The following is an 88166-nucleotide window of genomic DNA, read 5'->3' as shown; positions in this document are numbered from 1 at the left end:
AATTCTCCGGCTCGATGAAGAACAGGCCCGGATCCCTTGTCTCCAGCAGCGCGTCCTTCAACGCTTCGGAGACGACGGTGAAATGCGTATAGCTGTCGCGGACGAAGTGCCTGTCGCCGAGACAGCCGGGCCGGAACTCGATATGGCGGGCCATCGCGACCGATTCCCCGGGCACCACCCATGATACATCGGATCGGTCGGGATCGAGACAGGGCAAGTGCACCAGCGGACGGGCGAGCCGGTAGCAGGTGGTCACACCGTCCCGCGCCTCGACGGTGGCGGGAAGATACTGGACATCCGCGCCGGCAAACCGGCTGACGATGCCTGACAGCGGCTCATCCAGCAGAGGGGTGCGGATAACGTTCGGCAGGCAACGGTATCCGTCCAGCCGCTTGAGTGACCGACGCCCGATATTCAGGATGATGTCATCGGGTCGGGATACGGTGAGCGGGGCATCCTCCTTGATTTCATAGGAATGGATACGGACTTTCCCATCACTATAGTCTGCGCAGGGCTTGGCGCCTTCCGGTCGCGGAATTGCCCATATCCAGCTTTGCATCACGGTCTCCATTGCTTCACTCGAGGTGTGGCGATTTGGAAGGACTGTTGGCGACACCGTCAACGGCGAGCCCGCCCGTGTCGCCCGCGACGTGATCGAGCGCAACTGCACGATCTTCGAGGCGGCGCTCAGGGCGGCGGGCACCGGCGGACAAGGTCACTTCAAATCATCCCCGACCGCTCAGAGCAGGCATCGGGGGGCATCGTCAAAACGGGATCGGATAGTAGTTCTCCGGCTCGATGAAGAACAGGCCCGGATCCCTTGTCTCCAGCAGCGCGTCCTTCAACGCTTCGGAGACGACGGTGAAATGCGTATAGCTGTCGCGGACGAAGTGCCTGTCGCCGAGACAGCCGGGCCGGAACTCGATATGGCGGGCCATCGCGACCGATTCCCCGGGCACCACCCATGATACATCGGATCGGTCCGGATCGAGGCAGGGCAAGTGCACCAGCGGACGGGCGAGCCGGTAGCGGGTTGTCACTCCATCCCGCGCCTCGACGGTGGCGGGGAGATACTGGACATCCGCGCCGGCAAACCGGCTGACGATGCCTGACAGCGGCTCATCCAGCAGAGGGGTGCGGATAACGTTCGGCAGGCAACGGTATCCGTCCAGCCGCTTGAGTGACCGACGCCCGATATTCAGGATGATGTCATCGGGTCGAGTTACGGTGAGCGGGGCATCCTCTTTGATTTCATAGGCCTCAATGCGCACTTTCCCGTGAGAATAATGCGCGCAAGGCTTACCGCCTTCCGGTTGCGGAATAGCCCAAATCCAGCTTTGCATCCTATTCTCCGTTGCTTTACTCGAGGTGTGGCGATTTGGAAGGACTGTTCGCGGCATTGGGGTTCTCACCACCACCTGACTTGGTATCGTCGGCCTTTGACGCGTTCTTGCCATAGACGCTGGCCTGATTGAGCATTCGGTTGCCATCTTTCAGATCTTTGCGTTCTCGCGTAACTGCCTTTTCGATGATCTCGCGGCCTTGTTGAGGAGTTATCCTTCCGCTTTTAATGTCAGCTACTACGCGGTCTAATACCTCCTCGAAATGATCAACATATTTATCAATATGTCTGCCCTGGTGAACGGTTCGGGTGGGATGCAATCCTGGAGTGCTCGGGAGCGCAAGCCTGTTGCCCATCTTTTCCATGTCGAAGCCCGTCAATGCAATGGCGGGATGGTTTGACAGGCTTTTGGGCGCTATGTGGTGAAATTGATATCCTTGGCTCCTTAGCGAATTGGCCCATTTTCCGACAATCCCGCCAAGCTTCTTGCCACCTGAAATAACTGTCGTGGCGCCGCCGGGCGCAAATGGTACTCCCGCAGCCACGGAATCGATGGTGGCGCCGGCCGCGTCAATGGATGCCGTGAAATAGTTGCCTGCCTGCCAATTGTCATATGCAGATTTCCAGCCCCAGGCGGCGTTCGCGGCGTCCCATGCAGTCTCGATTACATGCCCATTCGGGTCGCTCTTGTTGACCGGATCGTTGCCGGCATAGGCATAGCGGTTGGTGCCGACGCCCGGCTGCGTCGGGTCCATCGTGTCGGGCGAGATGAAGCGCGCATTGGCGGCCTCGCCGAAGGTGACGGTCATCATGGCGGCGATGAGCAGCACCGAGAGGGCGCGGGCGAGCGCATTGAAGCTGCCCTTCAATGTGGATTTCGTCATTGCCTTTCCCCTTTATCGTCTCACAGAATTGCTATTGCGATTGACCGTCCTCGGGCCGCCAGCCCAACGCCTCGGCCTTTGCAAAAGCCTGAAGATTCTCTCGATACCATTTGTCAGCCTTGGCCTTCAGATCAGGCGGAATATCCTCGATCCGGGCATATCTGCCCTCGAGTTCACGCCGCAGCATGCCTGCATAGGCGCTGCCCTTCTTGACCTGTCCATAGGCAAAGCGGGGGTAGTGGGTAAGGAGCACGTCGGCGACGGCAACCGCCTGTTCGAACTCGCCGACGGCGAGATAATGCTCGACCAGAAAGCTGGCGATGACCGCCGTGGCTTCCGCATGCGAAAGGGGCCTCAGATAGATGCCGTTCGCCACCGCCTCGTCCGACATCGGCAATTTTCGCCGGTACCAGAGATCACGGGTGAAGCCGCCGCCGCTCGTCGCTTCGAGGTTCCAGACCGCGCCAGCTTCATCCGTGTATTTGACCAGAAGATGCAGCGGCGCTTCCGCCAATGTCATGTCCAGGCCGAGGCGCTGTCCAAGCACCGCGAACAGGATCGGCATGGTGACGCAGTTGCCGCGCCGCGTCGCCAGATAGCGTTGCAACGAACGGTTTTCGGGATTGTCGCCGAGCGGATCGTCGAAATCATACCGGAATGGGTTTTGGCCGTTCCATTCGCCCGGCTCATAGAGATAGCGGCGGAGAGCGGTGAGCTTGTCCTGAGCAGGCGCGAGGGGGCCGGCGACGGTGGAAATGTCGCGGGTCATCCTGTCGACTTCGACTGCCACCGCCGCAGGATTGCTCGTGGGGTCAACAAGCGCGTCGACCGCCAGCTTGACATCCAGTAAATTACGTCCGGGAGCAAACAGAGCCTCGGTGACGGCCTTCAGTCGGGCTTCGTCATCGATCAGCGGCTGAGCAGCGACAAGAGTCGCTGATAGAGTGAAGACAATGATGGTACGGATGATTGCGTACATCGGGGTTCTCACCAAGATACAATCACAGGTGAGTCCGAGTATTGACTGAAGTCAAGAAGAATTGCGTTTTATTTGGTAAGTAACCACAGGTTTCGGATTGACTCCTATCCATCAAGCTGGTGGTGCCTGCCAATTTATGCGCGCGCCGCGCCTCTACACCTGCTGCCGCACCCACTGGACGATCTGGCCGGCGTTCATGGCGCCGGTCTGGCGGGCGGTTTCGCGGCCCCTGTCGAACAGGATGATCAGCGGAATGCCGCGGATCTGGAAGCGGGCGCCGACGCGCTGATGCTGTTCGGTGTCAAGCTTGGCGAAGCGGGCCAGCGGCGCCACCTGTCTGGATGCCTCGGCGAAGGCCGGCGCCATCATCCGGCACGGCCCGCACCAGGGCGCCCAGAAATCGACCAGCAGCGGGATCTCGTCGCCCTTGAGATGCCGGTCGAGCCCGGCCTCGTCGAGCTCGAAGGGCGCATCCGGGAACAACTGCGCCTTGCAGGCGCCGCAAGTGGGCCTGCCGCCGAGCCGGGCTGCCGGGATGCGGTTCTTCGCCCGGCAGGAGGGGCAGATGATATGGATCTGGTCGGGCATCGTGTCTCGGTCCGGTGTTTGCCACGGGGCAGTGGCGCAGTTCGACTTTAGCTCACGCCCGCGGTCAGGCCTTGACATGCATCAAGATGACCCGGGGCGCAGGACGCAGCGAGTGTCCGTTCCAGCAAAAGGCCCTAGCCGCCGACCAGTTTTATCAGCCGGGTCTTGAGCGCGGAGAAGGGCGGGTAGCGCAGCGGCACGTCGAAGCGCTCGGACTTGGCCAGCACCGACTTGGCGTGGCTGAATGTGTCGAAGGAGGCGCGGCCGTGGCAGGCGCCCATGCCGCTCGGGCCGACGCCGCCGAAGGGGAGGCCGGGGACGGCGAGATGCATCACCACGTCGTTGACGCAGACGCCGCCGGAACTGGTCTCGTCGATCACCCGGTCGCGCGTCACACCCGAGTTTGAGAACAGATAGAGCGCCAGCGGCCGGGGACGTTGGTTGACGAATTGAAGCGCCTCGTCGAGGGAGCAGTAGGGGATGACCGGCAGCAGCGGGCCGAAGATCTCCTGCTGCATGGCCGGCGAGGCGGGATCGACACCGGTCAGCACGGTGGGCGCGATGTAGCGCGAGGCGGGCTCGGTCTCGCCGCCGCACTCGGCATGGCCGTCGCCGAGCAGGCCGGAGAGCCTCTGGAAATGCCGGTCGTTGACGATGCGCGCATAGTCGGCGCTCGCCTTCGGGTCGGCGCCGAAGAAGCCGGTGATTTCGGCCTTCATCCGGGTAACCAGTTCGTCGGCCGCCGACTCATGCACCAGCACGTAATCGGGCGCGACGCAGGTCTGTCCGGCATTGAGGAACTTGCCCCAGGCAATGCGCCGGGCGGCGGTCGCGAGGTCGCAATCGGGCTCGACGATGGTGGGGCTCTTGCCGCCGAGTTCCAGCGTCACCGGCGTCAGGTGCCTGGCTGCCGCGGCCATGACCTGCCGGCCCACGGCTTCGCCGCCGGTGAAGAAGATGTGGTCCCAGCGCTCCTCGAGCAATTCCCTGGCGGTCTCGGCGTCGCCTTCGACGACACGGACGGCGCGCGGATCGAGATAGGCCGGGATCAGGCGGGCGAGCAGGCGCGAGGTGGCGGCCGAGATCTCCGAGGGCTTGACCACGGCGCAGTTGCCGGCGGCGATCGCGCCGATCAGCGGCATGCAGACGAGATAGAACGGGTAGTTCCAGGGCGCCATGATCAGCGCCACGCCGAGCGGCTCGGAGATGATCGAACTGCGGCCGGGCTGGTTGGAGAGCGGCGTCGACACTTTCCGCGGCCGCATCCAGGCCTTGAGATGCGACAGCACATGGCTGATCTCGGAAAGCACGGTGCCGGTCTCGACCATGCGGGTCTCGGCGTCGGAGCGGCCGAGATCCGCGCGAAGGGCGGCGAAGATGTCGGCCTCGTTCTCCTCGATCATCGCCTTGAGGGCCAGCAACTGGCCGCGCCGCCACTCCAGAGGCAGGGTTGCGCGCGTCTCGAAGGTCGAGCGCAGTTCGCGGGTGATGTCGGCGATCAATGACATGCGGAATTGCCCCGGTTGGAGGAACGCTTTGTGACGGCTGTTTGTAGCTATTTCGCGGCATTTCCGGCAAGCGAATTGCAGAACGGCAAGGGCGGAAGGTCGATCCGAGCCGCGAAATCGGCGCGCGGTTTTGACATATGTCACCATTTCGCCCATTCCGGGTGCGATACCGCAGATCCGACCTCAGCCAGAGAAAGCCAGTCCTTGCCCGCAGACCAGCCCGAACCCGACCTTCATGCCCTTGCCCGGACAGGCGATCTCATCGGCTATTTCGGCTATGGCTCGCTCGTCAACCGGGCGACGCTGCGCACAGAGATCGTCGCCGCCTGGCCGGCGCGACTCAAGGGCTGGCGGCGGTACTGGCGGGCGCAGCCCGATATCGGCTCGACGGGTGTCGAGGACGGGCCGGACGGGCCGCGACCGTCGCTGCTGACCGCGGGTCGGGCGCAGGGTGCGGCGATCGACGGCCTGCTGGTGTTCGACCGCAGGCTCAATCTCGGCGCCGTCGACGCACGCGAGGCGCATTACCATCGCCGCGAGATCGCCGCAGAGGATCTGCAGCTGGCGCCAGGGCTGGCGCTCCCAGGCTGTCCGCTCTATGTCTACGAGGCGCGCGCCGAGCTCCCCGAGCTTCCGGGCGGGCACGCCATCCTCGGCTCCTACCTCGACGCGGTGCTGCAGGGTTTTCACCGCGAATTCGGTCCCGACGGCGTCCGTCGCTTCATCGCCGAGACGGACGAGTTCCACACGCCGATCCATGACGACCGGCATGAGCCGCGCTATCCGCGCAATGTCATTCTCAGCGACGAGGAACGGCTCCTGTTCGGCACCGCATTGACCGGCGGGGCCGAAACCCCCATCTCCGGGACCTGACGCGAACAATGCCGGCAGGGAAGCTTCGCGCGCGACGAATCGTTTCCGGGTTTTCACGCGGGCTCATACCCGCTATAAGCCGCCGCAAACTAGGGAGAGCGCAGCCGGCACGGAGCCGGCTGGCGCGTGAAACAGGTGAGTGACATGGCACAGAATTGGACCCCGACGAGCTGGCGCAACAAGCCGATCCAGCAGGTTCCCGATTATCCGGATGCGGACGCGCTCAAGGCAACCGAACTCCGTCTGGCCAAGTTTCCGCCGCTGGTTTTTGCAGGGGAGGCGCGCAGGCTGAAATCTGCGTTGGGCAATGTCGCCGAAGGCCGAGGCTTCCTGCTGCAGGGCGGTGATTGCGCCGAGAGCTTCGCCGAGCACGAGGCCGACAACATTCGCGACTTCTTCCGCGTCTTCCTGCAGATGGCCGTGGTGCTGACGTTCGGCGCACAGCAGCCTGTCGTGAAGATCGGCCGCATTGCCGGCCAGTTCGCCAAGCCGCGCTCGTCCAATGTCGAGCGCCAGGGCGATGTCGAGCTGCCGAGCTATCGCGGCGACATCATCAACGGCATCGAGTTCAACGAGAAGTCGCGCATCCCTGATCCGGAACGCCAGATCATGGCCTACCGGCAGTCGGCGGCGACCCTCAACCTGTTGCGCGCCTTCGCCCAGGGCGGCTACGCCAATCTCGACAACGTGCATCAGTGGATGCTGGGCTTCGTCAAGGATTCGCCGCAGGCCGAGCGCTACGACAAGCTCGCCAACCGGATCTCCGAGACGATGGACTTCATGAAGGCCATCGGTATCACGCCGGAAAACCATCCCGGCCTGCGCGAGACCGATTTCTTCACCAGTCACGAGGCGCTGCTTCTGGGCTACGAGGAGGCCATGACCCGCAACGACTCGACTTCGGGCGACTTCTACGCCACCTCGGGCCACATGCTCTGGATCGGCGACCGCACCCGCCAGCCCGACCATGCCCATGTCGAGTTCTGCCGCGGCGTCAAGAATCCGATCGGGCTCAAATGCGGCCCGTCGCTGCAGCCCGATGAGCTGATCCGGCTCATCGACATCCTCAATCCCGCCAACGAGGCGGGACGGCTGACGCTGATCGCCCGCTTCGGCCATGACAAGGTCGCCGACCATCTGCCCAAGCTCATCCGCGCCGTCGAGCGCGAGGGCCGCAAGGTGGTGTGGTCGTGCGATCCGATGCACGGCAACACGATCTCGCTGGCCGGCTACAAGACACGGCCGTTCGAGCGCATCCTGTCGGAGGTGGATTCCTTCTTCCAGATCCACCGCGCCGAGGGCACGCATCCGGGCGGCATCCACATCGAGATGACCGGCAAGAACGTCACCGAATGCACCGGCGGCGCCCGCGCGCTGTCGGGCGACGACCTGTCCGAGCGCTACCACACCCACTGCGACCCGCGCCTCAACGCCGACCAGGCGCTCGAACTCGCCTTCCTGGTGGCCGAGCGCATGAAGGGCGGCCGCGACGCCGAAAAGGCAATCGCCGTCAACGGTTAAGCCATCTGGCTGAGCGATTGAGTCAACGACTTGAAGCGCCGGGAGAGGAGACTTTCCCGGTGTTTTTTGCGTTCGGGGCTGGTGAGTGTTTCGCCGTCTTGAGTTCTGTTGCAGACGGTTCATGTTTCTGATTCTTGCGTTTGGGATGATGATGATTTTTCGCATCATGCCGGCCCCGAGCCGGCATCCAGCGGGAGAGCCGGGGGACTGCTGGTGGGTCAGCTCGAAAAGGAGTCTCTCACCGCGCGTCGGCGCGGTGAGAGACTCCCTGACTGCGTCTCCCGAAGCGTCATCCGGCTCGCGGACGCTTGCCTGCTGGATGCCGGGTCGAGGCCTGTGCGGCGGATGGCGATTGCGGCAAGATGGGTGGCTTCACCCTCGCCCTTCGAGGGCCGCTTGCGCGGCCGCCTCAGGATGAGGGTGAAGGGTGGCGCCGCCCCCTCCGCCCGTCATGCCGGACTTGATCCGGCATCCAGCCACCGCGCGTCGGCGTGGTGAGAGACTCTTTGACTGCGTCCGTCGAAAGAGTCTTCCGCTCGCGGACGCTCGCTTTCCGGATCCCGGCTCAAGGCCGGGATGACGGCGGACTTGATGCCAGAATGGTGACGGCAACGAGCGGGCAGGTTCGCTGCGTCCTGGTCAGGCTGCGGAATCTTGCGTCGAGAGGGCGGTTTCCACGTCGCCTTGTGGTCGGAGGTCAAGTCGTTATTGCAAAAATGGTATGATTTGCTAGATTTGCAGGATGAGCTGGAGGGTGGAATTCTTCTCGCCAAAGGTCGCGGCAGCGCTTGATGATCTGCCCGCTGACATCCGCGCACGATTTGTCCGGATCGTTCAGCTGATTGAATCGCATGGGCTGGAAGCCGTTCGCGAGCCTTATGTCCGGCATCTCGAAGGGCCGGTGTGGGAGATGCGGATGAAGGGTCGCGACGGCATCGCCAGAGCCGCCTATGTCACGGCACACGGGCATCGGATCGTCATCCTGCATGTGTTTGCCAAGAAGTCGCAAAAGACGCCGCGCCGGGATATCGAGACCGCGTTGACGCGAGCCAAGGAGGTCAAATGAAGTACAGCCCCGTACCCATCGATCAGAGTTTCGCCGAGTGGCGGAAGGACCCGGCGTTTGTCGCCGCCTATGACGGGATGGAGGACGAATTCGCGCTGGCCGAGGCGCTCATCAGGGCCCGCGCCGAGGCCACCATGACCCAGGACCAGGTGGCGCTGGCCATGGGAACGACCCAGGCTGCGGTGGCGCGGCTCGAAAGCGGACGCTCCATGCCCTCGACCCGGACGCTCAAGCGCTTCGCCGAGGCGACGGGAACGAGGCTCCGGATCAGTTTCGAAAGGGTCGGTAAGACAGGGAGCTGACAGGGGGTGTCACCGCATCCCGCCCAGTCCGCGATCCAGCACATTGCGCGTCACCTTTTCCACCATCTCGTCGCGGCGCTCGAGCCCCGCCACCCATTCGGTCGAGCCTGCATGGAAGACCTCGCCGCGGCCGCGGCGGAAGCTGACGATCATGCCCGCGCCGCGCTTGACCTTCTGGAGATTCTCGTCGCTGGGCGCGCCATGCAGCACGTCGGCGATGTAGCGGCCGTCCTCGTCGGCGAGGAACTGGTCCTCGAGCGCGATGTCGTCGCTTTCCTCGACCTGCGACGACAGGCCGAGGGCGAGGATCTCGAGGCCTTCGGGCGGCGAGCCTTCGCCGGTGGGTTCGGGCAGGCCGTTGCGGATGATGTAGTCGAGCCCGTCGACCTCATAGCCGAAGATGTGGCTTTCGCCGCCCAGCACATCGCCATAGTAGATGCCCGTGCCGGCAAAGGCCCAGTGCTCCGGCCGGTAGACCGGGAAGCCGCGGACGCCGCGCGGGGCGCAGCCGCCCCAGCCGGCATAGAGGCCCCGCGTGGCGTTGAGCCCGAAGGTTTGCGCGCCCGGGCGGCCGATGGCCGGCAGTTCCCAGGAATCGGTGGTGCGGGTGCGGTCGCCGTCGAGCCAGGCCGGGTCCTCGGCGCGCGCCCGGTACTTGTAGCAGACCTGGCGGCGGCCCTCGTCCTCAAGCCGGGTCTGCCACATGAAATTGCCGGCGAAGCGGGCGGCAAAGCCGCCGCGGTCGACAAAGGCATCCACAGTGTCGCGCATCTCCCAGGTCCAGTATTCGTCGTGACCGACAAAGACGGCGCAATCGTAGTCGGCGATCAGGTCGGGCCGGAACTGCAGTTCGTGCTGGCTGATGAGGTCGATGCCGTAGCCGGCGCGCTCGGCCCAGCGGAAGAAATGGCCGTCATAGCTGGCCCAGCCGGCGGAGGCGTATTTCTTCGAATGTCCGGTGGCATAGGCCCATTCCATGTGCGGGTAGCGGGGGGCAGTGGCCGGCGGGGTCTCGACATCGAGCGGCACTCTTGGCGCGTCCTCGGGCAGCACGATGAAGCCCCGGCACCAGGGGCGCTGGGTGGAGACCGACGTCGCGTACTGGTCGCGGGTCTCGCCGGTGATGCCCTGATAGGCGTTGGAGCCGCCCCAGGTGTTGTAGGCGGTCCAGGTGCCGGTGGCGGCCACCTGAAGGATGCGGCCCGGCCTGGGCCCCGGCGTCGGGCAGACGATGATCAGGTGATGGGACTGGATCGGGCCGTCGCGGCCGCGGGCGGTCAGCGTCAGCCGGTAGGCGCCCGAAATCCAGCCGTCCTCGACGGTGAACTGGAACGAGGGCTGCCAGCCGCAGCCTTCGACCGAACACTGGTCCGGCGTCTCCTGCCAGCCGCAGGGAATGCCGTTGAAGGAGGCGACCGGAAGCTCCAGGCCGCCGTCGCGCAGGATGTCGAGATCGAAGCTGGAGGCCGTGGAACTGACGAACAGGGTGACCCGGTCGCCCGGAAAATAGGACATGCGGTCGGAATAGCACCAGATCTCGCCACGGCCGCCGTCCATGCCGGGATATTCATACCAGTGGCCGCGCACCGCGATGCGGCGCCCTTCGGGAGTCAGTCCGTAATCGGGAAACTCGCCAGCGCTTCGATCCATATCGGCTGCTCCGTGTCATCGCATTTCCCGGAATCTTGCAGCATGAAGGCCGTGCCAAGGCAAGGGCCGGAGAGCCGGCGGGTGTTGTGCACCGTGCGAAAACCCGATGTCGCGATCCGGCCTTGCGTTGGTGACGGCGATGGCGATGATGCCGGTTCAGACGGGAGACCGACATGACCGACAGCGACGACACACTGCGGACCGGACGCTGCAATTGCGGTGCGGTTCGTTTTACCACACGAGGGCCTCTGCGCGCAGTGGTCGCCTGCCACTGCTCGCAGTGCCGGCGCCAGACCGGGCTTCACTACGCTGCCACCAATGTCGCCGACGGGCGGCTGACGGTGGAAGGGGCGGACGCCGTCACCTGGTACCGGGCATCCCAGGAGGCGGGCCGCGGCTTCTGCCGGCATTGCGGCTCGGCGCTGTTCTGGAAGCACGACCGGGAGGACTACACCTCGGTGCTGGCCGGCAGCTTCGACCAGCCCACCGGCCTGGCGATGGCCGAACACATCTTCTGTGACGACAAGGCGGATTTCTACGAGATCACCGACGGCCTGCCGCAATATGCCAGGGGCTCGCCCGGCATCGTGGTGGCTGACGGGTAGGCCCACCGCGGGCGGTCGGATGGCGATCAGGGCCGGGGGACTGGAAATGCTCCGAGCTGTTGCCGATTCCTGAACGCCATGTCGCCAAAATGCGTGCTTTTGTGAACGGAACAACGATCCTATGTTGGCTGCAACAGGAGATCCGATCATGTCCGACCCCAGCGCAGTACCCGCAACCGACGCCACGGCGATGCCGTCGCTCTTCATCTCCCACGGCTCGCCCGACACGGCGATCGCCGACACAAGCGCGGCGGCGTTCCTGCGCAGGGCGGCCGGCGACCTGCCGCGGCCCAAGGCGATCGTCGTGGTCAGCGCCCATTTCGAGGTCAGCGGCGGCACTGCCGTGCTGGCGGACGCTAAGCCGCAGACCGTCCATGATTTCGGCGGCTTCCAGCAGGAGCTCTACGAGATGCAGTATCCGGCACCGGGCGACCCCGGCCTGGCGACCGCCATCGTCGACAGCCTCGTGGCGCAAGGCTTTCACTCGCAGCCGGTGAGCGGGCATGGCTTCGATCACGGCGTCTGGGTGCCGCTAAAGCTGATGTATCCCGACGCCGACATACCGGTGGTGGCGGTCTCCGTCGATCCGCGCGCCGGACCGGACTACCATCTGCGGCTCGGCCATGCGCTGGCCGGTCTCGGCCGCCAAGGCGTGCTGGTGATCGGATCGGGTTCCTTTACCCACAATCTGCGCGAGGCGTTCGTGGCGTTGCGTCAGGGCAACCGTGATCCGGCGGTGCAGCCGTGGGTGACGGATTTTGTCGACTGGATGAATGGGCGGCTTGCAGCCGGCGACAGCACGGCGCTGCTCGATTACCGCCGGCAGGCGCCGTTCGCCGAACGCAACCATCCCACCGACGAGCACCTCCTGCCGCTCTATGCGGCGATGGGGGCGGCGGGCGAGGCATTCATCGCCAGACAGCTGCACGATTCCAACGAGTTCGGCGTGCTGTCGATGGCGATGTGGCGGTTCGACGCCGCGGCCTGAGACATTCGGCTCCCCGCAGCGGGCAAAGTGGCCGCTGAGCAGCGCCGGACGGGCTGGCGAGACGTCAGGGAATTCCGGCGCGGCGACTGGCGGCTTAACCGGATGTTCAGCGGCTCCTGCGAAAGATCGCGGTCATGAGATTTCCAAATCCTCGCCGCGCTGCGGCCCTGCTGCTGCTTGCCGTCGCGATCGTCGTCCTGCCGGGTTGCGGCGGGGGCGGAGGTACTGCGGTCGCGCCCGGGGCCGCCATCCCCGCCAGGATCCCGACGGCCACCGCTGCGCCGGTCGCCGCTGCGTCGACCGCCGCCGACGGCCGGGTCGTGGGTCTGGCGGAGGAACAGGACGAGGCGGCGCGCAATCTGGACTGACGCGCCCGGCGGTTTTCCGCTTCTTGCTTGGGCATGTCGTCTTCGCCAAACCGCTGCAAGCTTTCCGGCGACGGACGCTGGCGGGCGAAAGGCATTTGAGGCGCCATCCGCGGAGCGGCGACAGAAGTCACCGCTCGGTCGCGGTGTCCCGTGCGGATGCGGATTCCCGTCGTCGGAGCACGCGCTGCCGCGGCAGTCGTTTCAGCTTCCGGCCGCGCCGGCCCGCTCCGTGAGTTCCGGGAAGAAGCGTGCGGTGCCGAACGCGTCGCCGAACATCTGATCGTGCTGCAAGTAGCGATAGTCTCGGATCAGCGGGTCGATCGCAGCGCCCGAGGTGGACCAGTCCGGCTGCGCGCGATCGTCGCGGTCGACCAGCTGGTGGCGGTCGATGATGGCATAGCGCTCGGCCACACCGCCGAGAACGCCGGTGTAGAAGGGATGCCGATAGCCGGCAAGCCGCACCACATGATAGGGAAGCTGCGACGGGCTGACCGAGCCGATGTCCTTCTGCAGCCCGCGCTTCGACGACCAGACGACCAGCGGCGTTTCGTGCTCGCGCTTCATGACGCCGACCGATGCCTTGCGGGTGGCGACCACGTCCGGCATGTAGCCGGTTTCGGTGTAGGCGGTCCCCAGCGGCGGAAGATGGTCGCCGAAGAGCACGATGATGGTTTCACGGTGCCGGGTCTTGGCCCAGTCCATCAGCGCCTTGAGGCTGTCATCGGCCTCGCGAACGCCCTGGGCGAAGGTCGCGACGCTGTCGCGGCTCGACGGCGTCAGCACGTCCGAGCGGATGTCGATCGTGTTGCGCGCATAGCGGTTCTTCTCGTAGGGGCCATGGCCCTGCAGCGTGACGGCGAAGAAGAAGAACGGGTCCCGCGTGGCATCGGCCTGGCGGATGATCTCCTTCGTCAACGCTTCATCCGAGGCAAACATGCCGCGCTTGTCCATCTCCGGCAAGTTCTCCTCCGACTCGAAGCCGTCGAAACCGAGCGCGTCATAAACGTTGCCGCGGTTCCAGAACCAGCTCTGGAACGGATGAAAGGCGCGGGTGACATAGCCCTTGGAGGAGAAGAACGTGGCCAGCGAGGGCAGCGGCCGACGGATATACTGCTGATAGGGAATGCTGCCATAGGGCAGGAAGGCGTTGGAAAAGCCGGTCAGGGCCTCGAACTCGACATTGGCCGTCATGCCGCCGAATTCGGGCGAGAACATATGGCCCGACTGATTGGCGCGGATGGTCGGCATCGGATCGGGCGAAAGCGTCGTCTTCGAGAGTCGAGTGGGATCCCACAGCGATTCGCTCATGACGATGATGACATCCGCATCGCGGCCGGCGAGCAGGCCTGCCGGCATCGCGTCGGGCGTGATTCCGGCGATGGCCTCGGCGCCGTAGTCCTGGGGCACGGAAATGTTGGCCATCGGCAGGTTGATGGCGAAGGCCAGCAAGAAGCCGTTGTGGCGGTAGTTTTCGGTCTGGTCCCACATCATCGGAATGATGTTGAGGCGGTCGCGGACATAGGAGGATCCGTTCGTGCCCATCAGCGACAGGAAGCCGGCAATCAGCGGCAGGGTGACTGCCAGCCGAACAAGCTTCGAAGTTGTGGAGAGGGTCGGCAGGTGACGCCTGCCGAGGACGAAGAGGTAGCCCAGAAGCAGCAGGAGCGCGAGGGTGCCGGCGATCAGGCAGATCGAGGCCAGCGGGCGCGTGGCAAAGATGACGGGAACCAGTTCGCCGATCTGGTGACCAAACAGCATGTCGCTCGGATACAGCGGGTCCGACAGATACTGCTGCTTCTGCATGGACAGGAAGGCCGGCAGCAGCGCCATCGGAAGGAGAATCACGGCAGAGAGGTGGTCGCGTCCAAACAGCGTGTCGGTGGCGACGAACAGAAGCGCGAGCACGATGAGGGCCACCCCGCCCGGACGGGTCGGCGAGAGCAGATAGTCGGAAAATCCCGACAGCGTGCCGCGGGCGAGCCATTCGGTCAGCATGAGGGTCATCAGGGCGAGCAGCAGCGTGATGGACAGCCGGCTGCTCACACGCCATGCGGCCATGCCGAAGCGGCGCAGGGCTTCCTCCTGCGCCAGGGCATAGTCTGCCACCGGTCTTCCCAGCCTGGAAACGAGCTCGACCAATGCGGTCTCCCGAAGTGAAAAAGAGTTTTACAAAAGTGTCGTCCAACTGTCACATAATCGTCATGAACGCCAGATGAACCCTTCAAATGGGCGTAAGGTTCCACTGATCTGTTCGCCAGGAGTGACGATTTGCCGGTCCGGGAGAGGTGCCGGCGACATTGCGAAGGTTCGCGCCACGCGCTAAGTCAGACTCATGAGCGATCTTTCGAACACACCCGACGTCCTGCGCATTGCGGTGGCGCAACTGAACCCCACGGTGGGCGACGTCACCGGCAATCTGGCGAAGGCCCGGGAGGCGCGGGCCGATGCCGCACGCCAGGGCGCGGACCTTGTGCTGTTCACCGAACTGTTCCTGTGCGGCTATCCGCCGGAGGACCTGGTGCTCAAGCCGGCCTTTCTCGCCGCCTGCGCGCGCGCGGTGGAGGCGCTCGCCGCCGACACCGCCGATGGCGGGCCGGCGGTGATCATCGGCTTTCCCCGTTCCGACGGGGCGCTCCGACACAACTCGGTCGCCGTGCTCGATGCCGGCGAGGTCATCGCCATGCGCGACAAGGTGGATCTGCCGAACTATGGCGAGTTCGACGAGAAGCGGGTGTTCTTCCCCGGACCGATGCCCGGACCGGTGGCCATTCGCGGCGTCCGCTTCGGGATTCCGATCTGCGAGGACATCTGGGGCGATCTCGGAGTGTGCGAGACGCTGGCCGAGAGCGGCGCCGAACTGCTGCTGGTGCCCAACGGCTCGCCCTATTATCGCGGCAAGGTGGATATCCGTCATCAGGTGGCAATGCGGCAGGTGATCGAGAGCGGGCTGCCGCTGCTGTTCGCCAACCAGGTCGGCGGCCAGGACGAACTGGTCTTTGACGGCGCCAGCTTCGCGCTCAACACCGACAAGCGTCTTGCCTTCCAGATGAGCCAGTTCGAAGAGACCATCGCCGTGACAACCTGGAAGCGCGGACCGGAGGGCTGGGCCTGCACGGACGGTCCGATGTCGGTGATTCCGGATCGCGACGAGGCCGACTACCGCGCCTGCATGCTCGGCCTGCGCGACTACGTCAACAAGAACGGCTTTCGCAATGTGGTGCTGGGGCTTTCCGGCGGCATCGATTCGGCACTGTGTGCGGCACTCGCCGTCGATGCGCTGGGCGAGGAGCGGCTGCGCGCGGTGATGATGCCCTATCGCTACACGGCGGAGACCTCGATTGCCGACGCCGAGGCCTGCGCCCGGGCGCTCGGCTGCCGCTATGACGTGGTGGCGATCGAGGAGCCGGTGCAGGGCTTCCTGACGGCGCTCGGCGACATGTTCGAGGGCACCGACGAGGGCATCACGGAGGAGAACCTGCAGAGCCGCGCCCGCGGCACCATCCTGATGGCGATCTCCAACAAGTTCGGCTCGATGGTGGTGACCACCGGCAACAAGAGCGAGATGTCGGTGGGCTACGCCACCCTCTACGGCGACATGAACGGCGGCTTCAACCCGATCAAGGACCTCTACAAGATGCAGGTCTACGGCCTGTCGCGCTGGCGCAACGCAAATGTGCCGGCCGGTGCGCTGGGGCCGTCGGGCGAGGTGATCCCGGTCTCGATCATCGACAAGGCGCCTTCGGCCGAGCTTCGCCCCAACCAGACCGACCAGGATTCGCTGCCGCCCTACGAGGATCTCGACGACATTCTCGAATGCCTGGTCGAAAACGAGATGGGCACCGATGCGATCGTCGCCCGCGGCCATGACGTGGCGACCGTGCACCGGATCGAGCACCTGCTCTACATCGCCGAATACAAGCGCCGCCAGTCGGCGCCCGGCGTCAAGATCACGCGGAAGAATTTCGGCCGCGACCGCAGATACCCGATCACCAACCGGTACCGGGACCGTTAGACCAGAGTCCTTTCAGGTCCCACCGATGCCAGTGCCTGTACCGGCTGGCGGAGCAGGCTGTGGTGTTGTCTCGGACGTGGTCGGCTGATTGCCAATTGTAGGCGGTCTCTGCTTGGTTTCGGGCCTGTTTCCGTCGCGCGGCAGGTTGTTGGCGCCCCTTCCAAGAATGTAACCTGAAAGCCCGCCGAGCAATGCCGAGAGTTCCTTGCCCTCGAGGACGCCGATAATTCCAAACAAGATAACGGCGATTACAATCGAGAACAGCGTTATGAATTGAATGCCGGAATCATTGGAGAAAATTGATTCAATTATGGCACTGCTGCTGTTGGCGATGTAAAAAAATCCGAGAATAATAGCCAGTACCAAAAATGCGAATGTCATGCTGATAGTAATTTTGAATTGACTGTCAGCGTCGCTGAGGTCGATGAGGCTCACGATCTCCGCGTCGATTACATCGAGTAGGCTTTGGGAGTGGGAAATCGTCTCCTTGAGTGAGGCAACTTCGTTCGTTTTGGCACTGAGTTCCGATTCCAGCTTTTCCAGGCTAATTTTGGATTCTTTTTCCCTTTCGGCAGCCTGCTGGTCAAATTGGGCTTGGATTTCGCTGTTCTCTTGGATTGATTTTTTTACTCGTTCAATTTCGAAGTCAATCTTTGCGAGTGCTATCTTGTTGGAATCGGCGTATCTGAGTTTGCGGTTCTCGAGATCCCGGATCTGAGCCTGTGTCTCATCGGGATCCGGGGTGGGTCGCGCTTGCAACGCAGCGATATCACGGTCTACTTGAGCGATTGCCGCCTCAAAGGAGTTGATTTCTTGCTCCCGTTCGAACGTTTGCCGATCCAACTCACTTTTTGACGTCGATGATATGGATGTATAGGGAGGAAAAGCATAGTCAGGCCTCGCTTTAAACTCCTGGATGGCTTTTTGCAGGCTTTCGGCGCTGGCCTGTGCTTCCCTCAAATTCTGTTCAAACCGGAATATATTGCGGGTGATATCAGAACGCTTCGTGCGCAGATCGGCGAATTGTTTCGATCGGCTGTCGGAATCAAGTATATCGAGAAATGCAAACCGCGAGTTGTCCGGATGGGTGCCGACTTCGATTGGAACTTGGGGCGGGTCCTCGGCGATCACCACTCCCATCGCGGAAAGATAACCAATTGCGAGAAAGACACTTAAAATGAAAACGCGCGACATTTTCCCCTCCCGCCTCACTTAATATTTGCGTGCAGGCTAACATTCTTAAGCCGGATTGAACATATGCCCTTCTTCTTCTTCCTGCGCGACAACGCCCGCTGGCTTTCCGGCGGGTTCCTGCTCACCTATTTCTCCTCCTTCGGCCAGACCTTCTTCATCTCGCTGTCGGCGGGCGACATCCGCCGCGAATTCGACCTGTCGAACGGCGAATTCGGCGGGCTCTACATGCTGGCGACGCTGGCGAGCGCGGCGACGCTGCCGCAGCTCGGCAAGGTGGTCGACCGCTATCCGATCGCGACCGTTGCGGCCTGCACAATCCCCGCGCTGGCTCTCGCCACCGTGTCGATGTCGCTGGCGAGCAACATCGTCTGGCTGGGACTGACCATCTATGCGCTGCGTCTGTTCGGGCAGGGGATGATGACGCACATCTCGATGACGGCGATGGGGCGCTGGTATTCGGGACAGCGCGGCCGCGCCGTGTCGCTGGCAACGCTGGGCCACCAGGCCGGCGAGGCCAGTTATCCGATCCTGTTCGTGCTCGCCGCCGCGGCGCTCGGCTGGCGCTCGACATGGCTGCTGGCGGCGGCGTTCCTCATCGTGTTGGCGCTGCCGGTTGTCTTTTCGCTGATGCGGGTGGCGCGAACGCCGCGGCTCAGCGACGGGCCGGAGCGGCGCACGGCGACGCGGGAGTGGACGCGCGCCGAGGTGCTGGCCGATCCGCTGTTCTGGCTGGCGCTGATGGGCGTGCTCACTCCGGGCTTCATCGGCACCACCGTGTTCTTCCACCAGGTCTATCTCAGTGAACTGCGCGGCTGGGCGCCGGAGGTGTTTGCCGGTTCCTTCGTGCTGATGTCGGCGATGACGGTGATCTTCGCGCTGGTCTCGGGCGCCCTGATCGACCGGTTCTCGGCCGTCCGGCTGCTGCCGACCTTCCTGTTGCCGCTGTCGGCCTCGTGCCTGGTGCTGGCCGCCACCGACAGCCCCTACGGCGCCTACGCCTTCATGGCGCTGATGGGCGTGTCCTACGGTTTCTCCTCGACACTGTTCGGCTCGCTGTGGCCAGAGCTCTACGGCACCCGGCACCTGGGCAGCATCCGGTCGGTGATCGTGGCATTCCTGGTGTTCGCCACGGCCATGGGGCCGGGGTTGACGGGGTGGCTCATCGACCGCGGCGTCTCCTATCCGGCCCAGATCGCGGCCATGGGGATCTATGCGCTGATCGCCTGCGGGCTGATGCTGATCGTGCGGCGCCGGGCGCTTGCGCGCGACGCCGCAGGCGGGCCCGTTACCTGAAGATGCGGTCGGTGTTCTGCGTCAGATCGAGCGCCTGGGACTGGTCGGGCAGGAATTGCGGGCCGACGACGCGGACGGGGCGGCTCTGCGTGTCGAGCGGGCGCTCGCCCTGGCTGGCGGCGGCGACGGCGGCCATATCGGAGCCGGACAGCTCGGCGTCCGGGTTGGCGTTGGTCTCGGGATCCTCGCCCGGATCGGGCCGCGCCGACGGCCGCACCCAGGTGGTGACCGGCGCCTCCGTTTGCGTGCCGTTGAGAATGGCCTCGCGACGCTGCATCTCCTGATAGAAGGCTGCCATGTTGCAACTGCAGGCCTGCGACATCGGCTTGGCGGTGCTGCGGTAGGCGAATGCCGTCGGCAGCTCGGTGTAGGGCTCGTTGTCGCGCGCCGAGACCATGTCCTCGCTCTCCTGGTCGGGAACAGAATGATAGTAGAGTTCGGCCGGTGTGCCCGGGCACATCATCCGGCAGGTGCGCTCGTCGCGGGCGAAATCGTTCGGCGAGGCGGCGGAGGAAATGGGAAAGAAGAAGCCGTCGCAGCTGCGCACGCACAATGTGCGGTACCCGCCGCTTCCGGAGGCGTGCGGTTCGATGATGATGGTGGAGCGGGTTTCCCTGACCCTGCCGCCGCTGTCGCCGAGGATGGCGACGAGGCCTGGGCTGCGCGCGGCGCGGCGGGCGTCGCGAATGCCCTGGATGGCGGCGGTGCGGGTAACGTCGGCGGGTCCGTCGCAGCCATTGGCCTTGATGGCCGCGTCGATCCGGCGCCTGGCGCTTCCATTGCCGCGCTCGCCGAAGGAATCGCGCTTGCGCTCAAGCGCGCGAAGATTGGCCTGCATCCGGGTCTGCGCCCGCTCCAGCGTCAGGCAGCCCGACGCGTTGCGGCCACCCTGGGCGACGAGGCTGCCGGACGAGCAGCCATAGCGCATCAGATCGGAGCGGACCTTGTCCAGCTGGCGATCCTGCTTGGCGACCGCCTCGGCGTAGCGGCGGTAGGCCGCCGATGTACCCGGACCGGTGGACAGGCTTGCGAGCTGCGCCTGGAGGCGGGTGCAGATGCCGGCGCCCTGCGCTGCCGCCGGGCTCGCCATCAGCCCGGCCAGCAGCAGTGTCACGATCTGAACCCAGTGGCTGCGCATGGTGACTCCAACGGTGCATCAGGATCGGCATGCCGGCGGCAACAGTTGAGCCCGCCGGTCCGGATCAATCTAACCCCACCAGATCTAACAGCCAAACCCTACCGCATGTTTACCTTAACCCCAAGCCGTCAGGCGGGAAAGGAGGCCTCCACCACCGCCAGCGTCGCCATGTTGACGACACCGCGCGAGGTCACCGACGGCGAGAGAATGTGGGCGGGCAGGCGGGTGCCGAGCAGGATGGGCCCCACATGCAGTGCGTCGGTCATGGTCTTGACCACGCCCAGCGTGATGTTGGCAGCGTCGAGCGTCGGGAACACCAGCAGGTTGGCCTCGCCGGTCAGGGTCGAGTCGGGCATGACGCGGCGGCGCAACAGCTCCGAAATCGCTGAATCACCGTGCATCTCGCCGTCGCATTCAAGATCCGGCGCCTGCCTGCGGATGATTTCCAGCGCGCAGCGCATCTTGCTGGCGGAGTCGGAATCGCGCGAGCCGAAATTCGAGTGCGAGACGAGCGCCGCCTTGGGTGTGATTCCGAAACGACGGATCTCCTGCGCGGCCATGATGGTGGTCTCCGCGATTTCCTCCGCGGTCGGAGTCATCGACACATAGGTGTCGGTGAAGAAGGTCGCGCCGCGCTGCGAGATCAGCAGGCTGAGCGCCGAGTAGTCGATCACGCCTTCAGCCTTGCCGATGATTTGCGAGACATCGCGCAGATGGCGGGCGTAGCGGCCTTCGAGACCGCAGATCAGCGCATCGGCCTCGCCGCGTCGCACGGCGAGCGCACCGATAACGGTGGAGTTGGTGCGGATGATGGTACGCGCGGCCTCGGGGATCACACCCTTGCGGCCGACGATGGCGAAATACTCATCGACGAAGTCGCGGAAGCGCGGATCCTCTTCCGGATTGATGACCTCGAAATCGCTGCCAGGCCTTATCTTCAGGCCGAAGCGAGCGAGCCGGGTCTCGATGATGGCGGGGCGGCCGATCAGGATCGGCTCGGCGATGCCTTCCTCGAGCAGCACCTGGGCGGCGCGCAGGACACGCTCGTCCTCGCCTTCGGCGAAGATGACACGCTTGTGCGCGGCCTGCTTGGCCGCGGCAAACAGCGGCTTCATGATCAGGCCGGAGCGGAACACGAAGCGGGTCAACTGGTCGCGGTAGGCGCCCATGTCGCTGATCGGACGGCGGGCAACGCCCGATTCGGCCGCAGCCTCGGCGACGGCGGGCGCAATCCGCAGGATCAGCCGCTGGTCGAACGGGGAGGGGATGAGGTATTCCGGGCCGAAGACCGGCGTCTCGCCCGAATAGGCCCGTGCGGCAATGTCGGACGGCTCCTCGCGCGCGAGGGCTGCGATGGCGCGGACGGCGGCCATCTTCATCTCCTCGTTGATGGTGCGCGCGCCGCAGTCCAGCGCGCCGCGGAAGATGTAGGGGAAGCACAGGACATTGTTGACCTGATTGGGGAAGTCGGAGCGGCCGGTGCAGATCATGGCGTCGGGGCGCGCCGAACGCGCCTCGTCGGGCATGATTTCGGGCGAGGGATTGGCCAGCGCCATGATCAGCGGCCGTTCGGCCATCTGCACGAGCAGCTCCCGCTTCAGCACGCCAGCGGCGGAGAGGCCGAGAAAGACGTCGGCGCCATGGATGGAATCGGCCAGAACGCGGTTGTCCGAGGGCTGAGCGTAGATCGACTTCCACTCGTCCATCAGCACTTCGCGGCCCTCGTAGACGAGGCCTTCCAGATCGTGCACCCAGATGTTCTCGCGCCGCGCCCCGAGGGTGACCAGCAGGTTGAGGCAGGCCAGCGCCGCGGCCCCCGCGCCGGAGGTGACGATCTTGGCTTCGGCGAGGTCCTTGCCGGCCAGTTCCAGGCCGTTGAGGATGGCGGCCGCCACGATGATGGCGGTGCCGTGCTGGTCGTCGTGAAAGACCGGGATGTCCATGACCTCGCGCAACCGGCGCTCGACCTCGAAGCATTCCGGCGACTTGATGTCCTCGAGGTTGATGCCGCCGAAGGTGGGCTCCAGCGCCGAGATCACGCTGACCATGCGGTCCACGTCGGGCGCGTCGATCTCGATGTCGAAGACGTCGATGCCGGCGAATTTCTTGAACAGCACCGCCTTGCCTTCCATCACCGGCTTGGAGGCCAGCGGGCCAATGTTGCCGAGGCCGAGCACGGCGGTGCCGTTGGAAACGACGGCGACCAGGTTGGCGCGGCCGGTGTAGTCGGCGGCAAGGTCGGGGTTGTCGCGGATCGCAAGGCAGGGGGCAGCCACGCCGGGGGAATAGGCGAGCGCCAGGTCGCGCTGGTTGCCGAGCGGCTTGGTGGCCTGGATCTCAAGCTTACCGGGGCGGGGATACTTGTGATAAAACAGCGCGCTTTCGTCGAATTCGCCGCTGGCAGGCTTGGGTGCGGATGTGCGCTTGGTGTCCTTGGCGGTCATGGCGAGACCCTCCCGGCTTGAGTGTTTTGGAGGTCCGTTCTCATGCGGTCCCGTGAAAATGCCCGGAAGCGAAAGCTTCGCCGCCCGATCGGAGAGTCTGTCGCCACGGGCTACACGGTCCGGCGCGCGTCGCGGCGATGATGAGGCCTGTCATGCCGGCTTCCCCCCGTTGCAGACAATCGGGTTTAGCGCATGGACGGGGTGAATGGAAATGCCGGACTTTCAAAACTTCGGACAATCTGTTTCGCCAGCGACCGACAGATGCGGCAGGAGCCCGTTCATCCCCACAATTCGGCTGAGGGCGGCGAGACCAGCGAGCGCGAGTAGACCAGGCCGGGACTGCGGTCACGCGCGAGCAGCAGCGGCCCGTCAAGGTCCACCCAGTCCGCATCCTGGGCCAGCAGCACGGCGGGCGCCATGGCCAGAGAGGTCCCCACCATGCAGCCGACCATGATGCCGAAACCCAGCTCGCGGGCGCGATCGCGCATGCGCAGCGCCTCGGTCAGGCCGCCGGTCTTGTCGAGCTTGATGTTGATGGCGTCGTATCGCTTTGCCAGTTCATCGAGATCCTCGATCGTGTGGACGCTCTCGTCGGCGCAGATCGGCACCGGGTGCGGGATATGGCCGAGGATCTCGTCCTTTCCTGCAGGAAGCGGCTGCTCGATCAGGCAGATGTGCATTTCGGCGGCCACCAGCATGTGGGCCCGGATGTTGTCCTCGGTCCAGCCCTCGTTGGCGTCGAGGATGATCTCCGCTTGAGGCGCGGCGCCGGCCACCGCGTGGATCCGGGCACGGTCGTCGGCGGTGCCGACCTTGACCTTGAGGATGCGATGAGAAGCATGGGCCCGGGCCTCGTCGGCCATGTCGGAGGGTGTGCCGAGCGAAATGGTCATGGCGGTCGGGACCGGCCGCGGCGGGACCCGGCAGGCGCGGGAGAACACGCGCTCGCCGTTCATCTTGGCCTCAAGATCCCACAGGGCGCAATCAACCGCGTTCCGCGCAGCCCCGGCTTTCATCGCCTTCTGAAGATCGGCGCGGGTCATGCCGTCGGCAATCGCCGCGGTCATGGCCTTGATGTCGGCCAGAACGCCCTCGACAGTCTCGTCATAGCGCTTGTAGGGCACGCATTCGCCGCGGCCGGTGTGGCCGTCATGGGTCAGCGTGCAGGTGACCACCTCGGCGGACGTCTTGGCGCCGCGGGAAATATTGAACACGCGGGCGGTGGGAAAGCTCTCGGTGGCGGCGGTCAACAGGCGGGGCATTGGCAGGTATCCATGACAAGGGCAGAAAGTTGGCGAGTGTAACCGGTTAGACACTGAAACCGCATGCTGATCGGTGACAGCGGGAGGGCTAGGATATATGTGTGGCACATGTTGACCGATCCGCGCGCAGATACAAGTGGCCACGATGGCAGCCGGACGTCATCCGACGTGCCTGCGCCGGCGTCGATGCGGCGAGAGAAAAGCGACGGCGGCGAGGTACTGCATTTTTCCGGAGACTGGCGCCACGCCGCAATCGCCGGTGTCTATGGCGATGTCGTGGCAGCGGAAACGTCGCTTTCGGGCAAGCAGCTCCGCATCGACCTGAGCCGGGTCAGCCATTTCGACACGGCTGGCGGCTGGCTGGTCAAGCGGCTGCAGACGGCTGCGGCCGACAAGGGCATCGCCGTCGAGATCGCGGCGCCCGACTCCATGGCAAGCCTGATCGACGCCATTCCTGCCATGACCGAGACCGAGGCGCCGGCGCCCAGGGAGCGGATGGCGCTGTTTGACCGGACCTTCGATCCGATCGGGAGATTGGCCTACGACCTGTGGGACGATCTGGTCGCAGCCATGTACATTCTCGGTTCGGCGGTGCGCGGCACGCAGCTCAAGTTCAACCGATCGGCGGGCATCTCGCCAGCGGCCATCGTCTCGCAGCTCGACCACATGGGCGTCCGGGCGGTGCCGATCATCATCCTGATGTCGTTCCTGATCGGCGCCATCATCGCCCAGCAGGGTGCCTTCCAGCTGAGATATTTTGGCGCCGAAGTCTTCGTCGTCGACCTCGTCGGCATCCTGCAGCTGCGGGAAATCGGCGTGCTTCTGACGGCGATCATGATCGCCGGCCGATCCGGAAGCGCCATCACCGCCGAAATCGGCTCGATGAAAATGCGCGAGGAAGTCGATGCGCTCAAGGTCATGGGCCTCAATCCCGTCGGCGTGCTGGTGTTTCCTCGGCTGGTGGCGCTGACGATCGCGCTGCCGCTCCTGACCATCATCGCCAATTTTTCAGCGCTCGCCGGCGCCGCCGCGGTATCCTGGGCCTATTCCGGCATCACGCTCGATGTGTTCGCCACCCGGCTTCGGGAAGCCATCGACATCTCCACCGTGATCTCGGGCATGATCAAGGCGCCGTTCATGGCGCTGGCCATCGGCATCGTTGCGGCAGTCGAGGGAATGAAGGTCGGCGGAAGCGCGGAGTCCCTGGGTCGACGGGTGACCGCGTCGGTGGTGAAGGCGATCTTCGTGGTCATTCTCATGGACGGTCTGTTCGCCATATTCTACGCCGCAATCGATTTCTGAGGCCGGAGCCATGAGCAACATCATTCCCAGCGACAAGCCGCCCGAACCCGACGCCAACGGCCGGGAAGTGCTGCTTTCGGCGCGCGACATCTGTGTGAGTTTCGGCACCAAGACCGTGCTCGACCATCTAGACCTCGATGTCTATCGGGGTGAGATCCTGGGCTTTGTCGGAGCCTCCGGAGCCGGCAAGTCGGTGCTGATGCGCACCATCCTGAGACTGATTCCGCGGCAGAAGGGAGAGATCCGCATCCTTGGCCGTGATTATGACAAGGTTGCGGAGGAGGAACGGGTCAAGCTCGACATGCGGCTGGGGGTGCTGTTCCAGCAGGGCGCGCTGTTCTCGGCGCTGACGGTGAAGGAAAACATCCAATTGCCGATGCGCGAATATCTGGACCTGCCCCGGGACCTGATGGACGAACTGGCAGCCGTGAAGATCGAACTGGTCGGCCTGGCACGCGATGCGGGCGACAAGTATCCGTCCGAGCTCTCGGGCGGCATGATCAAGCGGGCGGCGCTGGCGCGGGCGCTGGCGCTCGATCCGGACCTGGTCTTCCTCGATGAACCGACATCGGGCCTTGACCCGATCGGAGCGGCGGAGTTCGATGAGCTCATTGCCCGCCTGCGGGATACACTCGGTCTGACGGTCTATATGGTGACCCACGACCTCGACAGCCTGTTTTCTGTGTGTGACCGCATCGCAGTGCTGGGAAACAAACGGGTGCTGGTGGAAGGAACCATCGACGACATGCTATCGTTTGACGATCCGTGGGTTCAGTCCTACTTCCAAGGCAAGCGCGCCCGCACCATCAAGGCTCCAACGAGCCGGTCATCCCGGGAAACGACAATGGTCGGCAACTCCGAAAGTATCAAAGCCTGATGGAAACACGCGCAAACTATGCAATCGTCGGTCTCTTCACCGTGCTGGTGATGCTGGCTGCCTTCGGATTTGTCTACTGGATGACGCAGTTCGGCGGCGCGGGGGAGCCCGCACGGCTGGTGGTGCGGATTCCCGGGTCGGCCAACGGCCTTTCCATCGGATCACCCGTGCGCTTCAACGGCATCGCCATCGGTACCGTCCGCGGCCTCGCCATCGACCGGACCAGCCCGAATTTCGTCATTGCCCAGACGGATGTCCGCGCCGACGCGCCGATCTATTCCGACACCCGCGCGGCGCTGGAAATTCAGGGACTGACCGGCTCCGCCTATATCGAGCTGCAGGGCGGAACGCCGAGCAACGAGAATATCCTGCTCAAGGCGATGAGCGAGAACGCCACCGCGGTCATCGAGGCCGATCCGTCGGGCGTGACCAACCTGCTTGCCACCGCCGACGAGATCCTCAACCGCGCCAACCGGGTGATCGGCCAGGTCGAGGGCTTCGTCAAGGATGCCCGCGACCCTTTGACGGCGACGCTCAAGAACACCGAGGTGTTCACCGGTGCGCTGCGCGACAATGCCGACGGCATCGACGATTTCCTGCAGAGCGTGGCCGCGCTGTCGGAAACGGTCAAGTCGCTGTCCGGTCGCATCGAGACCGCGCTTGCCGCCGCTGAAGACCTGATCAAGGCTGTCGATCCGGTCAAGGTCGACAACATCCTGGCCAATGTCAGCAAGGTGACGGACGACGCGGCAGCGGCCTCGGCGGACATTCCGAAGACGCTGGCCAGCTTGCGCGAAGCGGCGTCCAATGTGCAGAAGCTGACCGATGACGCGGGCAAGACGTTCGAACAGGTCAACAAGGTGGTCGCCGGCATCGATCCCGAGAAGATCACCCTGACGCTGGACAATGTGGCGGTGGCCAGCGGCGACGCGCGCCAGGCGCTTGCCGACGTGAAGAGCGTGGCATCGACCTTCCAGGGCCGCGAGCAGGACATCGACCAGATCATCACCGACGTCAAGCAGATGAGCAACAACCTCAATGCCGCCTCAACCCGGGTCGATGGCGTTCTCGCCAAGATCGACGGCTTCCTCGGCGAGGGCGACGCCTCGTCGCTGCTGGCCGACGCGGAGGCGACGCTGAAATCGATCAAGGACGCCGCGGACTCGCTGACGACGCGGATCGGTCCGATCGCCGACAACCTGCAGCAGTTCTCGGGTTCAGGGCTCAAGGACGTGCAGGCGCTGGTCAACGACGCGCGACGGTCGATCAACCGGATCGAGGGCAGCATCTCGGCGATCGAGCAGAATCCGCAGCGGCTGATCTTCGGCGGCGAGACCGTCAAGCAGTATGACGGGCGGACCAGACGTTGACTCGCGCCCTGCATCATCGCAGTTTCGAAACCATGCATACGGACCGGAACGGGCTCGTCCCTGAATATTTGAGGAGTTGCTTGCGCATGCGGGCCCGGATTTTGTTGCTGTGCGGACTGACTATGCTTGCCGGTTGCGCGGGGGGGATCGGATCGACCCCGCCCGACACTTTCGGTCTCACCGACGCTCCGACGGTCACGGGCCAGTCGGCGCGCAACCGCCAGATCCTCATTGCCGAACCGCTGGCGCTCAAGGCGCTCGACAGCCAGCAGATCGTCATCCGCACATCGCCATCTGCAATCCAGTACCTGGCCAAGTCGCAATGGTCGGACCGCCTGCCGAAGATCGTCCAGGACAAGCTCGTCCAGGCCTTCGAGAATTCCGGTAAGGTCGGCGGCGTCGGCCGGCCGGGCGAGGGGCTGGCGATCGACTACCAGATCGCCACGGCGATCCGCTCCTTCGAGATCCGGGTCAATGGCGGCGAGCACGCCGAGGTGGAGATCTCCGCCAAGGTGCTCAACGACCGCAACGGCACGGTGGTGGCGAGCGAAGTGTTCAAGGGCGCGTCACCCGTCAGCGGCAGCGGCAATGCCGCCTATGTGCAGGCGCTCGACCGCGCCTTCGAGAGCGTCGTCACCGATCTCGTGACCTGGTCGCTCAAACGGATCTGAGCCGAGACAATTCATCCCGGCCGCGCGGCGCTCGAGACAGGCGCTCAGGCCGCCGGACGGCAGTCCATCGATCCAATCCTGTCGCAGTTCCGGTCTTGATGACCTGAAGCCCCGGCGCCCTGGCTCGAGCGGACGTTCGCGCTGGCATGGGGCCTGCACAGTCCGGCGTCGCGTGCCCTGCTCGCGCAGAAGAGCCTCAGTCCGGCGCGGTCACCCGTGCCACCAGTTCCACCGTGTTGCCCTCGGGATCGCGGACGAAGATGCCGCGCCAGCCGACCCAACCGAAATCCTCCGCATGCCAGGTAATGCCGTTGCGATCAAACCAGCTGCAAGCGGCACCCTGCCGGTCGGCCGCCACCGTCAGCGCCAGGTGATGCAGCGTCGAGGACGGCGTCAGCGGTCCGGGGCGATCGGGGTTCCGCTCGCGGTCGAACAGCGCCAGCACGGCGGTGTGGCCGGCGACGCCGTTGTCAAGCCGGAAGAAGACGATGCCGCCGCGATCGGAGAAGATGTCGAGGCCGATGATGTCGCGATAAAACGCGGTCATCGACGCAAGATCGTTGCAGCGGATGGCGATTTCACCCAGTCCCAGGACGGCAAAGCCCCGCGCGGGGGCGGGGCTTTGCGTGTTGTCCGTCATGCGACGATCACTATTCCTTGCCGAAGCGGCCGCTGGCGTGGGCCAGCATGGTGTAGACCTTGCCGGTGTCCGACGTCAGATAGGTCTGCGTCATCATGTTGTCGCGGTCGTTGCGGGCCACATCCGACAGCAGCTTCTCGAAATCGTTGATGTAGCGGTCCACGGCCGAGCGGAATTCCGGCTCGCGGGTGTATTTGCGCTGGATTTCGTCGAAGGTCTGCTGGCCCTTGAGCGTGTAGAGCCGGCGTGTGAAGACATCGCGCTCGCCGCGCTGGTAGCGGCGCCACAGTTCGACCGAGGCATCGTGGTCGATGGCGCGGGCGATGTCGACCGACAGCGAGTTGAGCGATTCCACCACATGGCGCGGGTTGCGCTCGGCGGCCTTGGCGGGCGCGGGCGCCCGGGCAGCCTCCTCTTCCTCTCGGTTGGCGCCGCGCAGCAGGTCGCTGACCCAGCCGCTGCCGGCGACAGGCGCGGTCTTGGCGACGGGGCGCTCCTCGACGCCGAGGCTGCCACGCAACTGCGGTTCGCGTGGTGCCGAAACCGGCTGCTGGCGCAGCGGAGCGGCCGGCTGCTCGGGTTGGCGTGCCGCCGGCTGGGGGGCGGGACGCGGAGCCGGCGCGCGGGCAGCGGGCTCGGCGATCTCGGTGCGGCGGGTGGACTGGCCGACGATCTGCGACAGGTCCTGCAGCGCCTTGATCTGGTCGGCGACCGCGCGCCGCATGGCCGCGGCGCTTTCCCGCGTTTCCTCGGGCAGGTCGAAGGCGCCCTTCTTGAGTTCGCTGCGCGTGGCCGAGAGCTCCTTGCGGATGTCGGTGGCCGACTGGCGGATCTCGTCGGTGGCGCCTGCGAAGCGCGCGACCGCGTCCTCGACGGCTTCACGGACGCTGTCGCGCATGGCGGCGGCAACGCTGCCGGCGCGGGCCTCGCTGTCGTCAAGCAGCTTTCCGACATTGGTGCTGGCGTCGGTGAGGCGGCCCTCGAGGCGGCCGGCGGCGCGTCGGGCGAGGTCGTCGGCGCCGGAGAAGGCCTTCTCGACGACGCCTTCGAGCGACCGCATGGTGGCTTCGATTTCCTCGGAACGGCTGACCAGTCCGACGGACAGGGTTTCGAGCGCCGCGCGGCGCTCTTCCAGCGTCGAGGCAAGGTTGGACTGGGCGGCGCCAAGCAGATCGGACGCCGAGGCCAGGACGCGGGAGTGCTCGTCGAAGCGGCCGGCAATGGCGCCGACCTGGTTGAGCGTGCGGCTGGAGATGTCGGTCAGGCGCTCGACCTTGCCATCGAGAAGCCGGGAGGAGCTCGACAGCATCTCGGCTGCCTTTTCGGCGGAGGTGGCGAATTCGCCGGTGGTCTCGGCAAGGCGGTCGTTGACGCCGCCGAGCGCGACGCTGGCGCGATCGATGACGCCGGAGATTTCCGCGTTGCTGGCACCAAGCCGGGCCAGCAGATCACCGACATTGGTGCTCAGGCTCTGATTGACGCCTTCGATTGCCGACAAGGTCTCGCTGGTGCGGGTGGTGATGGCATTGATCAGGGCGGCGTTCTCGGCCCTGAGACGGTCTGTGCTGGTCTGGGTGATCTCCGTCAGGCGGGTCGAGAGGTCTTCGCCGCTTGCCGCATAGCGATCCACCAGCGGCCGCACCTGCTCGTCGATGACCCGCGAGAGCTCGGCCGAGCGGCTGGCCAGCATGGAATTGAGCTCGCGGGTGCGCTCGTCGAGCGTCGAATGGATCGAGGTGGCACGCACATCGATGGCGCGCTCCGCCAGCACGAAGCGGTCTGCGATGGCCGCGGCCTTCTGTTCGAGCGCCTTGCCGGCCGTGTCGGACGTCGCCTCGATGGCAGAACCCGCCTCGAGCAGCCTGTCGGCAATGACGCCCGTCTTGGACACCAGCGTGTCGCCCATCTTTTCGGTCCGGGCCTCCAGCGCCGAGCCGGCCTCGCCCAGCTTGCCGGAAATCTGGTCGGTCTTGCCGGACAGAGACGCGCCGAGGGTTTCGGTCTGCGCCTCGAGCGCGGCGCCGGCCTCAGCAAGCTGGTCGGAGATGCTGGCGGTCTTCTGGCTCAGCGCGTTGCCAAGCGCAATGGTGCGCGCCTCAAGCGCCGCGCCCGCATCGTCCAGCTTGCCGGATATGCCGTCCGTCCGCTGGACAAGCGATGCGCCGAGGGCGTCGGTGCGGGCTTCCAGCGAAGTTCCGGCCTCGCTGAGCCTGTCGGCCATATCGCGGGTCTTGTGGTCGAGCGCGGAGACGACGCCGTCGGCCGTGTCGGTGAGGCGGCCGGCAATCGCGCCGGTTTCCTCTGCCAGGCGCGCGGCAAGCGAGGCGGCCTGGGCTGCAAAGCGGGCTTCGCTTTCGGCCAGCGTTTCCGTGATGGCGGCCGTCCGGCTGCTGACCGTCTCGCCGACCTGGTCGAACAGGCTGCCGATGCGTGTGGCTTCGTGGCCGAGGTTCTCGGCGCTGGCGCCGATCCGCTGGGCGATGCCGTCGGCATGGGCGGCAAGATCGGCGCTGCGGTGATCGAGGTGCTCCTCGATGCGGCTGACGAACTGGCGGCTCTGCTCGTCGAGCCGGCCGGCAAAGCCGTTGCTCACGTTTTCCAGCACTTCGCCAGCCTTGAGGGCGTTGATGTCGAGTTCTTCGGCTGCCTGGGCCACGGCTTCGCGCAGCTTGGAGGCGAGGCCGGTCGCCTTGCCTTCGATGGTCCGCGAGACCGAGTCGAGACCGAGCGACAGCATGTTGTTCATGGTCGACAGGCGCTCGTCGACGCGCGAGGATCCGGCATCGAAGGTTTCGGCGATGCGGGCATTGGCGGCCTCGGTGGTCTCGGCAATGCGGCGGCTCTCCACTTCCAGGGTCGAGGCGAGGTGATTGTTCTCCTCTGCCAGGCGGGTGCGCAGGATCTCGGACCCGGACGTCAGGCTGGCCTGCAACGCTTCGGTGCCGGACGCCAGATTGGCGGCGATCGCCTCCGATCCGGACGCCAGGCTTGCCGCGAGGTCCGACGACCCGGAGGTCAGGCTGTCCTGGATCGATGCGGAGGCGGCGGTGAGCGTGCCGTCGATCGACTGGCCACCCTGGGCGAGGGCCGCATTCAGCGTGTCGATATGGCTGGTCAGACGGCGTTCCATTTCCAGCGCGCTCTCATCGAGACGGCCGAACAGAGCCGCCGAACGGGCATTCATGGTCTCGTCGATGCGGCTCTCGGCTCCGGACAGCGCGTTGGCGATGCCATCGGCGCTGCGGGCGGCGGCGCTCTCGAAGCGGTCGGTGGAACTGGCGAGTGCTGCCTCGACGGCGGCCGTCTTTTCGGCGAGGCTCGCCTCGATGCGGCCGGCGCCGGAGCCGAAGGCGGTTTCGATGCGGTCGGCTCCGGACTGAAGCGAGACATCAAGTGCGTCCGCGCGGCTGCCGATCGAGGTCTCGATGCGGCCGGCGCCGGATTCCAGCGATGCTTCCATCGCGCTGGCGCGGTCGGAAAGGGTGGCGCCGATGCGCTCGAGGCTGGTCGAAAGGATGCCGTCCATGGCGCTGACGCCGCCATTGAGGGTCTCGTTGATGCGCGACAGGCTCTCGCTCAGCTTGCCGTCGAGCGAGCCGGCGCGGTTGTCGAAGGCGGAGGTGAACTCGGAGACGCGCTCATCGAAGGCCGATGTCAGCTGAGCAACGGAGGAGGTCAGCTTCTCCTCGAAGAAGCCTGATCGCAGGTCGAGATCCATGACCGCGTCGTCGGCGCTGACCTTGAGGGCCTGGCGGAAGGCGGCGCCCTTCTCGTCAAGCGAGGCATTGAGGGCATTGAGCGTGGATTCAAGCCCGCTGGAGATCGCCTGCTGACCGACGCCGAGCGTTTCGGAAATCTCCCGGGTGCGTGCAATGAGCGTCTCATTGAGCTGCTTGGCACGGTCGCCGAGCGCGGCATTGAGCTTCTCGGTGTTGGTGTCGAGCGACGTCGCCCGCGTCTCGAATTCGGCGAGCAACGCCTTTCCGCGCTGCGAGAGCTGCACATTGAGCATTTCCAGGCGGGTGTCGAACTCCTCGCCCAGTTCGAGGCCGGAATTGCGCAGCGACGTCAGCAGTGCATCGGTGCGGCTCGAGAACATGCTTTCGAGAAGCTGGCTGGTCTCGGTGGTGCGTTCCTGCAGATTGGCGGCGCGAGTCTCCATCAGGCGGGCGAAGGCCTCGCCCGAGGTGGAGATGCGGTTGGAAATGTCTTCGCCGGCAACCGTCAGCTCATCCTTGAGCTGCTCGTGGGCGCCGGCGATCGAGGCGCGGATGCGCTCGGCATGGGTGACGATGGCGTCGCGCTCGCTGCCCAGTTCCTGCACCAGGCTGCGCACGCGCATTTCATTGTCCGAATAGCTGCGCTCGAGCGCGTTGACTTCGGAATGGACCAGTGTCTCCAGCTCGGAGGCGCGCGCGATGGTGCGCTCGATGCCTTCGTTCATGGCCGAGACTTCGCGGCGGACCGCCTGTCCGACCGTCAGGATGTGATCGCCGGTGACAGTTTCCGGCTCGGCAAGGCGCAGGGCCACTTCGGCCATCGACCGGGCGGCGGAGCGCATTTCGCGGGCCCGCGCCATCATCACGGCAAAGGCAAAGAACACCAGGATGGGCACGAGAATGGCGACAGCAACGCCGATCGCCGCGGGATTGGCAACGAGATCGGCCATGCTGCCGATCTGCCAGATGCCGGGTCCGAAGAACAGATTGGCGAGGCCCAGACAGCCGATGGTCCACAGCACCGAGACGATGCTCGCATTGCGGATGGCATTGCCGCTGGAGCGGATTTCGAGCGAGCGCAGCAGGGCGGCGGTTGTCTTGCGGGCATCGTCATTGGCGGGCGCGAGCGGCTGGGCGGGCGTGAACGGCGGCGGCGACGAGCGCGCCGCACGGGGCTCGGCGGCAGGGGCGGAGGATTTGGCGGGGGCGACGGTCGCGCTCTTGCCGGCCTCGGCCAGTTCCCTGGCTGCCTTGGAGACCTGCGCTTCCAGCTCATCGAGCGAGATGTCGTCGAGCGGGTTGTGGTCGTCATCGCCCAGATCGATCTTCAGCGCGTCTTCCAGCGCTTCGAAGGTCTGCTCATCGATGCTCTTGTCTGTCGTTTTCTGGTTCATGCAATTTACGCCTCGTTACCCGTTCCGGATCTGGCGAGCTGACATCCACCGCTGGTATCGAACTCTCCTGGTATGCTTGCCCGAACGAATTTACGTCCGGACCACACGCAAAGCCTGTTCCCGGACCCTCAAACACTCATTCTAGTCGCACATAAAGGGCGATTTAACAATTAGATGTGGCCGGAGCGAGGCTTCATCCACCGCTAATTGGAGCCGCAAAAAAGCTCCGACGCGGGCCGGAACGCCAATGATTAGCCACATTTACGGCCCGTTAACCAAGAATACAGATTTGCCCGCCAGAATCGAGCCTGCGTTTACGCGGCTTCATTGCTTTGGGAGGACAATCAGGCAGCTTGGTTCTAGAAAGGAACATCCGCTATGGCGGCACCCAACATTGCATTCGAGGCTCCAGAATGCGGCCACCAGCCGCGTCCTTCCGGCAGCCGCCCTGTCGATCTGGTTCATCTGGCCTGCCAGACCGGCGGCGACAAGTCCCTGGAATCCGAGGTGCTGGCGCTCTTTGCCCGCCAGGCCCGGCAATCGGTCAACGAAATGGCACGTCTTGATACAGAAGGCCGCAAGGCACTCGCACACAAGATCCTCGGCTCGGCGAAGGGTATCGGCGCCTTCGAGGTCGCCCGCTGCGCCGGCCTGGTCGAAGCCCGGCCAGGTGATCTGGGCGCCGTGGCAGCCTTCACGAAGGCAGTCGTCGACGCAGACAATTTCATTGTCGGACTCTCACGCTGATCCCGCGCCCGGTGCCTTGCCGCACTGCGGCATGAGCGCCGTGCCGGCCGGCCCGTGCCGGTCCGGCCGGAGCGGGTGACGGGCGCGGCGCGCCCGGGAACCGGCGTTTTGGAATTGTGTTCCGGTTCGGAATTGTCGCAGCGCGGTTTTCAACCTTGTTTCGCGCATATGAGAGTGTATGTAACCCACAGACCAATTCGGACTGCGGGAAAGATCCTCCATGACCAAGATTACCATCGTCGCCTTTGACGGCACGCGTTTTGACATCGAGGCCGAGAACGGCTCGACCGTAATGGAGAATGCGATCCGCAATTCCGTTCCGGGAATCGAGGCCGAATGCGGCGGCGCCTGCGCCTGCGCGACCTGCCACGTCTATGTCGATCCGGCCTGGGCCGAAAAGGTCGGGGCACCCGAAGCCATGGAAGAGGACATGCTCGATTTCGCCTTCGACGTGCGGCCCACGTCCCGTCTTTCCTGCCAGATCCGGGTTCGCGACGAGTTCGACGGTCTTGTCGTGCAGGTGCCGGAACGGCAGGCCTGATCTCTGCCAGGGCCTGACCGAGAGCAGGCATGATCCCTTACCAAACGGACACAAACCATGACAAATCCGATTGAAACCGACGTCGTCATCGTGGGCGCAGGGCCAGTCGGCCTGTTCGCCGTCTTCGAACTCGGCCTTTATGATCTCAAATGCCACCTCATCGACATTCTCGACCGGCCCGGCGGTCAGTGCGCCGAACTTTATCCCGAAAAGCCGATCTATGACATTCCTGCCTGGCCCGAGATCACCGGCCAGGCGCTCGTCGACCGGCTGATGGAGCAGATCGCCCCGTTCAAGCCGGAATTCCATTTCAACCGCATGGTTGCCGGCTTCCGCCGACTGGACGATGGCCGCTTCGAGGTGACGACCGATGAGGGCGAATTGCTGGTCGCCAAGGCCGTGGTGATCGCCGCCGGCGGCGGATCGTTCCAGGCCAAGCGCCCTCCAGTGCCCGGCATCGAAAATTACGAAGGCCAGAGCGTGTTCTACTCGGTGCGCCGCATGGAGGAGTTCCGCGACCAGGACCTGCTGATCGTGGGCGGCGGCGATTCCGCGCTCGACTGGACTTTGAACCTGCGCTCAGTGGCCAAATCGGTCACCCTGGTGCACCGCCGGCCCGATTTCCGTGCCGCGCCTGACAGTGTGAACAAGATGTTCGCACTCAACGAAACCGGGGACATCCGCTTCCAGGTCGGCCAGGTGACCGGCCTCAGCGGGGCCGACGGTCAGTTGACTGCCGCAACGATCAAGAGTCCCGACGGCGAGATCGAGATACCCTGCACCCGGATGCTGCCATTCTTCGGTCTGACCATGAAGCTCGGGCCGATCGCAGACTGGGGTCTCGAGCTTAACGAGAACCTGATTAAGGTCGATACGGAGAAATTCGAGACCAACATTCCCGGCGTCTTCGCGATCGGTGACATCAACTGGTATCCGGGCAAGCTGAAGCTGATCCTGTCAGGCTTCCATGAGGCGGCGCTGATGACGCAGGCCGTCAAGCGGCTTGTCAGTCCGGGAGAGAAGGTGGTTTTCCAATATACGACGTCCTCTACCAGCCTGCAGAAGAAACTCGGCGTTTCCTGAGGCGGACGTCAACTATAGTACCGCGTGACGGCTCTTCTTTCAGGTATTTCTGAGTTTCGGAAACGGTAAACAGAAAAGGGCGGGGCAAAAAATGCCCCGCCTTTCCATTTTCAGGAAAGCGGGGCAAGTAAGGCACACCAGAGCGCAATTCCGATCAGGGAGGACAACCAGAGCGCCGCATGCATGCCGGGAGGAGACCAAACGAATCAGACAAATCCAAGCCGTGATCAGAATCTAGGCCAGTATACCTTGCGCGAATATTGTCAGGAGTGGCCGGTACTTTCTTGGGGATCAAAAATCCGGCGAAAAATCATTTGAGGCGGGAAATATTCTTTGAATTCAGCCGCCACCCGCCATCGCCTCGGCCTTGAATCTCAGCATCCGGCTCATGCGCCTTTCAAAACTGGCGGCTTCCGCGCGGTCAAAGCTCGCCTGCTCGGCGTAATGGGCCTTGAGGATCCGTTCCGAGGCCTTGTTGACCTCGGCGCGCAAAGCGTCACAACCGTCGCGCGCGGGCAGCCTGAGCAGGGCGGCGTCGATCTTGCGGGCATACTGCCGCGCAATCTCGGCATGGCGTTCCTCATGACGCTTGATGTCGCGCGACAGCGTATCCCAGATCACGCCCAGGCTTCTGGTCGCCTGCCTGCGGTGCTTCCATTTCGGCAGGATGATCCGGGTGTCGACACTGATGCGGGCGGACTTGACCCGGCAGCGGTTCGCAGTGCTCTCGTAGGTGACGGCTGCGGTGAATTTCATCTTTGTTGCGCCGGGATGGTGGAGCCCGGTCTCCTTCATGAACGGACCGCTGCGCGAGAGCTCGCGGTCAAGTTCGCCGGCGGTCTTTCCGCCGATGGTGAAATAGGAATAGGACTTGTTGGAGATCATGTCGGCACCGGCCTGTGCGGGCAGCACGGCAAGACAGAGACCGATGACGAAACGGTGGCGCAGGCCCATGACATTCAATCCGCATTGTTTTGCAGCTTCGACCTTGCGTCATTGCGCGGGGTCATGCAACTGGATCCGACCTGCAATTTGCCCTGAAGGCCGACGCCGATGATGCTTGCCCAGAGAAATGTGTTCGAGCCAAGGCTGCTGACGGTGGCGAAGGGTCGCGGGCTGCAACTCGGCCCGCAGGCGAGGATCATGGGCATTCTCAACGTCACGCCGGATTCGTTTTCCGATGGCGGGCTTGATCCCGGCGTCGATGCGGCCGTGGCCAGGGCTCGCACGCTCGTGAGCGACGGTGCCGACATCATCGACATCGGCGGCGAGTCGACCCGGCCGGGGGCCGACCCCGTCAGGGCCATCGAGGAGCAGCGCCGTGTGCTGCCGGTGATCGCGGCGCTGGCGGGCGAGGGGGGATATCTCATCTCGATCGACACCTACAGGTCGGAGACGGCGCGGCTGGCGCTCGAGGCGGGGGCGCACATGGTCAACGACGTCTGGGGGCTGCAATACGATCCCACCATCGCTTCGGTGGCCGCCGATTTCGGTGCCGGTGTGTGCATCATGCACACCGGGCGAGGCAGGGAGAGGCTCGCCGATCCGATCGCCGACCAGTTCGCCTGGTTCACCCGCTCGCTCGATATCGCGCGCAAGGCCGGCATCGAGGCGCAAAGCCTGCTGCTCGATCCCGGCTTCGGCTTCGCCAAGGAGGAGCTTGACGACAATCTGGCGCTGATTGGCCGGTTTGCCGAACTGCACGGGCTCGGCCTGCCGCTGATGGCCGGAACGTCGCGCAAGCGATTCATCGGCACCATGACCGGGCGTGACGCCGGTGAACGGGACGCCGGGACGGCGGCGACCAGCGCCATGCTGAGGCTCGCGGGCGCAGGTGTATTTCGGGTGCACAATGTCGCAATCAACAGGGACGCGCTTGCCGTCGCCGATGCTATGGTCCACTGGAGCCTCTCACAGGAGCAGACCCATGGCTGACACCTATACGATCCGCCTCAAGAACTGCGCCTTCTTTGCCCGCCACGGCCTGCACGAGGCGGAGAAGTTCCTCGGCCAGCGTTTCTTCGTCGACGCCGAGCTCGAGGTGGTGACGAGCTCGGCGCTGGAGGAGGATTCGATCGCCGATACCGTCAATTACGGCGAGGCCTTCAACCTGATCGAGGCGGTGGTCATGGGAGAGCGCTTCTTCCTGATAGAGGCGCTGGCGCTGAAGATCGCGCGATCCCTGGTGGCCGAGTATCCGCAGATCACGGAGGCACGGATCACCGTGCGCAAGCCGAGCGCGCCCGTGACCGGCATCCTCGATCATGTCGAGGTGACGGTGGCCCATCGTGGCTGAGGCGGCAACCGTGATCGCCGCCATAGGACTTGGCGGCAATCTCGGCGATCCGCCTGCGACGATGGCCAGGGCCCTGCATCTTGTCGACGCCTGGCCGGGCATCCGGGTGCGCACGGTCTCGCGGCTCTACCGCACCCCGCCCTGGGGCAAGACCGACCAGCACTGGTTCCACAATGCCTGCGCGCTGGTCGAAACCGGACTCGATCCGCACCGACTGCTCGAAGCCTGCCTGGAAATCGAGCACCGGCTCGATCGCGTGCGTTTGGACAGGTGGGGGCCGAGGACCATCGATCTGGACGTGCTGCTGCACGGGGATTTCTCGTCTGACCACGCCGACCTGATCGTTCCGCATCCGCGCATGACGGAACGGGCCTTTGTCATGCTGCCGTTGGCCGAGATAGCACCGGATGCGGTGGTGAATCTGCACAGCATTGCCGACTGGGCCGATCTTGTCGATTCCAACGGCATCGAAACGCTGAGCGCCGATGGCGACTGGTGGCTGCCGGGCGGTTGAAATGCGGGCTCTGCCGCTCGGCCGCGAAAGCGGAACAGCCGCGCCAGCCCGGTGCGTGTCCGGTCGCGCTGGCCGCTGTCGTGCGGTTGCGACGTCAGTCCTCCTCCAGATCGCGCGCGACATGCATCAGAGCGCTCCGACTGGTTGTCGCGTTGTCTTGCGCGAAGTGAAATCCACTTCGGCTGGAAATCCCCCGGGCCTGGTTTGCCGCACCGGCAGGGATCCCCGCCGACAATGCCTCGACGGAAGTGTCCTCTCAAAGCACGATGCGGTGTCGGTCGAGGTTCGGGACGCCCGGACCTCCACCGACAGGGCGTTCAGAAACGGACCGTCAGGCGTGCCGAGCCGGCGGTGTCGGTGACGCCGGAGCCGAACTGCCCCTCATAGGCAAGACCGAACGTGGCGTTGGGGGAGATGTCGAAGTCGAGGCCGGCGCCGAGCACCGCGACGTTCTCGGCCAGCGGCGTGCCTTGAACGGTGAAGGCGGCGCCGCTGATCGAATTGGTCGAGTAGGGCGTGGTGTCGCCGAAGGCGTGCCGCCAGCCGGCCATGCCCGAGACCCGCGCATCCATGCCGCCGAGCACGAAGGCCGAGGCGATCCGCGCGCCGATCGTCGTGTAGGTGACGGTGGTGGTGGACTTCGACACGGTCAGCGCCGTCGTGCCGCCCTGTTCAGTGTAGCCGTCGGTCGACAGCGAGACCAGGCTGGCGCCGACGAACGGCGTCAACGTCGCCGCACCGGCCTGGATGTCGTAGCCCAGTTCGCCAAAAGCCTGGAAGGCGCCGGCGTCGGTCGATCCAGTGAGGCTCTCGTCGATGTTGCCGACCAGGACTGTGCGGCTCGTCTCGAGCTGGCTGAAGCTGTAGGAGGTCCCGGCGCTCAGCTTGAGGCCGCCCAGACGGGTGCCGCCATAGATGCCGGCCTGGAAGCTGTCGGCGTCGGTGGAGGACGCGCGGGCGTCGGCCTCAAAGCGCGAGCTCTGGTAGCCGGCGAAGAGGCCGATGCGGCCGTCGCCGACGGCTGTGTCGATGCCGGTGACGAGGCCGGCGGTGGAGCGGTTGACGTCGGCGGTGCCGTTCTCGCCGTCCATGCTGCCGACCGAGCCGTAGCCGCGCGACCAGAAGGCATGGCCGGTGAACATGTCCACGGTGCCCGCGTCGCCCTCGGCGACCCCGGTGCCGGCGCTGCTGGGCGCGTCAAAGGCCTGGTTGATGCGGTCGAGGACCGCCTGGCTCGTCATCTGCGAGCCGGCAATCAGCCCGGTCGTGGCGCTGGCCGCCATCTCGCCCGACAGCGCGTCATAAGCCGCCTGCGCTTCGCTTTCGCTGAGACCTATGATCTGGGCATAGAGCGGGTTGTCCGTCGCCAGGGTTCCGAGTGCCGTGGCGGTGGACACCTGGTTGGGCGTGACGGCCACGTCGCTGAGGTCGACATCGTTGCGCGACAGCTTCAGGTCCACCGTGTTGGTGGTGTAGGTCAGGTAGGAATCAAGGAAGGCGAAGTCGGAGACGACACCATCGAAGCTTGTGCCGAAGAATCCCTCGTCCGCGGTGACGATGGTATAGGTCGCCGTCGGATCATAGCCGCCGGAGAGGCCGACATGCTGCACGGTGCCAGCCAGCAGCGCCGAGCCGGTCACGTGCAACAGGTCGCTTTCCGTGCCGCCGGGATTGGTCTCGACGGCGTAGGTCGAGCCGGCGTCGAACGTGAAATTGCCCGAAACGCTCAGCGTGCCGATGGAATTGCCGGTGGCAAGCGTGGCGCCCGACTGGATCTCCACATAGCCGCCGATGGTGCCGGAACCGCCAAGCGTGGCGCCGGACGCGACGATCAGCGATGTGTCGGAGTCACCCAGCGTGCCATTGACGGCGAGAGTGCCGGCACTGACGGTGGTGTAGCCCGTGAAGCCGCTCGAGTCGCCCGAGAGCTCCAGGGTGCCCGCGCCGGTCTTGGTGAAGTCGTAGCCGCCGGACAGGACGCCGGAAGCCTCCAGGCTGGCGCCGGCGTCGACGATGTCGATCGTGCCGCCACCGTAGTTCATTTCGATGTCACGGGCAGTCGAGGTGAAGCTGGTCCCGGTGACCCGAAGCGTGGCGTCGCCGATGATCAAGTCGCCCGTGCCCAGATTCGCATCCGCGGACACCGAGACGATTCCGCCATAGACCTTCGTCGTCCCCGAATAGGTGTTGGTGCCGGAGATGACCATGGTGCCCGAACCCATCTTGAGCAGGCCGCCCGTGCCGGACAGAACGCCGCTTGCTGTGACCACGCCGCTGGCCGCATCGATGTTGTTCTCGACACCGGCCAGGACGATGGCGTTGTCGATGGTGGTGGTGCCGGTCACCGAGAGGGCGCCGCCGGCGAGTGTCAGGTCGCCCGTTCCCAGATTGCCGTCACCGGCAATTGAGAGCGTGCCGGCGGTGACCGTGGTGGTGCCGGAATAGCTGTTCTGGCCCGAGAGCACCAGTACGCCCTCGCCGGACTTGATCAGGTTTCCGGCGCCCGAGACAATGCCCTGCGCCGTCACCGAGACGGTCGTCGTGTTGATGGTGCCCGACGTGCTCGCCGTCAGGGTGATGGCGTTGTCCACCGTGGTGCTGGTGGTGACGTCCAGCGTGCCGCCGCCGAAGACCAGCGCCCCGGAGCCGATATTGCCGTCGCCGGCGATCGAGAGCGTGCCGGCATTGATGGTGGTGGTCCCGGCATAGCCGTTGGCGCCGCTGAGCACCAGCGTACCGGCGCCGGTCTTCACCAGGCGACCGGTGCCCGACAGCAGGCCGCTGGCGGTCGCCGCCTGATCGGCGGCGACTTCGATCGTGCCGGAAGCGGCCGACCAGAGGATAATCGAATTGTCGACCGTGGTGGAACCGGTGATCTTCAGCGTGCCGTTGTTGAGCGCCAGGTCGCCGGCCCCCAGGTTGCCATCGCCGGCAATCGACAGCGTGCCGGCGTTGACCGTTGTCGTGCCTGCGTAAGTGTTGGCGCCGGACAGCACCAGCGTGCCGGCGCCGGCCTTGACGAGGCTGCCGCTGCCCGAAACGACACCGCTTGCCGTGACGGTGTCACCGGTTGCGTTGATGGTGCCGGTGCCGGTCAGGACGATTGCGTTGTCCACGGTCGTTGAACTGGTCACCGCTAGCGTGCCGCTGGCGAGAGTCAGGGAGCCGGCCCCCAGATTGCCATCGCCGGCGATCTGCAGCGCGCCGGCGTTGACAGTTGTCGTGCCCGCGTAGGTGTTGGTGCCGGACAGCACCAGCGTGCCGGCGCCGGCCTTGACGAGGCTGCCGCTGCCCGAAACGACACCGCTTGCCGTGACGGTGTCACCGGTTGCGTTGATGGTGCCGGTGCCGGTCAGGACAATTCCGTTGTCGATGGTCGTGGTGCCGGTCACCGCCAGCGCGCCGCCGGCGAGTGTCAGGGCGCCCGTTCCCAGATTGCCGTCGCCGGCAATCGAGAGCGTGCCGCCGTTGATCGTTGTCGTGCCGGTATAGGTGTTGGTGCCGGACAGCACCAGGGTGCCGGCGCCGGCCTTGGTGAAGGTGCGGGGTCCGTCGATGGATCCGTTGGACAGGACACCTGACACTTCGAGGCTGGCGTCGGCCTCGACGATGTCGATGGTGCCGCCGCTGTAGCCCAGGGCGATCTCGCGGCTGGTCGACGTGTAGGCGGTTCCCGTGACCTGCAGCGAGCCGTCGTTGATCAACATTCCGCCCGTGCCCAGGTTTGCATCGCGCGAGACGGACACGATGCCGCCGGAGATGTTGGTCACGCCCGAGTAGGTGTTGGTGCCGGAGAGCACCAGCGTGCCCGGACTGGTCTTGACCAAGCCGCCGGTGCCGGAAACGACACCGCTCACCGTGACCGCATCGTTGGCGACGTCGATGTAGTTGTCCGTGCCCGCCAGAACGATCGCGTTGTCGATGGTGGTGGTGCCGGTGACCGTCAGGTTGCCGCCGGCGAGTGTCAGGGCCCCGGAGCCGAGATTGCCGTCGGAGGCGATCACCAGGTTGCCGGCCGTGACCGTGGTGGTGCCGGAATAGGTGTTGGTGCCCGAGAGCTCCAGCGAGCCGTAGCCGCTCTTGATCAGGTTGCCTGAACCCGACACGACTCCGCTCACCGTCACGATGGCATTGATGGCGCCGATCGTGGAGGATGTGCCCGATCCCAGGGTGATGGCGTTGTCCACAGTGGTGTTGCCGGTCACGTCCAACGTGCCGCCCGTGAGCGTCAGGTCGCCTGTGCCGAGGTTGCTGTCGGACGCGATCGACAAGCTGCCGTCCGCAACCGTTGTGGCCCCCGAAAAGCCGGAATTGTCACCCGTCAGCACCAGCGTGCCCGCGCCGTCCTTGGTCAGGGCGGTGGAACCGGTGATGTCGCCGCTCACGGTAAGGCTGGTGCCTGTTTGCGCGATGTCGATCACGCCGCCCTGGTAGCCCATGACAATGTCGCGGTCGGTGGTGAAGCCGTCGCCGGTCACCAGCAGCGTGCTGCCGGTGGTGAGCGTCACGGAGCCCGTGCCTGCGCCCAGATTGGCATCCGCGGAAACCGACACGGTGCCTGAGTTGAGAACGGTTCCGCCCGTGTAGGTGTTGGTGCCCGAGAGCACGAGCGTGCCGGTGCCGTTCTTGGTCAACTGGCCACCGGAGACGACGCCACTTGCCGTGACCACCTCGCCATCGTTCACCTGGATGGAGTTGTTGACACCCTGCAGGACTATCGCGTTGGCCACGGTGGTGGTGTCTGTGACGATCAGACCGCCGCCGCCGAGCGTCAGGTTGCCGGATCCCAGGTTGCCGCCGCTGGCAATTGCCAGCGCGCCTTCGGTGACAATGGTGCCGCCGGAATGGGTGTTGTCGCCGCTCAACGTGATGGTGGTGCCACCGGCGAGCATCAGTGTGCCCGTGCCGCTGAAGTCGCTGCTGTAGGTGGTCGGGGCGCTGTCCTGGTGGAGCGTGAGCGTGCCGGCGACCGCAATGCCGCCGTTGACTGCGCCGTCGGCGCCCAGCGTCAGTGTGTTGATGCCGTTGGTGAAGGAAATGGCGTTGGCCTGGGTCACACCGTCGCCGCCGAGGCCGCCGGAGATCGTGCCGTTGTTGATGATTGTCAGATCCTGGCCGGTGACGCCGACACCGCCAGCGCCGTTGGCGCCCGCCGCGTAGCCCGCTCCGCCGGCACCGCCGTCGCCGCCGGAAACCATCAAGCCGTCGCCGACTGTCAGCGTCACGTCGTCGCTGGTGACCGCTATGCCCGTGCCGCCGTCGCCGCCGCCGCCGCCGCTGCCGTCGGTAGAGGTCAGGCCCGCGCCGCCAGCCCCACCGTCGCCGCCGTCACCGCCATTTCCGCCCGCGCCGCCAAGAATGTCGCCGGTGGTCGTGTAGGAGCCGAGGCCGCTGATCGAGTAGGCGCCGCCACCTTCACCGCCGCCGCCGCCGCCGCCGGCATAACCCGTGGTCGCCTCGCCGCCGACGCCGCCCGCGCCTCCGGCACTGCCGGTCGCGGCCACGGGGACAGCGTCATTGCCGAGGTCGGTCGCCACCGCACCGCCGCCGCCGCCGCCGCCGCCCGCACCGAAGCTCAGGACAGGGCCGTTCTGGGTGCCGCCCGCGCCCCCCGGCGCTGTACCGCCGACACCACCGGCCTTGTCCCGGGTGCCGCCGTCGGTTCCGTTCTGCCCCACGTTCCCGCCGGCGCCGCCTGGGCCTATTTCCCAAACGACGGGGCCGCCGCCAAGGCCGCCAGTTCCTCCGTCGGCCCATGCCGGGGTGGCCGCGAGAAGCGTCGCTGCGGCCACGGTCGCAAGCAGCGCCTGACGGTGCCTGGCATGGCACGAAGTCCGGAGCAGCGTGGCGGAGGAACCGGGGAACGACGGGAGGATGCGTGTCATGGGGAATCCTGTGGAGGCACACAACAGACGAGCGATGTCTGGAGAGCGAATGGAGGAATGGCGAAGTGGGATGGGTCGAACGGTCCGAGCCGTGCTTGGGACCGTACCGGGCGTGCGCTTTGGAAACCGACCGTCAGGCGGCCGGAGCCGGCGGTCTGGGTGCGAAGCCTGAGCCTTGGGACGCACTGGCGGATGACGGGGGCGACAGCAATGGGCGCGGCATGGGGTTCCTCCAGGAGCGGCGAACGGGTGACCGAAAGTCGACACCAAACCATCAAGCAGGAAACGCGGGACACCGGCTCAGGGGGATGTTGTCCACAGGCATACAGGAAAAAACCCTCTGTGTCCTGAGAAAGCCGCAAAAAAGTTGTAATTTCAATGGTTTGAATGTTTCTGCAATGGGAGGGGCAGTGCCAGCAATGTCGAAAGAGCGGGCGCGCGTGACGGAGTCTATCTGGTTTCAAATCAAACTTGTTTTCCGAAACGGCAGTATCGCCCCGGTGCGATGCTTTCGTCAGAGGCCTCGGCCTCGCCGTCGCGACTGTTCAGTTGTGTTGTATTCTGGAATTGCAATCCAAAATGGTGTGAGGATACACTTTCATAGAAAATGCAGTCCACTTAGTGCTTTGTATTTGAGAGAGGAACACGCGAGCGCCCTTTTGGTCCGAAAGCTGCCAAAAGTTGCTGCCGCATCGGCAACAGGATGGTGCGCGAATCGCTTGCGTCCGGGCGATGTACAGAACGAGCTGATCCAACCTCGGCATGTCCGGTCGGATGCCGCGTGACCCATGGCAGCTGAGTGCCGTAGCCGAGGGGCTCCTATCCGGATCGGCGGGGATCTCCTTTCCTGCAGGCAGCAGTCCGCTGTCTGAAACGAACAGTCAGGCAGCCCGTCCGTCATGGCGGGTTCCGAAGGCCGACCGGGTTGAGATGACTATGTCGGAAGCCGGATTGGCAGGGAGTTCGGCGACGAGGCCTCGCGGACAAATGCTTCGTCCCGATCAGGCAACATCTCCAGACGGAAGGCGCTGTGTTCCGGCGCGATTCTGCTTTTCATGGAATCGCAGAGGGGCTTCAAGCTGTTGATATGTCGCATTATCCTGCGGCGTAGCGGGATTCACTTCGTCTGGAAGGTCTGCAAATCACACCGCGCTATTTCAGACTTCACACGATGCGCTTTGGCTCTGTCACCATGCATGTCGTCATCGCGAAGCCGCTGCGCACTTTCGGGCGACATGCCTCAGCGGATGGCGCCGGTGGTCGCGACTTCCTGTGCGTCGCGCTTGAGCGTCATGCCGATGACGGGAACCAGCGTCGCGCCGACCGAGACCGAGATGGTGATGTTGAGGGTCTCGGAGTCGTTGAGCCTGGCAACCATGGCGCCGTTGAGCTTCTTGCGGTTGATGCCCATGGTGACCCGGTCGGCGGTGACGCGGCCCGAAACAATGTCGAGGCCTTCTCCGGCGGCGCCGTCAAGGAACTTCCCGGTGTAGCTCTTGCCCTTCTGGGTGATCGTGGCCGACATCTTCTGATTGAAGACGCCGACGCGGCAGGTGCCGTCAAGGGTGATGCCTGCCGCGCGCGAGCGGGCAGGGTCGCCGATGAGATTGCAGACGAACTTGGTGCCCTTGTACTTGCCGGCGACGATTTCGCCCGGGCCTTTCCAGGTGCCGCCGACCGATTCGAAGAATGCCTTGTCGTTGGCGTGGGCGGGCGCCGCCATGGCCGTTGCGGCGAGCGAGCCGGTGACGGCCAGAACGGCTAGCGATAGGACGCGAAGTTTCGAGAGCATGGGCACACCTGATCCGGGCTGGGGTCTTGCATCAGATTTGACGCGGAATGGTTAACGAACCGTAACGCGTCGGGATCCGGCTGCAATGCCAAAGTCGATTTGGCCGCTATATCACAAGAATGTCACAGCCTGGAACCGCAATGTTGGGGAGCGTTCGCGAGCGCGAAGCGCCGCCGTGTGCCGGCGCCCGGCCTATTCCTCCCTGACGCTGTCGCCCTGGCGCTGGTTGAAACGCGCCAGCTCGGTGAGGAACTCGCTGCTGCCCGGACGGCTGAGCGCGGCAAAGGGCATCGGCCGGCACAGATCCATGGCCGAGATGCCGATTCGGGCCGTCATCAGCCCGTTGATGACGCCTTCGCCCAGACGGGCGGAGAGTTTCGCAGCCACTCCGTGGCCGACAAGCTGCTGGATGATGCTGTCGCCTGCCGCCACCGTCCCGGTGACGGCGAGGTGGGCGATGACGTCGCGCGAAAGTCTGAGCATGCCGAGCGTGCCGGGCCGGCCGCCATAGAGTTTCGCCATGGCCCGGATGAGCCGGGTCGCCTCGAACACCACATAGGCGACATCGACGATGGCGCGTGGACTGACGGCGGTGACGACGGAGACACGGCGGGCGGCGTTGAGGGTCAGTGTGCGGGCCTGGCGGTCGAGGCCCGCAAGCAATTCGCGCTCGGCAAATTCGATGAGGTTCGGGCCGTCGACGATCTCGCCTTCGAGCGCATCGATGGCCTTGCGGCCGCGCGCCGTCTCGGGCTTGCCGTCGAGGAGGGCGAGGACCCGGGCAATCAGCTTGTGCGCCTCGGTGGCGCTGACGGCGCGGCCGGCGCTCGCGAGATCGGCGCGCAGCACCGCGACGCTGGTCAGCCGCGACAGCCCGCGGACCTCGCGGACGACGAGCACGACGAGTGCCATCAGGGCAATGGCGGTGACGCCGGTGGCGAACCAGCCGAGCCAGGGCAGTTCCGCGAACAGGCTGCTGATCAGCGCCTCGGTCCAGACGCCGATGGCCAGCGAAGCGAGAATGCCGAGGCTGGCCATCAGCACGCCGCCCGCGGTCCAGCGCCGCTTTGGTCTCAGCGCCACGGGATCGAGCTCGGCCGCGGCGGCGGAGCCCAGGAACGGGTCTTCCTCCGGCGGCGTAATGACCACCGGCGCGGAAATGGCCATCGGCTTGCGCGACGGCCTGACGGGGTCGGCGGCGGCCTGCGGCTTCGGCGCGGCCTGTTGGTCGAGCGTGAAGGCGCGCGGCTTGCGGCCGGAGATCCCGTCAGGCTTTCCATCGTCGGATGTGGTCATGCCAGGCGGTCTCCCAGAAGATAGTCCATCGCCCGGTCGAGCCTGATGTGCGGCAGCGACAGCTTGATGCCGCCTTCGCCGTGCTCGATGAGCGGGGGCCGGAAGCGGACGACGTTGATTTCCGGCAGGGATGCTTGAGGCGATGATTCAAGCAGCTTGAAGAATGATTCCGGATTTGCCGGCAAGTCACCGGGAAATATGGCTGTTTGGCTGTTGCCGTCAAACAGCCTGCCGTCGATGCGCTCGCCTTCGAGCGGCGTGCCGACGATCAGGCCGAGATCCTCTCCCTCATGCCGGGACGTGGCTTCGCGGGTGGCGCGGACGGCTGCCATGGCAATGACCTCGATGTCGGCGCCGGAGGACCCGATGCGCAGGGCGGCGCGCTCGACGATGCGCCGGACCAGCGCTTCAAGGCGGTCGTGGCTTTCATGATGCAGGTGGTCGGCCTTGGTGGCTGCGATCAGCACCTTGTCGATGCGGCGCGAAAACAGGCCCGACAGCAGGCCCGCACGGCCGGGACGGAAGCTCATCAGCACATCCGAGAGCGCGCGTTCCAGGTCCATCACCGCCTCGCGGCCGGCATTCATGGCCTGCATGGCGTCGATGAGCACGATCTGGCGGTCCAGCCGGGTGACGTGCTCGCGAAAGAACGGCTTGACCACGACCGACTTGTAGCTTTCGAAGCGGCGCTCCATCATCGCCTGCAGCGAGCCGCGCGGCGGCGCCGCCTCGGGCAGATCGGGGAGGGGTGCAAAGGTCAGGGCCGGAGAACCGTCCAGGTCGCCGGGCATCAGGAAGCGGCCGGGCGGCAGGGTGGACAGCGCCCGGTCGTCGGCCTTGCAGGCGCGCAGATAGTCGGTGAACAGGGCGGCGAGTTCGCGCGCCGTGGTCTCGCTCGCCGGCGCTTTCGGATCGACCGAGGCGGCCTTGGCGAGCCACGGGCCGGCGAGATCGGATCTGGCGGGCGACCGCGCCAGTTCCACTGCCCTCGCGGCGAATTCGCGGAAATCCTGACCGAGCAGTGGCAGATCGAGCAGCCATTCGCCCGGGTAGTCGACGATATCGAGACAGAGCCTGCCGCCCGAGAACAGCCGGTTCCAGCCGCTGGCCGATTCATACTCGATGACGAGACGCAGCTCGGAAATGGCACGGGTGGAATCGGGCCATACTCGGTCGTTGATCAGCCGGGCGACGTGGTCCTCATACTGGAAGCGGGGCACCGCATCGTCGGGCTGCGGCTCGAGCCAGGCGCGGGCGATGCGGCCGGAATGGGCGGCGGCAAACATCGGCATTCGTCCGGAATGGATCAGATTGTGCACCAGCGAGGTGATGAAGACCGTCTTGCCGGCGCGCGACAGGCCGGTGACACCGAGACGCAGCGTCGGCTGCACCAGCGATCCGGCGCGATCGGCAATGGTGTCGAGGGCGATCCGCGCTTCGTCGGCAAGGCTGGTGAGAGGAGGCGACAAGGCGGGGAACTCCATACGGGGCGGGCCGGTGGACGGGCTCGTCCGCATATAGGCGGTGAAGGCCTCGATTGAAAGATCCTCCCGATCCGGCGGTCAGGCATCGACCGGGCTGAGCAGTCCGACGAAGCGGCATTTCCGCAGGTCGCCGCCGGGCGCGGTGTCGGCGATCAACAGCCCGGCGGTCGGAAAACCGTTCCCGAGGGCCTTGTCCAGGGCGTCAGGGCTCGACTGCAGCAGCGCGCGCGCTGTCTCCTCGATCATCGGGTTGTGGCCGACGAGCATGACCGATGCGGAACCGGCGGCGGCTTCGGCTGCGATCAGGTCGAGATAGGTCTGGACCGACCCGGAATACATCATGTCGTTGGTGACGAGCCGCGGCGTGGCGAGCGCGGAGTGGAGCAGCACCGCCAGCGTCTGGGTGCACCGGCTGGCGCCCGAGCACAGGATGACCTCAGGCGCAAATCCATTGACGACCATGGCTGCGGCGAGCCGGGACGCCTCCTCCCGGCCGCGCTCATCGAGCGGGCGGTCGAAATCGCGCGCACCGGAAGCCGGCCAGCCGGCATGGGCGTGGCGGACAAGAAAAATTCTCATGGTCTGGCCTTCGGCATCGGTCATTGCCGGAATGTAGAGATTCGCCGCGCGCCCGCAATGCGCAAAAAGAACGAGGCCGATTTTCGCGCGAAGGGACCCGGCGGGACCACGTTCAACCATTGCGAGCTGGTTCATCAGCCGACGCGCAAGTGTGTATCGGCGTGACCAACAAAGACCCTTAGCTCTTCAAATTCAATCCTTTGACGCGGCATGGCAACATGAATGAAATTCCTGTGACAGGCGACTTTAATGCTTGTAACGCCCGGTTAGGGTGGCTATACACCAGCCGAAATTGGTAGTTCCGGGAGAATCGCGATGAGTGATGATATCGATTTTTCCTCCTATGTGCCCTCGGACGACGAGGAGTTCATGAATCTCAAGCAGCGGGCGTATTTCCGCTCAAAGCTTGTTGCCTGGAAAAATGACATCCTGAAGGAAGCGCGCGAGACCCTCGACCATCTGGCCGAGGAAAGCGCCAACCATGCCGATATCGCCGACAGGGCGTCATCGGAAACAGACCGCGCCATCGAGTTGAGAGCGCGCGACCGGCAGCGCAAGCTGATATCCAAGATCGATTCCGCCATGGCGAGGATCGACGAAGGCACCTACGGCTATTGCGAGGAAACCGGCGAGCCCATCAGCCTGAAGCGGCTCGATGCGCGGCCGATCGCGACCTTGTCGATCGAAGCCCAGGAACGCCACGAGCGACGCGAGAAGGTCTATCGCGACGAATAGTCTCCCGCCGGACCGACGGTCCATGCGGATGAGCCGTTTGCAGCCACCGATTTCCGGCCGATGCGGGAAACCGGTGGCTGTTTCATTTCAGGGGCGGATCGACAGGTCGCCCAGCAGCTTTTCCATCTCTTCCTGCAGTTCGTCGCGGTTCTTCGCATTCTCGACGGTTGGCTCCGCCTTCCTGTCATTGGACTTGTCGGCGGAAGCGCGGGGCGGTCCCAGATCCAGATCCGACAGATCGCTGGACAGTTCTGCCTCCAGGATGGATTCAAAGTCGTCGCCGCCGGCCTCCATGATGGTGTAGTCGATCGAGGGCTCGTAAGCCTCGGCCGTCCGTGCCGGCTCGGGCGCGTGGGCGGGCGCCTCGGCCGCTTGCCGCGGCGCCTGCGCTGCCTGCACCGGGGCGGCGGCAGCGGTGGGCAGCACCCGGAGGCGAGCGGCGTCGAGCGCTTCCATGGCGGTTTCCCGGACATCGCCCTGCTGCTCCTCGGGCCGGTGTTTCATGTCCTGCTTCACGTCCGGCCGCTCCGCCCTGTCCGGTGCGTTCTCAGTCCCGCGGACGCCGTCTTCGCCCCGGCCACGCTCCTCTGCCGCTGGCTTCGGCGCCTGCGGGATCCAGGCGGGTGTGGCGCGCGAGGCGAACGGCGTCGTGGTGGCGAAGGAATGGGCGCTCTGGGCCGCGGGGCGGGGAGCGGCGGGCGGGACCGTCGGCGCCTGCGGGCGAACCGGCTCGCTCTGCCGCGGGCCGTTCTGGGCGCCGGACGAAACCGAAGGAGCGGCGACGGCACGTGCGGCGACCGGGGCGGCCACGGGCGAGGCGGGGGCGGCCACGGGCGAGGCGGGGGCTGACACGGCGGGTTCGGAGGCGGCGGCAATCACCGGCGGCCGTTCGGGCTGTCGGGCCGGTTCGCTGCGCTGCTCCCTGGCAGGAGCGGCCGCGGCCACAGGCTCGTCTTCTGTCCTGGAAGATGGCTCCGCGATCTGGTCGGGGCGGCGGCGCTGCGTTTGCGGCTGCGCGGGGCGCATGGTCGCCGTCACCGGGATCGGCACCGGCTGCGCTTCCTGCGCCGGATTGGAATGGCCAGGGATGATGCGGCTTTCGATCACCAGATCGGTGGGGCCGCCGATCATGATCAGATGCTCGACGTCGTCGCGGCGGACCAGCACGAGGCGCCGGCGGGCATCGACGGCTGCCGCGTCGAGCACCGCGAGCCGCGGCTGGCGGTTGCGTCCGCCGCGGATGAATGTGGAGGCGGAGCGACTGCGCATGAACCAGAAGACGAGGAACAGCGCGACAAGGGCGAGGGCGACCACCCCGATGGCCATTCCCAGGCTTTCGCCTTTTCCTGCAAGCATATCCTGAAACATGATGTCATTCCTCAACTGGCATGCATTGGCGCATCTCACGCGATTGCGCGCATATGATGGGATTTCCGGGGCGGCACAAGCCGGGAAGCGGGTTTTCCCGCCCTCGCTGAACCCGCATCCATCAGTCCGCGTTCCATCGTGGCGCTTTTTTTCGCAGAATCAACAGGCAATGCTGTAGAGCATCTGGACGCACGCGGCGGTTTCGGGTTTCCATGCGCCGCGCAATGTGATTCAAGCCCGGTGGCATGGCTGGCGGGACGAAAGAATGGTTCATGACAGAGACTAATCCTGGCGCCGGAAAGACGGTCCCGCTAGTCGACCGGAGCGCAAAACCGCGCTCGGTATCGCGGCTGGTGTTTCTGGCCCTGGTGATGATCGGCGCGTCCGTCGTGTTCTTCATCTTCAAGGACAAGCTCAACAATGAACTGATGCTGGCGGTGCTGGGCGTCCTGGCCGTGGTGGGTATCTTCTTTCTGGTGTCGACCGTGATCGGCTTTGTCGCCATCATGCCGAAATCGCTCTCCGACCCGCTGGCGCGCGCCTTCATGGATTCGCATCCGGAAGGCACGCTGATCACCGATTCCAAGGACCGGGTCATCTATGCCAACCAGGCCTATGGAGCGATCACCGGATCGGCGCGGGCCGCAGACGTGCAGTCGATCGAGGCTATCCTGTCGCGGCACAAGGAGTCGACCGAGGCGGTCTACCGGCTGACCAACGCCATGCGCGAAGGTCGGGACGGCCAGGAAGAATTCCGCATGACGCAGCCGCTCAACCCGGCTGCCGACAACGGCAGCGGGGCCTACTGGTACCGGCTGCGCGGCCGGCCGATCGCCCGGCCCGACACCGACGAGCGGCTGATGAGCTGGCAGTTGTCCGACATCAGCCACGAGCGCACCGAGCAGGAACTGGTGTTCAAGGAACTCCAGCACGCCATCGACTATCTCGATCATGCGCCCAGCGGCTTTTTCTCGGCCGGCAGGGGCGGGGACATCGTCTACCTGAATGCGACGCTCGCCGACTGGCTGGGCATCGACCTGACCGCATTCCTGCCCGGGCAGCTGATGCTGCGCGATCTCGTGGCGGGCGCCGGCATGGCGCTGATCGAGTCCGTGCAGGCCGAGCCGGGCCGCAACCGGACGGCGCAGCTGGATCTCGATCTGCTCAAGACCAACGGCCAGAGCCTGCCGGTGCGCATGATCCACCGCGTGTCGGCGACCCGCGACGGCGCGCCGGGCGAAAGCCGCACGATCGTCATCTCGCGGGCCGAGGGCGCCAACGGCGTCCATGACGTGGCCAGCGCCGAAATGCGCTTCACCCGTTTTTTCAACAACACGCCGATGGCCATCGCCTCGGTGGACGCGCGCGGCCGGATCCTGCGCACCAATGCGCCGTTCCTGCAGATGTTCGCGGGGCTCGTGACGCGCGACGACATGGAGCGCGGCGCGGCTTTCGACAGCGTTCTCAGGCCCGACGACCAGAAGGCATTCGCCGAGGCGCTCGCCCAGGCTGCCGACAAGCAGGGGTCGATTTCGCCCATCGATGGCCGGCACCCCACGGTCGAGGAACGGTATTTCCGCTATTACGTCAATGCGGTGATCGACCATACCGATGACGAGCCCGAGGAGACCGCCATCATCTATGCGGTGGAGACCACCGAGCAGAAGGCGCTCGAGGCGCAGATGGCCCAGACCCAGAAGATGAACGCGGTCGGCACCTTGGCGGGCGGCATCGCCCACGATTTCAACAATGTGCTGACCGCAATCCTGCTGTCATCGGACCATCTGCTGCTGTCGCTCCGTCCGTCGGATTCGAGCTTCGCGGACCTGATGGAAATCAAGCGGAACGCCAACCGCGCCGCGGTGCTGGTGCGGCAGCTGCTGGCGTTCTCGCGCAAGCAGACAATGCGGCCGACGGTGCTGTCGATGACCGACGTGATCGGCGATCTCAGGATGCTGGTCGATCGGCTTACCGGCACCAGCGTCAAGCTGCAGCTGGATTTCGCCCGCGACCTTTGGCCCGTGAAGACCGATCTAGGACAGTTCGAGCAGGTTCTCATCAATCTGACCGTCAATGCCCGTGACGCCATGCCGGCGGGCGGCACGGTGACCATCCGGACCCGCAATGTCGAGAGCGGCGAGATCAGCGCGCTCAATCATCGCGGCATGGAGGTGAGCGACTACGTGCTCATCGAGGTCGAGGACGAAGGCACGGGCATCACGCCAGATGTGCTCGAACAGATCTTCGAGCCGTTCTTCACCACCAAGGAAGTGGGCAAGGGCACCGGGCTAGGCCTGTCGATGGTCTACGGAATCGTCAAGCAGTCGGGTGGCTACATCTATCCCGATTCCACCGTCGGCAAGGGCACCGTGTTCCGCATCTACCTGCCGCGCCATGTCGAGGAGGTGGTCGAGCTGACCGCGGAGGCGCAGGTCGAGGCCGAAGCGGCCCAGGCCCGGCTCGCCAAGGCCGCCGAGGCCGGTCCCGAGGACCTGACCGGGGGGTCGGCCGTGGTGCTGCTTGTGGAGGACGAGGAGGCGGTCCGCCGCGGCGGCAAGCGGATCCTGGAGGCCCGGGGCTATGAAGTGCACGAGGCCGGCAACGGCGTCGAGGCGCTGGAAGTGCTTGAGGAACTCGGCGGCAAGGTGGATATCATCGTCTCGGATGTGGTGATGCCGGAAATGGACGGACCGACATTGCTGCGCGAATTGCGCAAGGATTATCCGGACATGAAGTTCATCTTCGTCTCCGGTTATGCCGAGGATGCCTTCGCCCGCAACCTGCCGGCAGACGCCAAGTTCGGCTTCCTGCCCAAGCCGTTCTCACTCAAGCAACTGGCGACCGCGGTACGCGAGATGCTGGACGAGTAGATTTTCGCCGCCTGTTCATTCATCATACTGCCGCATTTGGGCGTATAGTCGCCAAACTTCCATTCTCAGGGGCTACTCATATGAAGATGCAAATTGTCACCGCGGTTGTCGCCGCAGCCTTCCTGTCGGCCTGCACGACGGATCCCTATACCGGCCAGTCGAAGGTCTCCAACCTGGCCGGCGGCGCCGCTCTGGGTGCTGTCGCTGGTGCCGGCCTCGGCATGCTGGCGGGCGGCAATGACCGCCGCAACGCGCTGATCGGCGCGGGTGTCGGCGCGCTCGCCGGCGGCGCCATCGGCGGCTACATGGACCAGCAGGAAAACGAACTGCGCGCCCAGCTGCAGGGCACCGGTGTCTCCGTGACCCGCGTCGGCAACAACATCGTGCTCAACATGCCGTCCAACATCACGTTCGACAGCGACCAGTCCGCGCTCAAGCCGCAGTTCTACAACACGCTCAATTCGGTGGCGCTGGTGCTCAAGAAGTTCGAGCGCTCGCTGGTCGACGTTGCCGGCCACACAGATTCCACCGGTTCGGACAGCTACAACCAGCAGCTTTCGCAGCAGCGGGCCCAGTCCGTGGCGAGCTACCTGATCTCGCAGGGCAACAACCCGCAGCGCTTCTATGTTCAGGGCTATGGCGAGAGCCGCCCGGTGGCCGACAACTCGTCGGAAGCAGGCCGTGCCGCCAACCGTCGCGTCGAAATCCAGATCGCACCGCTGAGCTGACCGCCGCGCCGCATCCGCTGAAGCACATCGCGGGAATCCAGATTCACGCGATGTGCTTTAGCACTTTGTAATCATGCATGTCGTGATCCCGAAACCGCTGCAAGCCTTCGGGCGACATGCATCAAGAGCCGAAAGCCCGGGAGTCCGCACTCCCGGGCTTTTCATTGTCGCCCTGCTGCAAGCTGAGAATGCGATCGCGGAATGGGCGGGATTGCCGGGGCCAACCTTTGTATGGCGGCCGATCAGACCGTCGCCAGGGCGACGGCGATTGCGGCGGCCAGCCGGGCATTGTTTTGCACCAGCGCGATGTTGGTCTTCAGGCTGGCGCCATCGGTGAGGTCGAAAATCGTCGACAGCAGATAGGGCGTGACCGCCTTGCCGGAGATGCCATCGGCCTTGGCCCTGTCCAATGCTGCGGAGATATGGCGCCCCATTATGCCGGCCGCGATTTCATCGGCTACCGGCACCGGATTGGCGATCAGCATGCCGCCATGGCCGCCGAGCGCCCGGCGGGTGGTCTCGAATTCGGCTATGGCGTCGGCGGTGTCGAGCCGGAGCGGGGCGGGCAGGCCGGAGGAGCGCGACCAGAAGGCGGGCATCTCGTCCTGGCCGTAGGCCACCACCGGCACGCCGCGGGTCTCGAGCACTTCCAAGGTTTTCGGAATGTCGAGGATCGCCTTGGCGCCGGCGGAAACGACGATCACCGGGGTGCGGGCGAGCTCGTCGAGATCGGCCGAGACATCGAAGCTCTGTTCTGCCCCACGGTGCACGCCGCCGATGCCGCCGGTGGCAAAGACACGGATTCCGGCAAGATGGGCCGCCATCATGGTGGCGGCGACCGTGGTCGCACCGGTGCGGCGCCGGCTGAGCGCGAAGGCGAAATCGGCCCGTGAGAGCTTCATCACTCCGGAGGCCTGCGCCAGCTGGCTGATCTCCGCCTCGTCGAGGCCGATCTTGAGCCTACCCTCGATGACCGCGATGGTCGCCGGCACCGCGCCGCCGGTGCGGATGGCGGCCTCGACGTCGAGCGCCATGGCGCGATTGCCCGGCCAGGGCATGCCATGGGTGATGATCGTCGATTCGAGCGCCACCACCGGGCGGCCTTCAGCCAGCGCGCCGGCCACTTCCGGCGTCGTGTCCCAGGTGAATTCGGTCAGGCCCATGGCGGTCGCTCTCCTTCATCGGTCTCAGATATGGATCGGACAATCGGCCAGCGCCGCGGTCACCAGGCCGGGCGAGAGATCGGCCCGCACGGCGCCGCGGATCCGGGCCGTCAATTGCGCGCAGGCAATGCCACGGGCGAGGCAATCGGTCAATTCCAGGCCGGCGACGAGGCCGTCGACGAAGCCGGCGGCGAGCGCATCGCCCGCGCCGGTGACATCGGCCAGATCGACGAGCGGCGGCGGGGCAAGCACGACCTCGCCGCGACGGGCCGCAAAGGCAAGCGCCGGGCCTTCACCCGAACTGACAAGTCCTCCGCGCAGGCCGCGCCCGCCGAGCAGGGCGGGCCAGTCGGCCGGCGACGCGGCGGCGCCGGCGAGTGCGGCGGCCTCGGCGCTGTTCATGCAGACCAGATCAAGACAGGCGAGCGCGGGGATGAGGCGCACCACCTTGGCCGGCGAGATGGCGATGGCGGCGATCGGGATGCGGCGGGCGGCCGCTCCCTGCGCCAGCGCCGCGATGGTGTCGGCGGGCAGGTTGGCATCGCAGATGATGAAATCGGTCGCCGCCAGCCGCGCCCGGAACCGGCTGCTGATGAGCCGGCGCGCCGGCATCATGTCGTAGAGCGCCATGTCGGCGAGCGCGGTCACCAGATTGCCGTCGGGTTCGAGAATGGCCGAATAGCTGGGCGTCGCCCGGTCGAGAAAGGTGATCGGGCAGTCCTCGACGCCGGCCGCCTCGGCGGCGCGGGCCACCAGGTCGCCGTTGTCGTCGCCGCCGCGCGGCGAGACCAGCGTGACGCGGTGGCCGAGGCGGGAAAGATTGCGCGCCGCATTGAAGGCACCGCCGCCGGCTTCGATCTCCCAGCGGCCCGGATTGGAGGCGCCGGGGACATGCGGCGCCCTGAGCCAGCCCTTGCGATCGATGTGGGCGCCGCCGACGGCGAGGATCCGCGCCATCTAGCCGAGGCCCGGCCGCGACGGCGCAAAAACCGAATCGGCAGCTGCGCCGAGGCAGGCTGCAGCCTTCAGCGAGGGCCGGCGAAGCGGCCGATCCGCACAGCTAAAACAAAAAAAGAACATGGGCCGATTATTCATCTTGTTTCATAGGGTTAATGGGGTCTTGCCAACAGGGAACAAATGCGGTACAAAATAGACATGAAGGCATACATTGCCTGTGGCGGCACGATAACCTAAAGGTGGACGAAATGGCACAGAACTCTTTGCGGTTGGTAGAGGAAAAATCGGTGGATAAAAGCAAGGCGCTCGACGCGGCCCTCTCGCAGATCGAGCGCGCCTTCGGCAAGGGCTCGATCATGAAGCTCGGCGCCAACGAAGGCGTGGTCGAGATCGATACCGTTCCCACCGGCTCGCTGGGGCTCGACATCGCGCTTGGCATCGGCGGCCTGCCGCGCGGACGCGTGATCGAGATCTTTGGTCCCGAGAGCTCGGGCAAGACGACGCTGGCGCTGCAGACCATTGCCGAGGCCCAGAAAAAGGGCGGCATCTGCGGCTTCATCGACGCCGAGCACGCACTCGATCCGGTCTACGCCCGCAAGCTCGGCGTTGATCTCGAAAATCTGCTGATCTCGCAGCCCGACACCGGCGAACAGGCGCTGGAAATTACCGACACGCTGGTGCGCTCGGGCGCCATCGACGTGCTGGTCATCGATTCGGTGGCGGCGCTGGTGCCGCGCGCGGAAATCGAGGGCGAGATGGGCGACAGCCTGCCGGGCCTGCAGGCCCGTCTGATGAGCCAGGCGCTGCGCAAGCTCACCGCCTCGATCTCGCGGTCCAACTGCATGGTCATCTTCATCAACCAGATCCGCATGAAGATCGGCGTGATGTTCGGTTCGCCCGAAACCACCACAGGCGGCAACGCCCTGAAATTCTACGCCTCGGTGCGTCTCGACATCCGCCGCATCGGCGCCGTCAAGGAGCGCGACGAGGTGGTCGGCAACCAGACCCGCGTCAAGGTGGTCAAGAACAAGATGGCGCCGCCCTTCAAGCAGGTCGAATTCGACATCATGTATGGCGAGGGCGTGTCCAAGACCGGCGAACTGATCGATCTCGGCGTCAAGGCCGGCATCGTCGAGAAGTCCGGCGCCTGGTTCTCCTACAACAGCCAGCGGCTCGGGCAGGGCAGGGAGAACTCGAAGCAGTTCCTGCGCGACAATCCGGCGCTCGCCGACGAGATCGAACTGCTGCTCAGGCAGAATGCCGGCCTGATCGCCGAGAAATTCCTTGATGAAGACCGCAGTGGCGGCGAGGATGACCAGGAAGCCGCCGACATGTGATCGGGAGGCAGCGCCCTGCCGGCCGGATGGCGCCGGACGCGCGCCGCCGGCTTTCAAATGCAACCTTATGCCGGCCGCCTGATGGGATCAGGCGGCCGCTGTCGTTTCTGGGAGTCCATGGCGGGTCCGGCGGCGGCCCTGCAGGATGGTTCAGCGCCGGTTTCGTCGACGTCCGAGGGGGCGCCGTCTGGACACTGCCGCCTGCGCCCGATAAAAGCGGCGGTCCCCGGGAACGGGACTGGCATTGCGGCGGCGCGGACGTGCCGCCGGCATCACTGAGAAGGGTTGCATATGAGCGGCGTAAACGAGATCCGGTCTTCATTTCTCGACTATTTCAAGGCCAACGGCCATGAAGTGGTGGCCTCGAGCCCGCTGGTGCCGCGCAACGACCCGACGCTGATGTTCACCAATGCCGGCATGGTGCAGTTCAAGAACGTGTTCACGGGTCTGGAGCACCGGCCTTACGCCACAGCGGCGACCTCGCAGAAATGCGTCCGCGCCGGCGGCAAGCACAACGACCTCGACAATGTCGGCTACACCGCGCGCCACCACACCTTCTTCGAAATGCTGGGCAACTTCTCCTTCGGCGACTATTTCAAGGACCGGGCGATCGAGCTTGCCTGGAACCTGATCACACGCGAATTCGGCATCGACAGGAACCGGCTGCTGGTGACCGTCTACCACACCGACGACGAGGCCTTCGATCTCTGGCGCAAGATCGCCGGCCTGCCCGAGGACCGCATCATCCGGATTGCCACCAATGACAATTTCTGGGCGATGGGCGACACCGGCCCGTGCGGCCCGTGCTCGGAGATCTTCTACGACCATGGCGACCACATCTGGGGCGGACCTCCCGGATCGGCCGACGAGGATGGCGACCGCTTCATCGAGATCTGGAATCTCGTCTTCATGCAGTTCGAGCAGATCAGCGCCGGCGAGCGGCTCAACCTGCCGCGGCCGTCGATCGACACCGGCATGGGTCTGGAACGGGTCGCAGCACTGCTGCAGGGCAAGCACGACAACTACGACATCGACCTGTTCCAGCGGCTGATCGCCGCTTCGGTGGAGTTGACCGGCGTGCCGGCCGAGGGCAAGAACCGGGCAAGCCACCGGGTGATCGCCGACCATCTGCGCTCGTCCGCCTTCCTGATCGCCGACGGCGTGCTGCCGGCGACCGTCGGCCGCGGCTACGTGCTGCGTCGGATCATGCGCCGCGCCATGCGGCACGCGCATCTCCTGGGCGCCCAGGAGCCGCTCATGTACCGGCTGTTGCCGGTGCTGGTGGCCGAGATGGGCCGCGCCTATCCGGAGTTGGTCCGCGCCGAATCGATGATCGCGGAGACGCTGAAGCTCGAGGAGATCAGCTTCCGCAGGACGCTGGTGCGTGGCCTCGGACTGCTCGACGAGGCGACCGCCGAGATCGGCGAGGGCGGTCGCCTCGACGGCGAAGTGGCCTTCAAGCTCTATGACACCTACGGATTTCCGCTCGATCTGACCCAGGACGCGTTGCGTCCGCGCGGCATCAGCGTCGACACCGACGCCTTTGCCACGGCGATGGACCGGCAGAAGGCCGAGGCGCGTGCCAATTGGTCGGGATCCGGCGACGCCGCCACCGAGGCAATCTGGTACGAGCTGCGCGACCGGATCGGCGCGACAGAGTTCCTCGGCTACGAGACCGAACAGGCCGAGGGCGTGATCGGCGCCCTGGTGCGTGACGGCAAGGAGATCGCGTCGGCGAGTGCCGGCGAGAGCGTCGACCTTGTGGTCAACCAGACTCCGTTCTACGGCGAATCCGGTGGCCAGATGGGCGATTGCGGCACGATCAGCGGTGAGGGCTTCAAGCTCGAGGTGACCGACACGCAGAAGCGCGGCGATGGAGTCTTCGTGCACCGCGCCCGGGTGACGGAGGGCACGGTGAGCAAGGACAAGCCGGTGCTGCTCGAGGTTGATCATGGCCGCCGCTCGCGAATCCGCGCCAATCATTCGGCGACGCATCTGCTGCACGAGGCGCTGCGCGAGGTGCTCGGCACCCATGTGGCGCAGAAGGGGTCGCTGGTGGCTCCCGAACGGTTGCGCTTCGACATCTCGCACGGAAAGCCTGTCTCGGCCGTGGAACTGGCCGAGGTCGAGACGATGGCCAACGAGATCATCCGCCAGAACAGCCCTGTGACCACACGACTGATGGCGGTGGACGACGCGATCGCCGAGGGGGCCATGGCGCTGTTCGGCGAGAAATACGGCGACGAGGTGCGTGTGGTGTCGATGGGCACCGGCATCTCCGGCGCCAAGGCCAACCGGCCCTATTCTGTCGAGCTCTGCGGCGGCACCCATGTGCGCGCCACCGGCGACATCGGGCTGGTGAAGGTTCTCTCCGACAGCGGCGTGAGCGCCGGGGTCCGCCGCATCGAGGCGCTGACCGGCGAGGCAGCGCGGCGCTACCTGATCGAGCAGGACGAGCGGCTGCGCGAACTCGCCGCCATGCTCAAGGTTCAGCCTGCGGATGTGGCGGGCAGGGTCGAGGCGCTGATGGATGAGCGGAAGAAGCTCGAGCGCGAACTGGCCGAAGCCAAGAAGAAGCTTGCGCTCGGCGGCTCGGCGACCGGTGGCGACGAGAGCCGCGATGTCGGCGGCGTCAAATATCTCGGCAAGGTGGTGCACGGCGTGGCGCCGAAGGACCTCAAGGGTCTGGTCGATGCCGGCAAGGCCTCGGTCGGCTCCGGCGTGGTGGCTTTTGTCGGCGTGGGCGAGGACGGCAAGGCATCGGTTGCCATCGGAGTCACCGACGATCTCACGGCGCGGCTGAGCGCGGTGGATCTGGTTCGTGCCGCATCCGAGGCGCTCGGCGGCAAGGGTGGCGGCGGCCGCGCCGACATGGCCCAGGCCGGCGGTCCCGACGGCGACAAGGCAGACGCAGCAATCGAAGCCGTGGCAGCTGCCATCGGCTGATCTGCGTGCCCTGTACGAACATGTGAGACGCCCGACCAGCAGGCCGGGCGTCTTGCGTTTGGCGGGCCAACAGGAGCTCTTTGAGGGACGTCCCTGACCAAGTCAGCAAGATTTGTGACCTTCGTCCGTGCTGTTTTGGTCTCGACCAACGGAGGGACATCAGGTGGCGCAGAGGGTGGCGAGAGCGGATTATCGTGAGAGGCTCAACCGGGTGCGGGCCTATATCGGCGCGCATCTCGACACGCCGCTCCATCTCGACGAACTCGCCGACATTGCCTGCCTGTCCCGCTTCCACTGGCACCGCGTCTATCGCGGTTTGACCGGGGAGACCGTGTGGCAGACCGTCAGGCGGCTAAGGCTGCAGCGCGCGGCGCTCGAACTTGCCACCGGCACCGAGCCGGTTGGCAAAATCGCCGAGCGCTCGGGCTATGCCAATGCGCGGGCCTTCTCCAAGGCCTTTCGTGACGATTATGGTATGCCTCCGCTTCGCTATCGCGCCGAGGGCGGTCACCGGCGCTATGACAACGACCAATGGCAGGAGCACACCGCCATGTATGACGTCCGCACCGAAACCCGCCCGGCCGGCACGGTCAGGGGCCTCGTCCATATCGGCCCCTATATCGAGATCAGCGCCACGTTCGACCGGTTCGGCGCCGAGCTTGCCGCCCGGCAATTGCAGCCCAAAAGCAAGGGCATGGCGGCTTTGTATTTCGACGATCCAGATATCACCCCGCCCGAAGAGTTGCGGGCGCTCGCGGGGCTGCTGCTTGCCGAAGGCGAGAGTGCGTCAGAGGGGTTCGAGACCGGCGAGCTGCCTGCGGGCCGCTATGCCATCCTGACCCACAAGGGGCCTTATGCGGAGCTGGGCAAGGCCTATGGCTGGTTCTTCGGCGCCTGGCTGCCCGGCAGCGGGGAAACGCCGGCAAAAGTGCCGCCGATGGAATTCTATCTCAACACGCCGCTCGATGCGGCCCCGCCGGAACTGCTGACCGAGATCCACATGGCGCTCGCCTGATCGGGCGAGGGGGGCTCCCCGGCCTGGCTGCCGGGGAATCCTGTCTTCGAGAGCTGCGATCGGGTCAGAAGCGGACGGTGAGGCGGGCGGAGCCGGCGGTGTCGGTGACGCCGGAGCCGAACTGGCCTTCATAGGCGATGCCGAGCGTGGTGTTCTCAGACATGTCGAAGTCGAGACCGGCGCCGACCACCGCCACATTCTCGGCCAGCGGCGTGCCCTCTACCGTGAAGGCCGCGCCACCGATCGAGTTGGCGGTGTAAGGCGTGGTGTCGCCGAAGGCGTGACGCCAGCCGGCCATGCCCGAGACCCGCGCATCGATGCCGCCCAGCGCGAAGGCCGAGGCGATGCGTGCGCCGATGGTCGTGAAGGTCACCGTGTTGGTGGACTTCGACATGGTCAGCGCCGTGGTGCCGCCCTCTTCGGTGTAGCCATCGGTCGACAGCGAGACCAGGCTGGCGCCGACGAACGGCGTCAGCGTGGCCGCACCGGCATGCATGTCGTAGCCCAGTTCGCCGAAGGCCTGGAAGGCGCCGGCATCGGTCGAGCCGGTGAGCTGCTCGTCGATGTTGCCGACGACGACGCGGCGGCTGGTGTCAAGCTGGTTGAAGCTGTAGGACGCGCCGCCACTGAGCTTGAAGGCGCCCAGACGCATGCCGCCATAGAGGCCGGCCTGGAAGCTGTCCACATCGGTGGAGGAGGCGCGGGCATCGACCTCGAAGCGCGAACTCTGGTAGCCGGCGAAGACGCCGATGCGTCCGTCGCCGATGGCGGTGTCGATGCCGCCGACGAGGCCCGCGGTGGAGCGATCGACATCGGCGGTGCCGTTGTTGCCGTCCATGGTGCCGTAGGAACCGTAGCCGCGCGACCAGACGGCGCGCCCGGTGTACATGTCCGCCGTGCCTGCGTCGCCTTCGGCTAGGCCGGTGCCGGCGCCGCTTGGCGCGTCGAAGGCCTTGTTGATGCGGTCAAGCACCGCCTGGCTCGACATCTGCGAACCCGAAATCAGGCCGCTGGTGGCGCTGGCGGCAGCCTCGCCGGAAAGCGCGTCGTAGGAGGCCTGGGCCTCGCTTTCCGACAAGCCCAGGATCTGGGCATAGAGGGGATTGTCGGTGGCCAGGCTGCCGAGCGCGGCGGCGGTGGAGACCTGGTTCGGGGTGGTGGCCACGTCGGGAAGCTCGACGTCGTTTCGTTCAAGCACCAGATCGACCGAATTCCCGACATAGTCGAGCGAGGAGTTGAGGAAGGCGTAGTCGGAGGCGACACCGTCAAACCTGGTATCTCCGTAGCCGCCGTCGGCGGTGAGGATCGTATAGACAGATGTCTGCGCGTAGACTCCGTCGAGGCCGACATGCTGGACGGTTCCGGCAAGCGTTGCGGCCCCTGTCACATGCAGAAGATCGCTGGAGGTGTTGTCGGGATCGGTCTCGACCGCGTAGGTCGAGCCGGTCTCGAAGGTGAAATTGCCCGAAACGCTGAGCGTGCCGATTGAGTTGCCCGTTGCCAGCGTGGCGCCGGTCCGGAGACTCACGGCTCCACCGATCGTGCCGGAACCGCCGAGCGTGGCGCCGGAACTCACATCCACCACGACCTGGGAGACGCCGAGCATACCGTTGACCAGGAGAACGCCCTCGCTGACGGTGGTGTAGGCGGAAAAGGCGATCGAGTTGCCCGACAGCGTCAGGGAGCCGGCGCCGGTCTTGATCATGTCGCCATTGCCGCTCAGGACACCGCTTGCGGCGACCTCCTGTGCGTTGGCGATATCGATGGTGCCGGTGCCCTGCAGGGCGATCGCGTTGTCGATTATCGAGTCGCTCGTGACCGCCAGCGTGCCGTTGTTCAGAGTCAGCGCGCCGGAGCCCAGATTGGCGTCGCTGGCAATCTGCAGCGTTCCGCCATTGACCGTGGTGGTGCCGGTGTAGGTGTTGGTGCCCGACAGCGTCAGGGAGCCGTCGCCGGTCTTGATCATGTCGCCATTGCCGCTCAGGACACCGCTTGCGGCGACCTCCTGTGCGTTGGCGATATCGATGGTGCCGGTGTTCTGCAGGGCGATGGCGTTGTCGATCGTCGCGTCGCTCGTGACCGCCAGAGTGGCATTGTTGACGGTTACGGCGCCGGAGCCCAGATTGGCGTCGCTGGCAATCGACAGCGTTCCGCCATTGACCGTGGTGGTGCCGGTGTAGGTGTTGGTGCCGGACAACACCAGCGTGCCGGCGCCGGTCTTGGTCAAGGCGTGGCCACCCGACAGGACACCGGATGCCGTAAGGCTTGCCTCGGCCTCGACGATCTCGATGGTGCCGCCGCCGTAGGCCAGGGTGATGCCGCGGCTGGTCGAGGTGTAGCTGGTGCCTGTCACCTGCAGCGTGGCGTCGCCGATGGTCACGGCGCCCGTGCCGAGGTTTGCGTCCCGCGAGACGGACAGAATGCCGCCGGAGATATTGGTCACCCCCGAGTAGGTGTTGGTGCCGGAGAGCACCAGTGTGCCCGGACTTGTCTTGATCAGGCCGCCGGCACCGGAAATGACACCGCTTACGGTGACCGCGCCGCCGACGTCGATGTAGTTGGCCGTGCCCGCCAGAACGATCGCGTTGTCGATGGTGGTGGTGCCGGTGACCGTCAGGTTGCCGCCATCGAGTATCAGGGCGTCGGCGCCCAGATTGCTGTCGGAGGCGATCACCAGGTTGCCTGCCGTGACCGTGGTGGTGCCGGTATAGCTGTTGATGCCGGAGAGCTCCAGCGAGCCGTAGCCGCTCTTGATCAGGCTGCCGTCGCCCGATACGATTCCACTCACCGCAACCGAGGCGTTGATGGCGCCGATCGTGGAGGATGTGCCCGATCCCAGGATGATCGCGTTGTCCACGTTGGTATCGCCGGTCACGTCCAGCGTGCCGCTGCTCAGCGTCAGTGCGCCCGAGCCCAGATTGGCGTCGCTCGAAACCGACAACGTGCCGGCATAAACCGTCGTGCCGCCGGTGTGTTCGTTCAAGCCGCTGAGCGTGACGGTCTTGCTGCCGGTGATTCCCAGCGCGCCCGCCCCGGTGAACGCGTTGGAGTAGGTCGCCGTGCTGTCGTTTTGCTCCAGAAGGAGGGTGCCGTTTACCGAAATGGCGCCGTTGATCGTGCCGCCGTCGCTTGTCAGCGTGTTGATGCCGCCGGTGAAGGTGATGGCGTTGGCACGGGTCACGCCGTCACCGCTGAGGCCGCCGGAGATCGTGCCCGAGTTGGTGATCGCGATGCTCGCCCCGAAAACTGCCGCGCCGCCCGCACCGGCTGCGCCGTCCAAGCCGTTGGCGATGGTCGCTGACCCACCGGCACCGCCGACTCCGCCCGCGCCGCCGGCAAGCGTACCGGTGTTGGAGAGAGAGCCGGAGTTTCTGAAGTAAATTGCGATGCCACCATCGCCACCATTGCCACCGCTGCCGCCGAAGGGAAAGGTGCCCCCATAGCCATCGCCACCGTTGCCGCCGGCGCCTCCAGTCAAAACGACTGTATTATTAACTGAGTAACCCGGCAGGCCTGTGGTTGCGACGATGCCGCCGCCGCCGCCGCCGCCGCCGCTGCCGCCGCCGCTGGCGACCGACGCACCACCGTTTTGTCCGTTCCCTCCAGCATAGCCCGAAAGGCTCGACCCGAAGCCTACCCCGCTAGCTGCTCCGCCATCATTTCTGACGTCGGCGCCTGCGCCGCCTGCGCCGCCGCCATCGGCATCGGTGCCGCCCGCGGTGCTAGACTCAGTCAGGCTCGAGCCGCCACCGCCGCCACCGCCGCCGCCGCCCGGCGAGTTGCCCCCGGCCGATCCCGTCGTGCCACCAGTTCCCCCCGAACCGCCACCATTGCCTCCGTCAGCCCATGCCGGGGTGCCGAACAGCAGCGTCACTGCAGCAACTGTCGCCAGCAGCGCCTGACGGCGGCGCGCGAGGCTTGACGGGCTGGCTGAGCTGGCGGATGAGGTGGGCGAAGGCAGTGTGTGGGGCATGGGATCCTCAAAGCTCAACGAAGGGATGGTCGAAATATAAGTTTCATCGCGAATCGGAGGGATCCAGCGCACGGGAATGTCCCTCGCTCTTAAACGATAAATTGCAACCAGTCTTTAGCAGCGAATTGAAAAATATTTAAAATCAATGGTTTGGAATCTCTCGCCCTCAACCCTTGGGCGAGGTTTGTTGAAATGGAGATGGAGCGGCGGGAAGATCTACAAGGTTTTTTGCAAGTCCATTTTCCATCTTTGCAAAAGCAAATCCAATCAATGCTTTCAACCTGCGCCAGATTGGAAGCTCAACCCCGACGGTTGTTTGTGTTGCATCCAGCGCTGACGTGATCCGTGGCGCAATGTAACGCAAAGAAATGTTTAGCTATTTCAATGTTTTGAATAGTCTTTACGGCTGACCTTTACAGGTGGCCGCCAGGTCGAGCGAGCTGACCATGCGCTCAAGGTTTTTACTCCGGACATTGTTGCATCGGCGAGCGCGGGCAGCAGTGGGCCATATGCATTTGTTCTCCGGCTGGCAGCAGGGAAGCGGCCAGCCTTGAGCTGCAATTTGGACCGGTGAACGCCTGCTCGCCCAAGCTTGTGCTGCGGGCGCAACCGGATTACTGCGGAAGCACCGGTTGCGCGCTTCCTCCCCGACGGAAGCAGGCCGGATGACAGTCCGACCTTTCCAACCGGCCGCAGGCAACGCATATGTCGACACCCCAGTTTGCGGCCACCCGCTATTATCTCTCGGCCTATCTCTCGGTGGCGGTGACGGTCACTTATCTGCCGATCTGGCTCAACGACAAGGGCGTTTCCGACGCCCAGATCGGGCTGATCAACACTGTGCCGATGTTTGCGCTGCTGCTTACCAGCGTGTTCTTCGGCCGCATTGCCGACCGGGCGCCGGACTGGAAGCTGGCGATCATGATCGGCACCGCCGTTGCCGCCGTTGCCTCGCTGCTGCTCGGGCTTGCCGATGGCTTCTGGCTGATCCTGGTGGTCTGGACGCTGACGATCGTGCCCGCGGGCCTGGCCGGGCCGGTGGCGGACGCCGCGACCATGCGGATGTCCCTGAGGCGCGGTTTTTCCTTCGGCACGACGCGGGCCTGGGGCACGGTGGGCTACCTGCTGATGTGCTTTGTCACCGGCTATTTCGTGCAATGGCGCGGGCCGGATGCTTTTGTCTGGCTGTTTGCCGTTGCCTGCTTTGTCCGCTTTGGCATGGCGTGGCTGCTGCCGCCGATGCGCGACGTCGATGCCGAGCGTAACCTGTCGGGCGGGCGGCTGTTGTCGCGGCGGCTGATCGAAAGTTTCGAGCCCTGGGTGCTGCTGCCGATATTTGCCGGCGCCATCCTGTTTGCCAACCACATGGTGATGAACGCGTTCTCGTCGCTGGTCTGGAAGGAGCAGGGCATCTCCGGGCCGGTGATCGGGACGCTGATCGCCATCGGCGGCGCCGCGGAGGCGGCGACGATGTTCGGATGGCGGCGGATCAATCTGCGCTTCTCGGCGCGCCACCTGATCCTTGTCGGCGCGGTGGCGGCGGTCGCGCGCTGGGCCGTGATGGCGTTGTCACCGCCGGTCTGGGTGCTGGTGATCCTGCAGATGGGGCAGGCGGTCACCTTCACCTTCGCCTATCTTGGATGCCTCTATTTCATCACCAAGCGCACAGAGGAATCGGTGGCGGCGGAGGCGCAGAGCCTGTTCGGGGTCATGCAGCAGGCGGCGTCGATCATCGTCGTGTCGCTGTTCGGTCTTGCCTTCGGCCTGTTCGGCGCGCAAGCCTTCTGGGGCACAGCGGCGCTGTCGGTGCTGGCGATCGGCCTGGTAATGATCTCGCTCAACTTGCGCGCACCCGACTCGGCGGGGTAGGCGCTTGCGGCAGCCGGCGCATGCGGCTCCGAAAGGCTCTGAAATGAAATCGGGCGCGCCACAAGGTGACGCGCCCGACAGGCTTAATCAGATGGCGAGGCTAGGCTCAGGCCATGGCCTGCTGCAGGTTCTCGTCGACCTTGTCGAGGAAGCCGGTGGTCGACAGCCAGGGCTGGTCGGGGCCGATCAGCAGCGCCAGATCCTTAGTCATGAAGCCGGATTCGACGGTGTCGACGCAGACCTTCTCCAGCGTATCGGCAAAACGGGCGAGATCGGCGTTGTCGTCGAGCTTGGCGCGGTGGGCGAGGCCACGGGTCCAGGCGAAGATCGAGGCGATCGAGTTGGTCGAGGTTTCCTCGCCCTTCTGGTGCTGGCGGTAGTGCCGGGTGACGGTGCCGTGGGCGGCTTCGGCTTCCACGGTCTTGCCGTCCGGAGTAACCAGGACCGAGGTCATCAGGCCGAGCGAGCCAAAGCCCTGCGCCACGGTGTCGGACTGCACGTCGCCGTCATAATTCTTGCAGGCCCAGACATAGCCGCCGGACCACTTCAGGCTCGAGGCCACCATGTCGTCGATGAGTCGATGCTCATAGATGATCTTGGCTTCCTTGAACTTGTCGACGAACTCGGCCTGGTAGACCTCCTCGAAGATGTCCTTGAAGCGGCCGTCATAGACCTTGAGGATGGTGTTCTTGGTTGACAGATAGACCGGATAGCCGCGCGACAGGCCGTAATTGAGCGATGCGCGGGCGAAATCACGGATCGAATCGTCGAGGTTGTACATGGCCAGGGCGACACCGGCAGACGGCGCGTCATAGACTTCGTGCTCGATCACCTGGCCATCCTCGCCGACGAACTTGATCGACAGCTTGCCCTTGCCGGGAAACTTAAAGTCGGTGGCGCGGTACTGGTCGCCGAACGCGTGGCGACCGACGATGACCGGCTTGGTCCAGCCCGGGACCAGGCGCGGAACGTTCTTGGCGATGATCGGTTCGCGGAAGATCACCCCGCCCAGGATGTTGCGGATGGTGCCGTTGGGCGAGCGCCACATCTTCTTGAGCCCGAATTCCTTCACGCGGTCTTCATCCGGCGTGATGGTGGCGCATTTGACGCCGACGCCGTGCTCCTTGATGGCGTTGGCCGCGTCGATGGTGACCTGGTCATCGGTGAGGTCGCGATTCTCCATGCCGAGATCGAAATATTTCAGGTCGATGTCGAGATAGGGGTGAATCAGCTTCTGTTTGATGAAGTCCCAGATGATCCGGGTCATCTCGTCGCCATCGAGTTCGACGACCGGATTGGCCACCTTGATCTTGCCCATGAATATGCTCCGCGCAGTGTGTTTTGAAGAATGCCTGGGTGCCCCAGGGCCGAATGGTTGGGCTATAGCATTCCCGCGCGGATGTGCAAAGCGCGGCTCCGGCGAATGCGGCGAAGCCGCGGCTGACGGCGCCCGGCGCGGCGTTTGCCGCGGCAAGCCTTGATTGTGCCCCAAGGGACAAGTACTGGTGACGGCCTTCGAAGAGCGGGATTGCCGGTGCCTGGATTGAGTTATCCGATTGCGACGCAGCGATTGCTGCTGCGACCCCTCAGGGCGGGAGATGGCGCGGCCGTGCATGCCTATCACCGTCTCGAAGCGGTGGCGCGCTACCAGTCGTGGACCGAGCGCAGCGCCGACGATGTGGCCGACCGGCTGGCGGAATGGGCCGATCTCGACGGCACCGACCCCGAGGCGAAGGCACTGGTCCTGGGGGTGACCCTGAAGGGATCTGATCGGATCATCGGCGACATGGTGCTGCTGTTCACCGATCGCGCGGCGCGGCAGGCGGAGGTCGGATTCACCTTCAACCCGGATTTCCACGGCCAGGGACTGGGCAGCGAGGCAGTGGCGGCGCTGATGCGATTCGGATTCGAGATCTACGGCCTGCACCGGATCTGCGGTCGCTGCGATGCGCGCAACGAGCCGTCCTGGAAGCTCATGGCACGGCTCGGGATGCGGCGGGAGGCGCATTTCCGCGAGCACGCGATCTTCAAGGGGCGCTGGGACGAAGAATTTCACTATGCCGTCCTCGAAGACGAGTGGCGCCTGGAGCAGGGCAGGGCTGACTGATGGCGGGAACGGACAAATTGCGGCCCCGCATCGAGGAAGGCCCGGCGATCGTGCTGGTGGCGCCGCAACTGGGCGAGAATATCGGCATGGTGGCGCGCGCCATGGCCAATTTCGGCCTCGCCGATCTCAGGCTGGTGGCCCCCCGCGACGGCTGGCCGAGCGAGAAGGCGGAAAGTGCCGCCGCCGGCGCCATCCATGTCATCGAGGGTGCGCAGGTGTTCGACACCCTGGAGGCCGCACTCGCCGATCTCAATTTCACCTATGCGACGACGGCGCGCGAACGCGACGGCCACAAGCCGGTGCGCGGGCCGGTGGAAGCGGGGCGGACGCTGCGGCAGCGGTTTTCGGGCGGCGAGAAGGTCGGCATCATCTTCGGGCGCGAGCGGACGGGCCTGCACAACGACGAGATCGCGCTTGCCGACGAACTGGTGACGTTTCCGGTCAATCCCTCGCACGCATCGCTCAATCTCGCCCAGGCGGTGCTGCTGATGGCCTATGAATGGATGAGTTCGGGGCTTTCCGACGCGACCGCACCGGCCTTCGCCGGACCGGCGATCGAGCCGGCGCCGAAGCAGGAGCTCTACGGCCTGTTCGAGCAGATCGAGGAGGCGCTGTCGGCGCGCGGCTATTTTCGCTCCGCGGGCAAGCGGGCAAAGGCCACGGAAAACCTGCGCGCGGTGCTGACCCGTCCCGGATTCACGACACTGGAGATCAGCGTGCTGCGCGGCCTGGTGGCCTCGCTCGACCGCTTTCAACGCAACGACGGCAGCTCGCGGCTAGAATCGCCGCCGCGCCGGACTGCAAGGACGGAGCCTGGCCATGACTGAGCGTCCGGTCCTGGTTTTCGACAGCGGCATCGGCGGCCTGAGCGTGCTGCGCGAGGCGCGAGTCATCATGCCGGAGCGGCGCTTCGTCTATGTCGCCGACGACGCCGGCTTTCCCTATGGGGCCTGGGAGGAGTCGAAGCTGTGCGCGCGAATCGTCCGTCTGTTCGCGGGCCTAATCGCCGAACACGATCCCGAACTGGTCATCATTGCCTGCAACACCGCTTCGACCGTGGTGATGGCCGACCTGCGCGCCGCCTATCCGGCCACTCCCTTCGTCGGCACCGTGCCGGCGATCAAGCCAGCCGCCGAGCGCACGAGCTCGGGCCTGGTTTCGGTGCTGGCGACACCCGGCACGGTGAAGCGTCAATACACCCGCGACCTGATCCGCGACTACGCCACGCTGGTGCATGTGCGGCTGGTGGGCAGCGAGAACCTGGCGGCTCTTGCCGAGACCTATATGCGGCGCGGCTTCGTCGACGAGGAGGCGGTGCGCGCAGAGATCGCGCCGTGCTTCGTTGAACTCGACGGCAGACGCACAGACATCGTGGTGCTGGCCTGCACCCATTATCCCTTCCTCGCCAACCGCATGCGCAAGACCGCGCCCTGGCCGGTGGACTGGATCGATCCGGCCGAGGCGATCGCCCGGCGGGCGCTGTCGATTCTCGAGACCCTGCCGCAGGGCACGGCGTTCCCGGAGGGGCCAGATGTGGCGGTGTTCACGTCCGGCAATCCTGACCAGCAGCTCAAGCGCCTGATGCACGGCTTCGGCCTGCAGGCGCGATGAAGCGGGGCGTCAGCGGGGAGGCCGCAGCATCTCCGAGGCAATCCCGAATGTCTCGGTGAAACCGCGCTCGCCGGCGCGGGTGACCTCCAGGGCGCGGGAGTCGCGTATGGTGCGCACCCAGCCGCGCTCGATCGACCTGGCCAGCAACGAGGCGCCGAGCCGGCCGCCCAGATGCATGCGGCGCTCGCTCCAGTCGAGACAGGTGCGGCAGAGTGGCCGGGCCGTCCTCGGCTTTGACTCGAGATCGATTCCAAACCCGGCGAAGAAGCGGCGACCGTCGTCTGTGACAAGGCCCGACCGGTCCTCGATGATGATCAGGCCGCGTTCGGTGAGCGAATCGGTCAGCGCCACCGCGATCCGCCCCGCCATGTGGTCGTAGCAGGTGCGGGCGTGGCGCATGGCCAGATCCTTCGGCCCGGTGGGCCGGTGCCGCGCCGGGCCCGCGGCGGCAAGATTGCCAAGCCCTTCCAGGATCTCGGCAACAGCGGGCGAGGCGAGGCGGAAATAGCGGTGGCGGCCCTGTTTCTCCATCAGCACCAGCTTTCCGTCGACAAGCCTGGCCAGATGGCCCGACGTTGTCGGGGCGCTGACACCGGCGTGGTGGGCGAGCTCGGTTGCCGTCAGCGCCTTGCCGCCCATCAGCGCATGCAGAATATTGGAGCGCGCGACATCGCCGATCAAGGCGGCGACGGTCGCTATGCTCAGTCCTGTTGCCTGGTTTGTCATGCCAGAAGCCTAGCGCGCCGCGGCGTCCAAGTCACCGGCCGATGCTTCGGCCATGACCGAAGCGTGGCACGGATCCGGGCGTCCGTCGGGGCGCCTGGGATCGCAGGAACGGCGGAGGCATGGATGTGAGGCCTGTCGGGGCGCCGTGCATCAGGTCGAGCCGCGCGGGCAAGGGGAAGCGCGAGCCAGTCAAGGTAAGCAGGTGTTTTTGTCTCGGTGCAAAAGCAATATTAAGTATAAGTATCCCCGTTGCGACACGCGGTTATTCAGCCTCCCGGCGCTGCGGTCGATCTCCTCCGCCGGGATCTCCTCGGCACCGCTGCATTGGAGATAATGGTCGCGCAGCCAATGCGTTGGGCGGCATAATTCTGCCGGACGAAGCGGGGCAATCCAAGAAAACCGTATATTATCAATGCGCAATTCGTTAACCCTCAGGCGAGGGGGCGGGTTTGAAATGGAACGAATTTCCATTGCGACGGCTGGTGTCCCATCCGGAGATAAAACTGGCACGTTGACGTTTTGTTAATGTTTGAGGCGCCTTTTCAATGTTGCCAAGCCATCGCAATGACTTCGCTGTTCCAAAATCTCTCTAATGTAAGGACTTCATGATGAAGTATTTCATTGCCTCTACAGTTCTCTCGGCTGCAACAATTCTTTCTGCGACTTCAGTCTTCGCGCAGACGGCAACCGACAATATGGCCGTATCCATGACGGTTGCGGCCGAATGCACGATCGCTGCCGAGGCGCTTCCTTTCGGCACGGTCGGCATCGTCGATGCCGATATTGACGTGGATACCAGCGTCACCGTTCAATGCACCGCAGGTTCGGATTATGTGATTTCCTTCGGAGACGGCCTTGGCGCCACTGCGACCACGGCTGCGCGCGAACTGACCAACACGACCACTGCCGATTTTGCCACCTATTCGCTCTATCAGGACGATTTGCGCACTGTCGTATGGGGCAGTGAAGCCGGCGTCGACACTCCCGCCGCATCGGTGGCCACAGGCGTAGATGAAATCATCCCGGTCTACGGCCGGGTCGATGGCGGGCAGAATGTCCCAACGGGCACCTACGAAGACACCGTGGTTGCCACGATCACCTACGGCACAAGCCTTTAATCCCGCATCGACAAGGATGATCCCATGACCTTCACGCGCCTTATCGCTGCGAGCCTCGCCGCCTGCCTGATTGCGGGGGCAGCACAGGCTGCCTCCCTGCGGGTTTCGCCGATCACCCTGGACCTGAAGATGGGGGCTTCGGCTTCCACCGTCAGGCTCTGGAACGAGGACCGGACCGCGACCAATGTCCAGGTGCGGGTGTTCCGCTGGACCAAGGTGAACGGCAAGGATCGCCTTGAGCCCACGACCGATGTGGTGGCCAGCCCGCCGATCACCAAGCTCGCGCCCGGGTCCGAGAATGTCATCCGGGTTGTCCGCGTCAGCAAGAAGCCGGTTTCCGGCACGGAGGCCTACCGGTTGCTCATCGACGAGCTCCCGGATGCCAGCAAGCGCGTGCCGGGGCAGGTCAAGGTGCTGGTCCGTCATTCGATACCCGTCCGCTTTACCGAATAGGCCGAGGTGACGAGCTCCACCGGCCTGAGGCTGGCCGTTGCCGGGTTGGCACTGATGTGCCTGCCCGCCGCGGCGATGGCGCGATCCGGGGACGTGTCTCCGGATCGCGATCTGCCTGACAGCCAGGCAAGCGCCGGTCCGGCCGTCGGCCGCGACCTGTTCCTGGTCGTGTCGGTGAACGGCAGGGACACGGAACTGGTGGCGGCCTTTCACCAGGACGCCGACGGCACGCTGACGATCGAAGCCGACCAGCTACGCAATGTCGGCATCCTGCCGGTCGCCGTGGCGACGCTGCCGGACGGGCGCATCCGGATCGACCTGCTGCCCGGCGTGCGCTTCGTCTTTGACGAACTCAACCAGAGCATCGCGTTCACGGCCGATGATGCACAGCAGGCGCCCCGCATCATCGACGCCAGGCTGCGGCGCGGCGGCGGCAAGAAGCCGGAGCCAGAGCAGGCGCAGTCTTCCTACGGCGCACTGCTGAATTATTCGCTGGTCGGCGCCATGGACAATTCCAACGACGGCGGGCGCTTCGACTTTTCCGGGCTCAGCGGCGCCTTCGAGGCTCGCGCCTTCGGTCCGTTGGGCGTGCTCGCCACATCCTTCATCGCCAGCACCTCCGACAATGTCTATTTCGACAACACGCGGCTGGAGACCACCTGGCGCTATTCGGACCAGTCGCGGATGTTGAGCTACAGCGCAGGCGACATCATCACCGGCGGACTGTCGTGGACGCGGTCGACCCGGCTCGGCGGCTTCCAGATCCAACGGAACTTCGCGCTGCGCTCCGACCTGGTCACCTTCCCGGTGCCGGGCCTGTCGGGCAGCGCCGCCGTGCCCTCGACGGTCGAGGTCTATCTCAACAATGCGCGCCGCTTCACGAGCCCGGTTGATGCGGGACCTTTCGAAATTACCAACCTGCCGATCGTCGACGGCGCCGGCAATGCGCGTATCGTCGTCACGGATGCGCAGGGCCAGGAGGTGGTGAGCGAAAGCAGCTTCATCACCTCCAACCAGCTGTTGTCCCCGGGCCTGATGGACTTCTCCGCCGAGGTGGGCTTCGCGCGGATCGGCTACGGCGTTGAGTCCAATGTCTACGATCGCCGCCCCTATGGCTCGGCCACCTTCCGTACGGGCATCACCAACCGGCTGACGCTGGAGGCTCATGCGGAGGGTGGCGCCGATCTCATCAACGGCGGTGGCGGGGTGGTGATCGCGGCCCCCGTGCTGGGCGTCGTGTCCGTGTCGGCCGCGGGCAGCTACAGCTCCGGCGAGCGCGGCCACCAGCTGGTCGCCTCGCTGAAGAGGGACCTTCTGGGCCTGCACCTTTCGGCGCGGGTGCAGCGCAGTTTCGGCCATTACCAGGACATCGCCTCGGTGACGGCGGCGGATGTCGACATCGAGACCGGTCTGTTTTCGATGTCCGCCGATCCGCCCCGGGCGCTGGAGCAGGTCGCTGTCTCGGTGCCGCTGGCGTTCGACAGCTCCAACCTCAATTTCAGCTACACGCATCTCGAGACAACGGAGGGAGACCACACCCGGATTGTCGGCGTATCCTACAACCGGCCGGTCTTCGGCGGCAGTTCGTTCTCGGTGTCGGCACTCAAGGACCTGGAGGCAGGAAACGTCGGTGTCTATGCAAGCCTGGTGATCCCGATCGGAGCCGACACGACGTCCGCCACTGCGGCCGCCTACCAGGAGGGAGACTATGCCATCACCGAGCGGCTCACCCGCTCGCAGGGCCAGAAGATCGGCGACTACGGATGGAGCGTGGCCCGCCAGCAGTCAGACAGTTCGGTGACGCAGGCTTCGGCGAGCTACCGCACCTCGGTCGGCAACATCACCGGCCGTGCCGCCCAGCGCGAGACCGGCACCCAGGCGAGCCTCAGGCTTGACGGCGCGGTGATAGCCGCGGGTGGTGGGGTGTTCTTCTCCAACCGGATCGGCGACGCCTTCGCCATCGTCGACGCCGGGGCGCCCGGTGTGGATGTGCAGTACGAAAACCGCCCCGCTGGCGTGACGGACCGCAACGGGAAGCTCCTGCTGCCGCGGCTGCGCTCCTACCAGCGCAACCGCATCTCCATCGATCCGACCGACCTGCCGCTCGACGCAGTGGTCAACAACACCCGGGATGTCGTCATGCCGGCCGACCGGTCCGGCATCGTGGTGAAGTTCGATGTCGACACCGATGCCGCCGCCGCCCTTGTTGCCTTCACCAGGCCGGACGGGTCCGCCGTCGAGATGGGGGCGATCGGCCGGATCGCGGCGGACGCGGAGCCCTTTGTGGTCGGCTATGACGGCCAGGCCCTCGTCGAGAACCTGCAGGCGACCAACCGTGTCACGTTGGAACTCCAGGATGGCACGACCTGTGTCGCAGCGTTCAACTACATCGCCCAGCCGGGCAAGCCAGTGAGTATTTCCGATGCCATATGCCAGCCATAGTCTCCCGCCGAGCCTCGCGCTCCGCGCCATCCTTGCGGCCGCCGCGCTGGCTGCCAGCATCACGGTGGCGGCGGCAGCCAGCTGCACCGCCAGCATCGACGACATGAATTTCGGCGCTGTCGATACCCTGGCGGGTCTGTCCTCCGAGGGCAGCGCCCAGGTGGCCATCAGCTGCGACGGCGTGACCGAGTCCGCAACGGTTGTGACCGTCTGCGGCAATCTGGGCGCCGGCAGCGGCGGCGCCAATGGCAGCATCCGGCGCCTCGTTTCGGGTGGCAATTCACTCGACTACCAGCTGTTCGGCGACAGCGGCCGCGGCGCCTCCTGGGGATCGTTCGACGACACGACGCTGGGCCAGCCCAAGACAATCCAGCTGTCGGCCTCCAGCGGTACGGCAAGCGGCGAGGTGACGCTGTACGGAAGCGTCTCGGCCGGCCAGGTCGGCGCGGCGACAGGCAGCTATCTGTCAACCTTCACGGGTGCCGGCGCGGCCTTCTATTATGCCGAGGGCAGTACGCTTGATTGCGCCGCACCCGCCACCGGAACCCTGACCCAGGCAAGCTTCAGCGTGACGGCGAGCGTGGATGCAAATTGCCTCATCGAGGTGGAGGACATCGATTTCGGTCTGCACGGCATCATCGACAGCGACGTGACCGCCAGCGGCAGCATCAACGTGACCTGCACGCCAGGCACGAACTACCATGTCACCATGGGCGGTGGCCTCGGCGGGGTCGCCGACCCGGAGCAGCGGCTGATGCAATCGGGCAGCGACACCATCATCTACGGGCTCTATTCCGATGCCGCCTTCACCATGCCCTGGGGAATGGATGGCGGCACCCAGGTTACCGGCACCGGCGCGGGATCGGAACAGGCGCTCCCGGTCTACGGCCGTGTCGCGCCGCAGGCGGCTGCACCGGGCCAGTACAGCGACACCGTGGTGGTGACCATCACCTACAACTGAATGCCGCCTCAAGACTTCGACGACCACCGAAACATGGCTGCACCGTTCCGCGCTAACCGTCTGCTTTGCAGATGCGGGAGACAGCGCGGACATGGCGCAAGACAGAGACTTGGAAGCCGGGCGAGAGGCACGGCGCGTGAAGCAGCGGCCGATTCGCAAAGTGTGCAGGCTGGTGCTGGTGACCTGGCCCGGGCGGCGGCGTCAACGGCGGCATCTATCGGATCTGGACGCCGAAGGGCTGCGGGATATCGGCAAGACGAAATGCCAGGCGCTGCGCGAGGCGCGGCGGTGGTTCTGGGATTGAGCGGCGAGGGCGGTACGCGGACCGGGAGTCTCCGGAGCCTCCGGGATCAGGGTGGGGCCGAAAGCCGCAGCCCGAATTCCTGTGTATTTCCGAGATCGCGGACACCGCCATGCCAAAATTCTGCTAGGGGATGCGGTGGCCGGCCGTTTGGGGAATCGGTCGATGCGTACAGTTCACGGGGTAGAGCCAGGTGCAGGTCGGAATTGACATGGGTAGCCTGACCGGCGGGCAGCCGGCCATGCTCGACATCGAGGAGTTGCTGGCCACCCGTCTTCTGGTGCAGGGCAATTCCGGCTCCGGCAAGTCGCATCTCCTGCGCCGTCTGCTTGAACAGTCGGCGCAATGGGTCCAGCAGGTCATCATCGATCCTGAGGGTGATTTCGTCACGCTGTCGGAGAAGTACGGTCATCTCGTTGTCGACGGCGAGCGCAGCGAGGCGGAACTCGCCGGCATCGGCAGCCGCATCCGCCAGCACCGGGTCTCCTGCGTGCTGTCGCTGGAAGGCCTCGACGTCGAGCAGCAGATGCGCGCGGCGGCTGTCTTTCTCAACGCCATGTTCGATGCGGAGCATGAATACTGGTTTCCGGTGCTGGTGGTGGTCGACGAGGCGCAGCTGTTTGCTCCGGCCGTGGGCGGCGACGTTTCCGAGGACGCGCGCAAGATGTCGCTCGGCGCCATGACCAACCTGATGTGCCGCGGCCGCAAGCGCGGACTGGCCGGTGTGATCGCCACGCAACGGCTGGCAAAACTTGCCAAGAACGTGGCCGCGGAAGCCTCCAATTTCCTGATGGGACGAACGTTTCTCGACATCGACATGGCGCGCGCCGCCGACCTGCTCGGCATGGACCGCCGGCAGGCGGAGATGTTCCGGGATCTGAAGCGCGGCAATTTCGTCGGTCTCGGCCCGGCGCTGTCGCGGCGGCCGTTGCCGATCTCCATCGGCGAGGTGCAGACCCAGGCGCGCTCGTCGAGCCCGAAGCTGATGCCGATGCCGGAGGCTGTCGCCGACGTCGAGGATCTGATCTTCACGCCGGATCCCGAGGAATTCAGCCGGCTGACGGCACGGCGGACGCGGCCCGCGCCGCGGCCGACAACGGACATCCTGGCGGAGCTGTCACGGGCGACGCCGATGGCGGACCAGCCTCTGGTCAAGCCCGTCCAGTCCGGCGCGCCCGTCCTGTCGGCCAAGGAGCGCGAGCAGCGCCTTGCCGATGTGCTGAGCGAGATCCTCGCCGATCCGCAGTCCGCCTATCGGACCGACGCACTGCTCTACCAGGACTTCCTGGTGCGGGCGCGGATGCGGCGGGTGTCCGGCCCGCCGATGCCTATGGGCGAGTTCCGCCGCCGGGTCGCCGTCATCCGATCCGGCGTCGATCCTGAAACGGCGGCATCCGAGGCCTGGGCCACAGCGCTGGCGCTTTCGGCCGGTGTCTCGGAAGACCTGCAGGGCGTTTTCCTGATGCTGGCCAATGCCGCGCTGCATGGCGATGCCTGCCCGTCGGACGCCCGGATCGCGCGCGCCTACGGCACCCATTCCGCACGCCGGGCCCGCCGGCTGCTCGGCTATTTCGAGGAGCAGGGACTGATCATCGTGCATGCGGATTTCTCCGGCAAGCGCATCGTCGGCATTCCCGAACTGCAGGCCGAGACGGCCCCTGGGGCCGCGGATGCCGCCGAGAACGACGGCAGCGCACAGGCGGCCGAGTAGGTGCCGCGAGGCCTGTCTGACCGGACGCGGACCGACGCATGCCGACCCCTTGTGTTTGGCGTCCGGAATGCGGATAAGGTCGCGGCGATCACCTGCCGGACCATTGTTTGCCCGCTTTGCGGGCTTGATCGGCATCGCGCCCGATGGGTGGGGGACGTTGGGACGATATGGCAAAACGTGTGCTGGTTACCGGAGGCGCGGGATTCGTCGGAGCGCATCTCTGCAGGCGTCTGGTCGAACGCGGCGACAGGGTGACATGTCTCGACAATCTATCCAGCGGTTCGGCCGCCAACGTGGCGCCGCTCAAGACCAGCAACCGCTTCGATCTGGTGCGCTCGGATGTGCGGGCCGCTTTCGACTTCGACGTCGACGAGATCTACAATCTGGCTTCGCCCGCTTCGCCGCCCCGCTACCAGGCCGATCCGGTCGGCACGATGATGACCAATGTCACCGGCGCGCTGCACGTGCTGGAACTCGCCGAGCGCCGCGGCGCCAAGGTGCTGCAGGCGTCGACATCGGAGGTCTACGGCGATCCGAAAATTCATCCCCAGCCTGAAAGCTATTGGGGCAATGTCAATCCGACGGGTGTCCGCGCCTGCTATGACGAGGGCAAGCGCGCGGCCGAGGCGCTGTTCTGCGATTTCCAGCGCAGCCGCGGCGTCCGTATCCGGCTGGCGCGCATATTCAACACCTATGGCCCCGGCATGGACATCGATGACGGCCGCGTGGTGTCGAATTTCATCGTGCAGGCGCTCAGGGGCGACAGCCTGACGATCCATGGCGATGGCAGCCAGACTCGCTCGTTCTGCTATCGCGACGATCTCGTGACCGGGCTGATCGCATTGATGGATGCGGACGACGAGGTCGGCTTTCCCGTCAATCTCGGCAATCCGGTGGAATTCACCATGGTGGAACTGGCGCGGATGGTGATCGAACTCACGGGATCGGTGTCGCGGCTCGAGCATCGGCCGCTGCCGTCGGACGACCCCGCGTTGCGCTGCCCCGACATCACGCTGGCGCGGAGTCTGCTGGGCTGGGAGCCGAAGCTGGACCTCAGGGCAGGGCTCCGCCTGACCATCGCAGATTTTTCGGCGCGGCTTGGGCTGGCGGCGGACCTTGCCCACAGGATCGCCGATGCAGGATCTGGTCATCGCGACCCCGCTCCCTGATCCGGAAGCAACCTGGGGCCCAACCAGGCTCGAACAGCGCCTTCCGCGTTGACAAGACGTCGACGATCGCCTAGATCACCGCCAGCACGGGGCGCATCCGCATCCTGTGCATTCCTACGTGTCCCGTGGATGGTTTGTCACAAAGCGTGCGTGAACCATCCTGTCAGGTCCCGAAAACGGGGGCCAGAGGAGGGCGCGTTTCCCTTGTGCCGGCTGGTTCAGCCGGCGCCAACCTTTGAGAGGAAATGCGATGAGCAAGCGCGAATCATCCAAGCACAAACTCGACCGCCGCATGGGCGAGAACATCTGGGGTCGTCCCAAGTCCCCGGTCAACCGTCGCGAATACGGCCCCGGCCAGCACGGTCAGCGCCGCAAGAGCAAGCTTTCCGACTTCGGCGTGCAGCTGCGCGCCAAGCAGAAGCTGAAGGGCTACTACGGCGACATCTCGGAAAAGCAGTTCCGCAAGACCTATGACGAAGCCAACCGGATGAAGGGCGATACGCCCGAGAACCTGATCGGCCTGCTCGAGTCGCGTCTCGACGCCGTGGTCTACCGCGCCAAGTTCGTACCGACCGTCTTTGCCGCCCGCCAGTTCGTCAACCACGGCCACGTCACCGTGAACGGCAAGCGCGTCAACATCGGCTCCTACCGCGTCAAGGCCGGCGATGTCGTCGCCGTCAAGGAAAAGTCCAAGCAGCTGGTCATCGTTCTCGATGCCGTGCAGCTGGCCGAACGCGATGTGCCCGACTACATCGAGGCGGATCACAACAAGATGACCGCCACCTATATCCGCAACCCGGTTCTGGCCGACGTGCCGTATCCGGTGGTGATGGAACCGAACCTGGTCGTCGAATTCTACTCGCGTTGATCCCAACCGGATCGACTGCCAATCAGGCCGCCCCCAGGGGCGGCCTTTTTGTTGGGCCGATACTGTCCTATATCAGGGGCCGGATCGGGCCGAATGGTCCGGAAGAGAGCTGGAGGTCTGAGCTGATCGCATTGAGAATTGGCAGCATTGGCCTGTTTCCCGGCGGTGGCGGCGGATCTCCCGCCTGACGCCTTGGCAGACGGAGCCCGTCCTGCTTCGCAGCAGGCCACCGCACCGTCGACTATTGCAGGCAAGCCGCCGCGCGGACGCGGACAGCGAACTGGCCCCGGCGCGCCTTGGATTTGCGTGGACGATTGCTCAAGCCGCCTCCCGGGCGGCTTTTGTTGTTGACGCAGCATCCCGCTTTCCAGCATGAAACCTGCATGAACATTCACAGAAGCTCCGAGCTGGACGGCATCCAGGACATCCTCGACGAGATCGCGGCGGCGATGGCGAGCCGAACCGACCGCGGCAAGGCTGCGGGCTATATCCCCGAGCTTGCCTGCGTGGACACTGGCCAGTTCGCCATCGCGGTGGCGGGCGTCGACGGCCAGGTGTTCTGCGGCGGCGACGTGGGGACGCCGTTCTCGATCCAGAGCGTTTCCAAGGTCTTCACCCTGACGCTGGCGCTCGGCAAGCTCGGCGACACGATCTGGAGCCGGGTGGGGCGCGAGCCATCCGGCAATGCCTTCAACTCGATCATGCAGCTCGAGCACGAGAAGGGCCGGCCGCGAAATCCCTTCATCAATGCCGGCGCCATCACCGTTGCCGATCTGATCCTGGCCGGGCACGCGCCGCGCGAGGCGATCGGCGAGATCATCCGCTTTGTCCGCTTCCTCGCCGATGACGAGACCATCGCAATCGATGAAAAGGTTGCGCGGTCCGAGCTCGACCATGGCGACCGCAATGCCTCGCTGGCGCATTTCATGCGCTCCTTCGGACGGCTCGACAATCCGGTCGACCATGTGCTGGGCGTCTATTTCCACCATTGCGCGCTCGCCATGACCTGCCGGCAGCTGGCTGTCTCCGGCCTGTATCTGGCGGCAGGCGGCATGAATCCGATGACCGGGACGCGGGTGATCTCGGCCGAGCGGGCGCGGCGCATCAACGCGCTGATGCTGACCTGCGGCCACTATGACGGGTCCGGCGAATTCGCCTATCGCGTCGGCCTGCCGGGCAAGAGCGGCGTCGGCGGCGCCATACTCGCCGTGGCACCGGGAAAGGCGGCGATCGCTGTGTGGTCGCCAGGTCTGGACCCGGTCGGCAACTCCAAGCTGGGGGCCGAAGCGCTCGAAATGCTCGCACAGCGCACCGGCTGGTCGGTCTTCGGCGCCTGACGCACCGGTGCGGTCCGGCTTTCCCTGTTAATCGTGCATCTGGCTGCATTTCGCGCCACTTGAGGGTGTGTTGGTAACACTCTCCGGTCCTTATGCTTGCAGGCCAGGATCGCCGCGTGCGTTCGAACAGGCCGGGAAGCGCGGATTCGAGTGGACGGCAGCAAATCACAGACAGACGAGCAGGCGCCCGAAGCTGAACGAGCGCTCCGCAGGCGGGTGCTCAAGGGCGCCCTTGTCGCCATCAACCACGAGTTCAGTTCGATCCCGTGCACGATGCGCAATCTCAGTGACACTGGCACGCGCCTCGATTTCGAGGATGGCTGGTTCGTGCCCGACCGGTTCTTTCTCTTCGTCGATGTCGATGGCTACAAGATCGAATGTGAACGCGTCTGGCAGAAGGGCAAGAGCTGCGGCGTGCGCTTCGTCGGTCCGAAGATCCCGTCCGGCCCGCAACGGCAGCAGGCTCTGAGCGAAGATCATCCGCCTGACGAGGCTGCCGCACGGCCTGCAGATTCCCCGGCACGGCGTGCAGCGTCCCCGGCGGGGCCTGCAGCGCCGCCGCCCGCACATGGGGAGCGCAAGAGCGGAGGCTTTGGCAGGCGCGTCCCCGACAAGAGCTGAGCCCAAGCCAACCGGAGGCGCTTTCCCCCCGGATCGATCCGCGCTATGGGGGAGCCGCGCGCAGCTCGGAAGGACCGGCCCGATGGATCAGCAATTGGCAGACAGCCGCCGGGACCCGGCCGATGCAAGCTCCGACGACGAGGTGGTCGACGGCGGCGGACCGCAACTGTTTGCCCATGCGCCGCGCTCGGTGTCGTTCAACAAGCTGAGAAAACGGCTGGTGCGCCAGGTCCGCCAGGCGATCGAGGATTTCACCATGCTGCCGCCACCAGCCAGCGCAGGGGGGAAGCCGCAGCGCTGGCTGGTGGCGCTGTCGGGTGGCAAGGATTCCTACGGGTTGCTGGCGGTGCTGATGGATCTCAAATGGCGCGGCCTGCTGCCGGTGGATCTGCTTGCCTGCAATCTCGACCAGGGCCAGCCGAACTTTCCCAAGCACATCCTGCCCGACTATCTCAAGAGCCACGGCATCCCGCACCGGATCGAATACCGCGACACCTATTCCATCGTCACCGAGAAGGTGCCGGAGGGGGCTACCTATTGTGCGCTGTGCTCGCGGCTCAGGCGCGGTAATCTCTACCGGATCGCCCGCGAGGAGGGCTGCGACGCCCTGGTGCTTGGCCATCACCGCGAGGACATTCTCGAGACCTTCTTTCTCAACCTCTTCCATGGCGGTCGGCTGGCAGCGATGCCGCCCAAGCTGCTCAATGACGACGGCAACGTCATGGTGCTGCGCCCGCTGGCCTATTGCGCCGAAGAGGATCTGGCGCGGTTTGCCGAGGCGATGGCGTTCCCGATCATTCCCTGCGATCTCTGCGGCTCGCAGGACGGGCTGCAGCGCAATGCGATGAAGGACATGATCGCCGACATCGAGCGGCGCATGCCGGGGCGCAAGGAATCGATGATCCGGGCACTGGCCCATGTGCGGCCATCGCAGCTGATGGACAGGACGCTGTTTGATTTTACCGCTCTGGCGGCCCCACCCAAGGACGGACTTCCCGAATGAGCTTTGCATCTTCCGACATGGACTGGCTGGCGAACCTGCTGGCCGAAACCGCCGCGGCCGAAATCATGCCGCGCTTCCGGCGGCTCGATTCGGGTGACATCCGCCAGAAGACGTCGGCCGCCGACCTGGTGACGGAGGCCGACGTCAACGCCGAGCGGGTGATCACCGCGGCGCTGAAGGCGCGATATCCCGGTGCCACCGTGCTCGGCGAGGAGGCGGTGTCGGACAACGCAACGCTGCTCGACGGCTGGGTCGGCGAGGGCCTTGCCTTCGTCATCGACCCGGTCGACGGCACCTTCAACTTCGCCTCAGGCGTGCCGGTGTTCGGGGTCATGCTGGCGGTGGTGCAGAACGGCGAGACAATCGGCGGGATCATCCATGATCCGGTCGGCAAGGATTTCATCATGGCGGAAAAGGGCGGCGGCGCGCGCTGGCGCCCATCGGCCGGGGCCGAGCGGGCGATGAGCGTGGCGACGCCACGTGAAGTCAGCCAGATGATCGGGGCAGTGTCCTGGTCCTATATGGACGAGCCGGAGCGGGCCATGCTGGCGCGCAACCAGACGGCCTGCATGGGGCAGGTCGCCTATCGCGCCGCCGCCCAGGAGTATCGGCTGCTGGCCGAGGGTGCGATTCACTTCATCGTCTACAACAAGTTGATGCCGTGGGACCACCTGCCGGGCACGCTGATCGTGGAGGAGGCCGGCGGCTATGTCCGGCGCTTCGACGGCAGCGTCTACCGGCCGGACCATGTCGACGGCGGCCTGCTGGCGGCGTCCGATCCCGACAGCTGGCATGCGCTGCGCGAGGTGCTTTGGCGGCCTTTGTAGCGGCCGCGTCCAGCCTCCGAACTATTCCGTGGTGCCGAACAGGACGCCCTTTTCGGCGATGAACACCATCACCAGGGCTATGCCCGCAACAGCGGCATAGCCGATGGCCAGCGGGAATATGGTGCCGTCATAGGCCTGGCCGATCAGCGCGCCCACCAGTCCGCCTCCCACAGTCTGGGCAAAACCGAGCACGGAGGAGGCGGTTCCTGCCACCGCGCCGAGCGGCTCCATGGCGATCGAATTGAAATTGGCGCCGACGAAGCCGAACAGCGGCATCATCAGAAGCGCGATGCCGTAGAACTGCCAGAACGGAACCGGCCCCATCGAGGCCAGAACCGCCAGCAGCACGGCCAGGACGAAATAGGCAGCCAGCGCCGTGTGCGACAACCGACGCTGGCCGAACCGTCCGACAAGCAGCGAATTGACGAAGGACGAGCCCGCCATCACCACGGCGACCATCGCGAAGGCGATCGGGAACCAGGCGCCCAGGCCGTAGATGTCGACATAGATCGGCTGGGCGACATTGAGGAAGCCGAAGAGCGAACCGAAATAGAAGGCCGTCGCCAGCGTGTAGAAGGTCGTCTGCCGGTTCGACAGCACCAGCGCGAAGGCCTGGCCGACGCTTGCCACGGTCAGCGGCCGGCGCTGGTCGAGCGGCAGTGTCTCGGGCAGGCGCAGGAGCGCCCAGGCGCCGACGAGCGCTGCGACGACCGCCATGAACAGGAAGATGAGGTGCCATTCGCCGAACAGGATGATGCCCTGGCCGGTCAGCGGCGCGATCACCGGCACCACCATGAACACCATCATCACCAGCGACATCGTGGCGGCCATGCCGCGGCCGTGATGGGTGTCGCGGACGATCGAGATGGCGATGACGCGGGTGGCGGCGGCGCCGATGCCCTGCAGGACGCGGGCGGCGAGCAGGAACTCGAAGCTCGGCGCATAGGCGCCGGCGGCGGCGCAGGCGACATAGAGGCAGATCCCGATGAGCAGCGGCGCGCGGCGCCCGTAGCGATCCGAAATCGGCCCGAAAAAAAGCTGTGCACCACCAAAGCCGATGACATAGGCGAGCAGCACATACTGCACCTTGTTCGGATCGGCGAGGCCGAGGCTCGCGGCCATGTTGGGAAATGCCGGCAGCATGATGTCGATGGCAAGCGCATTGAGCGCCATCAGGGCGGCGATGATGGCAATGAATTGCCTGCGGCCAATCCCCATGATGGTGGGTTGCTCAGGGGTCGGCGCGGTCTGCATGTTCATGAAATCCATCCGGTGGCGAGCGCCCGGTCCGTTCCGGCGTTCGATTGAAACCGATCCCGTTTCCGCTGACCGGGATCCCGGGGCAGTGTCATCAGGGTGGCGGTGCGCGCGGGAAGCAGCAGGCGGTGCGTCCGGGATACGGACCATGACCGCGTCCATACCGCCGGTGGCCACGCCAGGCAAGTCTTCAAGGAGGAAACACTACGAATCCACTCTCACATTAGTGTTTCCGCGGAACTGGGTGCAACGGTCTGCCGCCGGATCGACCGGCGGCCGCAGCGTAACCTGCCGGGAGACCGGCCTCAAAGGCTCAGCGGGTGGTTTCGTCGCGGGCGGCGCGCACCGGGTCGACCGCGCGCCAGCCGAAATTGAGAAAGGGCTGGGCCGCCGCGGCGAGTTCGACGATGTCGTCGAGAAGCTGCGTTCCCGACAGGCGTTCGGGATCGAATCGCTTCGACACCGTCAGGTGGCGGCGCCTGAGAT

69 protein-coding genes (1 of these 69 cut by a window edge) are annotated in these 88166 nt (G+C 65.3%); 41 read left to right on the top strand and 28 right to left on the bottom strand.

Translation table 11 applies throughout. The features are described from left to right. From DFR52_RS05745 to DFR52_RS05720, 6 genes are all read right to left on the bottom strand, one after another. The coding region (locus DFR52_RS05745; protein WP_158284867.1) for a hypothetical protein at nt 1-703 on the bottom strand (703 nt) is incomplete at its 3' end. Nucleotides 704-764: 61 nt separating this feature from the next. Next, nucleotides 765-1343, bottom strand: a complete 579-nt coding sequence (locus tag DFR52_RS05740; protein WP_146215542.1) for a hypothetical protein — start codon at nt 1341-1343, stop codon at nt 765-767. Between the two features lie 16 nt (nt 1344-1359). Continuing rightward, nucleotides 1360-2226, bottom strand: coding sequence for an AHH domain-containing protein (locus DFR52_RS24425; RefSeq protein ID WP_158284866.1), 867 nt, complete (start codon nt 2224-2226; stop codon nt 1360-1362). 31 nt (nt 2227-2257) lie between these two features. Then, entirely contained in the window at nt 2258-3205 is a 948-nt protein-coding gene (locus DFR52_RS05730) for a transglutaminase family protein (RefSeq protein ID WP_110030891.1), read from the bottom strand. 153 nt (nt 3206-3358) lie between these two features. After that, nucleotides 3359-3793, bottom strand: coding sequence for a thioredoxin TrxC (gene trxC / locus DFR52_RS05725; protein WP_110030890.1), 435 nt, complete (start codon nt 3791-3793; stop codon nt 3359-3361). A gap of 134 nt (nt 3794-3927) precedes the next feature. Further along, nucleotides 3928-5301, bottom strand: coding sequence for an aldehyde dehydrogenase family protein (locus tag DFR52_RS05720; RefSeq protein WP_110030889.1), 1374 nt, complete (start codon nt 5299-5301; stop codon nt 3928-3930). A gap of 204 nt (nt 5302-5505) precedes the next feature. On the opposite strand from DFR52_RS05720, the gene DFR52_RS05715 reads away from it, so the two are divergent. The 4 genes from DFR52_RS05715 to DFR52_RS05700 all read left to right on the top strand — a co-directional run bounded on the left by DFR52_RS05715 (nt 5506) and on the right by DFR52_RS05700 (nt 9063). Continuing rightward, a complete protein-coding gene (locus DFR52_RS05715; protein WP_110030888.1) occupies nt 5506-6174 on the top strand; it encodes a gamma-glutamylcyclotransferase family protein in 669 nt (222 codons plus the stop codon). Nucleotides 6175-6318: 144 nt separating this feature from the next. Continuing rightward, the gene (locus tag DFR52_RS05710) at nt 6319-7695 is read left to right on the top strand and encodes a class II 3-deoxy-7-phosphoheptulonate synthase (protein ID WP_110030887.1); all 1377 of its coding nucleotides are present in this window, start codon (nt 6319-6321) and stop codon (nt 7693-7695) included. 754 nt (nt 7696-8449) lie between these two features. After that, the gene (locus DFR52_RS05705) at nt 8450-8761 is read left to right on the top strand and encodes a type II toxin-antitoxin system RelE/ParE family toxin (RefSeq protein WP_342587887.1); all 312 of its coding nucleotides are present in this window, start codon (nt 8450-8452) and stop codon (nt 8759-8761) included. Then, entirely contained in the window at nt 8758-9063 is a 306-nt protein-coding gene (locus DFR52_RS05700; protein WP_110030885.1) for a helix-turn-helix domain-containing protein, read from the top strand. The genes DFR52_RS05705 and DFR52_RS05700 overlap by 4 nt, the downstream gene beginning before the upstream one ends. Nucleotides 9064-9072: 9 nt before the next feature. On the opposite strand, the gene DFR52_RS05695 is transcribed toward DFR52_RS05700, so the two are convergent. Further along, nucleotides 9073-10713, bottom strand: a complete 1641-nt coding sequence (locus tag DFR52_RS05695; RefSeq protein ID WP_110030884.1) for a N,N-dimethylformamidase beta subunit family domain-containing protein — start codon at nt 10711-10713, stop codon at nt 9073-9075. A gap of 173 nt (nt 10714-10886) precedes the next feature. Between DFR52_RS05695 and DFR52_RS05690 the strand changes: the two genes are divergently transcribed. The 3 genes from DFR52_RS05690 (at nt 10887) to DFR52_RS05680 (ending at nt 12674) form a co-directional block, all read left to right on the top strand. Beyond that, nucleotides 10887-11318, top strand: a complete 432-nt coding sequence (locus DFR52_RS05690) for a GFA family protein (protein WP_110030883.1) — start codon at nt 10887-10889, stop codon at nt 11316-11318. A 148-nt stretch (nt 11319-11466) separates the two neighbouring features. Beyond that, complete coding sequence (locus DFR52_RS05685; protein ID WP_110030882.1) at nt 11467-12306, top strand: DODA-type extradiol aromatic ring-opening family dioxygenase; 840 nt, start codon at nt 11467-11469, stop codon at nt 12304-12306. A 134-nt stretch (nt 12307-12440) separates the two neighbouring features. Continuing rightward, nucleotides 12441-12674 carry a hypothetical protein gene (locus DFR52_RS05680; RefSeq protein ID WP_110030881.1) on the top strand — a complete coding sequence of 78 codons (234 nt, stop codon included), beginning with the start codon at nt 12441-12443 and terminating at the stop codon, nt 12672-12674. 201 nt (nt 12675-12875) lie between these two features. On the opposite strand, the gene DFR52_RS05675 is transcribed toward DFR52_RS05680, so the two are convergent. Continuing rightward, complete coding sequence (locus tag DFR52_RS05675; RefSeq protein ID WP_110031152.1) at nt 12876-14732, bottom strand: LTA synthase family protein; 1857 nt, start codon at nt 14730-14732, stop codon at nt 12876-12878. Nucleotides 14733-15006: 274 nt separating this feature from the next. On the opposite strand from DFR52_RS05675, the gene DFR52_RS05670 reads away from it, so the two are divergent. Next, on the top strand, nt 15007-16686 hold the full coding sequence (locus tag DFR52_RS05670; protein WP_110030880.1) for an NAD+ synthase: 1680 nt from the start codon (nt 15007-15009) through the stop codon (nt 16684-16686). A gap of 12 nt (nt 16687-16698) precedes the next feature. Here the strand turns inward: DFR52_RS05670 and DFR52_RS05665 are convergent, their stop codons facing one another. Then, nucleotides 16699-17880: a hypothetical protein gene (locus DFR52_RS05665; protein WP_110030879.1), complete on the bottom strand. Its 1182-nt coding sequence runs from the start codon at nt 17878-17880 to the stop codon at nt 16699-16701. Nucleotides 17881-17943: 63 nt separating this feature from the next. On the opposite strand from DFR52_RS05665, the gene DFR52_RS05660 reads away from it, so the two are divergent. Further along, nucleotides 17944-19173 carry an MFS transporter gene (locus DFR52_RS05660; protein WP_110030878.1) on the top strand — a complete coding sequence of 410 codons (1230 nt, stop codon included), beginning with the start codon at nt 17944-17946 and terminating at the stop codon, nt 19171-19173. On the opposite strand, the gene DFR52_RS05655 is transcribed toward DFR52_RS05660, so the two are convergent. The 3 genes from DFR52_RS05655 to dgcA all read right to left on the bottom strand — a co-directional run bounded on the left by DFR52_RS05655 (nt 19166) and on the right by dgcA (nt 24017). After that, entirely contained in the window at nt 19166-20311 is a 1146-nt protein-coding gene (locus DFR52_RS05655) for a DUF2865 domain-containing protein (RefSeq protein ID WP_110030877.1), read from the bottom strand. The two genes, DFR52_RS05660 and DFR52_RS05655, sit on opposite strands and share 8 nt — an antisense overlap. A 128-nt stretch (nt 20312-20439) precedes the next feature. Then, nucleotides 20440-22755, bottom strand: coding sequence for an NADP-dependent malic enzyme (locus tag DFR52_RS05650; protein WP_110030876.1), 2316 nt, complete (start codon nt 22753-22755; stop codon nt 20440-20442). Nucleotides 22756-23033: 278 nt separating this feature from the next. After that, complete coding sequence (dgcA, locus tag DFR52_RS05645) at nt 23034-24017, bottom strand: N-acetyl-D-Glu racemase DgcA (protein WP_110030875.1); 984 nt, start codon at nt 24015-24017, stop codon at nt 23034-23036. Nucleotides 24018-24203: 186 nt separating this feature from the next. Here dgcA and DFR52_RS05640 point away from each other — a divergent pair, with 186 nt between their 5' ends. From DFR52_RS05640 to DFR52_RS05625, 4 genes are all read left to right on the top strand, one after another. After that, nucleotides 24204-25319 (top strand): ABC transporter permease, encoded by a 1116-nt coding sequence (locus DFR52_RS05640; protein WP_245415230.1) that lies wholly within the window; start codon nt 24204-24206, stop codon nt 25317-25319. A 10-nt stretch (nt 25320-25329) separates the two neighbouring features. After that, entirely contained in the window at nt 25330-26196 is an 867-nt protein-coding gene (locus DFR52_RS05635; RefSeq protein ID WP_110030873.1) for an ABC transporter ATP-binding protein, read from the top strand. After that, nucleotides 26196-27566 carry an MlaD family protein gene (locus DFR52_RS05630; protein ID WP_110030872.1) on the top strand — a complete coding sequence of 457 codons (1371 nt, stop codon included), beginning with the start codon at nt 26196-26198 and terminating at the stop codon, nt 27564-27566. Before DFR52_RS05635 ends, DFR52_RS05630 begins: the two co-directional genes overlap by 1 nt. A gap of 86 nt (nt 27567-27652) precedes the next feature. Next, complete coding sequence (locus tag DFR52_RS05625) at nt 27653-28237, top strand: ABC-type transport auxiliary lipoprotein family protein (protein WP_110030871.1); 585 nt, start codon at nt 27653-27655, stop codon at nt 28235-28237. Between the two features lie 196 nt (nt 28238-28433). Here the strand turns inward: DFR52_RS05625 and DFR52_RS05620 are convergent, their stop codons facing one another. Next, a complete protein-coding gene (locus DFR52_RS05620; RefSeq protein ID WP_110030870.1) occupies nt 28434-28877 on the bottom strand; it encodes a VOC family protein in 444 nt (147 codons plus the stop codon). 10 nt (nt 28878-28887) lie between these two features. Next, nucleotides 28888-33990, bottom strand: a complete 5103-nt coding sequence (locus DFR52_RS05615; protein WP_110030869.1) for an apolipoprotein A-IV repeat region-like domain-containing protein — start codon at nt 33988-33990, stop codon at nt 28888-28890. Between the two features lie 378 nt (nt 33991-34368). Between DFR52_RS05615 and DFR52_RS05610 the strand changes: the two genes are divergently transcribed. The 3 genes from DFR52_RS05610 to DFR52_RS05600 all read left to right on the top strand — a co-directional run bounded on the left by DFR52_RS05610 (nt 34369) and on the right by DFR52_RS05600 (nt 36361). Then, nucleotides 34369-34737, top strand: a complete 369-nt coding sequence (locus tag DFR52_RS05610; RefSeq protein ID WP_110030868.1) for an Hpt domain-containing protein — start codon at nt 34369-34371, stop codon at nt 34735-34737. Between the two features lie 220 nt (nt 34738-34957). Then, nucleotides 34958-35278, top strand: a complete 321-nt coding sequence (locus DFR52_RS05605; RefSeq protein WP_110030867.1) for a 2Fe-2S iron-sulfur cluster-binding protein — start codon at nt 34958-34960, stop codon at nt 35276-35278. A gap of 57 nt (nt 35279-35335) precedes the next feature. Then, nucleotides 35336-36361 (top strand): NAD(P)/FAD-dependent oxidoreductase, encoded by a 1026-nt coding sequence (locus tag DFR52_RS05600; protein ID WP_110030866.1) that lies wholly within the window; start codon nt 35336-35338, stop codon nt 36359-36361. 339 nt (nt 36362-36700) lie between these two features. On the opposite strand, the gene DFR52_RS05595 is transcribed toward DFR52_RS05600, so the two are convergent. Further along, nucleotides 36701-37315 (bottom strand): DUF922 domain-containing Zn-dependent protease, encoded by a 615-nt coding sequence (locus DFR52_RS05595; protein WP_110030865.1) that lies wholly within the window; start codon nt 37313-37315, stop codon nt 36701-36703. Nucleotides 37316-37417: 102 nt separating this feature from the next. Here DFR52_RS05595 and folP point away from each other — a divergent pair, with 102 nt between their 5' ends. The 3 genes from folP to folK are packed head-to-tail and all read left to right on the top strand — an operon-like array spanning nt 37418 to nt 39171. Further along, nucleotides 37418-38296: a dihydropteroate synthase gene (gene folP, locus DFR52_RS05590; RefSeq protein WP_110031151.1), complete on the top strand. Its 879-nt coding sequence runs from the start codon at nt 37418-37420 to the stop codon at nt 38294-38296. Further along, nucleotides 38289-38657, top strand: a complete 369-nt coding sequence (folB, locus tag DFR52_RS05585; protein WP_110030864.1) for a dihydroneopterin aldolase — start codon at nt 38289-38291, stop codon at nt 38655-38657. Before folP ends, folB begins: the two co-directional genes overlap by 8 nt. Next, nucleotides 38650-39171 (top strand): 2-amino-4-hydroxy-6-hydroxymethyldihydropteridine diphosphokinase, encoded by a 522-nt coding sequence (gene folK / locus DFR52_RS05580; protein ID WP_110030863.1) that lies wholly within the window; start codon nt 38650-38652, stop codon nt 39169-39171. Before folB ends, folK begins: the two co-directional genes overlap by 8 nt. 317 nt (nt 39172-39488) lie before the next feature. Here the strand turns inward: folK and DFR52_RS24955 are convergent, their stop codons facing one another. From DFR52_RS24955 to DFR52_RS05555, 5 genes are all read right to left on the bottom strand, one after another. Next, entirely contained in the window at nt 39489-45056 is a 5568-nt protein-coding gene (locus DFR52_RS24955) for an autotransporter-associated beta strand repeat-containing protein (protein ID WP_158284865.1), read from the bottom strand. Between the two features lie 1240 nt (nt 45057-46296). Further along, nucleotides 46297-46848, bottom strand: coding sequence for a hypothetical protein (locus tag DFR52_RS05570; RefSeq protein WP_110030861.1), 552 nt, complete (start codon nt 46846-46848; stop codon nt 46297-46299). Nucleotides 46849-47040: 192 nt separating this feature from the next. Then, on the bottom strand, nt 47041-48144 hold the full coding sequence (locus tag DFR52_RS05565; protein WP_110030860.1) for a YcjF family protein: 1104 nt from the start codon (nt 48142-48144) through the stop codon (nt 47041-47043). Then, a complete protein-coding gene (locus DFR52_RS05560; protein ID WP_110030859.1) occupies nt 48141-49613 on the bottom strand; it encodes a YcjX family GTP-binding protein in 1473 nt (490 codons plus the stop codon). Before DFR52_RS05560 ends, DFR52_RS05565 begins: the two co-directional genes overlap by 4 nt. Nucleotides 49614-49706: 93 nt before the next feature. Continuing rightward, on the bottom strand, nt 49707-50207 hold the full coding sequence (locus tag DFR52_RS05555) for a SixA phosphatase family protein (RefSeq protein ID WP_158284864.1): 501 nt from the start codon (nt 50205-50207) through the stop codon (nt 49707-49709). Between the two features lie 315 nt (nt 50208-50522). Here DFR52_RS05555 and dksA point away from each other — a divergent pair, with 315 nt between their 5' ends. Further along, the gene (gene dksA / locus DFR52_RS05550; RefSeq protein WP_110030857.1) at nt 50523-50942 is read left to right on the top strand and encodes an RNA polymerase-binding protein DksA; all 420 of its coding nucleotides are present in this window, start codon (nt 50523-50525) and stop codon (nt 50940-50942) included. Between the two features lie 87 nt (nt 50943-51029). Here the strand turns inward: dksA and DFR52_RS05545 are convergent, their stop codons facing one another. Next, nucleotides 51030-52310 carry a flagellar biosynthetic protein FliO gene (locus DFR52_RS05545; RefSeq protein WP_110030856.1) on the bottom strand — a complete coding sequence of 427 codons (1281 nt, stop codon included), beginning with the start codon at nt 52308-52310 and terminating at the stop codon, nt 51030-51032. A gap of 272 nt (nt 52311-52582) precedes the next feature. On the opposite strand from DFR52_RS05545, the gene cckA reads away from it, so the two are divergent. Both cckA and DFR52_RS05535 read left to right on the top strand, forming a co-directional pair. Beyond that, nucleotides 52583-55180, top strand: coding sequence for a cell cycle histidine kinase CckA (cckA, locus tag DFR52_RS05540; protein WP_110030855.1), 2598 nt, complete (start codon nt 52583-52585; stop codon nt 55178-55180). Nucleotides 55181-55260: 80 nt separating this feature from the next. After that, nucleotides 55261-55908, top strand: a complete 648-nt coding sequence (locus DFR52_RS05535) for a YiaD family glycine zipper/OmpA-like lipoprotein (RefSeq protein ID WP_110030854.1) — start codon at nt 55261-55263, stop codon at nt 55906-55908. A gap of 242 nt (nt 55909-56150) precedes the next feature. Here DFR52_RS05535 and DFR52_RS05530 read toward each other — a convergent pair whose 3' ends face one another. Both DFR52_RS05530 and DFR52_RS05525 read right to left on the bottom strand, forming a co-directional pair. Further along, nucleotides 56151-57071: a pseudouridine-5'-phosphate glycosidase gene (locus tag DFR52_RS05530; protein WP_110030853.1), complete on the bottom strand. Its 921-nt coding sequence runs from the start codon at nt 57069-57071 to the stop codon at nt 56151-56153. A 24-nt stretch (nt 57072-57095) separates the two neighbouring features. Further along, complete coding sequence (locus DFR52_RS05525; protein ID WP_110030852.1) at nt 57096-58028, bottom strand: carbohydrate kinase family protein; 933 nt, start codon at nt 58026-58028, stop codon at nt 57096-57098. A gap of 248 nt (nt 58029-58276) precedes the next feature. Here DFR52_RS05525 and recA point away from each other — a divergent pair, with 248 nt between their 5' ends. The 3 genes from recA to DFR52_RS05510 all read left to right on the top strand — a co-directional run bounded on the left by recA (nt 58277) and on the right by DFR52_RS05510 (nt 63326). Next, nucleotides 58277-59365: a recombinase RecA gene (recA, locus tag DFR52_RS05520; RefSeq protein WP_110031150.1), complete on the top strand. Its 1089-nt coding sequence runs from the start codon at nt 58277-58279 to the stop codon at nt 59363-59365. 291 nt (nt 59366-59656) lie between these two features. Beyond that, nucleotides 59657-62311: an alanine--tRNA ligase gene (gene alaS / locus DFR52_RS05515; RefSeq protein ID WP_110030851.1), complete on the top strand. Its 2655-nt coding sequence runs from the start codon at nt 59657-59659 to the stop codon at nt 62309-62311. Between the two features lie 163 nt (nt 62312-62474). Then, on the top strand, nt 62475-63326 hold the full coding sequence (locus tag DFR52_RS05510) for an AraC family transcriptional regulator (RefSeq protein ID WP_158284863.1): 852 nt from the start codon (nt 62475-62477) through the stop codon (nt 63324-63326). 64 nt (nt 63327-63390) lie between these two features. On the opposite strand, the gene DFR52_RS05505 is transcribed toward DFR52_RS05510, so the two are convergent. Further along, nucleotides 63391-67299: an autotransporter domain-containing protein gene (locus DFR52_RS05505; protein ID WP_158284862.1), complete on the bottom strand. Its 3909-nt coding sequence runs from the start codon at nt 67297-67299 to the stop codon at nt 63391-63393. A gap of 705 nt (nt 67300-68004) precedes the next feature. On the opposite strand from DFR52_RS05505, the gene DFR52_RS05495 reads away from it, so the two are divergent. Continuing rightward, nucleotides 68005-69168 (top strand): MFS transporter, encoded by a 1164-nt coding sequence (locus tag DFR52_RS05495; protein WP_110030847.1) that lies wholly within the window; start codon nt 68005-68007, stop codon nt 69166-69168. Between the two features lie 106 nt (nt 69169-69274). On the opposite strand, the gene DFR52_RS05490 is transcribed toward DFR52_RS05495, so the two are convergent. Further along, on the bottom strand, nt 69275-70486 hold the full coding sequence (locus DFR52_RS05490) for an NADP-dependent isocitrate dehydrogenase (RefSeq protein WP_110030846.1): 1212 nt from the start codon (nt 70484-70486) through the stop codon (nt 69275-69277). A gap of 216 nt (nt 70487-70702) precedes the next feature. On the opposite strand from DFR52_RS05490, the gene DFR52_RS05485 reads away from it, so the two are divergent. From DFR52_RS05485 to murI, 3 genes are read left to right on the top strand one after another with little or no spacing between them, the layout of a single operon-like run. Then, nucleotides 70703-71275: a GNAT family N-acetyltransferase gene (locus DFR52_RS05485; RefSeq protein ID WP_110030845.1), complete on the top strand. Its 573-nt coding sequence runs from the start codon at nt 70703-70705 to the stop codon at nt 71273-71275. Continuing rightward, nucleotides 71275-72102, top strand: a complete 828-nt coding sequence (locus DFR52_RS05480) for an RNA methyltransferase (protein ID WP_110030844.1) — start codon at nt 71275-71277, stop codon at nt 72100-72102. The genes DFR52_RS05485 and DFR52_RS05480 overlap by 1 nt, the downstream gene beginning before the upstream one ends. Continuing rightward, nucleotides 72095-72886 carry a glutamate racemase gene (gene murI, locus DFR52_RS05475; protein ID WP_110030843.1) on the top strand — a complete coding sequence of 264 codons (792 nt, stop codon included), beginning with the start codon at nt 72095-72097 and terminating at the stop codon, nt 72884-72886. Before DFR52_RS05480 ends, murI begins: the two co-directional genes overlap by 8 nt. Nucleotides 72887-72895: 9 nt before the next feature. Here murI and DFR52_RS05470 read toward each other — a convergent pair whose 3' ends face one another. Beyond that, the gene (locus tag DFR52_RS05470) at nt 72896-73612 is read right to left on the bottom strand and encodes an ArsR/SmtB family transcription factor (protein WP_110030842.1); all 717 of its coding nucleotides are present in this window, start codon (nt 73610-73612) and stop codon (nt 72896-72898) included. 608 nt (nt 73613-74220) lie between these two features. Here DFR52_RS05470 and DFR52_RS05465 point away from each other — a divergent pair. From DFR52_RS05465 to DFR52_RS05410, 12 genes are all read left to right on the top strand, one after another. Beyond that, complete coding sequence (locus DFR52_RS05465) at nt 74221-74730, top strand: Csu type fimbrial protein (protein WP_158284861.1); 510 nt, start codon at nt 74221-74223, stop codon at nt 74728-74730. 24 nt (nt 74731-74754) lie between these two features. Then, nucleotides 74755-75183, top strand: coding sequence for a fimbrial biogenesis chaperone (locus DFR52_RS05460; RefSeq protein ID WP_110030840.1), 429 nt, complete (start codon nt 74755-74757; stop codon nt 75181-75183). Nucleotides 75184-75189: 6 nt separating this feature from the next. Beyond that, on the top strand, nt 75190-77625 hold the full coding sequence (locus DFR52_RS05455; RefSeq protein ID WP_146215541.1) for a fimbria/pilus outer membrane usher protein: 2436 nt from the start codon (nt 75190-75192) through the stop codon (nt 77623-77625). Beyond that, nucleotides 77606-78586, top strand: a complete 981-nt coding sequence (locus DFR52_RS05450) for a Csu type fimbrial protein (protein ID WP_110030838.1) — start codon at nt 77606-77608, stop codon at nt 78584-78586. The genes DFR52_RS05455 and DFR52_RS05450 overlap by 20 nt, the downstream gene beginning before the upstream one ends. Before the next feature lie 91 nt (nt 78587-78677). Next, on the top strand, nt 78678-78890 hold the full coding sequence (locus DFR52_RS05445) for a DUF1127 domain-containing protein (RefSeq protein WP_110030837.1): 213 nt from the start codon (nt 78678-78680) through the stop codon (nt 78888-78890). 190 nt (nt 78891-79080) lie between these two features. Continuing rightward, nucleotides 79081-80598, top strand: coding sequence for a helicase HerA domain-containing protein (locus DFR52_RS05440; RefSeq protein WP_110030836.1), 1518 nt, complete (start codon nt 79081-79083; stop codon nt 80596-80598). A gap of 167 nt (nt 80599-80765) precedes the next feature. Next, nucleotides 80766-81767, top strand: coding sequence for a UDP-glucuronic acid decarboxylase family protein (locus DFR52_RS05435; protein ID WP_110030835.1), 1002 nt, complete (start codon nt 80766-80768; stop codon nt 81765-81767). Between the two features lie 250 nt (nt 81768-82017). Continuing rightward, complete coding sequence (gene rpsD / locus DFR52_RS05430; protein WP_110030834.1) at nt 82018-82635, top strand: 30S ribosomal protein S4; 618 nt, start codon at nt 82018-82020, stop codon at nt 82633-82635. A 383-nt stretch (nt 82636-83018) separates the two neighbouring features. Next, the gene (locus DFR52_RS05425) at nt 83019-83972 is read left to right on the top strand and encodes a glutaminase (RefSeq protein ID WP_110030833.1); all 954 of its coding nucleotides are present in this window, start codon (nt 83019-83021) and stop codon (nt 83970-83972) included. A gap of 150 nt (nt 83973-84122) precedes the next feature. Then, nucleotides 84123-84593 carry a PilZ domain-containing protein gene (locus DFR52_RS05420; protein WP_110030832.1) on the top strand — a complete coding sequence of 157 codons (471 nt, stop codon included), beginning with the start codon at nt 84123-84125 and terminating at the stop codon, nt 84591-84593. A gap of 82 nt (nt 84594-84675) precedes the next feature. Then, nucleotides 84676-85596: a tRNA 2-thiocytidine(32) synthetase TtcA gene (gene ttcA / locus DFR52_RS05415; protein ID WP_110030831.1), complete on the top strand. Its 921-nt coding sequence runs from the start codon at nt 84676-84678 to the stop codon at nt 85594-85596. Then, entirely contained in the window at nt 85593-86423 is an 831-nt protein-coding gene (locus DFR52_RS05410) for an inositol monophosphatase family protein (protein ID WP_110030830.1), read from the top strand. The genes ttcA and DFR52_RS05410 overlap by 4 nt, the downstream gene beginning before the upstream one ends. Before the next feature lie 21 nt (nt 86424-86444). Here the strand turns inward: DFR52_RS05410 and DFR52_RS05405 are convergent, their stop codons facing one another. Both DFR52_RS05405 and DFR52_RS05400 read right to left on the bottom strand, forming a co-directional pair. Beyond that, on the bottom strand, nt 86445-87683 hold the full coding sequence (locus tag DFR52_RS05405; protein ID WP_110031149.1) for a multidrug effflux MFS transporter: 1239 nt from the start codon (nt 87681-87683) through the stop codon (nt 86445-86447). A 310-nt stretch (nt 87684-87993) separates the two neighbouring features. Next, nucleotides 87994-88166: the 3' portion of a TIGR02453 family protein gene (locus DFR52_RS05400; protein WP_110030829.1), read on the bottom strand. Its footprint extends 541 nt past the window's final position; 173 of the gene's 714 nt are visible here — the last part of the coding sequence; the start codon falls outside the window, past its right edge; its stop codon occupies nt 87994-87996.

Origin of the sequence: Hoeflea marina (genome assembly GCF_003182275.1) — a bacterium.
Lineage (GTDB): Bacteria > Pseudomonadota > Alphaproteobacteria > Rhizobiales > Rhizobiaceae > Hoeflea > Hoeflea marina.
This window is presented reverse-complemented; position numbering and strand designations above follow the sequence as displayed.

Excerpts from the sequence above, each read along its gene's own strand:
- DFR52_RS05460 (WP_110030840.1), top strand. The coding sequence starts at position 74,755 with ATGACCTTCACGCGCCTTATCGCTGCGAGCCTCGCCGCCTGCCTGATT.
- DFR52_RS05730 (WP_110030891.1), bottom strand. The coding sequence starts at position 3,205 with ATGTACGCAATCATCCGTACCATCATTGTCTTCACTCTATCAGCGACT.
- dgcA (WP_110030875.1), bottom strand. The coding sequence starts at position 24,017 with ATGCCCCGCCTGTTGACCGCCGCCACCGAGAGCTTTCCCACCGCCCGC.
- DFR52_RS05425 (WP_110030833.1), top strand. The coding sequence starts at position 83,019 with ATGAACATTCACAGAAGCTCCGAGCTGGACGGCATCCAGGACATCCTC.
- DFR52_RS05470 (WP_110030842.1), bottom strand. The coding sequence starts at position 73,612 with ATGACAAACCAGGCAACAGGACTGAGCATAGCGACCGTCGCCGCCTTG.
- DFR52_RS05685 (WP_110030882.1), top strand. The coding sequence starts at position 11,467 with ATGTCCGACCCCAGCGCAGTACCCGCAACCGACGCCACGGCGATGCCG.
- rpsD (WP_110030834.1), top strand. The coding sequence starts at position 82,018 with ATGAGCAAGCGCGAATCATCCAAGCACAAACTCGACCGCCGCATGGGC.
- DFR52_RS05525 (WP_110030852.1), bottom strand. The coding sequence starts at position 58,028 with ATGGCGCGGATCCTCGCCGTCGGCGGCGCCCACATCGATCGCAAGGGC.
- recA (WP_110031150.1), top strand. The coding sequence starts at position 58,277 with ATGGCACAGAACTCTTTGCGGTTGGTAGAGGAAAAATCGGTGGATAAA.
- DFR52_RS05435 (WP_110030835.1), top strand. The coding sequence starts at position 80,766 with ATGGCAAAACGTGTGCTGGTTACCGGAGGCGCGGGATTCGTCGGAGCG.
- folB (WP_110030864.1), top strand. The coding sequence starts at position 38,289 with ATGGCTGACACCTATACGATCCGCCTCAAGAACTGCGCCTTCTTTGCC.
- DFR52_RS05655 (WP_110030877.1), bottom strand. The coding sequence starts at position 20,311 with ATGCGCAGCCACTGGGTTCAGATCGTGACACTGCTGCTGGCCGGGCTG.
- dksA (WP_110030857.1), top strand. The coding sequence starts at position 50,523 with ATGAGTGATGATATCGATTTTTCCTCCTATGTGCCCTCGGACGACGAG.
- DFR52_RS24425 (WP_158284866.1), bottom strand. The coding sequence starts at position 2,226 with ATGACGAAATCCACATTGAAGGGCAGCTTCAATGCGCTCGCCCGCGCC.
- DFR52_RS05450 (WP_110030838.1), top strand. The coding sequence starts at position 77,606 with ATGCCATATGCCAGCCATAGTCTCCCGCCGAGCCTCGCGCTCCGCGCC.
- DFR52_RS05530 (WP_110030853.1), bottom strand. The coding sequence starts at position 57,071 with ATGGGCCTGACCGAATTCACCTGGGACACGACGCCGGAAGTGGCCGGC.
- DFR52_RS05570 (WP_110030861.1), bottom strand. The coding sequence starts at position 46,848 with ATGCTCTCGAAACTTCGCGTCCTATCGCTAGCCGTTCTGGCCGTCACC.
- DFR52_RS05545 (WP_110030856.1), bottom strand. The coding sequence starts at position 52,310 with ATGTTTCAGGATATGCTTGCAGGAAAAGGCGAAAGCCTGGGAATGGCC.
- DFR52_RS24955 (WP_158284865.1), bottom strand. The coding sequence starts at position 45,056 with ATGACACGCATCCTCCCGTCGTTCCCCGGTTCCTCCGCCACGCTGCTC.
- folP (WP_110031151.1), top strand. The coding sequence starts at position 37,418 with ATGCTTGCCCAGAGAAATGTGTTCGAGCCAAGGCTGCTGACGGTGGCG.
- DFR52_RS05445 (WP_110030837.1), top strand. The coding sequence starts at position 78,678 with ATGGCGCAAGACAGAGACTTGGAAGCCGGGCGAGAGGCACGGCGCGTG.
- DFR52_RS05640 (WP_245415230.1), top strand. The coding sequence starts at position 24,204 with ATGCGGCGAGAGAAAAGCGACGGCGGCGAGGTACTGCATTTTTCCGGA.
- DFR52_RS05595 (WP_110030865.1), bottom strand. The coding sequence starts at position 37,315 with ATGGGCCTGCGCCACCGTTTCGTCATCGGTCTCTGTCTTGCCGTGCTG.
- DFR52_RS05405 (WP_110031149.1), bottom strand. The coding sequence starts at position 87,683 with ATGAACATGCAGACCGCGCCGACCCCTGAGCAACCCACCATCATGGGG.
- DFR52_RS05555 (WP_158284864.1), bottom strand. The coding sequence starts at position 50,207 with ATGAGAATTTTTCTTGTCCGCCACGCCCATGCCGGCTGGCCGGCTTCC.
- DFR52_RS05605 (WP_110030867.1), top strand. The coding sequence starts at position 34,958 with ATGACCAAGATTACCATCGTCGCCTTTGACGGCACGCGTTTTGACATC.
- DFR52_RS05690 (WP_110030883.1), top strand. The coding sequence starts at position 10,887 with ATGACCGACAGCGACGACACACTGCGGACCGGACGCTGCAATTGCGGT.
- cckA (WP_110030855.1), top strand. The coding sequence starts at position 52,583 with ATGACAGAGACTAATCCTGGCGCCGGAAAGACGGTCCCGCTAGTCGAC.
- trxC (WP_110030890.1), bottom strand. The coding sequence starts at position 3,793 with ATGCCCGACCAGATCCATATCATCTGCCCCTCCTGCCGGGCGAAGAAC.
- DFR52_RS05720 (WP_110030889.1), bottom strand. The coding sequence starts at position 5,301 with ATGTCATTGATCGCCGACATCACCCGCGAACTGCGCTCGACCTTCGAG.
- DFR52_RS05480 (WP_110030844.1), top strand. The coding sequence starts at position 71,275 with ATGGCGGGAACGGACAAATTGCGGCCCCGCATCGAGGAAGGCCCGGCG.
- DFR52_RS05535 (WP_110030854.1), top strand. The coding sequence starts at position 55,261 with ATGAAGATGCAAATTGTCACCGCGGTTGTCGCCGCAGCCTTCCTGTCG.
- DFR52_RS05670 (WP_110030880.1), top strand. The coding sequence starts at position 15,007 with ATGAGCGATCTTTCGAACACACCCGACGTCCTGCGCATTGCGGTGGCG.
- DFR52_RS05490 (WP_110030846.1), bottom strand. The coding sequence starts at position 70,486 with ATGGGCAAGATCAAGGTGGCCAATCCGGTCGTCGAACTCGATGGCGAC.
- DFR52_RS05495 (WP_110030847.1), top strand. The coding sequence starts at position 68,005 with ATGTCGACACCCCAGTTTGCGGCCACCCGCTATTATCTCTCGGCCTAT.
- DFR52_RS05615 (WP_110030869.1), bottom strand. The coding sequence starts at position 33,990 with ATGAACCAGAAAACGACAGACAAGAGCATCGATGAGCAGACCTTCGAA.
- DFR52_RS05635 (WP_110030873.1), top strand. The coding sequence starts at position 25,330 with ATGAGCAACATCATTCCCAGCGACAAGCCGCCCGAACCCGACGCCAAC.
- DFR52_RS05650 (WP_110030876.1), bottom strand. The coding sequence starts at position 22,755 with ATGACCGCCAAGGACACCAAGCGCACATCCGCACCCAAGCCTGCCAGC.
- DFR52_RS05620 (WP_110030870.1), bottom strand. The coding sequence starts at position 28,877 with ATGACGGACAACACGCAAAGCCCCGCCCCCGCGCGGGGCTTTGCCGTC.
- DFR52_RS05465 (WP_158284861.1), top strand. The coding sequence starts at position 74,221 with ATGAAGTATTTCATTGCCTCTACAGTTCTCTCGGCTGCAACAATTCTT.
- DFR52_RS05675 (WP_110031152.1), bottom strand. The coding sequence starts at position 14,732 with ATGGCCGCATGGCGTGTGAGCAGCCGGCTGTCCATCACGCTGCTGCTC.
- DFR52_RS05680 (WP_110030881.1), top strand. The coding sequence starts at position 12,441 with ATGAGATTTCCAAATCCTCGCCGCGCTGCGGCCCTGCTGCTGCTTGCC.
- DFR52_RS05740 (WP_146215542.1), bottom strand. The coding sequence starts at position 1,343 with ATGCAAAGCTGGATTTGGGCTATTCCGCAACCGGAAGGCGGTAAGCCT.
- DFR52_RS05600 (WP_110030866.1), top strand. The coding sequence starts at position 35,336 with ATGACAAATCCGATTGAAACCGACGTCGTCATCGTGGGCGCAGGGCCA.
- DFR52_RS05610 (WP_110030868.1), top strand. The coding sequence starts at position 34,369 with ATGGCGGCACCCAACATTGCATTCGAGGCTCCAGAATGCGGCCACCAG.
- DFR52_RS05505 (WP_158284862.1), bottom strand. The coding sequence starts at position 67,299 with ATGCCCCACACACTGCCTTCGCCCACCTCATCCGCCAGCTCAGCCAGC.
- murI (WP_110030843.1), top strand. The coding sequence starts at position 72,095 with ATGACTGAGCGTCCGGTCCTGGTTTTCGACAGCGGCATCGGCGGCCTG.
- DFR52_RS05660 (WP_110030878.1), top strand. The coding sequence starts at position 17,944 with ATGCCCTTCTTCTTCTTCCTGCGCGACAACGCCCGCTGGCTTTCCGGC.
- DFR52_RS05630 (WP_110030872.1), top strand. The coding sequence starts at position 26,196 with ATGGAAACACGCGCAAACTATGCAATCGTCGGTCTCTTCACCGTGCTG.
- DFR52_RS05625 (WP_110030871.1), top strand. The coding sequence starts at position 27,653 with ATGCGGGCCCGGATTTTGTTGCTGTGCGGACTGACTATGCTTGCCGGT.
- ttcA (WP_110030831.1), top strand. The coding sequence starts at position 84,676 with ATGGATCAGCAATTGGCAGACAGCCGCCGGGACCCGGCCGATGCAAGC.
- DFR52_RS05695 (WP_110030884.1), bottom strand. The coding sequence starts at position 10,713 with ATGGATCGAAGCGCTGGCGAGTTTCCCGATTACGGACTGACTCCCGAA.
- DFR52_RS05700 (WP_110030885.1), top strand. The coding sequence starts at position 8,758 with ATGAAGTACAGCCCCGTACCCATCGATCAGAGTTTCGCCGAGTGGCGG.
- DFR52_RS05710 (WP_110030887.1), top strand. The coding sequence starts at position 6,319 with ATGGCACAGAATTGGACCCCGACGAGCTGGCGCAACAAGCCGATCCAG.
- DFR52_RS05665 (WP_110030879.1), bottom strand. The coding sequence starts at position 17,880 with ATGTCGCGCGTTTTCATTTTAAGTGTCTTTCTCGCAATTGGTTATCTT.
- DFR52_RS05565 (WP_110030860.1), bottom strand. The coding sequence starts at position 48,144 with ATGACCACATCCGACGATGGAAAGCCTGACGGGATCTCCGGCCGCAAG.
- DFR52_RS05410 (WP_110030830.1), top strand. The coding sequence starts at position 85,593 with ATGAGCTTTGCATCTTCCGACATGGACTGGCTGGCGAACCTGCTGGCC.
- alaS (WP_110030851.1), top strand. The coding sequence starts at position 59,657 with ATGAGCGGCGTAAACGAGATCCGGTCTTCATTTCTCGACTATTTCAAG.